At 63.8% G+C, this 112,659-nt stretch carries 102 protein-coding genes, 1 tRNA gene and 1 pseudogene (2 of these 104 cut by a window edge); 69 read left to right on the top strand and 35 right to left on the bottom strand.

The window, feature by feature from the left end; all coding sequences use genetic code 11:
* Positions 1-985, top strand: the final stretch of a protein-coding gene (gene gcvP / locus PRtIB026_RS01845) for an aminomethyl-transferring glycine dehydrogenase (RefSeq protein ID WP_203649573.1). It extends 1,889 nt beyond the left edge of the window; 985 of the gene's 2,874 nt are visible here — the last part of the coding sequence; the start codon falls outside the window, past its left edge; its stop codon occupies positions 983-985.
* A 157-nt stretch (positions 986-1,142) separates the two neighbouring features.
* Here gcvP and PRtIB026_RS01840 read toward each other — a convergent pair whose 3' ends face one another.
* The 3 genes from PRtIB026_RS01840 to PRtIB026_RS01830 form a co-directional block, all read right to left on the bottom strand.
* Positions 1,143-1,457 carry a DUF2388 domain-containing protein gene (locus PRtIB026_RS01840; RefSeq protein ID WP_028688550.1) on the bottom strand — a complete coding sequence of 105 codons (315 nt, stop codon included), beginning with the start codon at positions 1,455-1,457 and terminating at the stop codon, positions 1,143-1,145.
* A gap of 92 nt (positions 1,458-1,549) precedes the next feature.
* Positions 1,550-3,232: a GspE/PulE family protein gene (locus tag PRtIB026_RS01835; protein WP_203649575.1), complete on the bottom strand. Its 1,683-nt coding sequence runs from the start codon at positions 3,230-3,232 to the stop codon at positions 1,550-1,552.
* A gap of 99 nt (positions 3,233-3,331) precedes the next feature.
* Positions 3,332-3,646, bottom strand: a complete 315-nt coding sequence (locus PRtIB026_RS01830; RefSeq protein WP_203649577.1) for a hypothetical protein — start codon at positions 3,644-3,646, stop codon at positions 3,332-3,334.
* A gap of 126 nt (positions 3,647-3,772) precedes the next feature.
* On the opposite strand from PRtIB026_RS01830, the gene PRtIB026_RS01825 reads away from it, so the two are divergent.
* On the top strand, positions 3,773-4,243 hold the full coding sequence (locus PRtIB026_RS01825) for an Lrp/AsnC family transcriptional regulator (RefSeq protein ID WP_050707492.1): 471 nt from the start codon (positions 3,773-3,775) through the stop codon (positions 4,241-4,243).
* Between the two features lie 57 nt (positions 4,244-4,300).
* On the opposite strand, the gene PRtIB026_RS01820 is transcribed toward PRtIB026_RS01825, so the two are convergent.
* Positions 4,301-5,680 (bottom strand): inorganic triphosphatase, encoded by a 1,380-nt coding sequence (locus tag PRtIB026_RS01820; RefSeq protein ID WP_203649579.1) that lies wholly within the window; start codon positions 5,678-5,680, stop codon positions 4,301-4,303.
* 237 nt (positions 5,681-5,917) lie between these two features.
* Here PRtIB026_RS01820 and argE point away from each other — a divergent pair, with 237 nt between their 5' ends.
* Both argE and argA read left to right on the top strand, forming a co-directional pair.
* Positions 5,918-7,063: an acetylornithine deacetylase gene (gene argE, locus PRtIB026_RS01815; protein ID WP_203649582.1), complete on the top strand. Its 1,146-nt coding sequence runs from the start codon at positions 5,918-5,920 to the stop codon at positions 7,061-7,063.
* Positions 7,064-7,172: 109 nt separating this feature from the next.
* Positions 7,173-8,471: an amino-acid N-acetyltransferase gene (gene argA, locus PRtIB026_RS01810; RefSeq protein ID WP_110734217.1), complete on the top strand. Its 1,299-nt coding sequence runs from the start codon at positions 7,173-7,175 to the stop codon at positions 8,469-8,471.
* Between the two features lie 207 nt (positions 8,472-8,678).
* Here the strand turns inward: argA and PRtIB026_RS01805 are convergent, their stop codons facing one another.
* Entirely contained in the window at positions 8,679-10,055 is a 1,377-nt protein-coding gene (locus PRtIB026_RS01805) for a glutamine synthetase family protein (protein ID WP_110734219.1), read from the bottom strand.
* Between the two features lie 667 nt (positions 10,056-10,722).
* Here PRtIB026_RS01805 and PRtIB026_RS01800 point away from each other — a divergent pair.
* The 7 genes from PRtIB026_RS01800 (at position 10,723) to PRtIB026_RS01770 (ending at position 19,021) form a co-directional block, all read left to right on the top strand.
* Entirely contained in the window at positions 10,723-12,081 is a 1,359-nt protein-coding gene (locus PRtIB026_RS01800; protein ID WP_028688542.1) for a glutamine synthetase family protein, read from the top strand.
* A gap of 48 nt (positions 12,082-12,129) precedes the next feature.
* Positions 12,130-13,491 carry an aspartate aminotransferase family protein gene (locus PRtIB026_RS01795; protein ID WP_203649584.1) on the top strand — a complete coding sequence of 454 codons (1,362 nt, stop codon included), beginning with the start codon at positions 12,130-12,132 and terminating at the stop codon, positions 13,489-13,491.
* Positions 13,492-13,660: 169 nt separating this feature from the next.
* Entirely contained in the window at positions 13,661-14,758 is a 1,098-nt protein-coding gene (locus PRtIB026_RS01790; protein WP_203649587.1) for a polyamine ABC transporter substrate-binding protein, read from the top strand.
* 161 nt (positions 14,759-14,919) lie between these two features.
* Positions 14,920-16,014 carry a polyamine ABC transporter substrate-binding protein gene (locus PRtIB026_RS01785; RefSeq protein ID WP_203649589.1) on the top strand — a complete coding sequence of 365 codons (1,095 nt, stop codon included), beginning with the start codon at positions 14,920-14,922 and terminating at the stop codon, positions 16,012-16,014.
* 57 nt (positions 16,015-16,071) lie between these two features.
* Positions 16,072-17,214, top strand: a complete 1,143-nt coding sequence (gene potA, locus PRtIB026_RS01780; protein WP_110734228.1) for a polyamine ABC transporter ATP-binding protein — start codon at positions 16,072-16,074, stop codon at positions 17,212-17,214.
* Positions 17,211-18,131, top strand: a complete 921-nt coding sequence (locus PRtIB026_RS01775) for an ABC transporter permease subunit (RefSeq protein ID WP_203649591.1) — start codon at positions 17,211-17,213, stop codon at positions 18,129-18,131. The genes potA and PRtIB026_RS01775 overlap by 4 nt, the downstream gene beginning before the upstream one ends.
* Positions 18,128-19,021, top strand: coding sequence for an ABC transporter permease subunit (locus PRtIB026_RS01770; RefSeq protein ID WP_203649594.1), 894 nt, complete (start codon positions 18,128-18,130; stop codon positions 19,019-19,021). Before PRtIB026_RS01775 ends, PRtIB026_RS01770 begins: the two co-directional genes overlap by 4 nt.
* Positions 19,022-19,109: 88 nt before the next feature.
* On the opposite strand, the gene PRtIB026_RS01765 is transcribed toward PRtIB026_RS01770, so the two are convergent.
* On the bottom strand, positions 19,110-20,276 hold the full coding sequence (locus tag PRtIB026_RS01765; protein ID WP_203649596.1) for an AAA family ATPase: 1,167 nt from the start codon (positions 20,274-20,276) through the stop codon (positions 19,110-19,112).
* 140 nt (positions 20,277-20,416) lie between these two features.
* Here PRtIB026_RS01765 and PRtIB026_RS01760 point away from each other — a divergent pair, with 140 nt between their 5' ends.
* The 18 genes from PRtIB026_RS01760 (at position 20,417) to PRtIB026_RS01675 (ending at position 38,791) form a co-directional block, all read left to right on the top strand.
* Positions 20,417-21,505: an efflux RND transporter periplasmic adaptor subunit gene (locus PRtIB026_RS01760; protein WP_203649598.1), complete on the top strand. Its 1,089-nt coding sequence runs from the start codon at positions 20,417-20,419 to the stop codon at positions 21,503-21,505.
* The gene (locus PRtIB026_RS01755) at positions 21,502-22,569 is read left to right on the top strand and encodes an efflux RND transporter periplasmic adaptor subunit (protein ID WP_203649600.1); all 1,068 of its coding nucleotides are present in this window, start codon (positions 21,502-21,504) and stop codon (positions 22,567-22,569) included. Before PRtIB026_RS01760 ends, PRtIB026_RS01755 begins: the two co-directional genes overlap by 4 nt.
* Positions 22,566-25,631, top strand: a complete 3,066-nt coding sequence (locus PRtIB026_RS01750) for an efflux RND transporter permease subunit (protein ID WP_203649602.1) — start codon at positions 22,566-22,568, stop codon at positions 25,629-25,631. Before PRtIB026_RS01755 ends, PRtIB026_RS01750 begins: the two co-directional genes overlap by 4 nt.
* A gap of 259 nt (positions 25,632-25,890) precedes the next feature.
* Positions 25,891-26,073, top strand: a complete 183-nt coding sequence (gene oscA / locus PRtIB026_RS01745; RefSeq protein ID WP_016489716.1) for a sulfur starvation response protein OscA — start codon at positions 25,891-25,893, stop codon at positions 26,071-26,073.
* A 48-nt stretch (positions 26,074-26,121) separates the two neighbouring features.
* Positions 26,122-27,129, top strand: coding sequence for a sulfate ABC transporter substrate-binding protein (locus PRtIB026_RS01740; RefSeq protein ID WP_186732399.1), 1,008 nt, complete (start codon positions 26,122-26,124; stop codon positions 27,127-27,129).
* Positions 27,130-27,314: 185 nt separating this feature from the next.
* Positions 27,315-28,133, top strand: coding sequence for a sulfate ABC transporter permease subunit CysT (cysT, locus tag PRtIB026_RS01735; protein WP_110734244.1), 819 nt, complete (start codon positions 27,315-27,317; stop codon positions 28,131-28,133).
* A 12-nt stretch (positions 28,134-28,145) separates the two neighbouring features.
* On the top strand, positions 28,146-29,018 hold the full coding sequence (gene cysW, locus PRtIB026_RS01730) for a sulfate ABC transporter permease subunit CysW (protein ID WP_203649604.1): 873 nt from the start codon (positions 28,146-28,148) through the stop codon (positions 29,016-29,018).
* A gap of 3 nt (positions 29,019-29,021) precedes the next feature.
* Positions 29,022-30,011, top strand: coding sequence for a sulfate/molybdate ABC transporter ATP-binding protein (locus PRtIB026_RS01725; protein ID WP_203649606.1), 990 nt, complete (start codon positions 29,022-29,024; stop codon positions 30,009-30,011).
* 386 nt (positions 30,012-30,397) lie between these two features.
* A complete protein-coding gene (locus PRtIB026_RS01720; protein WP_203649609.1) occupies positions 30,398-31,237 on the top strand; it encodes an energy transducer TonB in 840 nt (279 codons plus the stop codon).
* A gap of 30 nt (positions 31,238-31,267) precedes the next feature.
* Positions 31,268-31,990, top strand: coding sequence for a MotA/TolQ/ExbB proton channel family protein (locus tag PRtIB026_RS01715; protein WP_028688527.1), 723 nt, complete (start codon positions 31,268-31,270; stop codon positions 31,988-31,990).
* Between the two features lies 1 nt (position 31,991).
* Positions 31,992-32,393: an ExbD/TolR family protein gene (locus PRtIB026_RS01710; RefSeq protein ID WP_110734250.1), complete on the top strand. Its 402-nt coding sequence runs from the start codon at positions 31,992-31,994 to the stop codon at positions 32,391-32,393.
* Between the two features lie 340 nt (positions 32,394-32,733).
* Positions 32,734-33,315, top strand: a complete 582-nt coding sequence (locus tag PRtIB026_RS01705; RefSeq protein ID WP_203649611.1) for an alpha/beta hydrolase — start codon at positions 32,734-32,736, stop codon at positions 33,313-33,315.
* 63 nt (positions 33,316-33,378) lie between these two features.
* Positions 33,379-34,326 carry a sigma 54-interacting transcriptional regulator gene (locus tag PRtIB026_RS01700; RefSeq protein ID WP_203649613.1) on the top strand — a complete coding sequence of 316 codons (948 nt, stop codon included), beginning with the start codon at positions 33,379-33,381 and terminating at the stop codon, positions 34,324-34,326.
* A 180-nt stretch (positions 34,327-34,506) separates the two neighbouring features.
* Positions 34,507-35,292 (top strand): MetQ/NlpA family ABC transporter substrate-binding protein, encoded by a 786-nt coding sequence (locus PRtIB026_RS01695; RefSeq protein WP_050707418.1) that lies wholly within the window; start codon positions 34,507-34,509, stop codon positions 35,290-35,292.
* A gap of 554 nt (positions 35,293-35,846) precedes the next feature.
* Complete coding sequence (locus PRtIB026_RS01690) at positions 35,847-36,512, top strand: amino acid ABC transporter permease (protein WP_203649614.1); 666 nt, start codon at positions 35,847-35,849, stop codon at positions 36,510-36,512.
* The gene (locus PRtIB026_RS01685) at positions 36,493-37,152 is read left to right on the top strand and encodes an amino acid ABC transporter permease (protein ID WP_203649617.1); all 660 of its coding nucleotides are present in this window, start codon (positions 36,493-36,495) and stop codon (positions 37,150-37,152) included. Before PRtIB026_RS01690 ends, PRtIB026_RS01685 begins: the two co-directional genes overlap by 20 nt.
* Positions 37,149-37,922 (top strand): amino acid ABC transporter ATP-binding protein, encoded by a 774-nt coding sequence (locus PRtIB026_RS01680; protein ID WP_203649619.1) that lies wholly within the window; start codon positions 37,149-37,151, stop codon positions 37,920-37,922. The genes PRtIB026_RS01685 and PRtIB026_RS01680 overlap by 4 nt, the downstream gene beginning before the upstream one ends.
* The gene (locus PRtIB026_RS01675; protein WP_203649622.1) at positions 37,919-38,791 is read left to right on the top strand and encodes a transporter substrate-binding domain-containing protein; all 873 of its coding nucleotides are present in this window, start codon (positions 37,919-37,921) and stop codon (positions 38,789-38,791) included. Before PRtIB026_RS01680 ends, PRtIB026_RS01675 begins: the two co-directional genes overlap by 4 nt.
* A 127-nt stretch (positions 38,792-38,918) precedes the next feature.
* Here the strand turns inward: PRtIB026_RS01675 and PRtIB026_RS01670 are convergent, their stop codons facing one another.
* A complete protein-coding gene (locus PRtIB026_RS01670) occupies positions 38,919-41,285 on the bottom strand; it encodes a penicillin acylase family protein (protein WP_203649624.1) in 2,367 nt (788 codons plus the stop codon).
* Positions 41,286-41,373: 88 nt separating this feature from the next.
* Here PRtIB026_RS01670 and PRtIB026_RS01665 point away from each other — a divergent pair, with 88 nt between their 5' ends.
* A complete protein-coding gene (locus tag PRtIB026_RS01665) occupies positions 41,374-41,940 on the top strand; it encodes a sugar O-acetyltransferase (protein ID WP_203649626.1) in 567 nt (188 codons plus the stop codon).
* Here the strand turns inward: PRtIB026_RS01665 and PRtIB026_RS01660 are convergent.
* On the bottom strand, positions 41,919-42,488 hold the full coding sequence (locus PRtIB026_RS01660) for a DUF6436 domain-containing protein (RefSeq protein ID WP_203649628.1): 570 nt from the start codon (positions 42,486-42,488) through the stop codon (positions 41,919-41,921). The two genes, PRtIB026_RS01665 and PRtIB026_RS01660, sit on opposite strands and share 22 nt — an antisense overlap.
* Positions 42,489-42,693: 205 nt before the next feature.
* On the opposite strand from PRtIB026_RS01660, the gene PRtIB026_RS01655 reads away from it, so the two are divergent.
* Positions 42,694-43,620, top strand: coding sequence for an alpha/beta hydrolase (locus tag PRtIB026_RS01655; protein ID WP_203649631.1), 927 nt, complete (start codon positions 42,694-42,696; stop codon positions 43,618-43,620).
* On the opposite strand, the gene PRtIB026_RS01650 is transcribed toward PRtIB026_RS01655, so the two are convergent.
* Positions 43,621-44,373, bottom strand: coding sequence for a DUF2059 domain-containing protein (locus tag PRtIB026_RS01650; RefSeq protein WP_203649633.1), 753 nt, complete (start codon positions 44,371-44,373; stop codon positions 43,621-43,623).
* Between the two features lie 121 nt (positions 44,374-44,494).
* Between PRtIB026_RS01650 and PRtIB026_RS01645 the strand changes: the two genes are divergently transcribed.
* Entirely contained in the window at positions 44,495-45,118 is a 624-nt protein-coding gene (locus PRtIB026_RS01645; RefSeq protein ID WP_203649635.1) for a 2OG-Fe(II) oxygenase, read from the top strand.
* Positions 45,105-45,608 carry a DUF523 domain-containing protein gene (locus PRtIB026_RS01640; protein WP_203649637.1) on the top strand — a complete coding sequence of 168 codons (504 nt, stop codon included), beginning with the start codon at positions 45,105-45,107 and terminating at the stop codon, positions 45,606-45,608. Before PRtIB026_RS01645 ends, PRtIB026_RS01640 begins: the two co-directional genes overlap by 14 nt.
* A gap of 156 nt (positions 45,609-45,764) precedes the next feature.
* On the opposite strand, the gene PRtIB026_RS01635 is transcribed toward PRtIB026_RS01640, so the two are convergent.
* Positions 45,765-46,247: a transporter substrate-binding domain-containing protein gene (locus tag PRtIB026_RS01635; protein ID WP_203649640.1), complete on the bottom strand. Its 483-nt coding sequence runs from the start codon at positions 46,245-46,247 to the stop codon at positions 45,765-45,767.
* Between the two features lie 228 nt (positions 46,248-46,475).
* Between PRtIB026_RS01635 and PRtIB026_RS01630 the strand changes: the two genes are divergently transcribed.
* Positions 46,476-46,952: a DUF4399 domain-containing protein gene (locus PRtIB026_RS01630; protein WP_203649642.1), complete on the top strand. Its 477-nt coding sequence runs from the start codon at positions 46,476-46,478 to the stop codon at positions 46,950-46,952.
* 58 nt (positions 46,953-47,010) lie between these two features.
* Here the strand turns inward: PRtIB026_RS01630 and PRtIB026_RS01625 are convergent, their stop codons facing one another.
* Both PRtIB026_RS01625 and PRtIB026_RS01620 read right to left on the bottom strand, forming a co-directional pair.
* A complete protein-coding gene (locus PRtIB026_RS01625) occupies positions 47,011-47,880 on the bottom strand; it encodes a LysR family transcriptional regulator (RefSeq protein ID WP_203649644.1) in 870 nt (289 codons plus the stop codon).
* 32 nt (positions 47,881-47,912) lie between these two features.
* A complete protein-coding gene (locus tag PRtIB026_RS01620) occupies positions 47,913-50,144 on the bottom strand; it encodes a heavy metal translocating P-type ATPase (RefSeq protein ID WP_203649646.1) in 2,232 nt (743 codons plus the stop codon).
* Positions 50,145-50,255: 111 nt separating this feature from the next.
* Between PRtIB026_RS01620 and cadR the strand changes: the two genes are divergently transcribed.
* Positions 50,256-50,699, top strand: a complete 444-nt coding sequence (gene cadR, locus PRtIB026_RS01615; RefSeq protein ID WP_203649648.1) for a Cd(II)/Pb(II)-responsive transcriptional regulator — start codon at positions 50,256-50,258, stop codon at positions 50,697-50,699.
* Between the two features lie 105 nt (positions 50,700-50,804).
* Here the strand turns inward: cadR and PRtIB026_RS01610 are convergent, their stop codons facing one another.
* Genes PRtIB026_RS01610 through PRtIB026_RS01600 form a run of 3 tightly spaced genes read right to left on the bottom strand, consistent with a single transcriptional unit; the run spans position 50,805 to position 53,432 of the window.
* The gene (locus PRtIB026_RS01610) at positions 50,805-51,776 is read right to left on the bottom strand and encodes a thymidylate synthase (RefSeq protein WP_203649650.1); all 972 of its coding nucleotides are present in this window, start codon (positions 51,774-51,776) and stop codon (positions 50,805-50,807) included.
* Positions 51,777-51,823: 47 nt separating this feature from the next.
* Positions 51,824-52,633, bottom strand: coding sequence for a prolipoprotein diacylglyceryl transferase (gene lgt, locus PRtIB026_RS01605; protein WP_203649660.1), 810 nt, complete (start codon positions 52,631-52,633; stop codon positions 51,824-51,826).
* Between the two features lie 16 nt (positions 52,634-52,649).
* Positions 52,650-53,432, bottom strand: coding sequence for a sulfite exporter TauE/SafE family protein (locus PRtIB026_RS01600; RefSeq protein ID WP_203649662.1), 783 nt, complete (start codon positions 53,430-53,432; stop codon positions 52,650-52,652).
* Positions 53,433-53,563: 131 nt separating this feature from the next.
* On the opposite strand from PRtIB026_RS01600, the gene PRtIB026_RS01595 reads away from it, so the two are divergent.
* Positions 53,564-54,310, top strand: a complete 747-nt coding sequence (locus PRtIB026_RS01595) for an NRDE family protein (protein WP_203649672.1) — start codon at positions 53,564-53,566, stop codon at positions 54,308-54,310.
* A gap of 114 nt (positions 54,311-54,424) precedes the next feature.
* Here the strand turns inward: PRtIB026_RS01595 and ppk2 are convergent, their stop codons facing one another.
* The 5 genes from ppk2 to PRtIB026_RS01570 all read right to left on the bottom strand — a co-directional run bounded on the left by ppk2 (position 54,425) and on the right by PRtIB026_RS01570 (position 59,371).
* Entirely contained in the window at positions 54,425-55,435 is a 1,011-nt protein-coding gene (ppk2, locus tag PRtIB026_RS01590; RefSeq protein WP_203649674.1) for a polyphosphate kinase 2, read from the bottom strand.
* 188 nt (positions 55,436-55,623) lie between these two features.
* Positions 55,624-55,699, bottom strand: a tRNA-Phe gene (locus tag PRtIB026_RS01585).
* Positions 55,700-55,788: 89 nt separating this feature from the next.
* Complete coding sequence (locus PRtIB026_RS01580; RefSeq protein WP_011536185.1) at positions 55,789-56,061, bottom strand: oxidative damage protection protein; 273 nt, start codon at positions 56,059-56,061, stop codon at positions 55,789-55,791.
* Positions 56,058-57,125, bottom strand: coding sequence for an A/G-specific adenine glycosylase (gene mutY / locus PRtIB026_RS01575; protein WP_203649677.1), 1,068 nt, complete (start codon positions 57,123-57,125; stop codon positions 56,058-56,060). Before mutY ends, PRtIB026_RS01580 begins: the two co-directional genes overlap by 4 nt.
* Positions 57,122-59,371: an AsmA family protein gene (locus tag PRtIB026_RS01570; protein WP_254464425.1), complete on the bottom strand. Its 2,250-nt coding sequence runs from the start codon at positions 59,369-59,371 to the stop codon at positions 57,122-57,124. The genes mutY and PRtIB026_RS01570 overlap by 4 nt, the downstream gene beginning before the upstream one ends.
* 436 nt (positions 59,372-59,807) lie before the next feature.
* Between PRtIB026_RS01570 and PRtIB026_RS01565 the strand changes: the two genes are divergently transcribed.
* The 6 genes from PRtIB026_RS01565 to hisF all read left to right on the top strand — a co-directional run bounded on the left by PRtIB026_RS01565 (position 59,808) and on the right by hisF (position 64,760).
* Positions 59,808-61,466 carry an OFA family MFS transporter gene (locus tag PRtIB026_RS01565; protein WP_203649679.1) on the top strand — a complete coding sequence of 553 codons (1,659 nt, stop codon included), beginning with the start codon at positions 59,808-59,810 and terminating at the stop codon, positions 61,464-61,466.
* 255 nt (positions 61,467-61,721) lie between these two features.
* Positions 61,722-62,315: an imidazoleglycerol-phosphate dehydratase HisB gene (gene hisB / locus PRtIB026_RS01560; RefSeq protein WP_028688464.1), complete on the top strand. Its 594-nt coding sequence runs from the start codon at positions 61,722-61,724 to the stop codon at positions 62,313-62,315.
* On the top strand, positions 62,316-62,954 hold the full coding sequence (gene hisH, locus PRtIB026_RS01555; protein WP_203649682.1) for an imidazole glycerol phosphate synthase subunit HisH: 639 nt from the start codon (positions 62,316-62,318) through the stop codon (positions 62,952-62,954).
* A complete protein-coding gene (locus PRtIB026_RS01550) occupies positions 62,955-63,215 on the top strand; it encodes a DUF2164 domain-containing protein (protein ID WP_050703409.1) in 261 nt (86 codons plus the stop codon).
* A 27-nt stretch (positions 63,216-63,242) separates the two neighbouring features.
* Positions 63,243-63,980 carry a 1-(5-phosphoribosyl)-5-[(5-phosphoribosylamino)methylideneamino]imidazole-4-carboxamide isomerase gene (gene hisA, locus PRtIB026_RS01545; RefSeq protein ID WP_203649684.1) on the top strand — a complete coding sequence of 246 codons (738 nt, stop codon included), beginning with the start codon at positions 63,243-63,245 and terminating at the stop codon, positions 63,978-63,980.
* A 9-nt stretch (positions 63,981-63,989) separates the two neighbouring features.
* The gene (gene hisF / locus PRtIB026_RS01540; RefSeq protein WP_203649686.1) at positions 63,990-64,760 is read left to right on the top strand and encodes an imidazole glycerol phosphate synthase subunit HisF; all 771 of its coding nucleotides are present in this window, start codon (positions 63,990-63,992) and stop codon (positions 64,758-64,760) included.
* A gap of 68 nt (positions 64,761-64,828) precedes the next feature.
* Here hisF and PRtIB026_RS01535 read toward each other — a convergent pair whose 3' ends face one another.
* The 4 genes from PRtIB026_RS01535 to choX (PRtIB026_RS01520) all read right to left on the bottom strand — a co-directional run bounded on the left by PRtIB026_RS01535 (position 64,829) and on the right by choX (PRtIB026_RS01520) (position 69,604).
* A complete protein-coding gene (locus PRtIB026_RS01535; protein ID WP_203649689.1) occupies positions 64,829-66,415 on the bottom strand; it encodes a M12 family metallo-peptidase in 1,587 nt (528 codons plus the stop codon).
* A 136-nt stretch (positions 66,416-66,551) separates the two neighbouring features.
* Entirely contained in the window at positions 66,552-67,730 is a 1,179-nt protein-coding gene (gene choV, locus PRtIB026_RS01530; RefSeq protein WP_203649691.1) for a choline ABC transporter ATP-binding protein, read from the bottom strand.
* Positions 67,727-68,575, bottom strand: a complete 849-nt coding sequence (choW, locus tag PRtIB026_RS01525) for a choline ABC transporter permease subunit (protein WP_172402369.1) — start codon at positions 68,573-68,575, stop codon at positions 67,727-67,729. The genes choV and choW overlap by 4 nt, the downstream gene beginning before the upstream one ends.
* Positions 68,576-68,656: 81 nt before the next feature.
* A complete protein-coding gene (gene choX / locus PRtIB026_RS01520) occupies positions 68,657-69,604 on the bottom strand; it encodes a choline ABC transporter substrate-binding protein (protein ID WP_203649700.1) in 948 nt (315 codons plus the stop codon).
* 444 nt (positions 69,605-70,048) lie between these two features.
* Here choX (PRtIB026_RS01520) and PRtIB026_RS01515 point away from each other — a divergent pair, with 444 nt between their 5' ends.
* Both PRtIB026_RS01515 and PRtIB026_RS01510 read left to right on the top strand, forming a co-directional pair.
* Complete coding sequence (locus PRtIB026_RS01515) at positions 70,049-71,425, top strand: L-serine ammonia-lyase (RefSeq protein WP_203649710.1); 1,377 nt, start codon at positions 70,049-70,051, stop codon at positions 71,423-71,425.
* A gap of 389 nt (positions 71,426-71,814) precedes the next feature.
* Complete coding sequence (locus PRtIB026_RS01510) at positions 71,815-72,921, top strand: GlxA family transcriptional regulator (protein ID WP_050703415.1); 1,107 nt, start codon at positions 71,815-71,817, stop codon at positions 72,919-72,921.
* 150 nt (positions 72,922-73,071) lie between these two features.
* Here PRtIB026_RS01510 and PRtIB026_RS01505 read toward each other — a convergent pair whose 3' ends face one another.
* From PRtIB026_RS01505 to choX (PRtIB026_RS01485), 5 genes are all read right to left on the bottom strand, one after another.
* Positions 73,072-73,329, bottom strand: coding sequence for a hypothetical protein (locus PRtIB026_RS01505; protein WP_028688456.1), 258 nt, complete (start codon positions 73,327-73,329; stop codon positions 73,072-73,074).
* A gap of 372 nt (positions 73,330-73,701) precedes the next feature.
* A complete protein-coding gene (locus PRtIB026_RS01500) occupies positions 73,702-74,175 on the bottom strand; it encodes a thioesterase family protein (protein ID WP_203649712.1) in 474 nt (157 codons plus the stop codon).
* Positions 74,176-74,185: 10 nt separating this feature from the next.
* Positions 74,186-75,151: an L-carnitine dehydrogenase gene (locus PRtIB026_RS01495; protein WP_203649714.1), complete on the bottom strand. Its 966-nt coding sequence runs from the start codon at positions 75,149-75,151 to the stop codon at positions 74,186-74,188.
* A 153-nt stretch (positions 75,152-75,304) separates the two neighbouring features.
* The gene (locus PRtIB026_RS01490; protein WP_203649716.1) at positions 75,305-76,189 is read right to left on the bottom strand and encodes a 3-keto-5-aminohexanoate cleavage protein; all 885 of its coding nucleotides are present in this window, start codon (positions 76,187-76,189) and stop codon (positions 75,305-75,307) included.
* A gap of 169 nt (positions 76,190-76,358) precedes the next feature.
* Positions 76,359-77,303 carry a choline ABC transporter substrate-binding protein gene (gene choX / locus PRtIB026_RS01485; protein ID WP_203649724.1) on the bottom strand — a complete coding sequence of 315 codons (945 nt, stop codon included), beginning with the start codon at positions 77,301-77,303 and terminating at the stop codon, positions 76,359-76,361.
* A 144-nt stretch (positions 77,304-77,447) separates the two neighbouring features.
* Here choX (PRtIB026_RS01485) and PRtIB026_RS01480 point away from each other — a divergent pair, with 144 nt between their 5' ends.
* Positions 77,448-78,392 (top strand): GlxA family transcriptional regulator, encoded by a 945-nt coding sequence (locus PRtIB026_RS01480; protein ID WP_203649726.1) that lies wholly within the window; start codon positions 77,448-77,450, stop codon positions 78,390-78,392.
* A gap of 136 nt (positions 78,393-78,528) precedes the next feature.
* Here the strand turns inward: PRtIB026_RS01480 and PRtIB026_RS01475 are convergent, their stop codons facing one another.
* Positions 78,529-78,951 carry a lysozyme inhibitor LprI family protein gene (locus PRtIB026_RS01475; RefSeq protein WP_203649728.1) on the bottom strand — a complete coding sequence of 141 codons (423 nt, stop codon included), beginning with the start codon at positions 78,949-78,951 and terminating at the stop codon, positions 78,529-78,531.
* 286 nt (positions 78,952-79,237) lie between these two features.
* On the opposite strand from PRtIB026_RS01475, the gene PRtIB026_RS01470 reads away from it, so the two are divergent.
* From PRtIB026_RS01470 to PRtIB026_RS01430, 9 genes are all read left to right on the top strand, one after another.
* Complete coding sequence (locus PRtIB026_RS01470) at positions 79,238-80,215, top strand: dipeptidase (RefSeq protein WP_050703428.1); 978 nt, start codon at positions 79,238-79,240, stop codon at positions 80,213-80,215.
* 78 nt (positions 80,216-80,293) lie between these two features.
* Positions 80,294-80,824 (top strand): DUF5943 domain-containing protein, encoded by a 531-nt coding sequence (locus PRtIB026_RS01465; RefSeq protein ID WP_203649730.1) that lies wholly within the window; start codon positions 80,294-80,296, stop codon positions 80,822-80,824.
* 15 nt (positions 80,825-80,839) lie between these two features.
* Positions 80,840-82,900 (top strand): NADH:flavin oxidoreductase, encoded by a 2,061-nt coding sequence (gene dgcA / locus PRtIB026_RS01460; RefSeq protein WP_203649732.1) that lies wholly within the window; start codon positions 80,840-80,842, stop codon positions 82,898-82,900.
* A 177-nt stretch (positions 82,901-83,077) separates the two neighbouring features.
* Positions 83,078-85,030: a (Fe-S)-binding protein gene (gene dgcB / locus PRtIB026_RS01455; protein ID WP_203649734.1), complete on the top strand. Its 1,953-nt coding sequence runs from the start codon at positions 83,078-83,080 to the stop codon at positions 85,028-85,030.
* The gene (locus PRtIB026_RS01450) at positions 85,030-86,262 is read left to right on the top strand and encodes an electron transfer flavoprotein subunit alpha/FixB family protein (protein WP_203649736.1); all 1,233 of its coding nucleotides are present in this window, start codon (positions 85,030-85,032) and stop codon (positions 86,260-86,262) included. Before dgcB ends, PRtIB026_RS01450 begins: the two co-directional genes overlap by 1 nt.
* 11 nt (positions 86,263-86,273) lie before the next feature.
* Positions 86,274-87,044 (top strand): electron transfer flavoprotein subunit beta, encoded by a 771-nt coding sequence (locus PRtIB026_RS01445; protein ID WP_203649739.1) that lies wholly within the window; start codon positions 86,274-86,276, stop codon positions 87,042-87,044.
* A gap of 939 nt (positions 87,045-87,983) precedes the next feature.
* Positions 87,984-88,856: an RHS repeat-associated core domain-containing protein gene (locus PRtIB026_RS01440; RefSeq protein ID WP_203649742.1), complete on the top strand. Its 873-nt coding sequence runs from the start codon at positions 87,984-87,986 to the stop codon at positions 88,854-88,856.
* 59 nt (positions 88,857-88,915) lie between these two features.
* Positions 88,916-89,740, top strand: coding sequence for an RHS repeat-associated core domain-containing protein (locus PRtIB026_RS01435; protein ID WP_267813421.1), 825 nt, complete (start codon positions 88,916-88,918; stop codon positions 89,738-89,740).
* A gap of 11 nt (positions 89,741-89,751) precedes the next feature.
* Positions 89,752-90,849: an RHS repeat-associated core domain-containing protein gene (locus PRtIB026_RS01430; RefSeq protein ID WP_203649746.1), complete on the top strand. Its 1,098-nt coding sequence runs from the start codon at positions 89,752-89,754 to the stop codon at positions 90,847-90,849.
* Between the two features lie 65 nt (positions 90,850-90,914).
* On the opposite strand, the gene gbcA is transcribed toward PRtIB026_RS01430, so the two are convergent.
* On the bottom strand, positions 90,915-92,207 hold the full coding sequence (gene gbcA, locus PRtIB026_RS01425) for a glycine-betaine demethylase subunit GbcA (RefSeq protein WP_186712615.1): 1,293 nt from the start codon (positions 92,205-92,207) through the stop codon (positions 90,915-90,917).
* A 297-nt stretch (positions 92,208-92,504) separates the two neighbouring features.
* Here gbcA and gbcB point away from each other — a divergent pair, with 297 nt between their 5' ends.
* Positions 92,505-93,605, top strand: coding sequence for a glycine-betaine demethylase subunit GbcB (gbcB, locus tag PRtIB026_RS01420; RefSeq protein WP_050703446.1), 1,101 nt, complete (start codon positions 92,505-92,507; stop codon positions 93,603-93,605).
* 93 nt (positions 93,606-93,698) lie between these two features.
* Here the strand turns inward: gbcB and PRtIB026_RS01415 are convergent, their stop codons facing one another.
* Positions 93,699-95,324, bottom strand: a complete 1,626-nt coding sequence (locus PRtIB026_RS01415; RefSeq protein WP_203649748.1) for a methyl-accepting chemotaxis protein — start codon at positions 95,322-95,324, stop codon at positions 93,699-93,701.
* A 276-nt stretch (positions 95,325-95,600) separates the two neighbouring features.
* On the opposite strand from PRtIB026_RS01415, the gene PRtIB026_RS01410 reads away from it, so the two are divergent.
* From PRtIB026_RS01410 to PRtIB026_RS26515, 4 genes and pseudogenes are all read left to right on the top strand, one after another.
* On the top strand, positions 95,601-95,831 hold the full coding sequence (locus PRtIB026_RS01410) for a hypothetical protein (RefSeq protein ID WP_028688440.1): 231 nt from the start codon (positions 95,601-95,603) through the stop codon (positions 95,829-95,831).
* A complete protein-coding gene (locus PRtIB026_RS01405) occupies positions 95,828-96,130 on the top strand; it encodes a cell division protein ZapA (protein WP_203649751.1) in 303 nt (100 codons plus the stop codon). The genes PRtIB026_RS01410 and PRtIB026_RS01405 overlap by 4 nt, the downstream gene beginning before the upstream one ends.
* Positions 96,131-96,308: 178 nt before the next feature.
* Positions 96,309-97,334, top strand: a pseudogene (locus tag PRtIB026_RS26520) (PDC sensor domain-containing protein); the annotation flags it as partial.
* Between the two features lie 174 nt (positions 97,335-97,508).
* Positions 97,509-98,246 (top strand): methyl-accepting chemotaxis protein, encoded by a 738-nt coding sequence (locus PRtIB026_RS26515; RefSeq protein WP_420713649.1) that lies wholly within the window; start codon positions 97,509-97,511, stop codon positions 98,244-98,246.
* A gap of 106 nt (positions 98,247-98,352) precedes the next feature.
* On the opposite strand, the gene PRtIB026_RS01395 is transcribed toward PRtIB026_RS26515, so the two are convergent.
* The gene (locus PRtIB026_RS01395) at positions 98,353-99,393 is read right to left on the bottom strand and encodes a low specificity L-threonine aldolase (protein WP_203649755.1); all 1,041 of its coding nucleotides are present in this window, start codon (positions 99,391-99,393) and stop codon (positions 98,353-98,355) included.
* 327 nt (positions 99,394-99,720) lie between these two features.
* On the opposite strand from PRtIB026_RS01395, the gene PRtIB026_RS01390 reads away from it, so the two are divergent.
* From PRtIB026_RS01390 to fdhA, 7 genes are all read left to right on the top strand, one after another.
* Entirely contained in the window at positions 99,721-100,974 is a 1,254-nt protein-coding gene (locus tag PRtIB026_RS01390) for a serine hydroxymethyltransferase (RefSeq protein ID WP_203649757.1), read from the top strand.
* A gap of 15 nt (positions 100,975-100,989) precedes the next feature.
* Positions 100,990-102,240, top strand: a complete 1,251-nt coding sequence (locus PRtIB026_RS01385) for a sarcosine oxidase subunit beta family protein (RefSeq protein ID WP_110735299.1) — start codon at positions 100,990-100,992, stop codon at positions 102,238-102,240.
* A gap of 16 nt (positions 102,241-102,256) precedes the next feature.
* A complete protein-coding gene (locus PRtIB026_RS01380; RefSeq protein ID WP_028688435.1) occupies positions 102,257-102,592 on the top strand; it encodes a sarcosine oxidase subunit delta in 336 nt (111 codons plus the stop codon).
* On the top strand, positions 102,589-105,606 hold the full coding sequence (locus tag PRtIB026_RS01375) for a sarcosine oxidase subunit alpha (protein WP_203649759.1): 3,018 nt from the start codon (positions 102,589-102,591) through the stop codon (positions 105,604-105,606). The genes PRtIB026_RS01380 and PRtIB026_RS01375 overlap by 4 nt, the downstream gene beginning before the upstream one ends.
* A gap of 142 nt (positions 105,607-105,748) precedes the next feature.
* Complete coding sequence (locus PRtIB026_RS01370; RefSeq protein ID WP_186731738.1) at positions 105,749-106,381, top strand: sarcosine oxidase subunit gamma; 633 nt, start codon at positions 105,749-105,751, stop codon at positions 106,379-106,381.
* A 12-nt stretch (positions 106,382-106,393) separates the two neighbouring features.
* The gene (purU, locus tag PRtIB026_RS01365) at positions 106,394-107,251 is read left to right on the top strand and encodes a formyltetrahydrofolate deformylase (protein ID WP_203649762.1); all 858 of its coding nucleotides are present in this window, start codon (positions 106,394-106,396) and stop codon (positions 107,249-107,251) included.
* 276 nt (positions 107,252-107,527) lie between these two features.
* Positions 107,528-108,727 (top strand): formaldehyde dehydrogenase, glutathione-independent, encoded by a 1,200-nt coding sequence (gene fdhA, locus PRtIB026_RS01360; RefSeq protein ID WP_011536143.1) that lies wholly within the window; start codon positions 107,528-107,530, stop codon positions 108,725-108,727.
* A 53-nt stretch (positions 108,728-108,780) separates the two neighbouring features.
* Here fdhA and PRtIB026_RS01355 read toward each other — a convergent pair whose 3' ends face one another.
* Complete coding sequence (locus PRtIB026_RS01355) at positions 108,781-109,551, bottom strand: RHS repeat-associated core domain-containing protein (RefSeq protein ID WP_203649764.1); 771 nt, start codon at positions 109,549-109,551, stop codon at positions 108,781-108,783.
* 400 nt (positions 109,552-109,951) lie between these two features.
* On the opposite strand from PRtIB026_RS01355, the gene PRtIB026_RS01350 reads away from it, so the two are divergent.
* Both PRtIB026_RS01350 and PRtIB026_RS01345 read left to right on the top strand, forming a co-directional pair.
* The gene (locus tag PRtIB026_RS01350; RefSeq protein ID WP_062572570.1) at positions 109,952-110,230 is read left to right on the top strand and encodes a hypothetical protein; all 279 of its coding nucleotides are present in this window, start codon (positions 109,952-109,954) and stop codon (positions 110,228-110,230) included.
* A 172-nt stretch (positions 110,231-110,402) separates the two neighbouring features.
* Positions 110,403-110,975 carry a DUF2780 domain-containing protein gene (locus PRtIB026_RS01345; RefSeq protein WP_203649766.1) on the top strand — a complete coding sequence of 191 codons (573 nt, stop codon included), beginning with the start codon at positions 110,403-110,405 and terminating at the stop codon, positions 110,973-110,975.
* 165 nt (positions 110,976-111,140) lie between these two features.
* Here the strand turns inward: PRtIB026_RS01345 and PRtIB026_RS01340 are convergent, their stop codons facing one another.
* Positions 111,141-112,028 (bottom strand): acyltransferase, encoded by an 888-nt coding sequence (locus tag PRtIB026_RS01340; protein ID WP_186712626.1) that lies wholly within the window; start codon positions 112,026-112,028, stop codon positions 111,141-111,143.
* Between the two features lie 183 nt (positions 112,029-112,211).
* Here PRtIB026_RS01340 and PRtIB026_RS01335 point away from each other — a divergent pair, with 183 nt between their 5' ends.
* A protein-coding gene (locus PRtIB026_RS01335) for an ATP-dependent zinc protease (protein WP_203649768.1) crosses the window boundary here: on the top strand, positions 112,212-112,659 show its 5' portion. The gene runs 53 nt beyond the window's last position; only the first 448 of its 501 coding nucleotides appear in the window; it begins with the start codon at positions 112,212-112,214; its stop codon lies beyond the right edge, outside the window.

Raw genomic sequence — 112,659 nt, 5'->3', positions numbered from 1 at the left:
TCTCGATGATCTCAAGGCCAAGGCCCGGGCCGCCGGCGAGCGGCTGTCATGCCTCATGGTGACCTACCCCTCCACCCATGGCGTGTACGAGGAGGGGATCCGCGAGATCTGCGAAGTGGTGCACCAGTACGGTGGGCAGGTGTACATGGACGGCGCCAACCTCAATGCCCAGGTGGGGCTGGCGCGACCGGCGGACATCGGTGCCGACGTCTCGCACATGAACCTGCACAAGACCTTCTGCATTCCCCATGGCGGCGGCGGTCCGGGCATGGGCCCAATCGGCATCCGCGCCCACCTCAAGCCGTTCGTCGCCAGCCACCCGGTGGTGCCGGTGCCGGGCTTGGAGCCGACCAACAGCGCGGTGAGCGCGGCGCCCTGGGGCAGTGCCAGCATCCTGCCGATCAGCTGGATGTACATCGCCATGATGGGGCCGCAACTGGCCGACGCCAGCGAGGTGGCGATCCTGTCCGCCAACTACCTGGCCAGCCAGCTGCGCGATGCCTTCCCGGTGCTCTACCGTGGGCGCAACCAACGGGTGGCCCATGAGTGCATCTTCGACCTGCGGCCGCTCAAGGCGCTGACCGGCATCACCGAGGAGGATGTGGCCAAGCGCCTGATGGACTACGGCTTCCATGCGCCGACCATGTCGTTCCCGGTGCCGGGCACGCTGATGGTCGAGCCCACCGAGAGCGAGTCGAAGGCCGAACTGGACCGTTTCGTCGAGGCGATGCTGGCGATCAGGGCGGAAATCGCCGAGGTGCAGGAGGGCAACTGGCCGGCCGAGGACAATCCGCTCAAGCATGCGCCGCACACCCTGGCCGACGTGCTGGCGCCGTGGAACCGGCCATACAGCATCGAGCAGGGCATCGCCCCCAGCGCTCACGCGCGCCAGCACAAGTACTGGCCGGCGGTGAACCGAGTCGACAACGTGTATGGGGACAGGAATCTGTTCTGTGCGTGCGTGCCGGTGGAGGCGTATCGCTGAAGGAGGAACCACCCCCTGTAGGAGCGGCCTTGTGCCGCGAAAAGGGGTGCGAAGCACCCCCGGCGATTCGTGGACCAAGCTGATATCGCCGGAGCCGCTTTCGGCCCTTTCGCGGCACAAGGCCGCTCCTACAGAAGGGAGCGTTTGTTTTGAATGATTACTCGGCCACGGCGTTCTTGGCCAGGATCGCGTTGGCCAGCTCCATGTCGCTGGCCTGGACGCCCGGGTTGTCCGCGCGCACCTGGCGGATCGCGGCTTCCAGGAACGGCCCGCGGATGGCGCCTTCGCTGGCGACGAAGCTGCCGGCGTCGTCCTGGGCGGCGACGATCAGCTTGTGATCCTTGAAGGTCAGGTAGGTCGAGGCAGTGGTGGCACCGGAGGAGATGATGTTGCGCCAGAACGTGTCGGCCATGGCGGAGCCAAGGGGCAGCGAGCAGAGGACGGTGGCTGCGATGGCTGTTTTGAAACGCATGATGAATCACCTCGGTCGATGAGGGCTGTCGGAATGCCGGTTTGATCCGGTTTTCCGCTGCCAAGTTCCCGACCACACAGGGGATTTCTTACTTATCCACAGACCCGCAGCACTTCCTCGAGGGAGGTCAGCCGTTGCTCGGCCAGCCGGCGCCCGCAGCGGCGCAGGTCGTGCAGGCCATCGGCGGCCGCCTGCTGGCGCAGCGCCTCCAGATCGGCGCCCGGGGTAATGCGCTGGCGCAGCGCGCTGCCGACCCGGAGCAGCTCGAACAGCCCGGTGCGGCCATGAAAGCCGCTGCCCCTGCAGGTCTGGCAGGCCGGGCGATCAGTGTGCTCCATGCCTTGGCAGGACGGACACAGGGTGCGCACCAGCCGCTGGGCCATGACCCCGAGCAACGTGGCCCTGATCAGGTAGTCGGCCACCTTCAGCTCCTGCAGGCGGGTGATCGCCGCGCAGGCATCGTCGGTGTGCAGGGTGGACAGCACCAGGTGGCCGGTCAGGGCCGCTTGTACTGCCACCTGGGCGGTTTCCTGATCGCGGATCTCGCCGATCATGATGATGTCCGGGTCCTGCCGCAGCAGGGCGCGCACGCCATCGGCGAAGCCCAGGCCCAGGCCTGGTTGCACCTGCAGCTGGTTGATCGCAGGCTCCAGTCGCTCGATGGGGTCTTCGATGCTGCACAGGTTGACCTGGGGCGTGGCCAGGTGGCGCAGGCTGGCGTACAGGGTACTGGTCTTGCCCGAGCCGGTGGGTCCGGTCACCAGCAGGATACCCTGGCGTCGCTGCAGCAGGGCTTTCCACTGGGTGAGCAAGGGCGCCTCCAGGCCAAGGTGTTCGAGGGTTTCGTGGCGTAGCTGCGGATCGAACAGGCGCAGCACCAGCTTTTCGCCGAATGGCGTGGGCAGCGTGGACAGGCGCAGTTCGATCTGCGCGCCATCCGCCAGGCGGCTTTTCAGGCGGCCGTCCTGTGGCCGGCGTTTCTCCGCCACGTTCATCCGGCTCAGGTGCTTGAGGCGGCTGATCATGGCCAGGGCGACGCCGGCGGGGAAGGCATAGACGGGGTACAGCAGGCCATCGATGCGCAGGCGCAGGTGACCCAGTTCACGGCGCGGCTCCAGGTGGATATCGCTGGCGCGCTGTTCGATGGCGTATTGCAGTATCCAGTCGACGATGCGCACCACATGCTGATCGTCGGCGTCCGCCTGCGCTTGGCTAGCGCCGAGCTCCAGCAGTTGCTCGAGCTCGCCGAGCCCGGGTGTAGGGGGCTGTCCGGCACCGCGCAGCGAATGCGCCAGGCCGAAGAAGGTGGGCGTCAGCTGGCGGATCTGCCGTGGACTGGCCAGCACCCGTTGCACGCGCTTGCCCAGGGCTTGGCTCAGGTCGGCTTCCCAGTCACGTCGATAGGGTTGGGCGCTGGCCACGGTGACGCTGCTGTCGTCCACTGCCACGGCGAGAATGCCGTGGCGTTCGGCGAAGGCCGCGGACATCAGGTTGGCGATCTGTGTCAGGTCGACCCGCAGCGGGTCGATGTGCAGGAACGGTTGGCCCACCAGACCCGCCAGCCAGTGACAGAGCGCGTCGAGGCTCAGGTGCTGGCCAGGGTGCAACGGGTCTGCCAGGACCAGCTCGGCGATCAGCTCCAGGGGATGCTTGTCAGGGTGTTGCCTGGCCCGTTCGAGCGCCTTGAGCGCGTCGCAGGCGGCGATCCGCTGTTCGGCGAGCAAGGCGTCGAGCAGGCGGTTCAGGTCCAGGTCTTGGCTAGCGTTGGCGAACATGGCGATATCCCTGCCAGGTGATCCATGACGCTGGCAAGGCTAGCCAGAGGGCGCGGCGGTCGGGTGAATAAAGGGTTTCGGAATCTTGCCGGAGCGCGATCAGGCCGAGGCGGCCTGCGCCAGGCGTGGTCGGCATTCCAGGCTGACATCGGCCACGCAGACCAGGTTGCGCAGTTTCTGTGCGATGACTTCGGCGCGGTGCCAGCTCAGGCCGCCGATGCCGATTTCCATGTCCAGCAGGTCATCGCACTGGCTGACCTGCACGCTGTGCGGCGTGAGGAACTGCAGGGCGAACAGGTTGAGCACCCGGCACAGGCTGTCCGGTTCCGCCTCGGCCTGCAGGCGGTAGTGGACGGTGCTGTGGGCGGTGTTGGCGGCCCAGGCATCGATCCTGGGGTGTTCGGCTGCGTGCATGGCGTTTCTCCGCGAAAGTGGAGAAATTCTTGCACGTTGGCGGTGGCATTTTTTCGCTATGATTTGAGTGTTTTGCATCTATTGCGAATAATTCAATTCGCTAAGTTGAGCTTTGGAGAATTGATAATGCATGGCGAATTGGATGCCTATGATCGGCGCATCCTCGAATTGCTGCAGGAGGACGCGTCGCTGTCCAGTGCGCAGATCGCCGAGCGCGTGGGCTTGTCGCAGTCGCCGTGCTGGCGACGCATCCAGCGCTTGAAGGAGGAGGGTGTGATCCGCGGGCAGGTGACCCTGCTGGATCGCAAGAAGGTGGGGCTGAACACGCAGATCTTCGCCGAGGTAAAGCTCAACGCCCACGGGCGGTCGAATTTCGCCGAGTTCACCGAGGCCATCCGCGGTTTTCCCGAAGTGCTGGAATGCTACGTGCTGATGGGGGCGGTGGACTTCCTGCTGCGCATCGTCACCTCGGATATCGAGGCTTACGAGCGGTTCTTCTTCGAAAAGCTGTCGAACGTGCCGGGTATCCAGGAGGTGAACTCGATCGTGGCCTTGTCGGAGATCAAGTCGACCACCAGCTTGCCGTTGAGACCCTGAAGCGTCGATCGTGGAACAAGCCCGCTCCCACGCAGTGCAGGAGCGGGCGGCGCGGACTCAGGCCTTGAGCAGATGCTTCCAGGCGCGGTTCTGCTCGATGGCGCGGGCCTGCTCGATGCGGGCTTCGAGCAGTTCTTCCTTGCCTTCTTCGACCAGCGGCAGCTCGGCCAGCTCGTGCAGTTTGTTCAGCTCGCCGTAGAGACGGTCCTGCTGCGGCAGGTCCAGCACCTGGCGGGCGTGGTGCAGCCACGCCTGCACGCATTCGATGCGCGGCAGCTGCTCGGCCAGGTCTTCCGGGCGCTGCACGTACAGCGGCAGCTTCAGGGCGCGGGACTCCTCGCCCAGCAGGTGCTGCAGCCAGCTGGCCAGCTGCGCGTTGCCCTGGCGCTCGCCACGGCCCTTGCGCTCGGCGGTCCAGGCGCGGGCAGTCAGCCAGCGCGCGGTCTCCAGGGAGAACTGGCCCCAGCGCGGGTCTTCCAGCTCTTCGGCGAACTGCTCGGGGGCGGCGCGGCGAATGTCCTCGTCATCGTTGCCGGCCAGCACCAGCGGGCGCCAGTCTTCCAGCAGCGCGTCGAGGCTGGCGCGCAGGGCGCGGGTGGTCGGGCGCGGCGCGGCCTGGCCAAGGCTGGCGGTGAGGGCGCGCAGTTCGGCCAGGCAGCGAACCCAGTCCTGCAGCAGGCGCCAGTGGCCATTGTGGCGATACTGCTCGGCCAGGCGCTGGCTGCTGCCCAGCAGTTGCCAGGCGAGGGCGGCGTAGGCGTCGTCCAGCGGCATCTCGGCCTGCAGTTCGGTCACCGGCAGGCCCAGCTCGTAGCTGTCCGGATCGAGCAGGCGGTAGCCGCGCTCGGCCTTGCTGATGTCGCAGGGCATCAGGGCCAGGCTGGCGGACAGCTCGGCGGCCAGCTCCAGCAGCGCTTCCGGGGCCCCTTCACGCAGCTCCAGCTCCAGTTCGCAGATCTCTTCCTTGCGCTTGCCGGCGATGACGAAACCCTGGTCCAGCGCAGCCTCGATCACCACCTTCGCCTTGCCGCGGCCCCAGGAGATCTCGGCGTACTCGCGGGTGAAGTCGGTGGTGAACAGCGGCTTGATGGTCTTCTTGTCCAGCTCGGCCAGTTGCTCGGGCCAGCAGGCGGCGTCGAGCTTCTTCAGGTCGAGCTTGGCCTTGTCCAGGTGCCACTCGTGCTCGTTGCGCTCGGACAGCCCGGCGACGCTCTGGCCACGGCACTTGAGGGTCTGGATGATGACCTCGCCATCGCGACGCAGGCGCAGGGCAACACGGGCGGCGGACAGGTCGCGCTCCGGGGTGTCGAAGTACTGGTTGAGCAGTTCGCGGGTCTGCCAGCCGGACTTGTTGCGCTTCTTCAGCAGGGGGTGCTCGCGCAGCGCGGCAAGGGTCTCGCGACTGGCGCGGAGTTTGAGTTCGGTTTCTTTGTGCATCGCGGGCTCGGGAAGGGGGCGTCGTAGGCGTGCAGTCTACCGCAGTTACGGCCTGATTCCTTGTTCGTGGGAGCGGGCTTGTCCGGCGATGCTGCCAGATCCGAATGCGAGGGTGTGCAGGCTTGCGCCATCGCGGGGCAAGCCCGCTTCCACGAAGGCCTCCTCTTGGGGTTTGCAGGCTTGCCCCGCGAGGCTTTCGCGTTGCTATGATGGGCCATGCTTCCAAGGAGTCCGCGCATGCCGTTGCCGTCGCTGAAAGACCAGTTCGCCGCCCTGATCGCCGCGCCCTCGGTCAGTTGCACTCAACCCGCGCTGGACCAGTCCAACCGCGCGGTCATCGACCTGCTGGCCGGCTGGCTGGATGACCTGGGCTTCACCTGCGAGATCCAGCAGGTCAGCCCCGGCAAGTTCAACCTCCTGGCCAGCCGCGGCACCGGCCCGGGCGGCCTGGTGCTGGCCGGGCACAGCGATACCGTGCCCTACGACCCGCAGCTGTGGAGCAGCGATCCGCTCAAGCTGACCGAGGTCGATGGCCGCTGGGTCGGGCTGGGCAGCTGCGACATGAAAGGCTTCTTCGCCCTGGTCATCGATGCGGTGATCCCGCTGCTCGAACACGATTTCAAGCAACCGCTGCTGATCCTCGCCACCTGCGACGAGGAAAGCTCGATGTCCGGCGCCCGCGCCCTGGCCGAGGCCGGCCAGCCGCTCGGACGGGCGGCGGTTATCGGCGAACCCACCGGGCTCAAGCCGATCAGGATGCACAAGGGCATCCTCATGGACCGCATCGACATCCTCGGCCGCAGTGGCCATTCGTCGGATCCGAGCCTGGGCCGCAGCGCCATGGAAGCCATGCACGCGGTGATGGGCGAGCTGATGGGCCTGCGTCGCACCTGGCAGGAGCAGTACCGCAACCCGCAGTTCACGGTGCCGACGCCGACCCTGAACTTCGGCTGCATCCACGGTGGCGACAACCCCAACCGCATCTGTGGCCAGTGCGCCCTGGAGTTCGACCTGCGCCCGCTGCCGGGCATGGATGTCGAGCAGCTGCGCGCGGCGATCCGCGGCAAGCTCGCGCCATTGGCCGAGCGCCATGAAGTGCGTATCGACTATGCGCCGCTGTTCCCCGAAGTGCCGCCGTTCGAGCAGAACGCCGACAGCGAACTGGTGCGGGTGGCCGAGCGTCTGACCGGCCACCGAGCCGAAGCGGTGGCCTTTGGCACCGAAGCACCTTATCTTCAGCAGCTCGGTTGCCAGACCATCGTGCTCGGCCCGGGTGACATCGCCTGTGCCCACCAGCCCGGCGAATACCTTGAAATGTCACGAATCGAGCCTACCGTGCGTCTATTGCGTGACCTGATCCGGCACTATTGCCTGAGCCATTGATCTTTCCCTGACCAGAGGAGACCGCGCGTGACCGCAAGCCTGTTCCGACGATGACTTTCGAACGTTGTGCGCCTTTTCGTTCTCCGTTCACTTATCCACAGGCCCTGTCATGCCCGATTACGTCAACTGGCTGCGTCATGCGTCTCCCTACATCAACGCCCACCGCGACTGCACCTTCGTGGTCATGCTCCCCGGTGACGGCGTCGAACACCCGAACTTCGGCAACATCGTCCACGACCTGGTGCTGCTGCACAGCCTTGGCGTGCGCCTGGTGCTGGTCCACGGCTCGCGCCCGCAGATCGAAAGCCGCCTGGCCGCGCGCGGCCTGACCCCGCACTACCATCACGGCATGCGCATCACCGACGCGGCAACGCTTGACTGCGTGATCGATGCAGTCGGCGCCCTGCGCCTGGCCATCGAGGCGCGCCTGTCGATGGACATGGCGGCCTCGCCGATGCAGGGCTCGCGCCTGCGGGTGGCCTCCGGCAACCTGGTCACGGCACGGCCGATCGGCGTGCTCGAAGGGGTCGACTACCACCACACCGGCGAGGTGCGCCGGGTCGACCGCAAGGGCATCAACCGCCTGCTCGACGAGCGCTCCATCGTGCTGCTGTCGCCGCTGGGCTATTCGCCGACCGGCGAGATCTTCAACCTCGCCTGCGAGGACGTGGCCACCCGCGCCGCCATCGAGCTGGGTGCCGACAAGCTGCTGCTGTTCGGCGCCGAACCGGGCCTGCTGGACGCCCATGGCCAGCTGGTGCGCGAGCTGCGGCCACAACACATTGCGCCGCACCTGCAGCGCCTGGGCAGCGACTACCAGGCCGAGCTGCTGGATGCCGCCGCCGAGGCCTGCAAGGGCGGCGTGGCGCGCAGTCATATCGTCAGCTATGCCGAGGACGGTGCACTGCTGACCGAGCTGTTCACCCGTGGCGGTGGCGGCACGCTGGTGTCCCAGGAGCAGTTCGAGGTGGTGCGCGAGGCGACCATCGAGGATGTCGGCGGCCTGCTGGAGCTGATCAGCCCGCTGGAAGAGCAGGGCATTCTGGTGCGCCGTTCGCGCGAGGTGCTGGAGCGGGAGATCGAGCAGTTCAGCGTGGTCGAGCGCGAGGGCATGATTATCGCCTGCGCGGCGCTGTACCCGATTGCCGACTCCGAGGCCGGGGAGCTGGCGTGCCTGGCGGTGAACCCGGAGTACCGGCATGGCGGGCGTGGCGACGAGTTGCTCGAGCGCATCGAGGAGCGGGCGCGCAAGCTGGGGCTCAATACCCTGTTCGTGTTGACGACCCGGACTGCGCACTGGTTCCGTGAGCGCGGCTTCGCACCCAGTGGCGTGGAACGGCTGCCAGCGGCGCGGGCGTCGCTGTACAACTACCAGCGTAATTCGAAGATCTTCGAGAAGCCGCTCTGACAGCAAATACGGCCCCTGTAGGAGCGGCCTTGCCGAGGCGTCGGACCGGCCGGAAAGGGCCGCGCAGCGGCCCCGGCAATTTCAGAATTGATGCACAAATCTTGGGGGCGCTTCGCACCCCTTTCGCGGCGCAAGGCCGCTCCTACACATGGATGGGTGTATCTGCGGGCCAAAGAAAAACGCCGCCCTTGTGGGCGGCGTTTTCGTTTACACGGTGTGCAGGTACCAGTTGTACTCGAGGTCGGAGATCGAATGCTCGAACTCCTCCAGCTCGCTCTCCTTGCACGCGACGAAGATGTCGATGTACTTCGGATCGATGTACTTGTTGAGGATCTCGCTGTCGTCCAGCTCGCGCAGGGCATCACGCAGGTTGTTCGGCAGGCTCTGCTCCAGCTGCTCGTACGAGTTGCCTTCGATCGGCTCGCCCGGTTCGATTTTGTTGGTCAGACCATGGTGCACGCCGGCCAGCACGGCCGCCATCATCAGGTACGGGTTGGCGTCGGCGCCGGCCACCCGGTGCTCGATGCGCACGGCATCAGGCGAGCCGGTCGGCACGCGCAGGGCCACGGTACGGTTGTCCAGGCCCCAGCTCGGTGCGTTGGGCACGTAGAACTGCGCACCGAAACGGCGGTACGAGTTGACGTTCGGGCAGAGGAACGCCATCGAAGCGGGCAGGGTCTCGAGCACACCGCCGACAGCGTGACGTAGCGCGGCGTTCTGCTCGGGATCCTCGCTGGTGAAGATGTTGTTGCCATCCTTGTCCAGCACGGAAATGTGTACATGCAGGCCGTTGCCTGCCTGGCCCGGGTAGGGCTTGGCCATGAAGGTGGTGTCCATTTCATGGTCGTAGGCGATGTTCTTGATCAGGCGCTTGAGCAGTACTGCGTAGTCACAGGCCTTGAGCGGGTCGGCGACGTGGTGCAGGTTGACTTCGAACTGCGCCGGGGCGCTTTCCTTGACGATGGCGTCGGCCGGGATGCCTTGTTCTTTCGCGCCTTCGAGGATGTCCTGCAGGCAGTCGGCGTATTCGTCGAGGTCGTCGATCAGGTACACCTGGGTCGACTGCGGGCGCTTGCCCGAGATCGGCGAGCGCGGCGGCTGCGGACGGCCGTTCACGTTCTCCTGGTCGATCAGGTAGAACTCCAGCTCGAACGCGGCGCAGATGGTCAGGCCCATGTCGGTGAACTTGCTCACCACCTGGCGCAACACTTCACGCGGGTCGGCGAAGAACGGCTCGCCTTCGATTTCGTGCATGGTCATCAGCAGCTGCGCGGTCGGGCGCTTCTGCCAGGGTTCGTTGGAGAGGGTGCCGGGGATGGGGTAGCAGATGCGGTCGGCGTCGCCGATGTCCAGGCCAAGGCCGGTGCTTTCGACGGTCGAACCGTTGATATCCAGGGCGAAGAGGGAGGCAGGCAGGTTGATGCCTTTCTCGTAAACCTTGTGGAGGCTGGTGCGCTCTATGCGCTTGCCGCGCACCACACCATTCATATCTGCAATCAGAAGGTCAACGTAGAGAACCTCAGGATGTTCCTTAAGGAACGCGTTCGCTTCGTTAAGCTGAACGGCACGCGGGGGTACCGACATGATGCAACACCTTTGTTGTTAAAAATATCAATCAAGGGGGGCTTGCAACCCCAGTCAATCGGAAAGACCAGGTGAAGTCAAGCCAAGCCCATGATGCCCTTAAATGGCACATCTACGGCAGATTTGCTGCATATCGGGGCGTGCCATTATCCGCTATTTTCGCCCTGAAGGGTTATCCCGAGCGGGGCGTGTTTTATTTTTTACGGAGAGGTTGTGTAAAAAAATGAACGAGGATAAGCTCGGTCACAACCCAGAACACAATAATACGAGGGTCACATGGTCCGCTTGCCGAGACCTGTCAGCGCCGCATGCACGGTGCGTTCAGGTACATCTCCCGGTTGCCGTCCGGTCATCGCACGCCTGCATCGAAAGGGCGCCGCGCTGGCCGCAATAATTGACGGTTCGCGTAAAAAAGCCATACCTCGTAACGCTTTACCGCTACACCTCCTTTCCTTCTGCCCTTCGCTTTCTGCTCGGACACGCGCTCGCGGTGTGTATCCGCTGTGGTCCCGCGCGTGGGGTTTTGCTTTAGCCATGCACAGCATCCAGAATCAAGGCGCGGGCCTTTCCAGGCCCCTCGGCGCCCTGCGCGCCGACTTTGCCCGACGCCTGGCGTCAGTGGCCGCCGGTTGCCTGCAACCGCGCCACATTACCTCCTGAGGTATTTATGAGTCACAACCTCGACCAGCTCACCGATTGGTTGAAAGAGCACAAGATCACCGAAGTGGAATGCCTGATCAGCGACCTGACCGGCATCACCCGCGGCAAGATCTCGCCCACCAACAAATTCATCGCCGAGAAAGGCATGCGCCTGCCCGAGAGCGTGCTGCTGCAGACCGTGACCGGCGACTACGTCGACGACGACATCTATTACGAACTGCTCGACCCGGCCGACATCGACATGATCTGCCGCCCTGACGAGAACGCGGTGTTTCTCGTGCCATGGGCCATCGAGCCGACCGCCCAGGTGATCCACGACACCTACGACAAGAAGGGCAACCCGGTCGAGCTGTCGCCGCGCAACGTATTGAAGAAGGTCCTGAAACTCTACGCCGACAAGGGCTGGCAGCCGATCGTCGCGCCCGAGATGGAGTTCTACCTCACCAAGCGTAGCGAAGACCCGGACTTTCCGCTGCAGCCACCGGTGGGTCGTTCCGGCCGTCCGGAAACCGGGCGGCAGTCGTTCTCCATCGAGGCGGCCAACGAATTCGACCCGCTGTTCGAAGATGTCTACGACTGGTGCGAACTGCAGCAGCTGGACCTCGACACGCTGATCCATGAAGACGGCACCGCGCAGATGGAAATCAACTTCCGTCACGGCGATGCCCTGCACCTGGCCGACCAGATCCTGGTGTTCAAGCGCACCATGCGCGAGGCCGCGCTCAAGCACAACGTGGCCGCCACCTTCATGGCCAAGCCCATGACCGGCGAGCCGGGCAGCGCGATGCACCTGCACCAGAGCGTGGTCGACGTGGCCACCGGCAAGAACATCTTTTCCAACGCCGACGGCAGCATGAGCGAGCTGTTCCTGCACCATATCGGCGGCCTGCAGAAGTTCATCCCCGAGGCGCTGCCGCTGTTCGCCCCCAACGTCAACTCGTTCCGCCGCTTCCTGCCGGACACCTCGGCGCCGGTGAACGTCGAGTGGGGCGAAGAGAACCGTACCGTCGGCCTGCGCGTGCCGGATGCCGGCCCGCAGAACCGCCGGGTCGAGAACCGCTTGCCGGGCGCCGACGCCAACCCCTACCTGGCCATCGCCGCCAGCCTGCTGTGCGGCTACATCGGCATGGTCGAGGGCATCGAGGCCAGCGCGCCGGTGCAGGGCCGTGGCTATGAGCGGCGCAACCTGCGCCTGCCGCTGACCATCGAGGACGCCCTGGAGCGCATGGAGAACAGCCGCGCGCTGGTGCAGTACCTGGGCAAGAAATTCATCACCGGCTACGTCGCCACCAAGCGCGCCGAGCATGAGAACTTCAAGCGCGTCATCAGCTCCTGGGAGCGTGAGTTCCTGCTGTTTGCTGTGTGATCAACCCTGAGGCCGCCTGTGGGCGGCCACCGGAAAATGGAGAGGCACATGAGCGTCAACAACCCGCAAACCCGTGAATGGCAAACCCTGAGCGGCGAGCACCACCTTGCACCCTTCAGTGACTACAAGCAGCTGAAGGAGAAGGGGCCGCGCATCATCACCAAGGCGCAGGGCGTGCATTTGTGGGACAGCGAGGGGCACAAGATCCTCGACGGCATGGCCGGCCTGTGGTGCGTGGCGGTCGGCTATGGCCGCGAAGAGCTGGTACAGGCGGCAGAAAAGCAGATGCGCGAACTGCCGTACTACAACCTGTTCTTCCAGACCGCCCACCCGCCGGCGCTGGAGCTGGCCAAGGCGATCACCGACGTGGCGCCCGAGGGCATGACCCATGTGTTCTTCACCGGTTCCGGTTCCGAGGGCAACGACACCGTGCTGCGCATGGTTCGCCACTACTGGGCGCTCAAGGGTAAACCGCACAAGCAGACCATCATCGGCCGCATCAACGGCTACCACGGCTCCACCTTCGCAGGTGCGTGCCTGGGCGGCATGAGCGGCATGCACGAGCAGGGCGGCCTGCCGATCCCGGGCATCGTGCATATCCCGCAGCCGTACTGGTTCGGCGAGGGTGGCGACATGACCCCGGACGAGTTCGGCGTGTGGGCGGCCGAACAGCTGGAGAAGAAAATTCTCGAAGTCGGCGAGGACAACGTCGCCGCGTTCATCGCCGAGCCGATCCAGGGCGCGGGTGGGGTGATCATTCCGCCGGACACCTACTGGCCGAAGGTCAAGGAGATCCTCGCCAAGTACGACATCCTGTTCGTCGCCGACGAAGTGATCTGCGGTTTTGGTCGCACCGGCGAGTGGTTCGGCTCCGACTACTACGACCTTGCGCCCGACCTGATGACCATCGCCAAGGGCCTGACTTCCGGTTACATCCCCATGGGCGGTGTGATCGTGCGTGACAAAGTGGCCAAGGTGATCAGCGAAGGCGGCGATTTCAACCACGGCTTCACCTACTCCGGCCACCCGGTGGCGGCGGCGGTGGGCCTGGAAAACCTGCGCATCCTGCGTGACGAGAAGATTGTCGAGCGTGCCCGCACCGAAACGGCACCGTATTTGCAAAAACGACTGCGTGAGCTGCAGGACCACCCGCTGGTGGGCGAGGTACGCGGCCTGGGCCTGCTCGGCGCGATCGAGCTGGTCAAGGACAAGGCCACCCGCAGCCGCTACGAGGGCAAGGGCGTCGGCATGATCTGCCGCACCCACTGCTTCGAGAACGGCCTGGTGATGCGCGCGGTGGGCGACACCATGATCATCGCGCCGCCGCTGGTGATCAGTCGCGAAGAGATCGACGAACTGGTGGAAAAGGCGCGCAAGTGCCTGGATCTGACCTACGAAGCGGTGAAATGACAGTCTGCTAGGCTGGCGAGGTGACATTAATGTCGTTGCAAGGCCCTGCTTCTGTTGAAACAGCGCCTTGTAACTTGCCAGACTAACGGCTGTTTAGTCGCCCAACGCGCGTCCCGTGGTACCTGGCTGCTGAACAGATGGCTTGATAATAAATTCTGGAGCATTACGCATGAAGAAATTGGGCAAGACGTTGCTGGCCGCCGCCCTGATGGGTGCCATGGCCACCGCTGTTCAGGCTGACGACAAGGTGCTGCACGTTTACAACTGGTCGGACTACATCGCCCCGGACACCGTGGCCAACTTCGAGAAAGAGACCGGCATCAAGGTCGTCTACGACGTCTTCGACAGCAACGAGACCCTCGAAGCCAAGCTGCTGGCGGGCAAGTCGGGCTACGACATCGTCGTGCCGTCCAACAACTTCCTGGCCAAGCAGATCAAGGCCGGCGTATACCAGGAGCTTGACCGCTCCAAGCTGCCTAGCTGGAAGAACCTCGACCCGGCCTTGCTCAAGGCTGTTGGCGATGCCAGCGACCCGGGCAACAAGTTTGCCTTCCCCTACATGTGGGGTTCCATCGGCATCGGTTACAACCCGGAGAAGGTCAAGGCCGCACTGGGCGTGGACAAGATCGACTCGTGGGATGTCGTGTTCAAGCCCGAGAACATCGAAAAACTCAAAAGCTGTGGCGTGAGCTTCCTCGATGCACCGACCGAGATGATCCCGGCCGCGCTGCACTACCTGGGCAAGCCGAGCGACAGCACCAAGAAAGAAGACCTGAAAGCGGCAGAAGATCTGTTCCTGAAGATTCGTCCGTCGATCACCTACTTCCACTCCTCCAAGTACATCTCGGACCTGGCCAACGGCAACATCTGCGTGGCGGTCGGTTACTCGGGTGACCTGGAGCAGTCCAAGGCCCGTGCCCACGAGGCTGGCGACAAGGTCAAGCTGAACTATGTCATTCCGAAGGAGGGTGCCGGCACCTTCTATGACATGGTCGCCATTCCGAAAGACGCCGAGAACGTCGACGCTGCCTACAAGTTCATGGAATACCTGCTGCAGCCGAAAGTGATGGCCGGTATTACCAACGCCGTGCGTTTCCCGAACGGCAACAAGGCGGCCACCGAGTTCGTCGACAAGGACATCACCAGCGACCCGGCCATCTATCCGTCCGAGGAAGTGAAGGCGCAGCTGTACGCCATCAAGGCGCCGGAAAAGGCTGCCCAGCGTGATATCACCCGCAGCTGGACCAAGATCAAGTCGGGCAAGTAAGCCCGATGCAAGGCCCTCTGGGCCGGGGGTTCCCGGCCCAGAGGCAGGTAACGGCAAATAAGTTTGCGGCATCCACGCCGTGAAGGTAAGTTGCGCGCCGGTTTTGCGTGTGCGGCCGAGTTTTTCCGCCACTTGAGGCACTGATTGTGAGGACTACCCACTTGTCTATTTCTGTTTTTCGCAAGGCCTTGATGGCTGGAGCGGGTCTGACGCTGGCTTGCAGCGTCCAAGCGGCGCCCACGGTGCACATCTACAACTGGTCCGACTACGTCGGCCCGAATACCCTCGCCGAGTTCCAGAAGGAAACCGGCATCACCCCGAAATACGACGTCTTCGACAGCAACGAGACGCTGGAAGGCAAGCTGCTGGCCGGACGTACCGGCTATGACGTGGTCGTGCCGTCCAACCATTTCCTCGGCAAGCAGATCAAGGCGGGCGCGTTCCAGAAGCTCGACCGCAACCTGCTGCCCAACTACGCGAACCTCGACCCGGCGCTGATGAAGCGCCTGGAAAAGAACGATCCGGGCAACCTGTACGCCGTCCCCTACCTGTGGGGCACCAATGGCATCGGCTACAACGTCGAGAAGGTCAAGGCGGTACTGGGCACCGAAAAGATCGACTCCTGGGCGGTGCTGTTCGAGCCCGAGAACATGAAGAAGCTCAGCAAATGCGGCGTGGCCTTCCTCGACTCGGCCGACGAGATGCTTCCGGCGGTGCTCAACTACATGGGCCTGGACCCAAACAGCAGCAACCCCAAGGACTACCAGAAGGCGGAAGAGAAACTGCTGGCCGTGCGCCCGTACGTGACCTACTTCCACTCCTCGAAGTACATCTCCGATCTCGCCAACGGCGATATCTGCGTGGCCGCCGGTTTCTCCGGCGACGTGTTCCAGGCCAAGGCCCGCGCCGAAGAGGCGAAAAAGGGCGTGAAACTGGCCTACGCCATTCCCAAGGAAGGCGGCAACCTCTGGTTCGATGTGCTGGCGATTCCCAAGGACGCCCGCAACGTCAAGGAGGCCCACGCCTTCATCAACTATTTGCTGAAACCTGAGGTGATCGCCCAGGTCAGTGATTACGTCGGTTACGCCAACCCGAACCCCAAGGCTGGCGACCTGATGGACCAGGCCGTGAGGACTGACGCCGCGGTTTACCCACCGCAGGAAGTGCTGGACAAGATGTTCGTCAACGCCGAGTTGCCACCCAAGGTGCAACGTTTGATGACCCGCAGCTGGACCAAGGTCAAGTCGGGCAAGTAACAATCCAGGCCCGCCAGCGCAGCGGCGGGCACATAAATCTTGTTGGGAGTTTCACTCATGGCAGTTGCCTCCGGTGCCTATAAGAAAGCCCTCGAGGGTGGCCAGCAACCCAAGCAGGTGCTGGTCAAGATCGACCGGGTCACGAAAAAATTCGACGAAACGGTAGCCGTGGACGATGTGTCCCTGGAAATCCGCAAGGGCGAGATCTTCGCCCTGCTGGGTGGCTCCGGGTCCGGCAAATCGACCTTGCTGCGCATGCTGGCCGGCTTCGAGCGTCCGACCGAAGGGCGGATCTTCCTCGATGGCGTCGACATCACCGACATGCCGCCCTACGAGCGGCCGATCAACATGATGTTCCAGTCCTACGCGCTGTTCCCGCACATGACCGTGGCGCAGAACATCGCCTTCGGCCTGCAGCAGGACAAGATGCCCAAGGCCGAGATCGACGCCCGCGTGGCCGAGATGCTCAAGCTGGTGCACATGACCCAGTACGCCAAGCGCAAGCCGCACCAGCTGTCCGGTGGCCAGCGCCAGCGCGTGGCCCTGGCCCGTTCGCTGGCCAAGCGCCCGAAACTGCTGCTGCTCGACGAGCCGATGGGCGCGCTGGACAAGAAGCTGCGCTCGCAGATGCAGCTGGAACTGGTGGAGATCATCGAGCGCGTGGGCGTGACCTGCGTGATGGTGACCCACGACCAGGAAGAGGCCATGACCATGGCCCAGCGCATCGCCATCATGCACCTGGGCTGGATCGCCCAGATTGGCAGCCCGATTGATATCTATGAAACCCCGACCAGCCGCCTGGTCTGCGAGTTCATCGGCAACGTCAACCTGTTCGAAGGCGAAGTGGTCGACGACGCCGAAGGCCATGCGGTCATCGCCAGCCCGGAGCTGGAGCGCAAGATCTACGTCGGCCATGGCGTCACCACCTCGGTCGAGGACAAGCACATCACCTACGCCCTGCGTCCGGAGAAGCTGCTGGTCACCACCGAGCAGCCGACCTGCGAACACAACTGGTCGCGCGGCAAGGTCCACGACATCGCCTACCTCGGCGGTCACTCGGTGTTCTACGTCGAGCTGCCCGGCGGCAAGATCGTCCAGTCGTTCGTTGCCAACGCCGAGCGCCAGGGCACCCGCCCGACCTGGGATGACGAAGTCTACGTGTGGTGGGAAGACGACAGCGGCGTGGTACTGCGGTCATGAAACTTCGCAAGCTCAAGCGAGCCTTCCAGCGCCTTGTTCCCGAGGGGCGGCACCTGGTGATCGGTGTGCCGTTCATCTGGCTGTTCCTGTTCTTCATGCTGCCGTTCTTCATCGTCCTGAAGATCAGCTTCGCCGAAGCTGACGTGGCGATTCCGCCGTACACCGAGATCTATACCTATCTCGAAGGCAAGGTGCAGCTGGTGCTGAACCTGGCCAACTACGGCCTGCTGACCGAGGACGAGCTGTACATCGCGGCTTACCTCGGCTCTTTGAAGGTGGCCTTCTTCAGCACTTTGCTGTGCCTGCTGATTGGCTACCCGATGGCCTACGCCATCTCCAAGGCCAGGAAGGAGTCGCAGACCGTCCTGCTGCTGCTGATCATGATGCCGACCTGGACCGCGATCCTGATCCGCGTCTATGCCTGGATGGGCATCCTCAGCAACAACGGGCTGCTCAACAGCTTCCTGCTGTGGCTGGGCCTGATCGACCAGCCGCTGCAGATCCTCAACACCAACCTGGCGGTCTATATCGGTGTGGTCTATTCGTACCTGCCGTTCATGATCCTGCCGCTGTACGCCAACCTGGTGAAACACGACGAGAGCCTGCTCGAAGCCGCATCGGACCTGGGTTCGAGCACCTTCAACAGCTTCTGGAAGATCACCGTGCCGCTGTCGAAGAACGGCATCATCGCCGGCTGCATGCTGGTGTTCATCCCGGTGGTGGGCGAGTTCGTCATCCCTGAACTGCTCGGCGGCCCGGAAACCCTGATGATCGGTAAAGTGCTGTGGCAGGAGTTCTTCAACAACCGTGACTGGCCGGTGGCATCCGCGCTGGCGGTGGTGATGCTGGCGATCCTGATCGTGCCGATCCTGCTGTTCAACCGTAGCCAGGCCAAAGAGATGGAGGGCCGCGCATGAAACGCTTCAGTTTCTCCAAGCTGATGCTGGTGCTCGGCTTGCTGTTCATCTACCTGCCGATGCTGATCCTGGTGATCTACTCGTTCAACGCCTCGAAGCTGGTCACGGTGTGGGGCGGCTGGTCGGTGAAGTGGTACGTCGGCCTGCTCGACAACACCCAGCTGATGGGGTCGGTGATGCGCTCGTTGGAGATTGCCTGCTACACGGCGGTCGCCGCCGTGGCGCTGGGCACCCTGGCGGCTTTCGTGCTGACCCGGGTCACCCGCTTCAAGGGCCGCACCCTGTTCGGTGGCCTGGTCACCGCGCCGCTGGTGATGCCCGAGGTGATCACCGGTCTGTCGCTGCTGCTGCTGTTCGTGGCCATGGCACAGATGATCGGCTGGCCGCAGGAACGGGGCATCGTCACCATCTGGATCGCCCACACCACGTTCTGCGCCGCCTATGTGGCGGTGGTGGTGTCGGCGCGCCTGCGCGAGCTGGACCTGTCCATCGAGGAGGCGGCCATGGACCTGGGCGCCAAGCCGTGGAAGGTGTTCTTCCTGATCACCATCCCGATGATCGCGCCATCGCTGGCGGCGGGTGGCATGATGTCGTTCGCCCTGTCGCTGGATGACCTGGTGCTGGCCAGCTTCGTCTCCGGCCCGGGCTCGACCACCCTGCCGATGGAAGTGTTCTCGGCCGTGCGCCTGGGCGTGAAGCCGGAGATCAACGCCGTGGCCAGCCTGATCCTGCTGTCGGTGTCGTTGGTGACCTTCCTGGTCTGGTACTTCAGCCGCCAGGCCGAAGAGCGCCGCCGCCGTGCGATCCAGCAGGCTATCGAAGAAGGCGCCGCGGCTAACGTCTCGCAGCCGCAGACCCGCCGTCCGGCCCAGGCCGCAGCGCAGGCCTGAGCCAACCCATCGCGGGGCAAGCCCGCTCCCACGCCAATGACCGGCGTGGGAGCGGCGGTGCGCCGATGCGACTTGCCCCGCGATCTTTTCAGCCTTGGTCCGGCCAGTACCAGGCCGGTTCATCGAGCATGCCCTGCCCGACGATCCCGGTTTGTCCCAGCGTTTTCTCCAAGTGGATCGAGTTGCAGCCCTCGTCCTCCTCCAGCGCCGCCACCAGCCGGGGCGCGTGCGATACCACCCACACCTGACATTGCTGCGCCGCTCGGCGGATCAGGCGCGCCAGTGCTGGCAACAGGTCCGGGTGCAGGCTGGTTTCCGGCTCGTTGAGCACCATCATGCTCGGCGGGCGCGGCGTGAGCAGGGCAGCCACCAGCAACAGGTAGCGCAAGGTCCCGTCGGACAACTCCGCAGCGCTCAGCGGCCGCAGCAGCCCGGCCTGGTGGAAACGCAGGCCGAACAGGCCGCCAGGCTGGGCGTCGACCGCGAGCCGGGCGCCGGGAAAGGCGTCGCCCACCGCGTCCTGCAGGGCCTGCAGGTCACCGATCTCGTCGATGGTCTGCAGCGCGGCGGCGAGGTCGCGGCCGTCGTGATGCAGCACCGGCGTGCGCGTTCCCAGTCGCGATTGCCGGGCTGGGGCTTCGGCATCGGTACGGAAATGGTCGTAGAAGCGCCAGCTGCGGATCTGCTCGCGCAGATGCGGCACCTCGGGGGAGCCCTGGAGACTGCCGACCTGGTCGAACAGGCTGTCGAATTCGGTCATGTGCTGGTGCAGCACTTGCCATTGGCGACCGTCACGGGCCTTGATCATCCCTGCGTTGCGTTGCACCAGCTGGCTGGAGGGGCGGCACAGGGGGCCGGCCCAGATCGTCTCCTGCTTGATCTGCGGGTCCAGGGCGAACTGCGACCGGCTGGGTTCGGGCAGGCCGAGGCTGATCGCGTAGCCGAAGTCTTCGCTGGCAAAGCCCATCTTCAGGCGCCTGGCCTGCTGGCGTGGCCCGCCCTCCACTGGCACCTCGCCGTTGAGCATGCGCCGGGTGAGCTTCTCGGGGCCGGCCCAGAAGGTCGACTCCAGCCCGCCCTCGGCAGCCAGCGCATTGACCACACCGCCGCGGGCGGTCTCGGCCAGCAGGCGCAAGGCTTTGTACAGGTTGGACTTGCCGCTGCCGTTGGCACCGGTGATCACGTTGAGCCGCCCCAGCGGCATCACCAGCTGGTTGATCGAGCGGTAGTTGGCAATGGCCAGGGTGGTCAGCATCGGCGGTGTCCTTGAGCGTCTGGCTGGCAGTATCGCCGATAGCGCTGTGCTTTGTTGAGCCGACATCGGTGTCGTTTGTCCATCCCTGATCTACGCTTCAAACGCATCCCTCTCACCCTTTGTCGAAGCAAGGAGCCTGCATGACGGTAACGCGTCCGCCGATGGTCGTTTGCCTGGGGCTGCTGTTCATGCTTTCGGGCTGTGGCAAGGAAGAAGCTGCCCCGGTATTGCCCCGGGTCGCGGTGCAACAGGTGCAGCCCACCGACTTTGCCGCCCGGGTCACCTTGACCGGTGACGTGCAGGCGCGGGTGCAGACCGACCTTTCGTTCCGCGTAGGCGGCAAGATCATCGCCCGCGGCGTCGATGTCGGCGACCACGTCAAGGCCAACCAGGTGCTGGCGCGCCTGGATCCGAAGGACCTGCAGAACACCGTTGATTCGGCCAAGGCCGAGGTGTTCGCCGAGCAGGCGCGGGTCACCCAGACCAGCGCCGCGTTCGTGCGCCAACAGAAGCTCCTGCCCAAGGGCTACACCAGCCAGAGTGAGTACGATTCCGCCGAAGCCGCGCTGCGCAGCAGCCAGAGCGCGCTGAAGGCCGCCCAGGCGCAGTTGGCCAACGCCAACGAGCAGCTGAGCTACACGGCGCTGGTGTCCGAAGCCGACGGGGTGATCACCGCGCGCCAGGCCGAGGTTGGCCAGGTGGTGCAGGCGACCATGCCGATCTTCAGCCTGGCGGTCGATGGCGACCGTGACGCGGTGTTCAATGTCTACGAATCGCTGCTGGTGAAGTCCCCCAGTGATGAGGGCGTCGTCGTCAGTTTGCTGGACAACCCGGCGATCAAGGCCGAGGGCCGGGTCCGCGAGATCACTCCGACGGTGTCCGCCGAGAGCGGCACGGTGCAGGTCAAGGTCGCGCTGCGCAACGTGCCGGCGGGCATGCAGTTGGGCTCACCGGTCACGGCCACCGGCAACACTCAGGGCCGGCCCAGCATCGAATTGCCGTGGTCGGCGCTGACCAAGGCGCTGAAGGAGCCGGCGGTGTGGGTGGTGGGCGAGGGCGACAAGGTCGAGTTGCGCAAGGTCCAGGTGGCGCGCTACCTCACCGGCAAGGTGGTGATCGCTGACGGTATCAAGGGCGGCGAGACCGTGGTGGTGGGCGGTGGGCAGTTGCTGCACCCGGGCATGCAGGTCGAGAAGGTCAGCGCCAAGGACGGAGGGGCTGCACCATGAAACGTCAGTTGCTGATAGTGTCCGCCAGCCTGATGCTCGCTGCCTGCGGGGGCGATGAGGCGCCGCCTGAGGCGATACGCCCGGTGCTGTCGACGCTGGTCGAGCCGCAGGTACAGTCGCAGCTGGGCCGCTTTGCCGGCGCCATCCAGGCCCGCTACGAAAGCACCCTGGGGTTCCGGGTGTCCGGACGCATTGCCCGACGCTGGCTGGATGTCGGCGCCCGGGTAAGCCCTGGCGACACCCTGGCCACCCTCGACCCTACCGACCAGCAAAACCAGCTGCGCGCCGCCGAAGGCGACCTGGCCAAGGTCCAGGCGCAATGGATCAACGCCCAGGCCAATGCCCGCCGCCAGCAGCAGCTGTACGACCGTGGAGTCGGCGCCCAGGCCCAGCTGGACATCGCCCAGACCGACCTGAAGACCACCGGCGCCGCGTTGGAGCAGGCACGCTCGGCGGTCAGCCAGGCCCGCGACCAGCTCGGCTACAGCACCCTGCGCAGTGATCATGCGGCGGTGGTCACCGCCTGGCAGGCCGAGGCGGGGCAGACCGTCAGCGCCGGTCAGGCCGTGGTCACCCTGGCCCGTCCGGACGTCAAGGAGGCGGTGATCGACCTGCCGATTCCGCTCGCCGAACAGTTGAACAAGGACCTCACCTTCACCGTCGCCTCGCAGCTCGACCCAGCCATCAATACCACCGCCACGCTGCGCGAGCTCGAGCCACAGGCCGACGCCACCACCCGTACCCGTCGCGCCCGCTTGACCCTGACCAGCACGCCCGATGCCTTCCACCTGGGCACCGCGGTCAGCGTCACCCTGACCTCGGCGGTGAGCCCGCGCAGCGAGTTGCCGCTGACCGCGCTGCTCGAACGTGACGGCAAGACCCAGGTGTGGGTGGTCGATCCGCAGCAGAAAACCGTGGCCACCCGTGACGTCGCGTTGATCGAGCGTACCGCCGACAGCATCGTCCTGGCCTCCGGCGTGCAGCCCGGCGAGCGCGTGGTGACCGCTGGAGTGAACAGCCTCAAGCCCGGCCAGAAGGTCACCTTCGACGAGGACGCGCAATGAAAGGAAGCTTCAACCTCTCGGAGTGGGCGCTGAAGCACCAGTCCTTCGTCTGGTACCTGATGTTCGTCGGCCTGCTGATGGGGATCTTCTCCTACTTCAACCTCGGCCGTGAGGAAGACCCGTCCTTTACCATCAAGACCATGGTCATCCAGACCCGCTGGCCCGGCGCCACCCAGGACGAGACCCTGTATCAGGTCACCGACCGCATCGAGAAGAAGCTCGAAGAGCTCGATTCGCTCGACTACGTGAAAAGCTATACCCGCCCGGGCGAATCCACGGTCTACGTCTACCTGCGCGACACCACCAAGGCCAAGGACATCCCCGAGATCTGGTACCAGGTGCGCAAGAAGATCCAGGACATCCGCGGACAGTTCCCCGCAGGCATCCAGGGGCCCGCCTTCAACGATGAGTTCGGTGACGTGTTCGGTTCGATCTACGCCTTCACCGCCGACGGCCTCACCCTGCGCCAGCTGCGCGACTATGTCGAGGTGGCGCGGGCCGAAGTGCGCGAAGTGCCCAATATCGGCAAGGTCGAGCTGATCGGTACCCAGGACGAAGTGCTGTACCTGAATTTCTCCACCCGCAAGCTGGCCGCGCTGGGCATCGACCAGGGCCAGGCCATGCAGGCCCTGCAGCAGCAGAACGCGGTGACCCCGGCCGGGGTGATCGAGGCCGGGCCCGAGCGCATCTCGGTGCGCACCACCGGGCAGTTCGCCTCGGAGAAGGACCTGCAGACGGTGAACCTGCGCATCAACGACCGCTTCTTCCGCCTGGCCGACATCGCCGATATCGAGCGCGGCTATGTCGATCCGCCGTCGCCGATGTTCCGCTTCAACGGCCAGACCGCCATCGGCCTGGCGATCGGCATGAAGGCCGGCGCCAACATCGAGGTGTTCGGCGCGGCCCTGAAGGCGCGGATGGACCGCGTCGTCCGCGACCTGCCGGTGGGCGTTGGCGTGCACAACGTGTCCGACCAGGCGGTGGTGGTCAAGCAGGCGGTCGGCGGCTTCACCAGCGCGTTGTTCGAAGCCGTGGTGATCGTCCTGGCGGTGAGCTTCGTCAGCCTTGGCATCCGCGCGGGGCTGGTGGTGGCCTGCTCGATCCCGCTGGTGCTGGCCATGGTCTTCGTGTTCATGGAATACAGCGACATCACCATGCAGCGGATCTCGCTTGGTGCGCTGATCATCGCCCTGGGCCTGCTGGTGGATGACGCGATGATCACCGTCGAGGTGATGGTCACGCGCCTGGAGATGGGCGAGACCAAGGAGCAGGCGGCCACCTTCGCCTACACCTCCACGGCGTTCCCCATGCTCACCGGCACCCTGGTGACGGTGGCCGGCTTCGTGCCGATCGGTCTTAATGCCAGCTCCGCGGGCGAGTACACCTACACCCTGTTCGCGGTGATCGCCGTGGCCTTGCTGGTGTCCTGGGTGGTGGCGGTGTTCTTCGCACCGGTGCTGGGTGTGCACATTCTCAGCAGCAGCAAGCTCAAGGCGCACGAGGCCGAGCCCGGGCGTGTCGGCCGGGCATTCGAGGGTGGGTTGCTGTGGTGCATGCGCCACCGCTGGCTGACCATCATCGGCACGGTGCTGCTGTTCGCCCTGTCGATCTTCAGCATGCGTTTCGTGCAGAACCAGTTCTTCCCGTCGTCGGACCGGCCGGAGATCCTGGTCGACCTGAACCTGCCGCAGAACGCCTCGATCGAGGAAACGCGCAAGGTCGTCGACCGCCTGGAGGCGAGGATCAAGGACGACCCGGATCTGGTGCGCTGGAGTACCTACATCGGCCAGGGCGCGATTCGCTTCTACCTGCCCCTCGACCAGCAGTTGCAGAACCCGTACTACGCCCAGCTGGTGATCGTCAGCAAGGGCTTCGAGGAGCGCGCAGGCATGATGGAGCGCCTGCAGAAGCTGCTGCACGAGGAGTTCGTCGGTATCGGTACCAACGTCCAGTCGCTGGAGATGGGTCCACCGGTGGGCCGGCCGATCCAGTACCGGGTCAGCGGCAAGGACATCGACCAGGTGCGCCGGCATGCCATCGAGCTGGCGACCCTGCTCGACAGCAACGAACACATCGGCGAGATGATCTACGACTGGAACGAGCCCGGCAAGGTGCTGCGCATCGAGATCGCCCAGGACAAGGCGCGCCAGCTGGGCCTGTCGTCCGAGGACGTGGCCAATGTGATGAACAGCATCGTCAGCGGCGTGCCGGTCACCCAGGTCAACGACAACATCTACCTGGTCAACGTGGTGGCCCGCGCCGAGGACAGCGAACGCGGCTCGCCGGATACCTTGCAGAACCTGCAGATCGTCACGCCCAGCGGCGCCTCGATCCCGCTGCTGGCCTTCGCCACCGTGCGCTACGAGCAGGAGCAGCCGCTGGTGTGGCGCCGCGACCGCAAGCCGACCATCACCATCAAGGCCTCGGTGGTCGGTGACATCCAGCCCACCGACCTGGTGGCCGAACTCAAGCCCGGCATCGATGACTTCGCCGGCAAGCTGCCGGTGGGCTACGACGTGGCCACCGGTGGCACGGTGGAAGAGAGCGCCAAGGCCCAGGGGCCGATCGCCGCCGTGATCCCGCTGATGCTGTTCCTGATGGCGACCTTCCTGATGATCCAGCTGCACAGCGTGCAGAAGCTGTTCCTGGTGGTCAGCGTCGCGCCCCTGGGGTTGATCGGCGTGGTGCTGGCATTGGTGCCCACGGGCACGCCGATGGGCTTTGTGGCGATCCTCGGGATTCTTGCCCTGGCCGGTATCATCATCCGCAACTCGGTGATCCTGGTGACCCAGATCGACGAGTTCGAGGAGCAGGGCTATTCGCCCTGGGATGCGGTGGTGGAGGCGACCAATCACCGCCGTCGGCCGATCCTGCTGACGGCGGCGGCGGCGAGCCTGGGCATGATCCCGATCGCCCGGGAAGTGTTCTGGGGGCCGATGGCCTACGCCATGATTGGCGGCATCATCAGTGCAACGCTGCTGACGCTGCTGTTCCTGCCGGCGCTGTATGTGGCCTGGTACAAGATCCGCGAGCCCGAGGACAAAACTCCGCGACCACATTGACCCTTGTAGGAGCGGCCTTGTGCCGCGATGGGCTGCGTAGCAGCCCCAGGATCTGGGCATCTTGCAGAATTGTCGGGGCTGCTGCGCAGCCCATCGCGGCGCAAGGCCGCTCCTACAGGGTATCTACCTAAAGTTGGTTATATAAACATTCTTAAACAGTATTTTTAAGAATATCCGCGCCTCACTACTATTGCCTTCAAGCCAGGCGCTAATCCCCTTCAAACCTCTGCCCGGCACCCTTACTCACAGGAGAACGAGCATGAGTGCATCTCTGCGCAGCATCGACGGTCAGGACGAAGCCACCATTCTGCGTGAAATCCAGAGCGCGCTGCGCGACCTGCGCTTCGGCGCGGTGGAGATCACCGTGCACAACGCCCAGGTGGTGCAGATCGAACGCAAGGAGAAGTTCCGCCTGCAGCAGCCCGGCAACAAGTCCGGCTGACACCGCATCACTTCAAAAACTAGAAAAATGCCAATCGGGAGCTTCACCATGTCCATCCGCCGTTATGCGCTTGCCGCCCTGGCCAGTGCCGTTTTTGCCGGTTCCGCGATCGCCAAGGACTACGAACTGCTGAACGTGTCCTATGACCCGACCCGCGAGCTGTACCAGCAGTACAACGCCGAGTTCATCAAGCACTGGCAAGCCGCTCACCCGGGCGACAAGGTGAAGATCCAGCAGTCCCACGGTGGTTCGGGCAAGCAGGGGCGCGCGGTGATCGACGGCCTGCGCGCCGATGTGGTGACCCTGGCCCTGGCCGGCGACATCGACGAGATCGCCAAGCTCGGCAAGACCCTGCCGGAGGACTGGCAGAAGCGCCTGCCGGACGCCAGCACCCCCTATACCTCGACCATCGTGTTCCTGGTGCGCAAGGGCAACCCGAAAGGCATCAAGGACTGGGGCGACCTGATCAAGAAGGACGTCTCGGTCATCACCCCCAACCCGAAAACTTCCGGCGGTGCCCGCTGGAACTTCCTCGCCGCCTGGGCCTATGGCCTCAAGGCCGGCGGCAATGAAGACAAGGCCAAGGCCTACGTGCAGGAGCTGTTCAAGCACGTGCCGGTGCTCGATACCGGTGCCCGTGGCTCGACCATCACCTTCGTCAACAACGGCCAGGGCGATGTGTTGCTGGCCTGGGAGAACGAGGCCTTCCTGGCGCTGAAGGAGGACGGCGGCGCCGACAAGTTCGAGATCGTCGTGCCTTCGCTGTCGATCCTGGCCGAGCCACCGGTGGCGGTGGTCGACAAGAACGCCGAGAAGAAGGGCAACGAAAAGATCGCCGAGGAATACCTCAAGCACCTGTACAGCCCGGCTGGCCAGAAGATCGCCGCAGAAAACTTCTACCGTCCGCGTGACGCCAAGGTCGCCGCCGAATTCGGCAAGCAGTTCCCGAAACTGGACCTGGTGACCATCGACAAGGACTTCGGGGGCTGGAAGACTGCGCAGCCGAAGTTCTTCAATGATGGTGGGGTGTTCGACCAGATCTATCAGGCACAGTAAACGCCAGGGAAAAGCGGGGCCGCTGTGCGGCCCTTTCGCGGCGCAAGGCCGCTCCTACAGGAGATCGCGTGCTGTTGTAGGAGCGGCCTTGTGCCGCGAAAGGGCTGCTCAGCAGCCCCGGGATTCAGAAGCTAGCACCAGCCCGGGAGCCTTTCCGGGCTTCGTGCGTTCAACCAGGGACCTTTATGTCACGTCGCATTTCCCCCGTCATACCCGGCTTCGGGCTGACGCTGGGCTACACCTTGGTGTACCTCAGCCTGATCGTGCTGATACCGCTGGCGGCCATGTTCATCCATGCCTCGCAGCTCACCTGGGAGCAGTTCTGGAATATCGTCAGCGCGCCACGGGTCATCGCCGCGCTGAAACTGAGTTTCGGCACCGCCCTGTTCGCCGCCATCATCAACGGTGTGATCGGCACCCTGCTGGCCTGGGTGCTGGTGCGCTATACCTTCCCCGGGCGCAAGATCATCGATGCGATGATCGACCTGCCGTTCGCCTTGCCCACTGCCGTCGCCGGCATCGCCCTGACCGCCCTGTACGCTCCGGCGGGCTGGGTCGGCCAGTTCGCCACCGACCTCGGCTTCAAAATCGCCTACACCCCCCTGGGCATCACCCTGGCGCTGACCTTCGTCACCCTGCCGTTCGTGGTGCGTACGGTGCAGCCGGTGCTGGCCGACATCCCACGTGAAGTGGAAGAGGCCGCCGCCTGCCTGGGTGCGAAGCCCTTGCAGGTGTTCCGTCATGTGCTGGCGCCGGCTTTGCTGCCAGCCTGGCTGACCGGTTTCGCCCTGGCCTTCGCCCGGGGCGTGGGCGAGTACGGTTCGGTGATCTTCATCGCCGGCAACATGCCGATGAAGACCGAGATCCTGCCGTTGCTGATCATGGTCAAGCTCGACCAGTACGACTACACCGGCGCCACCGCCATCGGCGTGCTGATGCTGGTGGTTTCCTTCATCCTGCTGCTGCTGATCAACCTGCTGCAGCGACGCATCGAAACCCCTTGAAGGAGGCCGGCAATGTCTAGTCAACCCATGAGCGCAACCGCCGCCGCCAACGCCGCCCGACGCAGCAGCGCCACCTCGCGCCGGGTGCTGATCACCCTGGCCTGGATCGTCTTCGCGCTGTTCCTGGCGCTGCCGCTGGTGATCGTGGTGTCGCAGGCGCTGAAGAACGGCTTCGGCACGTTCTTCGAAGCGATCTTCGAGGCCGACGCGTTGTCGGCATTGAAGCTGACCCTGCTGGCCGTGGCCATCTCGGTGCCGCTGAACCTGGTGTTCGGCGTGTCCGCCGCCTGGTGCGTGAGCAAGTACACGTTCCGCGGCAAGAGCATGCTGGTAACCCTGATCGACCTGCCGTTCTCGGTGTCACCGGTGATCGCCGGCCTGGTCTACGTGCTGATGTTCGGCGCGCAAGGCCTGTTCGGGCCGTGGCTGCAGGATCACGATATCCAGATCGTCTTCGCCCTGCCGGGCATCGTCCTGGCGACCATCTTCGTCACCGTGCCGTTTGTCGCCCGTGAACTGATCCCGCTGATGCAGGAGCAGGGCACGCAAGAAGAGGAGGCCGCGCGCCTGCTCGGCGCCAACGGCTGGCAGATGTTCTGGCACGTCACCCTGCCGAACATCAAATGGGGCCTGATCTACGGCGTGGTGCTGTGCACCGCCCGGGCCATGGGCGAGTTCGGCGCGGTGTCGGTGGTGTCGGGCCATATCCGCGGCGTCACCAACACCTTGCCGCTGCACGTGGAGATCCTCTACAACGAGTACAACCACGTCGCGGCCTTCAGCGTGGCCAGCCTGCTGCTGATCCTGGCGCTCTTCATCCTGCTGCTCAAGCAGTGGAGCGAGAACCGTATTAACCGCCTGCGCCACAGCGCCGCGGAGGAATGATTCATGTCGATCGAAGTTCGTAACGTCAGCAAGCGCTTCAACAGCTTCCAGGCCCTGGACAACATCAACCTGGATATCCACAGCGGCGAGCTGGTGGCCTTGCTCGGCCCGTCCGGCTGCGGCAAGACCACCCTTTTGCGCATCATCGCCGGCCTCGAGACCCCGGACAACGGCAGCATCGTGTTCCACGGCGAGGACGTGTCCGGCCATGATGTGCGCGATCGCAACGTCGGTTTCGTATTCCAGCACTACGCGCTGTTCCGCCACATGAGCGTGTTCGACAACGTCGCCTTCGGCCTGCGCATGAAGCCCAAGGGCGAGCGCCCGAGCGAGAGCAAGATCGCCGAGAAGGTCCATGAACTGTTGAACATGGTCCAGCTCGACTGGTTGTCCGACCGCTACCCCGAGCAGCTGTCCGGTGGCCAGCGCCAGCGTATCGCCCTGGCCCGTGCCCTGGCGGTGGAGCCCAAGGTACTGCTGCTCGACGAGCCGTTCGGGGCGCTGGATGCCAAGGTGCGCAAGGAGCTGCGCCGTTGGCTGGCGCGGCTGCACGAGGACATCAACCTGACCTCGGTGTTCGTCACCCACGACCAGGAAGAGGCCATGGAAGTCGCCGACCGTATCGTGGTGATGAACAAGGGCGTGATCGAGCAGATCGGTTCGCCCGGCGAGGTGTACGAGAAACCGGCCAACGACTTCGTCTATCACTTCCTTGGCGATTCCAACCGCCTGGCGCTGAGCGAAGGGCACCACGTGCTGTTCCGTCCGCACGAGGTGTCGCTGTCGCGCGATGAGACCGAGGGGCATCATGCCGCCGAAGTGCGCGATATCCGTCCGCTGGGTGCGACCACGCGGGTGACGCTGAAGGTGGAAGGGCAGAGCGAGCTGATCGAGGCCGAGGTGGTCAAGGATCACGACAGCCTCACCGGGCTGGCGCGGGGGGAGACGTTGTTCTTCCGGCCGAAGGTGTGGCAGAAGGTGGCGGATATCTGAGCCGGCGCTTGTGATGGAAAACCCGGGCATGGTCCCGGGTTTTTTATTGCCTGCGAGATTGCCGGGGCTGCTGCGCAGCCCATCGCGGCACAAGGCCGCTCCTACAGGGCACCGCGATCTCTTGTGTAGGAGCGGCCTTGTGCCGCGATCGAGGGCGAAGCCCTCGCGGTGAATTGATGCCTTGAACGAATATTTTGAATGCCTATAAGGCATCATTCTTGAGCTGTTCTGCGGCAGGCCGCGAACGACGCGGGCTATGGAAAGACCATGAAAATCATTATTCCATTAAGGTCTAATTTTAAGTTTAAACATTTCTTTATGAGCTAAGCACCTGGCACCGATGATTCAGCCACACACCTGAATCAAGAACCCCAGGAGTTTTAGCAATGGGCAATGTCCAGACGGCCGTCAGGGCCTACGACCAGCCATGGCGCCCGGCATCGGGTGACCTGGTCGAGCTCGGACGCACGCTGCGCCTGCCGCTGGGCCAGTTGCGCCTGCAACGCACGCCGGTCAGCGGCCTCAAGCGTCGCGACAAGCTGGTGCTGGGCCTGCTGGTGCTGGTGCTGCACGGCGCGGCGGCGTACTGGGTCAGCCACCAGCCGACCCCTGAGCTGCCGGTCATCCCGCCGAAGATTCCGCCCATGACCATCGAGTTTGCCGCGCCCGCACCACCGGTAGTCGAGCCGCCGCCACCGGCCCCTGTGGTCCAGCCGCCGCCACCGCCACCAGTGGTCGACGAACTGGCCGCCAAGCCCGCGCCCAAGCCGGTCCCGAAACCCAAGCCAGTGCCCAAACCCGTGGCCAAGCCGCAGCCCAAGCCAGTCGAGGCGCCACCGCCGACACCGGTTGCCGCGCCAGCACCCCCGGCGCCGGCACCTGCGCCACCCGCGCCTGCGCCAGCACCCCCGGCGCCGGCACCTGCGCCACCCGCGCCTGCGCCAGTGACCCCGGCCTCGGCTAACGCCGCGTACCTGAAGAATCCGGCGCCGGAGTATCCGCAGATGGCCCAGCGCCGTGGCTGGGAAGGCACCGTGCTGCTGCGCGTGGAAGTGCTGCCCAGTGGCAAGCCAGGGCAGATCCAGGTCCAGAAGAGCAGTGGCCGCGACGTCCTGGACGCCGCCGCATTGGCCGCAGTGAAGCGCTGGAGCTTCGTCCCGGCCAAGCAGGGCGACGTGGCCCAGGTGGGCTGGGTCAGCGTACCGATCGATTTCAAGCTTCGTTAACTTGCGACCGCATACAGGAAGGACTTCATCATGAGCTTGTTGGCATCCCCCCTCGAATCCGTTGAAAGCGCGGTCATCTGGCTGCTGGTCGGCTTCTCCGTCGCCACCTGGGCACTGGCCCTGGTCAAGGTCGTGCAGTTCGTGCGCCTGAAGAACCAGGACAAACGCTTCCACCAGCAGTTCTGGGCCGCGTCCAGCCTCGACTCCGCCGCCGAGCCCGCCCACGATCTGCCCGGCCCGGCTGCCCGTGTCGCCCAGGCGGGTTTTGCGGCGATCGCGGTTGGCGAGCCAGGCCAGGCCAGTGACCTCAGCCAGGCCATCAACCACCAGGATCGCCTGGAGCGCGCCCTGCGCCAGCAGATCGTCCGCGAGCGCCGTTCGCTGGAGACCGGCCTGGCAGTGGTGGCCAGTATCGGCAGCACCTCGCCGTTCATCGGCCTGTTCGGCACCGTGTGGGGCATCATGGAGGCGCTCAAGGGCATCAGCGCGGCGGGCTCGGCGAGCCTGGAAACCGTGGCCGGCCCGATCGGCGCGGCGCTGGTCGCCACCGGCGTGGGTATCGCCGTCGCGGTGCCGGCGGTGCTGGTCTACAACTACTTCCTCCGTCGCCTGAAGCTGACTGCGGCGGACCTCGACGACTTCGCTCACGATTTCTACAGCCTGGCGCAGAAGAGTGCCTTCCGCGTGCTGGTGCACCCGGCGGTGCAGCGCCAGCACACCGGCTTCACCCAGCCTGTGAAGGAGGCCTCCTGACATGGCCTTCTCGACCCAGGACAGCGATGAAGTGTTGAGTGAAATCAACGTCACGCCATTGGTGGACGTCATGCTGGTGCTGTTGGTGGTGTTCATCGTCACCGCGCCATTGCTGACCAATGCCATCCCCATCAACCTGCCCAAGACCGAGGCCGTCGCCCCGGTGGAGCAGAAGGACCCGCTGGTGGTGAGCATCGACGGCAGCGGCAAGCTGTTCATCAACAAGGACGAGATCCAGCCCGACTTGCTGGAGACCAACCTCAAGGCTGCCAGGGACAAGGACGCCGAGCTGCGTGTGCAGCTGCAGGCCGACGATGGTGTGAACTACGGCGAGGTCGCCCGGGCGATGGCGGCAATCGAGCGTGCCGGGATCAGCAAGCTGGCGGTGATCACCGCCCGCTGACCGGCGATACCCTCTTCAGGCAAGTGCTTAGGGGCCATTTTCCTTGGCAGGGGATGGCCCTTTTTTTATGCCCGCTGAAAGCCATGCATACCCCTGTAGGAGCGGCCTTGTGCCGCGAAAGGGCCGCAAAGCGGCCCCAATGTATTGGCGACATGCACAGATCGCGGGGCCGCTACGCAGCCCTTTCGCGGCACAAGGCCGCTCCTACAGGGAGAGGCGCAGGGCTCGAACACTGTGGCTTTGAATTTATAGTTATTAATAAATAGCTTCTTATTCCTTTACGAATATAACCCCCTCCCTATACTTGCACCCAAGCACGCAAACTTCCGGAGGCGTCCCCATGCGCAATGAGTCGATTCGTTACCTGATTGTGCCGGGCTGGCAAGGATCGCCAGACAACCATTGGCAGAGTCACTGGCAGCGCAGCCTGCCCAACAGCGCCCGGGTCGAGCAGCATGACTGGCTGACCCCGCAGCGGCGCGACTGGGTCCAGGCGCTGGAGCAGGCGATTGCCGCCGAACGCTCGCCGGTGATTCTCATTGCCCACAGTCTGGGCTGTGTCACGGTCGCCCATTGGGCCGCCCAAGCCAGCCCCGAGCTGCTGCGCCGGGTGCGCGGTGCGCTGCTGGTGGCGCCGGCAGATGTCGAACGGCCGACCTGCGCACCGGCCTTGCGCAATTTCGCGCCGATTCCACTGCAGGCCTTGCCGTTCCCCAGCCAGGTGGTCAGCTCCGACAACGACCCGGCGGTGAGCGTGCCGCGTGCGCTGTACCTGGCCCAGGCCTGGGGCGCCGAGGCCGGGCTGCTGGCCGACGCCGGACATATCAACGTCAAGTCGGGCCATGAGCGTTGGGAACAGGGTTTTGCCTACCTCTACCGCTTGCAGGCCCGTATCGATCAGCGCGCGCTGCGCCGCGCCTGATCCGCCGGTTTTCATCGAACGAATCGAATCCCCGGCCGCCTGCGGCCGGGGCGGGAGCATTCCATGACATTCCACACTGCTTTCGGCCAGCCGCTGCTGACCTTCCCCGAGCTGGACAAGAGCCCGTTGAGCATCCGCGCCAAGGCGCTGGTGTTCGTCGATCCGCGTTCCCAGTCGCTGCGCCAGGCCTTGGAGCGATTGGCGCCACAACCGCTGCCGGTGCTGATCCGTGGCGAAACCGGCACCGGCAAGGAGCTCCTGGCCCGGCAGATCCACCGCGCCAGTGACCGCGGCGGGTTGTTCGTGTCGGTCAACTGCGCGGCCATCAGCCCGACCTACGCCGATGCCGAATTGTTCGGCTACAGCGCCGGCAGCCAGGGCGGCACCGCCAGCAGTCGAGCCGGCTGGTTCGGCTCGGCCAACGGCGGCACGCTGTACCTGGACGAGATCGCCGACCTGCCCCTGGCGATCCAGGGCAAGCTGCTGGCGGCCCTGGAGAACCGCGAGGTAACCCGGGTCGGCGCCGCCCAGCCACAGGCGGTCGATGTGCGGCTGGTGGCCGCTTCCAGCATCGACCTGGCCCAGGCCGTGCGCGCCGGGCGCTTCAACGAGCGGCTCTACCATTACCTGCACGAGGGTGAGCTCGAGCTGCCGGCATTGCGTGATCGGGTCGGCGATATCCTGCCGCTGGCCGAGTACTTCGTCGGCATCTACAGCGTGCGCCTGGATCGGCCGCTGCCCCTCATCAGCGAGGCGGCCCAGCAGGCGCTGGAGGCCCATGCCTGGCCGGGCAATACCCGTGAGCTGGAGAACGTCATCCATTTTGCCCTGCTGGTCAGTGATGGTGAGGAAATTCTCCCGGCGCACCTCGACCTTCCGGATACCGCACCCTTGGCCAGCCTGGCTCGCCAGCTAGCGCAACTGGGTGCCAGTCGGGAGCCGCAAACCCTGGCCGACCTGCGCGGGCTGCTGGGCGCAGCCTTGGCGCAATTGGGCGAATCCGCGCCGTAGAGCTGTGCCTGGCCGCTCATAAGCAAAGGCCGTGATGGCTATTTGTTTTTGGAATAAGCAGCTAATCAAAAGATATTGTTACGGAATAAAAAATCTCGGTATTGTCCGCTTACGCCCACCCGAACGGATGGGCATCCGACTCGCCATCTGCGATGGCCCAGCTTTAGAACAAGGATCACCATGAAAAAGACCCTGCTGACCACCGCCCTGGCCGCCGCCCTGTCGTTTGCTGGCCTGGCCAATGCCGCCGAGAAACTGGTGGTCGCCGCCACGCCCGTGCCGCATGCCGAAATCCTCGAACTGATCAAGCCGACCCTGGCCAAGGAAGGCGTGGACCTGCAGATCAAGGTCTTCACCGACTACGTCCAGCCTAACGTGCAGGTCGACCAGAAGCGCCTGGATGCCAACTACTTCCAGACCCTGCCGTACCTGAAGAACTTCAACGAAGGCAAGGGCACCCACCTGGAAACCGTGATCGGCGTGCACGTCGAGCCGTTCGGTGGCTACTCGAAGAAGGTCAAGAGCCTGGCCGAGCTGAAGGACGGCGCCACCGTCGCCATCCCCAACGAAGGCAGCAACAGCGGCCGCGCCCTGCTTCTGCTGCAGAAGGCTGGCCTGATCACCCTGAAGGATCCGAAGAACGCCCTGGCCACGCCGAAAGACATCGCCGAGAACCCGAAGAAGCTCAAGTTCCGCGAGCTGGAATCGGCCATGCTGCCGCGTGTGCTGGACCAGGTCGACCTGGACATGATCAACACCAACTACGCCCTTGAAGCCGGCCTGAATCCGGCCAAGGACGCTCTGGTGATCGAAGGCAGCGACTCGCCTTACGTTAACTTCCTGGTCGCCCGCCCGGACAACAAGGACAGCGAGGCCATCCAGAAGTTGGCCAAGGCGCTGACCAGCCCGGAAGTGAAGGCGTTCATCGAGAAGAAATACAGCGGTGCGGTACTGCCGGCGTTCTGATACGCGGCCTGGTACGAAAAACGCCGGCGCATTTTGCGTCGGCGTTTTTGTTTGGGCTGGCTTGAAGAGAGCTCGGCAGGTCCGGCCCTATCGCGGGGCAAGCCCGCTCCCACGCAGCCCGCTCCCGCAAAAGTGGGGGGCGCTTGTGGGAGCGGGCTTGCCCCGCGATGGTGTTTTCAGCGCTGACTGGCCAGCGCCCGGCGCAGGGCCAGGAGCCACAGCAGTTGTTCATTCGAGGCAGGCAAGCAGGGGCTGTTCATCGTTGTCTTCCTTGTTGAGTGTGATGGGCCGTGCAAGTCACAGTTTGAAACCCCTTGGAGGGTGATTTATTCGGAAAGATCCGTATGTCATGAAGGAAATTTCCGAACGTCACGAAGCGGTGATATAGATATGCAATAAAGATATTTATAAAAATGTTTTTATACCTTTAGAGTCTAGGAATCGTGCTTACCGGCACAGCGCCACTATTGGTGAAACGACGCCGAGCCACCCTCGTGCCGATCCTGGACCTGCCCCATGCCGTACCTTCGTGACCTCGTGTCGAGGCCCCTTCCATGAGCTTCGACACCGCTTTCATGCTTAGCACACTGCCGGCCTTCTTCAAGGCCGTTGGTGTCACCCTGCAAGTCGGGGCGATCGCCATCGTCACCTCGTTGCTGGTGGCCCTGCTCAACGCGACGATCCTGGTGCTGCGCACGCCGTACCTGTGGCGCCTGGTCAAGGGCTACGTGGAACTGGCCCGCAACACACCGCTGCTGATCCAGCTGTTCTTCGTCTATTTCGCCTTGCCCGGCCTGGGCGTGAAAGTGTCGGGCTTTGCCGCCGCGATCATCACCATGACCTTCATGGGCGGTGCCTATCTCACCGAGGTGCTGCGCGCCGGGGTCGAGGCCGTGCCGCGGGCGCAGCTGGAGTCCGGGCGCTCCATAGGGCTCTCCGAGGGCCAGTTGCTGCGCCATGTGATCCTGCCCCAGGCCGGCATCCTCAGCCTGCCGGCGCTGTTCGCCAACTTCATCTTCCTGCTCAAGGAGACCACCGTGGTGTCGGCGGTGGCGGTGCCGGAGATCCTCTACACCACCAAGAACTACATCGCCCTGTACTACAAGACCTACGAAATGCTCGCCGTGCTGACCCTGCTCTGCGTGCTGATCTTCCTGCCGCTGTCGCTGCTGCTGCGCTACCTGGAACGGAGGCTGCAACATGGCCAGTTCGGGCATTGAGCTGCTGCTGGTTTCGCTGCCGCAACTGGCCACGGGCGCGGGGCAGACGCTGGCAATCTCGGCGCTGAGCATTCTGCTCGCGACCCTGGGCGGTGTGCTCTACGGCGTGCTGGCGACCCTCGGCAACCGTTGGCTGAACATCCTGCTGCAGGTGTACCTGGAGCTGTTCCGGGCAATCCCGGTGCTGGTCTGGCTGTACCTGGTGTTCTTCGGCTTGCCGATCTTCTTCGGCCTGAGCATTCCCAGCTTCTGGTGCGCGGTGCTGGTGCTGGGCCTGTGGGGTGCCAGCGAGGTCGGCGAGGTGGTGCGCGGCGCCTTGCAGTCGCTGCCACGCGGGCAGCGTGAGGCGGGGTTGTCGATCGGCCTTGGCGGCTGGCAGCTGTATGGCTACGTGCTGCTGCCCCAGGCGCTCAAGCGCATGACCCCGCCGACCATCAACATCTACACGCGGATCATCAAGACCAGCTCGCTGGCGGTGCTGATCGGCGTGGTCGAAGTGATCAAGGCGGGGCAGCAGATCATCGAGCGCACCTACGAATCGGTGCTGATCTACGGCGCACTGTTGTTGTTCTTCTTTCTTGTCTGCTATCCGTTGTCGGCCGCTTCCCGCGTGCTGGAGCGTCGCTGGGCCCACGCATGAATCCATTGATCGAATTCCAAGGCTTCAACAAGTTCTTCGGCCAGCACCAGGTGCTCGCGGACGTCGACCTCAAGGTCCAGGCCGGCGAGGTGGTGGTGATCCTCGGCCCCAGCGGCTGCGGCAAGAGCACCCTGCTGCGCTGCCTCAACGGCCTGGAGGAGGCCCAGGGCGGCAGCCTGCGCCTCGACGGCCAGGAGCTGCTCGGCTCCGACACCGACTGGCGCCAGGTGCGTCAGCGGGTCGGCATGGTGTTCCAGAGCTACCACCTGTTCGGCCACATGAGCGTGATCGACAACCTGCTGCTGGGCCCGCTGAAGGTGCAGAAGCGCGAACGCCGCGAGGCCCAGGCCCAGGCCGAGGCGCTGTTGGCCCGGGTAGGCCTGCTGGACAAGCGCGACGCCTTTCCCCGCCAGCTTTCCGGTGGCCAGCAGCAACGCATCGCGATCGTCCGCTCGCTGTGCATGAACCCCCAGGTGATGCTGTTCGACGAGGTCACCGCCGCCCTCGACCCGGAAATGGTCAAGGAAGTGCTGCAGGTGATCCAGGGCCTGGCCCGCGAAGGCATGACCCTGCTCATCGTCACCCACGAAATGGCCTTCGCCCGCGCGGTGGCCGATCGCATCGTGTTCATGGAGGCCGGCAGGATCCTTGAACAGAACCACCCTGAGCGCTTCTTCACCCAACCGCAGACCGCACGCGCGCAGCAGTTCCTGGAGAAATTCTCGTTCGTCGAAAGCCTGCCCAAGACACTGCACAAGGAACTGTCATGAAGACTGCCCCGTTCGCCAAACTGCTCGCTCCACTGCTTGGCCTGGCCCTGCTGGTCGGCTGCAACAAGTCCGAAGACCCGGCCAAGCCCGCCGCGGCCTCGCCGGCCACCAGCTACCTGGAAACCATCAAGGCCCGCGACAAGCTGATCGTCGGCGTGTTCACCGACAAGCCACCGTTCGGCTTCGTCGATGAAAGCGGCCGCTACGTGGGCTTTGACACCGACATCGGCCGCCGCTTCGCCAAGGACCTGCTGGGCGATGAAAGCAAGGTCGAGTTCGTCGCCGTCGAGCCCGCCAGCCGCATTCCGTTCCTGCAGAGCGACAAGGTCGACTTGATCCTCGCCAACATGACCGTCACCCCCGAGCGCAAGGACGCGGTGGACTTCACCAACCCCAACCTGCGCGTGGCGGTGCAGGCCATCGTCGCCGACGGCAGCCCGGTACAGAAGCTCGACGACCTGGCCGACAAGACCATCATCGTCACCACCGGCACCACCGCCGATATCTGGCTGACCAAGAATCACCCGGACTGGAAGCTGCTCAAGTTCGAGAAGAACACCGAGTCGCTGGCCGCCCTGGCCAATGGTCGTGGCGATGCCTATGCCCAGGACAACCTGATCCTGTTCAGCTGGGCCAAGCAGAACCCGGGCTACCGCGTGCTGCCGCAGCTGCTGGGCGACGAGGCGCCGATTGCTCCGGCAGTGAAGAAGGGCAACACCGAGTTGCGTGACTGGGTGAACAGCGAGCTGGCCAAGCTGGGCGAGGAGAAATTCCTGCTCAAGCTGTACGACCAGTACGTGCGCAAGGAATTGAGCGACGACACCAAGCCTGAGAGCGTCATCGTCGAAGGCGGCAAGTGGCAGGGTTGAGCCTCGTCTGCTGATCGCGGGACATGCCCGCTCCCACAACTGGCAAAGGTCAAGCGTGGGAGCGGGCTTTCCCCCACAGATGGCAAAGGTCATGCGTGGGAGCGGGCTTGCCCCGCGATGGGGCGAATCAATTACCCGGCACTAGCCGCAACGTACTCTGCGCCGGAATCACCCCCATCCGCGCCTTGTGATAGCGCCCCTCGATATAGTCCTCGGCCTGATCGCCGTAATGCCGGTCGAACGGCACGCCACTCTGCCCGACCGGGTTGATGGTCAACGCGGCGCCTGCGTCGGCAAAGTCGATCACCCGACGGGTGGAAGGCCCATAGGTGACCGGCCAGGGCGCCGGGCCGATCTTCGCCGACAGGTTGTTCGGCACCTCGTGGGTGCCGGGGGCGGCGAACGGGCCGACATTGAGCAGCAGGTTGAGCGGCTTCTTCACCCCCAGCGGATGGTTGTGGGTGAGGGTGTGGGCCTTGCCCCATTGCCAGCTGGCCGGATCCTTGCCGAATGTCTCGCGCAGGTGCTTGAGGCTGCGTTGCCAGGCCTGGCGCACGATGGCGCCACGGTCGGTGCGTTCGCTGGCGCCGCGCTGGTTCCACCAGGGCGATGCCGGGTCCGCGGCAAGGCGCGGCAGGGCGGCGTCGATGGCGCGGGTGCTGATCAGCACCGGGAACCAGGTGTCGCCCAGTTCGTCGTGCAGGGCGGCGAACGCCAGTTCATAGAGGAACTGGTTGAACAGCGTGGCACTGGTAGAGTCCAGCGGATAATCGCCGCGCCAGGCAGCCAGCTGCTCGACCAGCTCTTTCTCCTCGTCCCCCTGGGCGATATTGCGCAAGGTGCCGAGCAGCGGCGCCAGGGTGCGCGGGCCATAGTCGGTGCTGGTGTCCAGTTGCAGGGCCTGGCTGTTCTGGGTGTCCCACTTGATGTCCGGGTCGCTCAACTGGCGATCGAGCTGACGACCGCGATCGGCCAGGTTGTAGTAGCCGGGCACGGGGATTGTGCCGGGCGGCTGGTAGTTGGCCGAGACGATGTAGCCGCTGGCTGGGTTCTCCTGCTGCGGATTGGCGCTGAACGGGTAGAAGCCCGGCTTGGCGGCCTGGCCGCTGGCGCCATCGAGAATGAACGCCGGGTTGACGCCGTCCGGGCGGATCGGCAGGCGCGCCGCTGCCCACCAGCCAATGTCACCCCGGGCGTTGGCCCATACCAGGTTCAATCCAGGCGCCTGGACCTTGGCCGCCGCCTCGCGCATCTTGCCCAGGGTGTCGGCGCGGTTGATCTGGTAGAAGCCTTCGAGAATCGGGTTGTCGGTTTCCAGGAACGCCCACCACATGGCGATGGGCGTCGGGCCTGCGGTATCGCCGAGCACGCTGTTGACGATCGGCCCGTGGGGCGAGCGGCGCAGAGTGATGCTGGCAGGTTCCGCGCCCTTGACCGCAATCTTCTGCTCGGTCTTTTCCAGTGGCTGCCAGCGGCCATCGACCATCACCTGCTCGGGGTCCTGCGGATGGGTCCGCTCCGCGATCAGGTCGACGTCGTCGTTCTGGAACATGGTCAGGCTCCAGCCGAAGTCGCGATTGTGGCCGAGCAGGGCGAACGGGTTGAGTGCCTGGAAGTAGCCATACAGGTTGAACCCCGGCGCCGACAGCTCCGCCTCGTACCAGATTGCCGGCACGGCAAAGCTGATATGCGGGTCGCCCGCCAGCAGCGGCCGGCCACTGCGGGTGCGACTGCCGGCCACGGCCCAGGCGTTGCTGCCTTCGAACTGCGGGATGCCGGCGTCGCCCAGGGCGTCGTGACTCAGCCGCGCCAGCTGCTCGAGGCTGCGCCAGTCGGCGGCGGCCAGGGGCGTGGCCACGGCGCCGTCGGGCTGCCAGTCGAGGTCGAAGATCTTCAGGTATTCGGGGCCGAGCTGGTCGCGGATGTAGGTCAGCGCAGGGTCGGTACGGAATGCCGCGGCGAAGCTGTAGGCGAGGTAGCCGGCGATGCTCAGGGTGTCCTCGGCGGTGAAGGGGCGTGGCGGGATGCCGAGCAGGTCGAACTCCATCGGTTTGGGGTGGCCGGCCTGCCACTGGTTGATGCCGTCCAGGTACGCCTGCAGCGCCTGCCAGGCCGGCGACTGGCGGTCCTGGCGCTGCGCCATCAGGGCCGCCTGGTCGCGGATGCGCAGGCTGCGGAACAGGGTGTCGGTGGGCAGCAGCTTGTCGCCCAGCACTTCGGCCAGTTCACCGCGGGCCAGGCGGCGCATGATCTCCATCTGGAACAGGCGGTCCTGGGCATGCACGTAGCCCAGGGCGCGGTACAGGTCCTGCTCGTTCTGCGCTTGGAGGTGGGGTACGCCACGGGCATCGAAGCGCACGCTGACCGGCGCCTGCAATCCGCCGATGGCCACCTCGCCGTCACGTTGCGGTTGCTTGTCCCGCACGTACCAGTAACCGGTGCCTGCGGCGGCCACGGCGATCACCACCGCCAGCAAGGTCAGGCTGCGCTTCATCGAGACTCCTTGTGCACTCGAACGAGAAAATGTGGTCCGATCATCGGCGGATTCGCGAACTGAGCATAGTCCCCTGGAAGGAGTTTCCATGTCCCTCAGCGAAAAACAGAAAATGCTGGCAGGCCAGCTCTACCATGCCGGCTGCCCCGAGCTGCAAGCCGAACAGGCGGCCAATCGGCAGTGGATGCACCGCTACAACGCCAGCGTCGAGCAACCTAATGAGGCGCGCCATGATTTGTTGAAGGCGCATTTCGCCAGCGTGGGCGAAGGGGTGGTGATCCGACCGCCGTTCCACTGCGACTACGGCTACAACATCAGCGTGGGCGCCAACACTTTCATGAATTTCAACTGCGTGATCCTCGACGTGCTGCCAGTGCGCATCGGTGCCGATTGCCAGATTGCTCCGTCGGTGCAGATCTATACCGCCGACCATCCGTTGGATCATGAGTTGCGCCGAAGCGGTCTGGAAAGCGGGCGTCCCGTGACCATCGGCGACAATGTATGGATCGGTGGCGGGGCGATTATCCTGCCGGGGGTGACTATCGGCGACAATGCGGTGGTGGGCGCCGGCAGTGTGGTAACCCGCGATGTGCCGGCGGGGGCGGTGGTGGTGGGCAATCCGGCGCGGGTGCGTCAGCCGGCCCAGGGGCAATAGCAGCCGACGGCCAGGGTATTGGATGCCTGCACCCGGCGGCCTTCATTTAGCGCCGTGAGGATCGGCTCGATGAAACTGTTACTGGAGTTGCACACCGCGCCTTCGCTGTAGGGGCCGAAGTAGGCGAGGTTACCGTCGCGGTCCCAGATCGCCACGGCGGGGGTGGCTGGCAGCTGCTCGCTGCCGGGCAGGCTGGCCAGGGGCTTGAGCGCGGCGAGGTTGGCCGGCAACTGGCCGTGGCTGCCGGGGCGCTGCAGAACATGGAAGCTGACGCCCTGCGGCGCGAAGTGCTCGACCAGTTCGCCCAGGTGCTGCTGGTTGCCGACGTTGCAGGGGCAGGCCGGGTCCCAGAAGTGCACCACGCGGATCGGGCCTGGACCTGCCAGTTCGGGGGGCAGGCTCAGCTGGCTGCCGTCGAAGAAGGTGGTCTGGTTGTCGAAGGTGCGCAGGTAGCGGGACTGGAAGCTGTCGTAGGCCCACCAGAGGGCGGTGGCGCAGAGTAGCGCGCAGAGAGTGGCGAATAATGTCTTGGTGTTTCGGGTTGGCATGGGCGGTCCGCAGAGCCTTGGAGCGACACAGGCTTCTGTGGGAGCGGGTTTACCCGCGAATGCGGCGGTGGCTGTACCATCGTATTCGCGGGTAAACCCGCTCCCACAGGAGCCGGGCTGCCCGATGAGTGGGGGTGCAGCTTGCCATGACGCAGCCCAGAGCTGAATATCGCAGATCAATACTTGCTGCACACTGGATGTACCGATGCCCGCCAGCTTCAATCCCGACCCGCTGCGTACCAGCCTGTCGCCCCTCGTCGATCGCCAGCCGTTGTCCGCCCAGGGCCAGGCCTACCAGCGCTTCTACGGCCTGGATCTGCCCGCGCGCAGTTGGCTGGGCGGCTTCCAGGTGGCGGGCTTCGATCTGGTCGGGCAGCTCTGGCTGCCGGAGCAACCGGTGGCGACATTGTTCCTGCTGCACGGCTATTACGATCACATGGGCCTGTACCGGCATGTGATCGCGTGGGCATTGGGCCAGGGCTACGCGGTGATCGGTTGCGACCTGCCCGGCCATGGCCTGTCCAGCGGCGAGCGTGCCAGCATCGATGATTTCGGCATCTACCAGCAGGTGCTCGATGCGCTGTTCGAGCAGGCCCGTCTGCTGGAACTGCCGCGACCCTGGCATCTGTGTGGACAGAGCACCGGCGGGGCGATCGCGGTTGATCACCTGTTGCATCAGGGCGAACGCAGCCCGGTCGACGGCCAGGTGATCCTGCTGGCGCCCCTGGTGCGCCCGCGTGCCTGGCACTGGTCGAAACTGAGCTATCGGGTGCTGCGCCACTTCGTCAACGGCATCGAGCGGCGCTTCAGCGAGAACACCAACGACCCGGCCTTCCTGCCCTTCCTCGAGGCCGATCCGCTGCAGCCACGGCGCCTGCCGACCGCCTGGGTCGGGGCGCTGATGAAGTGGGTCCGGCGTATCGAAGCTGCGCCGCGCAGCACACGCCAGCCCCTGATCGTGCAGGGCGAGGCGGACGGCACGGTGGACTGGCCCTACAACCTCAAGGTGCTCAAGGCCAAGTTCGCCGAGCCGCAGATCCTCATGCTGCCCGAGGCGCGGCATCACCTGGCCAACGAGCTGCCCGGCATTCGCCAGCGCTACTTCGACTTCATCGGCCAGCGCCTGGGCTGATCACTTCAGCTCGGCGGCGTTCTGGCCCACGGCCAGGGCCGCGCGTACCGCCGCTACCGCCGCCTTGTAGTAGGCCTGGCCGTCGGTGGATTCGGCGAAGGTGGCAAATTGCTCCAGCTCGGCGTCCGACAGGTCGCGATAGACGTACAGCAGGGTGTTGTTCAGGTCTTCGCCGACCTGGTTCATCAGGCGTTGGCGCTGGCCATCGAGCAGATTCTGCGCCTGGCCGCCGCCGAACAGGCCGGGCAGCATCGAACTCAGGCTGTCGGCCGCCACCCCGGCGATTGCCAGGCTGACCTCGGCGCCGGCTTCGCGGGCCGGCAGGGCCTGGGCCAGGTGGCCGACGATCAGCAGGCGGTTGTCGCTGGCCTGGACCTTCGGCAGGCCCTTGGCGTTTTTCGCCAGCTGATCCTTGCGCGTGGCCAGCAGTTCGGCGGCCACCACCTTGCGCCCCAGTGGCGACTGGAAAAACGCCAGGGCCGGCGAGGGATTCGCCAGGTTGGCGCGCAGCTGCGCCTGGGCCCGGCGATCCATGGCCTGGGCCTGGAAGCGCTGGTTGCTGTTGTTGACCAGCGCCTGGTAGACGGCAGGCGGCAGGCTGTTGCGGTAGCGCTGCTGGGCGGCGCTCACGGCATCGTTGAAATGGGCGCGCTGGTCGGGCCAGCCGGCGGCCTTGTACAGCTGATCGAGACTGTCTGCCCAGACAGGCATGGTGCAGATCATCAGCAGAAGCAGGGAAAACAGACGGCGCATTCAGGACTCCTGTCGGCAGGCCGCTATTGTCCTAGGCGTGGCGGGGCTTTGTCGAGTCGCCAGCGGCGCTTCCTGACCAAGTGGCGCTGTGCGAGCGATTGCCGAATGGCTATGATGCGCCATGCACACTCCTTTCGAACATCCGCTGCTGTCGACGATCGTCGACGACCTGGCCACCCGTGGCTGGTCGCAGCAACCTCTCTTCCTGCCCGACGAGCTGTCGCGCGCGCTGGCGGCCGAATGCCGTCGCCGTCACGCCGAAGGCGAGCTCAACCCTGCCAGCATTGGTCGCGGTGCCGCGCAGGAGATCCGCGAGGCGATCCGTGGCGACCAGATCCAGTGGCTCGATCCCGGCGAGTCGGCGGTCTGCGACCGCTACCTGGGCGCGATGGACAGCCTGCGCCAGGCCATCAACCAGGGCTTGTTCCTGGGGCTGGAGGACTTCGAGTGCCATTTTGCCCTGTATCCGCCGGGGGCTTTCTACAAGCGTCATCTCGACCGCTTCCGTGACGACGACCGGCGCATGGTGTCGGCCGTGCTCTACCTCAATGACGGCTGGCAACCGGAGGATGGCGGGCAGCTGCGGATGTTCCTGCAGGACGGTGTCGAACACGACGTGCAGCCGGTGGCGGGCAGCCTGGTGGTGTTCCTGTCGGGTGAAGTCCCGCATGAAGTGCTCCCGGCAGGGCGTGAGCGCCTGTCGTTGACCGGCTGGTTCCGGCGCCGTGGCAATGACCCGTTCTGAGCGGCCGAAGGTGCTGGTCAGCGCCTGCCTGCTGGGCCAGCCGGTGCGTTATGACGGGCGTGCCAGCGGCCATCCCGACATCTTGCAGCGCTGGCAGGCCGAAGGCCGGGTGGTGCCGCTGTGCCCGGAGGTGGCCGGTGGCTTGCCGACGCCGCGACCGCCTGCGGAGATTCCGGGCGGGCAGGGCGGCCAGGTACTGGATGGGCAGGCACAGGTGCTGACGGTGACCGGCGATGATGTCAGCGAGGCGTTTCTGGCCGGGGCCCGACTGGCGCTGGAGCTGGTGCGCCGGCATGGCATCCGTGTGGCGGTGCTCAAGTCCGGCAGCCCGTCGTGTGGCAACCTGCAGACCTATGACGGCAGCTTCAGCGGTGTAAAGGTGGCGGGGGAAGGGGTGACCACGGCCTTGCTGCGTAGAGAAGGGGTGCAGGTGTTCAGCGAGCTGGAGCTGGAAGACGCGCAGCGAGCGTTGCTTGGTCCCCACCTGTAGGAGCGGCCTCGTGCCGCGAAAGGGCCGCAAAGCGGCCCCGGCTATCTCTGCGTCAACACTGCAATCCTGGGGCTGCTACGCAGCCCTTTCCGGCCGGTCCGACGCCTCGGCAAGGCCGCTCCTACAGGTCGGTACAGACCTGCATTGTTAGCATTACTATTGTTCGGCGCTAGTCTCGCGCGCAGCCGTAAGCCATTTGCTTTCCAGCTCAGCCAACCGGCCATCGTCTTTGATCCGCTGCAGGGCATTGGTCACCGCCGTCTCGAAGGCTGGATTGCCCTTCTGGTACGGGATCACCAGTTTCTGGTTGGCCGGGGGACGAATGGCGTCGAGCTTATCGCTCAGTTTGGCGTCTTGCTGGTTGAAGGTCATGTCGAACTTGCCGCTCTCCACCCCAGGAAGCACCTCTTCGGCGGCGATCTCGACGAACTCGGCCCGCACATCCAGCTCCTTGGCCAGGGCCTGGCCCAACTCGATCTCGAAGCCGGTCAGGTGTTCGTTCTCCTTGAACGCATAGGGTGGCGCGTCGCCAAGCACGGCGATGCGCAGTTCGCCACGGTCGTTGATTTCGTCGATCAGTTCGGCCTGGGCCAGTGGGCTGAACAGTACCGCCAGCAGAATGCCAATGGTCAAACGCATGAGTGCCCCTTTCTTGTTCGGCAGATGAAGTGCGTTCGCCGTGGCTTTCTCGTCTGCCCCGGTCGAATGCAGCCTATGACCTCCAGGTCGCGGCAAGGTTTTCTTCTGCCCTGAAATATTTCTGTCCCTGTTTTTGAACCTCTGCCGGTCGCGTTGGACTATGGTGAAGTACCGCCACACCTCGTTTAGGTGATAGCGGTCAATTGAAGTGAATCACAGGAGAAGTGAATGAAAAGCCTATTTTCGCGTGCTGCCGTCGCCGGTCTGCTGATGGGGGCGTCGGTGTTCGCCAGTGCCGCGGATGCCCTGAAGAGTGAGCAGCCACCGGAAGGCGCCAAGGTCTTCATCGTTTCCCCCGCCGACGGGGCCACGGTCGACAAGACCTTCACCGTCAAGTTCGGCATCGAAGGCATGGACCTCAAGCCTGCGGGTGACCAGACCCCGCACTCTGGCCATCACCACCTGCTGGTGGACGTGGACAAGGCCCCCCTGGCCGACCAGCCGCTGCCCACCAGCCTGATGCCGGAGAACAACGCGCCGTTGCCGGCAGGTCCGCAGGTGCTGCACTTCGGCAAGGCGCAGACCGAGGCGAGCATCACTCTCACGCCGGGCAAGCACACCCTGCAACTGGTGCTGGGTGACAAGTACCACGTGCCGTTCAAGCCGAGCGTCGAGTCGCAGAAGATCACCGTCAACGTGAAATAACCCACTGCGCCATCGCCGGCAGGGCAGCTTGTCGGCGATGAGGTCATTGCAGGCCGTTTCAGAACTGCGAGCCAACCACTTCCTGCGCCACGCCCAGAAAAGCCGCCGGCAACCGCGCCTGGCGCCGCTCCTTCAGGCAATACAGGTACTCGTGCATCACCGGCGCATCCTCCAGCACCAGCACCCGTAGCTCTGGGTTATGCGGCACCTCGTGGCGGGCAATGATGCTGATGCCGATGTTGCGTAGCACCGCCTCGCGTATTGATTCGCGGCTGCCGATCTCTAGTTGCGCTCCAGCCTTCACGTTGGCCTCCTGCATCATCTGCTCGGTCAGCTTGCGCGTGGTCGAGCCCTGCTCGCGCATCAGCAGGCAATGCCCGGCCACCACGTCGATGGACACCGCCTGACGCTGGGCCAGCGGATGATTGCGGTGCACCGCCACCACCAGCGGGTCGGTGCCCAGCACCCGGCGCACCAGGCGTGCATCGTCGAGCAGTTGCGAGGACGCGGCGATATCCACCCGGTAATCCTCGAGCATCTCCAGCACCTGCTGCGAGTTGCCGATCTCCACCGCCACCTCCACCTGGGGCAGGCGCTCGCGGAAGATCTTCACCAGGTCGAGGATGTAGTAGGGCGCCGTGGCGGCAATGCGCAGGCTGCCCTGGGCCTGGCCGCTGTTGCGCAGCTCGAATTCGATGTCGGCCTCCTGCTGCAGCAGTGCCTTGACCATCGGCAGCAGGCGCACGCCTTCCTCGCTCAGCACCAGGCGCCGGCCACCGCGGTAGAACAGCTCGACGTTGTACTGGCCCTCGAGATTGCGGATCTGCGTGGTCACCGTCGGCTGGCTGAGCCCGAGCTTCTTCGCCGCCAGGGTGATGCTGCCCAGGCGGGCCACCATGTAGAAGGCTTTGAGCTCGGCGCTCAGCATTGTGGATAACCTCTGTTCTGCGCTGCGGGCGCCTATTTGCGCAGCAGGCGCAAGCCGTTGAACACCACCAGCAGGCTTACGCCCATGTCGGCGAACACCGCCATCCACATGGTGGCCATGCCGGCAAAGGTGATCGCCAGGAAGATCGCCTTGATCCCCAGGGCCAGGACGATGTTCTGGGTGAGGATCGCCGCGCTTTGGCGCGACAGCCTGACGAACGCCGGGATTTTGCGCAAGTCGTCATCCATCAGTGCCACGTCGGCGGTCTCGATGGCGGTGTCGGTGCCGGCGGCGGCCATGGCGAAGCCGATTTCGGCACGGGCCAGGGCCGGTGCGTCGTTGATGCCGTCTCCGACCATGCCGACCCGGTGGCCCTCGCCGTACAGGCGCTCGATGCTGGCCAGCTTGTCCGCCGGCAGCAGGTTGCCCTCGGCGCGATCGATCCCCACCTGGGCGGCGATGGCCTGGGCGGTGTGGGGATTGTCGCCGGTCAGCATGACAGTCTTGATGCCCAGCGCGTGCAGTTCGGCGATGGCCTGGCGGCTGCTGTCCTTGACCGTATCGGCCACGGCGAACAGCGCCAGCGGGCCGGAGCGGTCGAGCAACAGCACCACGGTCTTGCCCTGGCGCTCCAGCACATCCAATTGCGCCTCGAGCTGCGGGGAGCACAGGCCGAGCTCTTCCACCAGACGATGGTTGCCCAGGTGGTAGGTCTGGCCCTCGATATCACCGCGCACACCGCGACCGGCCAGGGCGGCGAACTCGCTGACCTCGCTCAAGGCCAGGCCCTGGTCCTTGGCGAACAGGGCGATGGCACCGGACACCGGATGGTCGGAGCGGGCAGCCAGGCTGGCGGCCAGGGCCTGGGCCCGACCTTCGAACAGCGGGTCGAGGACCTTGCTGTCGGTCTGCACCGGCTTGCCGTGGGTGATGGTGCCGGTCTTGTCCAGGGCGATGAAGTCCAGCTTGCGCCCGCCTTCGAGGTACACGCCACCCTTGATCAGGATGCCCTTGCGCGCCGCCGCGGCCAGGCCGCTGACGATGGTCACCGGGGTCGAGATCACCAGCGCGCACGGGCAGGCCACCACCAGCAGCACCAGGGCGCGGTAGATCCAGTCGAACCAGGCGCCGGCCATGAACAGCGGTGGGATCACCGCCACGGCCAGGGCCACGGCGAACACCACCGGGGTGTAGATGCGCGAGAACTGGTCGACGAAGCGCTGGGTCGGCGCACGGGCGCCCTGGGCCTCCTCGACGGCCTTGATGATCCGCGCCAGGGTCGACTGGCCGGCGGCGGCGGTGACACGGTACTCCAACGCGCCGGCCTGGTTGATGGTGCCGGCGAACAGCTTGTCGCCCACGGCCTTCTCGACCGGCAGGCTCTCGCCGGTGATCGGCGCCTGGTCGACGCTGGACTGGCCACTGACCACCTCGCCATCCAGGCCGATACGCTCGCCCGGCCGTACCCGCACCAGGGCACCGATCGGCACCTCGCGCACGTCGAGCTCGCGCCACTGGCCGTCAGCCTGTTGCACGGTGGCCAGGTCCGGCGCCAGTTGCATCAAGCCGCCGATGGCATTGCGCGCACGATCCAGCGAACGCGCCTCGATCAGCTCGGCGATGGTGAACAGCACCATGACCATGGCCGCTTCCGGCCACTGGCCGATCAGCACGGCGCCGGTCACGGCGATGCTCATCAGGGCATTGATGTTGAGGTTGCGGTTCTTCAGGGCGATCCAGCCCTTCTTGTAGGTGCCCAGGCCACAGCCGAGGATCGCCGCCAATGCCAGGGCGGCAACCACCCACTCCGGCGCCTTGCCGGAGAAGTGCACGATTTCTGCGGCGATCGCCGCGATACCCGACAAGGCCAGCGGCCACCAGCGGGTCTTGGCTGCCTGCGGCGCAACGGCGCTGCCGTCGTCCTCGGCGGCCAGCGGCTCGGCCTTCATGCCCAGGCTGTCGATGGCCCGCTCGATCTCGGCGGTGCCGGCCAGCGTGTGGCGCACGCCGAGCACGCGGTTGATCAGGTTGAACTCCAGTTGCTCGATGCCGGCCAGCTTGCTCAGCTTGTCCTGGATCAGCGTCTGTTCGGTAGGGCAGTCCATGGCCTCGATGCGAAAGCGGCTGAGCTGCGCCTGGGCGCTGGCCTTTTCGGTCAGCTGCACCAGGGCCGGGGCAGTCTTGCTGGAGCAGCAGCTGTGGGCGTGGGGCTCGTGGCCATGCGCGTGGTCATGCTTGTGGTCGGGGCTGACAGGCTGGTTCATGGAATCATCCTTAACTGAGCACTGGCCTCTGCAGTTATCCGCAGAGTGGGTTGTTGCCAAGTGAACACCCTGTAGCCACTATAGGGTCAAGCCCTCTGCTGGAGATTTGCCATGAAGATCGGAGAACTGGCCAAGGCCACCGACTGCGCCGTGGAGACCATCCGCTACTACGAACGCGAGCAACTACTGCCCGAGCCTGCCCGCAGCGACGGCAACTATCGGCTCTACACCCAGGCCCATGTCGAACGGCTGACCTTCATCCGCAACTGCCGCACCCTGGACATGACTCTCGATGAAATCCGCAGCCTGTTGGGCCTGCGCGACAGCCCCGACGGCTCATGCGGCAGCGTCAATGCGCTGATCGACGCGCATATCGAGCATGTGCAGGCGAGGATCGACGGGCTGGTGGCGCTGCAGGCGCAGCTGGTGGAATTGAGGCAGCAGTGCAATGCGCAGGGGGCGGAGTGCGCGATTCTGCAGCAGCTGGAAACCAATGGGGCGGTGACGGTGCCGGAGACCGAGCATTCCCATGTGGGGCGCAGTCACGGGCATTGATGCCAAAAGCATCGCGGGGCAAGCCCGCTCCCACGCCGGCTGTGTATAACCTGCGTGGGAGCGGGCTTGCCCCGCGATTGCGTCAGCTCAGGCGATGAAGATCTGTCAGACCGCCATCGGCGCCGTCATCGGCGCATGGTGCTCGTAGCCTTCCAGCCAGAAGTCGCCCGGCTCGATCTTCTCCAGCCACTCCGGCTCGTACCTGCCGGTTTCGGCAAATGCCGGCACGCGGTCGCTGATCACCAGCTTCGGTGCCGCCAGCGGTTCGCGTTTCATCTGCTCGCCCAGCATGTCCAGGTGGTTCTCGTACACATGGGCGTCGCCGATGAAGTAGGTGAACCAGCGCGGGGTGTAGCCGGTCAGGCGGCCGAACAGCGACAGCAGCGCCGCGCCTTCGGTGAGGTTGAACGGCGTGCCCAGGCCCAGGTCGTTGGAGCGGATGTAGAGGGTCAGGGAAATTTCCTTGGTCTCGACATTCGGGTGGAACTGGTACAGCAGGTGGCACGGCGGCAGGGCCATTTCATCCAGTTGGGCGCAGTTCCAGCCGTGGAACAGGATGCGGCGGCTGCCCGGGTCGTTGGCGATGGTGTCCAGGCACTGGCGCACCTGGTCGATGGCCTTGTACAGGATGACGAACGCCTGGCCGTCCTCTTCGTCCTGGGCGATGCGGCGAAAACCTGCCTGCTCGGCCATCTCGATGGCTGCCGGGTTGCTCAGCGGGATGCGCTTGTAGCCCGGCCACTGGCGCCACTGCACGCCGTAGATCTCGCCGAGGTCGTCATGGCCCTGGCGGAACGGGTTGGCCAGCCACTGGGCGTTCTCGTTGGCGTTCTGGTCCCAGACCTTGCAGCCCAGCTCGCGGAACTCGCCGGCGTTCTTCACGCCGCGCAAAAAGCCCACCATCTCACCGATCGCCGACTTGAACGCCAGCTTGCGCGTGGTGATGGCCGGGAAGCCTTTCTGCAGGTCGAACTTGAGCATGGCGCCCGGCAGGCTGATGGTGCGGATGCCGGTGCGGTTTTCCTGCAGCGTGCCGTTGTCGATGACGTCACGGACCAGATCTAGATACTGTTTCATGGCTTACCTGTAGCAAAAACGGCAGGGAATCACCCCTGCCGTGGAAATCAGACGGTGGCCTTGGCCGACGGTTTACGGTTGTAGGCCCACCAGATCAGGAAGATGCCGCCGACGACCATCGGCACGCAGAGCAACTGACCCATGGTCAACCAGCCGAAGGCGATGTAGCCCAGCTGGGCGTCGGGTACCCGCACGAACTCCACGATGAAGCGGAAGATGCCGTAGAACAGCGCGAACATGCCGGCAACGGCCATGGTCGGGCGCGGCTTGCGCGAGTACAGCCAAAGGATGACAAATAATGCCACACCTTCGAGGGCGAACTGATACAGCTGCGACGGGTGACGCGGCAGCTGGGCCGGGTCGCTGAACGGCGGGAACACCATTGCCCACGGCACGTCGGTGGCCTTGCCCCACAGTTCGGCGTTGATGAAGTTGCCGATACGCCCGGCGCCCAGGCCGATCGGCACCAGCGGCGCGACGAAGTCCATCAGCTCGAAGAACGACTTGTTGTTGCGCTTGCCGAACCACAGCGCGGCCAGCATCACGCCGATGAAACCGCCGTGGAACGACATGCCGCCTTTCCACACTTCGAAGATCAAGGTCGGGTTGGCCAGGTACTGGTGCAGATCGTAGAACAGCACGTAGCCCAGGCGCCCGCCGACGATCACCCCCATCGACAGCCAGAACACCAGGTCGGAGAGTTTCTCGCGGCTCCAGGTCGGGTCGAAGCGGTTCAACCGGCGCGAGGCCAGCAGCCAGGCGCCGCCGATGCCGATCAGGTACATCAGGCCGTACCAGTGGATTTTCAGTGGACCGAGGGCCACGGCCACCGGGTCGATCTGCGGGTAAGGCAGCATTGTCTTTCCTCTAGGTTCAGATAAGGAAGCTGAGTCCGACGCAGAACAGCAGCGCGGCGAACAGGCGCTTGAGCACACGCGGCGACAGCTTGTGCGCCAGACGCGCGCCGTAGCGGGCGAAGAACATGCTGGTGGCCGCGATGCCGACCAGCGCCGGAAGGTAGACGTAGCCCAGGCTGTGGGCCGGCAGGTGTTCCTCGTGCCAGCCCAGCCAGATGAAGCCCAGGGCACTGGCCAGGGCGATCGGCAGGCCGCAGGCCGACGAGGTGGACACCGCCTGCTGCATGGGCAGGCTGCGCCAGGTGAGGAACGGCACGGTCAGCGAACCGCCACCGATGCCGAAGATCGCCGAGGCCCAGCCGATCACCCCGCCGGCGGCGGTCAACCCAGGCTTTCCGGGGATGCCGCGGCTGGCCTTGGGCTTGAGGTCCAGGGCCATCTGCGCGGCGATCACCAGGGCGAACACGCCGATGATCTTCTGCAGCATCGGACCCTGGATCAGCGAGGCGGTCTTGGCCCCGACCAGCGCGCCGAGCAGGATGCCCACGGTCATCCAGGCGAAGATCGGCCATTGCACCGCGCCCTTGCGCTGGTGCTCGCGCACGGCATTGATCGAGGTGAAGACGATGGTCGCCAGCGACGTGCCGACCGCCAGGTGAGTCAGCACCGAAGGGTCAAAGCCCTGCAGGGTGAAGCTGAACACCAGCACCGGCACGATGATGATGCCGCCACCGACGCCGAACAGCCCGGCCAGCACCCCGGCGCAGGCGCCCAACAGCAGATAGAGAGCGAATTCCATTCGTGGCCCCAGTGGAAAACAATCCGGCATGGTAACGGAAGCCAAGCCCGGCGCTCTAGTGAACTCTGTGTCAGATGATGGATAGCGGTCGGCGGCGCGGGTAGAGTGGCCGAAAACACAGGGGACAACCTATGTGCCTGATCGTATTCGCCTGGCGGCCGGGGACGGCCCGGCCGCTGATCGTCGCAGCCAACCGCGACGAGTTCTATGCCCGGCCAACCCAGGCCCTGGCCGCCTGGGAGGATGCCCCAGGCGTGCATGCCGGACGCGACCTGGAGGCTGGCGGAACCTGGCTTGGCGTGGGGCCGAACGGGCGCTTCGCCGCGCTGACCAACATCCGCGACCCGCGCCAGCCACCGGGGCCGCGCTCACGGGGCGAGCTGGTGGCGGCGTACCTGCAGGGCGAACTGGGGGTCGAGGCCTACCTGGACCAGGTGGCCAGCCGCAGCGAGCAGTACTCGGGGTTCAACCTGTTGGTGAGCGATGGCGGGCGGCTGGGCTACCTGCATGCCCGCGAGGCCGCGCCGCGCTTGCTGGAGCCTGGTGTCTACGGGCTGTCGAATGCCGGGCTGGATACGCCGTGGCCGAAGCTGGTCAAGGCGCGCAGTGGGCTTGAGGGATTGCTCGAGGCCGCCGATCCGCAACGGCTATTGGCCCTGTTGGGCGATGCGCAGCCCGCGCCGGACGGCGAGTTGCCGGAGACCGGCGTGGGGCTGGCCACCGAAAGGCTGCTGTCGAGCGTGTTCATCGCCAGCCAGAACTATGGGACGCGGGCGAGCACGGTGCTGATCGTCGATGATCAGGGGCGGCGGCAGATGGTCGAGCGCAGTTTCGGACCGTATGGTGGGCACTTGGGCGAGGTGGATATAGACGTTTGAATGCAGGGGGCGCTTTGCGCCCCTTTCGCGGCACAAGGCCGCTCCTACAGGGGCGCGTATGATTTGTAGGAGCGGCCTTGCGCCGCGAAAGGGCTGCGCAGCAGCCCCAGCGATTCAGCCTGCCAGCACCGCCGGCTCATCCTCCTCGAACCCCCGCGAAGCCCGTCCGACCAGCAGCGGATCCGGCGCATGCGCCACGCTGTGGTCCTTGCCCGGATAATCCAGCGAATGCAGGAAGTGGCGAATGCAGTTGATCCGCGCCCGCTTCTTGTCGTCCGACTTGATCACCGTCCATGGCGCGTCAGCGGTGTCGGTATGGAAGAACATCGCTTCCTTGGCCGCGGTGTAGTCCTCCCACTTGTCCAGCGACTTGATGTCGATGGGCGACAGCTTCCAGTGCTTGAGCGGATCGTCACGGCGCGAGATGAAGCGGCGCAACTGCTCCTCGCGGTTCACCGAGAACCAGAACTTGAACAGCAGGATGCCGCTGTTGCACAGCATGCGCTCCAGCTCCGGCGCCTGACGCATGAACTCCAGGTATTGCAGGGGCGAGCAGAAGTCCATGACCTTCTCGACCCCGGCGCGGTTGTACCAGGAGCGGTCGAAGAACACCATTTCACCGGCTGTGGGCAGGTGCTGGACATAGCGCTGGAAGTACCACTGCCCCTTCTCCTGCTCGGAGGGCTTCTCCAGCGCGACGATGCGCGCGCCGCGCGGGTTCAGGTGCTCCATGAAGCGCTTGATGGTGCCGCCCTTGCCGGCGGCGTCACGGCCCTCGAACAGCACGACGATGCGCTGGCCGGTTTCCTTCACCCAGTTCTGCACCTTGAGCAGCTCGATCTGCAGGTCATGCTTGGCCTTCTCGTAGTCCTGGCGGCGCATGCGCGTGCGGTAGGGGTAGTTGGCCGGCAGGCGGGCCGAGGTGCTGTCTTCGTTGCTGCCTTTGCGGGCATTGGCCACTTCCAGGGCGGCGGGCTGCTGGCTGACCTGGGTGATGGTCTCTTGCGCGGCGGTGCTGCTGGCCGGCTTGCGCTGGCGTGGGCGACGAGGGCGAGGGGCTGGCTTGGGGCTGCTGTCGGCCTCGGCGGGCGCTGGCAGGAGGAGGGTGGCGGATTCTTCGCTCATGGAGGTCCTTGCGGGGGTCGGTCGAATGTCCACCTTCCATCCTATGCAGGCGCGAAGGGAGGCATTTTGATATCGATCAACCAGGGGCGAAGGATTCCTGGGGTAAAACTGAAGACAACAAAAAACCCGCACTAGGCGGGTTTTTTGTGTCGCTTCGGGTAACTTTGCAACCACCAGAAGCTTGAAGGTGGTGCCCAGAGACGGAGTCGAACCGCCGACACGAGGATTTTCAATCCTCTGCTCTACCGACTGAGCTATCTGGGCGACGGGGTGAATTAAATAGATTTTCTCAGAGGCCGTCAACGACTTTTTCAAAAAAATTTAAATTAATTCCGTCGCTTACGATTCGTGGGTCAATTCGAGGGCGGAACGTAGCCTTCGGCCTGGGCGTAATCCTCACCGGCGAAGAACTTGTCCATCTCGGCCTGGATGAATTTGCGGTCCTCGGCATTCATCATGTTCAGGCGCTTCTCGTTGATCAGCATGGTCTGGTGGTCCTGCCACTCCTTCCAGGCCTTCTGCGAGATGTGCTCGAAGATGTCCTGGCCCTTGGCGCCGGGATAGGGCGGGCGGTCCAGGCCGGGGAGTTCTTCGTTGTACTTGCGGCACTTCACGGTGCGGGTCATGGCTTCTCTCCTGCAATCAATTCGTCGGCCGCGCGTTGCAGCAGCTTCTTGACCGGGGCGGCGAGGCCCAGGCGCGGCGGGGTGGCGAGGTTATACCAGAGCCAGTCGGGCTCGGCCACGTGCGAGCCGACGGGCTCGACACGCACCAGCCAGGGTTCGATGGCCAGCTGGAAATGGCTGAAGGTGTGGGTCAGACCGTCCAGGGCCTGGCTGCCGCTCAGGCGCAGGCCGTGCTGGTAGGCGAGGTCGTCGAGCTGTTCCAGGCTGTCCAGCTCCGGCAGGCTCCACAGGCCGCCCCACAGGCCGGTGGAGGGGCGGCGATAGAGCAGGATCGCGCCTTCGTGGTTGGTCAGCAGCGGCATCAGGGTCTTGCGCTGGGGCAGGGCCTTGCGCGGCTTGGGCTCGGGATAGCGGGTCTCCTCGCCGTGCAGGTGGGCTTCGCAGCCGCGCTGCAACGGGCAGATCAGGCAACTGGGCTTGCTGCGGGTGCACAGCGTGGCGCCCATGTCCATCATCGCCTGGGTGAAGTGGTTGACCCGGGTCATCGGTGTGAAGCGCTCGGCGGTGGCCCATAGCTGGTTGGCTACTTTCGGCTCGCCGGGGTAGCCTGCCTGCGCGGTAAAGCGGGCCAGCACGCGCTTGACGTTGCCGTCGAGGATCGGCGCGCGGATGCCCATGCTGATACTGGCGATGGCGCCTGCCGTGGAGCGCCCGATGCCGGGCAATTCGGTGAGTTGCTCGACGCTGCGCGGGAACTCGCCGCCATGCTGCTCGACGACGATCTTCGCGGCTTTTTGCAGGTTACGGGCGCGGGTGTAGTAGCCCAGGCCCGTCCACAGGTGCAGCACCTCGTCCTCCGGCGCCTCGGCCAGGGCCTGCACGGTCGGCAGGGCCTGCATGAAACGGTCGAAGTAGTTGAGCACGGTGCTGACTTGCGTCTGCTGCAGCATGATTTCGGAGACCCACACCCGATACGGGTTGATGCCCTGTTGCCAGGGCAGGTCGTGGCGGCCGTGCTGGTCGTACCAGTCCAGCACGGCGCTGGAGAACTGCTGGGGGCTCATCGTTTGAACAGCCCCTTGAGCGCATCTTTGAGTTCCGGGCTCACTTTGTCTCCGAGTTTCTCTTCGAGTTTTTCATCGATCTTGTCCTTCAGGCGGTTGCCGGCCAGCTTCGCGGCGACCTTGCCCAGGCCGTCCTGGTCCAGGCGACAGGCCTTGGCGCCCAGCTCCAGCGGGCCACGGCAGCGCAGCGGCACTTCGACGCCGGTAAAGCGCTCGTTGACCTGGCAAGCCGGGTCGGGCATGGCGCGCTGGTCGCCCTCGACGATCACGCCGACGTTGTAGTCCATGCCCAGTACGCGCAGGTCGAGGTCGCCATGGCCGTTGACGGTCAGGCCCGGGATGCGCGCCTTGAGGTCCGGGTTGCTGGCCACACCGTTACGCACCACCAGGCTGCCGCGCAGCTCCTGGAACGGTGTGTCCTTGCCCCGCTGTTCGCCGCTGAGCTGCTTGCGGTTGAGGGTGGCGATGGCCTGGCACAGTTGCTGTTCCAGGTTGGCGTTGACCAGCACGCCGTCGTTGATGGTGAAGCTGGCGTTGCCGTTGAGCGTATCGACCAGGGCCTTCTGGCTGTTGCCGGTGGCGGTGAGGTCGCTGTTCAGGGTCAGCAGGCCCTTGACCGGCGGCGCCTGGTCCGGGCTTTCGCGCTTGATGAAGTGCTCCACCGGCACGCGATTGATCTTGGTGTTCACGCCGATCTGCGGCACGGCGGGGCGCACATCGACAGTGCCCTTGGCCTCGAAGGTGCCGTTGTACAGGCCGCCGCGCAGGGTCTGCAGGGTGACCAGGCCGGCCTGGCCGCTGGCGGTCAGCTGTGCGTCGCTGATCGGCAGTTTGTCCAGGGTCAGCGCGCCGAACGACAGGTCGGCCTGCAGGTCCAGGGCGCGCAGGCGGTCGACCGGCAACAGCTTGTCGTTGCTCCAGGCCACCTGGGTCGGTGCGTCGGGCAGCGGTGTGGTGCCCGCGCCAGCGACGGCGGTGGCCTCCTGCTGCTTGACCTCGGCCTGGCGTGCCGCCGTGGCGCCCTTGGCCTGTTCGCTTTTGGCCGGCAGGTAGCGATCGGCGTTGAACGTGTCGGCTTTGAGGCGCACACGCAACGCTTGCTTGGCGAAATCGTCCACGGCGACACGGCCGGTGAAGGTGCTGTCGTCCAGCTTCACTGCCAGGTCTTCCAGGGCCAGGCTGCTCTGCGTGCCCTGCAGGCGGGTGACCAGCTCCAGTTTCTTGAACGCCGCCGGGTCGGCGGTGGCCGGCAGCGGGTGGCCGATGCCGTCGAGGAAGGTGCGCAGGTCGAACTGGGCGATGGACAGGCCGCCGCTGACCTGCGGGGCCTTGTCCAGATCACGCACGTTCAGCTCGCCCAGGGCGCGCAGCTGGTTGGCCGAGACCTTCAGGCCGCTCCAGGACGCGACATTGGCCGCCAGGTCGACCAGCACCTGCCCTTGAGCGACGAAGGTCAGGGTCTTGCCGGCCAGCGGCTCGCCCGAGGTCTCGCCGGACAGGCGCATGTCTTCCAGGTTGTAGCGCTTGAGCTTGCGGTCGAAGCGCAGCTCGCCGGTCAGCTCGGTGCGCGCCTTGATGTTCGGCTGGCTGGCACTGAGGAAGGCGCTGGCCTTTAGCGCGATGTTCGCGCCTTCGTGCACGGGGCCGGTGCTCAGCTGGATGCTTTCGGCGCCGTAGGTCTGCCCGGCCTTCTCGTCGGTGTAGAGCACGCGGGCGTTGTTGACGGTCAGGCTGTCGATATCAAGCTTGACCGAACGTTCGCTGGCCTCTGGTTTGGCGGGTACGGTGTCCGACGCCTCGGCGGGCGTGCTGGCAGGTGCGCCGGCGACGGTCGGCTGCGGCAGTGGCTTGCCGATGTCTTCCCAGTTGCCGTGACCATTGGCGTCGCGGGTCAGGGTCAGGTTGAGGCCTTCGACCCGCACATCGCTCATCTGCACTTCGCGGCGCAGCAGCGGCAGCACGCGCACCGACAGGCCGAGCATCTGCAGGTCGGCGAACGGCACCTTGGGGTTGTTCAGCGTGGCGATGCTCGCCTCGTGCAGCTCCAGGCCCAGCCAGGGGAACAGGCTCCAGCCGATGTCGCCGTTGAGGGTCAGCTCCACATGGGCCTTGTCGCGGGCCAGCTTGCGGATTTCGTCTTTGTAGTCGTTGGGATCGAAGAGGTGGCTCAGGGCGAAGCCCAGCGCCACGATGATCAGCAACAACCCGAGAAGCCCCAGCCCCAGGATTTTGCCGAACGCTTTCATGGGCGAGTCCTTGTAGTCCGATTTAGAAATTCAGCGGCGAGTATAGCGCCGTGGCACTTGGCTCTGCGTATCCGACATTTCGACAGTGGCAATGGCGACAGTTCATTTATTGCCTGCTCGGGCCTTATCGCGGGGCAAGCCCGCTCCCACGCATGACCGAGAGCGGCATGGACTTGCGTGGGAGCGGGCTTGCCCCGCGATGAGGCCCGAACAGGCGACACAACCTCACCTGAATACACGAAATACCGATTCAGCTAGCGAAAAAAACACGATATCAGATTGCTTTCATGTCACCCCCTGCTGGTAATCTTGCGCCCGCCCGTGGAGCCCCCGCGACCCATTGTCGCGGGGTGCCAGCCCAAGCGGCCGGGCTGCCTTGCGTGCAGCCAAAGCAGAGCCGTCCACGCGCACAGCCCACCTACAAAAGGAACAATCCATGAACAGCAGTATCACGGCGGGGGCGGCGGCAAGCGCGCCGGGCTTCCTGTCGAAGGAGCGCATCATCGCCCGCCCGGGCTTCAACCGCTGGCTGGTGCCGCCGGCGGCCCTGGCGATCCACCTGTGCATTGGCATGGCCTATGGCTTCTCGGTGTTCTGGTTGCCACTGTCCCAGGCCCTGGGTGTCAGCGCGCCAGTGGCATGCGCCGCTGACATGGGCTTCATCGCCCGTCTGTTCAGCGCCGAGTGCGACTGGCCGATTTCCATGCTCAGCTGGATCTACACCCTGTTCTTCGTGTTCCTCGGCTGCTCGGCCGCAGTGCTCGGCGGCTGGCTGGAACACGCCGGCCCGCGCAAGGCCGGCCTGGTATCGGCACTGTGCTGGTGCGGCGGCCTGCTGATCTCGGCGATCGGCGTGAAGACCCACCAGCTGTGGCTGATGTGGCTGGGCTCGGGGGTGATCGGCGGGATCGGCCTGGGGCTGGGCTACATCTCGCCGGTGTCGACGCTGATCAAGTGGTTCCCGGACAAGCGCGGCATGGCCACCGGCATGGCGATCATGGGCTTTGGCGGGGGTGCCATGGTGGGCGCGCCGCTGGCCACCGCGCTGATGGGCCATTTCTCCAGCCCGACCGAAGTGGGCGTATGGCAGAGCTTCGTCGCCATGGCCGCGATCTACTTCGTGTTCATGACCGCTGGCGCCCTGGCCTACCGCGTGCCGCCGACCGGCTGGAAGCCTGAGGGCTGGACGCCGCCGGCGAAGAAGGCCAACGCCATGGTCACCGACCGTCACGTGCACGTCAGCGTGGCCTGGAAGACCCCGCAATTTGCCTTGGTGTGGTTGGTGCTGTGCCTGAACGTGTCGGCCGGTATCGGCATTCTCGGCATGGCCTCGCCGCTGCTGCAGGAAGTGTTCGCCGGCAAGCTGCTGGGCAACGAGTTGACCTTCAGCGAGCTGAACGCCGCGCAGCTGGCGCAGATTGCCGCCATTGCCGCCGGCTTCACCGGCCTTTTGAGCCTGTTCAACATCGGCGGACGCTTCTTCTGGGCGTCGTTCTCCGACTACATCGGCCGCAAGAACACCTACTTCGCCTTCTTCGCCCTGGGCGTGGGCCTCTACAGCCTGGTGCCGAACATGGGGCACATCGGCAACGTGGCGCTGTTCGTGGCGGCGTTCTGCATCATCCTGTCGATGTACGGCGGCGGCTTCGCCACCGTGCCGGCGTACCTGGCCGACCTGTTCGGCACGCAGATGGTCGGCGCCATCCATGGTCGCCTGCTGACTGCCTGGGCGGCGGCCGGCGTGCTCGGTCCTGTACTGATCACCTACCTGCGCGAGGCGCAGCTGGCGGCGGGGGTGGAGCGGGCCGCGGCCTACGACATGACCCTGTACATCCTCGCCGGCCTGCTGGTGCTGGGCTTCATCTGCAACATGCTGGTGCGGCCGGTGGCGGACAAGTACTTCATGACCGATGCCGAACTGGCTGCCGAGCGGGCGCTGAGCCATGACAAAGGTGTCGATTCGGCACGCTCGCTGGAGTGGCATGCGGCGCCGGGCAGTCTGCCATTGGTGCTGCTGGCCTGGGCGGTGGTGGTGATTCCGCTGGGCTGGGGGGTTTGGATCACCTTGCAGAAGACGGCGGTACTGTTTCACTGATTGAGATCGTCGGGGGCGCCTTGCGCCCCTTTCGCGGCACAAGGCCGCTCCTACAGAGGTGCGCGGTGCCATTGTAGGAGCGGCCTTGTGCCGCGAAAGGGCTGCAACGCAGCCCCGGGGCTCGGTTGTATAGACCTGTAGACCCGTCCCACCCCCGCAATTACTAGCCTTGCCATATGTCATCCGCGTTTCAAGCCGGCGCATTCTGGGCCTATAATGGAGCCCTTTTCGCCCAATGATTTTGCGGAGCTGGTGATGGTCGAACGTAAGGCTTCCGTCGAGCGCAATACCCTGGAAACCCAGGTCAAGTGCTCGATCAACCTCGATGGCAGCGGCAAGGCCCGATTTGAAATCGGCGTGCCTTTCCTTGAACACATGCTCGACCAGATCGCCCGACATGGGCTGATCGACCTGGACATCGAGTGCAAGGGCGACCTGCATATCGACGATCACCATACCGTCGAGGACGTCGGCATCACCCTGGGCATGGCGTTCGCCCAGGCCATTGGCGACAAGAAAGGCATCTTCCGCTACGGCCATGCCTATGTGCCGCTGGACGAAGCGCTGTCGCGCGTGGTCATCGATTTCTCTGGCCGGCCGGGCCTGCAGATGCATGTGCCCTACACCCGCGCCACCGTCGGCGGCTTCGATGTCGACCTGTTCCAGGAGTTCTTCCAGGGCTTCGTCAACCACGCCCTGGTGACCCTGCACATCGACAACCTGCGTGGCCACAACACCCACCACCAGATCGAGACCGTGTTCAAGGCCTTCGGCCGCGCGCTGCGCATGGCCGTTACCCTCGACGAGCGCATGGCCGGGCAGATGCCGTCCACCAAAGGGTGCCTGTAAATGCAGACGGTAGCCGTAATCGACTATGGCATGGGCAACCTGCACTCGGTGGCCAAGGCACTGGAGCACGTGGGCGCCGGCAAGGTGCTGGTGACCAGCGACGCCGCGGTGATTCGTGAGGCCGACCGCGTGGTGTTTCCCGGCGTCGGCGCGATCCGCGACTGCATGGCCGAGATCCGCCGCCTGGGCTTCGACAGCCTGGTCCGCGAGGTCAGCCAGGATCGCCCGTTCCTCGGCATCTGTGTCGGCATGCAGGCGCTGCTCGACCATAGCGAAGAGAACGAAGGCGTCGACTGCATCGGCCTGTTCCCAGGCCAGGTACGCTTCTTCGGTAAAGACCTGAAGGAAGACGGCGAGCACCTGAAGGTGCCGCACATGGGCTGGAACGAGGTCGGCCAGACCAATGACCACCCGTTGTGGCACGACATCCCCGACCGGGCGCGTTTCTACTTCGTGCACAGCTACTACATCAACGCCGGCAAGCCAGGCCAGGTGGTCGGTCGCGGCCACTATGGCGTCGATTTCGCCGCCGCGCTGGCCGATGGCTCACGCTTTGCCGTGCAGTTCCACCCGGAGAAGAGCCATACCCATGGCCTGCAGCTGCTGCAGAACTTCGTCGCCTGGGACGGGCGCTGGTAAATGAGCCGATCGAAGACCAAGGCCCCCGTCATCACGCTGGCCCCGGAGCAGGAGCGCGACGCGCTCGACACGCTCAAGCGCTTCCTCGAAGACCGCTTCGAGCTGGAGCTGGGGTCGTTCGAGGTGGCCGAGGTCCTCGAGCTGTTCAGCAAGGAAATTGCACCCCATTACTACAACAGGGCGATTGCCGATGTTCAGCTGCACCTCAAGGAGCGGTTCGAGAGCATCGAAAGCGACCTGTGGGCGCTCGAGAAGCCCTGAACCCAACGAACAAGACAGGTTGCCAAGATGCTGATTATCCCCGCTATCGATCTCAAGGACGGTGCCTGCGTACGCCTGCGCCAAGGCCGCATGGAAGACTCCACCGTATTCTCCGACGACCCGGTGAGCATGGCCGCCAAATGGGTCGAGGGTGGCTGCCGTCGCCTGCACCTGGTCGATCTGAACGGCGCCTTCGAAGGCCAGCCGGTCAATGGTGAGGTGGTCACCGCCATCGCCCGGCGCTACCCGAACCTGCCGATCCAGATCGGCGGCGGCATCCGCTCGCTGGAAACCATCGAGCACTACGTCAAGGCCGGCGTCAGCCACGTGATCATCGGCACCAAGGCGGTCAAGCAGCCCGAGTTCGTCGCCGAAGCCTGCAAGGCCTTCCCGGGCAAGGTCATCGTCGGCCTGGATGCCAAGGACGGCTTCGTCGCCACCGACGGCTGGGCCGAAGTGAGCTCGGTGCAGGTCATCGACCTGGCCAAGCGTTTCGAGGCCGATGGTGTCTCGGCGATCGTCTACACCGACATCGCCAAGGACGGCATGATGCAGGGCTGCAACGTGCCGTTCACCAAGGCCCTGGCCGAAGCCACCCGCATTCCGGTAATCGCCTCCGGTGGCATCCACAACCTGGGTGACATCAAGGCCCTGCTGGACGCGAAAGCCCCTGGCATCATCGGCGCCATCACCGGCCGCGCGATCTACGAAGGCACCCTCGACGTCGCCGAGGCCCAGGCCTTCTGCGACAACTACCAAGGCTGAGGAACGACCATGGCATTGGCCAAGCGCATCATCCCTTGTCTGGACGTGGATAACGGCCGGGTGGTCAAGGGCGTCAAGTTCGAGAACATCCGCGATGCCGGCGACCCGGTGGAGATCGCCCGCCGCTACAACGAGCAGGGCGCGGACGAGATCACCTTCCTGGATATCACCGCCAGCGTCGATGGCCGTGACACCACCCTGCATACCGTCGAGCGCATGGCCAGCCAGGTGTTCATCCCGCTGACCGTCGGCGGCGGCGTGCGCACTGTGCAGGACATCCGCAACCTGCTCAATGCCGGTGCCGACAAGGTGTCGATCAACACCGCCGCGGTGTTCAACCCGGAGTTCGTCGGCGAGGCGGCGGACCGTTTCGGTTCGCAGTGCATCGTGGTTGCCATCGACGCCAAGAAAGTCTCCGGCCCGGGCGAAACGCCGCGCTGGGAGATCTTCACCCACGGCGGTCGCAAGCCGACCGGGCTGGATGCCGTCGAGTGGGCGAAGAAGATGGAAGGGCTGGGTGCCGGCGAGATCCTGCTGACCAGCATGGACCAGGATGGCATGAAGAACGGCTTCGACCTGGGGGTTACCCGGGCGATCAGCGATGCGCTGGGGATTCCGGTGATTGCCTCGGGTGGTGTGGGTAATCTGCAGCACCTGGCCGACGGGATTCTGCAAGGGCATGCCAGCGCGGTGCTGGCGGCCAGTATCTTCCACTTTGGCGAGTACACAGTGCCGGAAGCCAAGGCCTTTATGGCGTCCCGCGGTATCGTCGTTCGATAGTTGTAGTGTTGGGGCCGTTCAACGGCCCCGCTGAACTACCTACAAGAAATTTACCGTGTCGGCAAAAATCAATCAAACGAAATTCGGTGAATTTCACCGACGCCTCTTTTGGTGAAAGTGAGCGCATCAGGTTTTCCCGCACCTGTTTGCAAGTCGTCGATTTTAAAGCGTTCGCCATTAAGTCTGCCTGAGTAGCAGATCATTAGTGTTTTGGGTAAGTTGGCAAAACACAGTTTTCCTACTCCCTGCCAGTCGGCAATTTCAACACTTTTTCCGACGATTTTATTGTCCTTGCACTCTTCGCGTGATTGGATTATCAGCATAGTGCCGTCATCATTTCCGCGAATAAGCGGTATGTAGCATTGGTTGTTGTTCGTTCCAATGACCCAGGCCCGGATGGAAAATGACTTAGGGTCAGGGTAGAAATTCTCTACTATTTCCCTGCGCTCATTCAGGCCTCGGGCGACATTGTGGTGACTCGCTGTGCCAATTGGTATTCCACTATAAGTCAAATTTGGATTTGAATAAAAGGGGATTCTGGGGCATGTACCTCCCGAGCAATCATAAGACATTTGTGTTCTGAATCGAGGTGAACCTGTATATCGGTAGCCATTCACGTAGGGTGGGTCTCTAGGCTCGCCTTCCTCCCAGTTGTGATACATTCCGAAGTTGTGGCCGATCTCGTGAGCCAGTGAGGGTAGATTACTAATGACACTGAACCCGTATTGTTTGCTAGGGCCATGCTTTCCAGCGCCGCCTCGTTCACTGTTAGCGACCAGCATCGAGACCAGATCAGCCCCAAGCTCATCACGTTTTTGCTTGACGTCCTCCATTCTGTAAGTTAGGTCATTGAGTATTTCACCGATTTTCGTTTTACCTGATTCGTCATAGTTAGAATCCAAAAATCCAGCAAGTTCAAATGTTATTGCTACGCCGCTATTTTTAATTATCGTATTTACATTTTGTAATTGTTCAGTCAACAGCAGGTGGCTGTTTGGGTGGGCTGCGCGCGATTGCCTGGTTGTTGCGAATAGAAGTCTTATATAACTATGTGTTGAGGACGGTTGGCTCTTTGGCCACATCCTGGCAGTTGCTAGTTCTGCGGGAGATGTTAAGTCTTGGTCAGGGGGTTGCTTTGATTCATCAACGTGGAATAGTACGTGTTTGTTGGCGGAGATAGGTTCTAAACGATAAGGCTTGCCGTCGATGAAAATGCTTGCAGCTATCTGTGTCCCATCCTTCATAATAGAGATCCAGTTGAGAGGATCCCATTCTATTTCAGTTGTTGTGGTGGATTTTTTTCTTTTATCTGATTGTATGCCGCCCACCCAGCCAACCATGCCCCTTCCAAATTGGTAGGAAGGTCTTCTTGTAAAAGTAATTGTTTTACCATTTTGTAGAGGAAGGCTTATGGTGTTGGAATCTTCACTAACGAGTGCAGTGTTAATCGTTACTTCTTGAATTTCTTGATTGGCCGGGTCTTCAATTATTTTTTGCAGGTAGGGTGAATTTGTTTTTTTTGCGGTAGTGTAGATTTCTGGTTGTATCTGGAATAACGGTTTTTGAATGTCGGTGGTGTGCGTTTGCGAGGTGCAGGCTGTAGTGAGCAAGTAGCTTGTGGTCAGAAGTACAAGTCTACGGTATATGAGATTCATGTTGAGTCCTCACTGATGTGAGGAACTAGTAAACTTGCGTTTGGCTTTTGGCAACAACTGGCAAAAGTGTTAGGTGAGGTTGCTGATCAGCCATGCTAAAACGCATGATTGGGGCCGCAACGCGGCCCCGGTTGTTTCACCCGTGATTCTTGCCGAGCAACGCGTGATACAGCTCGGTATCCCCCAGAATCCCCACCACCTTGTCGTTATCCTGCAGCACCAGCTTGTTGCCGGTCTGGTAACGAATCCGCAGCGCCTCGCGCATGCCGATATCGGCGTGCACCACGGTCGGCCTGCGCTCCAGCAGCTCCACGTCCTGCCCCGGTGCCCAGTTCTGCATGTCCAGCCCGTTCTGGCCCTGGCGTGCACGCTTGATCGAATTGCCTTCGCCAAGGTCCAGCCATGAGTCGATCCCCGGGTCCAGGCATACCGAGCCGTTGACCCGCCTGCACTGGTCCAGGCTGCGCATCAGGCTGCGACCGCACAGCACGTTGAGCGGGTTGGTGTGGGCGACGAAGGTGCGCACATACTCGTCGGCCGGGTTGAGCACGATGTCTTCCGGCTTGCTGTACTGGATGATCCGCCCGTCCTTCATGATCGCGATGCGGCTGCCCAGCTTCAGCGCCTCGTCGAGGTCGTGGCTGACGAACACGATGGTCTTGCTCAGCTTGCTCTGCAGGGCCAGCAACTCGTCCTGCAGGCCCTGGCGGATCAGCGGGTCGAGGGCCGAGAACGGCTCGTCCATCAGCAGGATGTCGGCGTCCATCGCCAGCGCCCGGGCCAGGCCCACGCGCTGCTGCATGCCGCCGGAGAGTTCGTCCGGCTTCTTGTTGCGCCACTGGGTCAGGCCTACCAGCTCGAGCTTTTCGTCGACCAGCTTGCGCCGTTCCTTCTCCGGGCGGCCCTGCATCTCCAGGCCGAAACTGATGTTCTCGCGCACCGTCAGCCAGGGCATCAGGGCGAACTTCTGGAACACCATGGCGATGCGCTTGGTGCGCATCATCTTAAGCTCCGCCGGGGTGCAGTGGGCGATGTCGATGTGCTTGCCTTCGTGCTCGACGAACAGCTTGCCGCGGCTCACGGTGTTGAGGCCGTTGATGCAGCGCAGCAGGCTGGATTTGCCCGAGCCCGACAGGCCCATCAGCACGCAGATCTCGCCCTTGTTGATGTCCAGGTTGGCCTTCTCGACGCCGACCACCAGGCCCGTCTGCTTGAGGATCTGCTCGCGGGTCTTGCCCTGGTCGAGTAGGGCCAGCGCTTCGCGCGGCTTGCTGGAGAAGATGACGTCGACGTCTTCGAAACGAATGATGCTCATGCCTCACCCCTTACCGGCAGCTCCGGTTGCTTGCAGATACGGTCGAGCATGATTGCCAGCAGCACGATCGCCAGGCCCGCTTCGAAGCCCAGGGAGATATCGGCGGTGTTCAGTGCGTTGACCACGGGTTTGCCCAGGCCGTCAGCGCCGACCAGGGCGGCGATTACCACCATCGACAGCGACAGCATGATGCACTGGGTGACGCCGGCAGCGATGCTTGGCATGGCGTGCGGCAGTTCGATGCGGGTGAGCAGCTGGCGGCGCGAGCAGCCAAACGCCTTGCCCGCGTCCATCAGCTCTTGCGGCACATCGCAGATGCCCAGGTAGGTGAGGCGGATAGGCGCGGCGATGGCGAACACCACGGTAGAGATCAGCCCCGGTACCACGCCCAGGCCAAACAGGGTCAGGGTCGGGATCAGGTAGACGAAGGTGGGCACGGTCTGCATCAGGTCCAGCACCGGGCGCATGGCGGTATAGAACATCGGCTTGTGCGCGGCGGCGATGCCCAGCGGCACGCCGATGACAACGCACACCACCGTGGCGAAGGTGACCTGCGCCAGGGTTTCCATGGTCTCCTGCCAGTAGCCCAGGTTGAGGATCAGCAGGAACGACAGGGCGACGAATACGGTAAGGGCCCACTTGCGCTGGATCAGGTGCGCGAGGGCGGCGAACAGGGCGATGAGCACGAACGGGTTGAACCAGGTCAGGGCGCTGGTGACCCCATGGATCATGAATTCCAGGCCTGCGGCGATGGCGTCGAAGTAGCTGGCGCCGTTCTGGGTCAACCATTCGACGAATGAGGCGATGTACTGCCCCAGGGGTATTTTCTGATCGATAAGCATGATAGCGAGCTTCCACCTGCAAAGATTGAAATCAGTTCGGGGCGGGCACGGTCCCGCCCCGCGGTGTTGCCATTGCGTCTTGCGTTATTGCGTCAGTTTGGCCTTGGCCGCCTCGAGGCCGGGTTTGCCGTCCACGGTGCTTACGCCGGCCAGCCAGGCATCCAGTTTGCCGGGGTTGTCCTTGAGCCACTTCTTGGCCGCGGCCTCAGGTTTCATCTTGTCGTCCAGGACATAGCCCATCATGGTGCTTTCATCCTTGAGCTCGAACGACAGGTTCTTCAGCAACTGGCCGACGTTGGCGCATTCCTGCGCATAACCCTTGCGGGTGTTGGTGAGCACGGTGGCCTTGCCGAAGTCGGGACCGAAGTAGGCGTCCCCGCCGGTCAGGTACTGCATCTTGAAGCGGGTGTTCATCGGGTGCGGTTCCCAGCCGAGGAACACGATCGCCTCGTCGCGCTTCTGCGCCCGGTCGACCTGGGCGAGCATGCCGGCCTCGCTGGACTGCACGATCTGGAAACCGGCGTCCTTAAGGCCGAAGGCGTTGTCGTCGATCATCTTCTGGATGGTGCGGTTGCCGTCGTTGCCGGGTTCGATGCCGTAGATCTTGCCCTTGAGGTCCTGCTTGAACTTGGGCAGGTCGGCGAAGTCCTTCAGACCCTTGTCATACAGGGCCCGGGGCACGGCCAGGGTGTACTTGGCGTTCTCCAGGTTGGCGCGCACGGTCTCGACGGTGCCGGCGTCGCGGTACTGCTTGATGTCGTTCTCCATGGTCGGCATCCAGTTGCCGAGAAACACGTCCAGGTCCTTGCCGGTGGCCAGCGACTTGTAGGTCACCGGTACCGAGATCATGGTGGTGTGGGTCTTGTAGCCCAGGGCTTGGAGCACGACGCTGGTGGTCGCGGTGGTGACCGTGATGTCGGTCCAGCCGACATCCGAGAAACGCACCGTTTGACACTGCTCGGGTTCGGCGGCCTGGGCCAGCAGCGGAGCGGACAGCAACGCGACCAGCAACAGCGAGGGTGAACCTTTCATGGATGGACTCCTGTGATTTTATCTTCGGGTTCGCGTGGGTCGCCGGGCGTTCTCAGGGCTCCGGTCGACCAGGCCTGCAGAGGGCAGGATGCGAGGCCGTGCAATACGAGTCGCTTTCGATAATCCTCCAGCGTTCGGCAATCGCCTACTGGTGGCGTCGTATCCAGTACAGGACGGGTCGCATCCAGTACGGACGATGTCGCAACTGGATTTTTCCACCCCCCGGCCTCGGTTTTTACGGCGTCCCGGCGCTGGAAAACGGCGCACGCAGGGCCGGTGCAGTGGCGGCGCTGCTGGACAAAAGTACGTCGGTTGCAGACGGCGAGGGGGTGGGCAAAAGCCCGATGATGCGAGCATTCCAAGGCGGCTCGAGCTTTCAGCCTAGCAGTTGCGCAAGGCGGTGTTCGGCGCTGCGAGACAAGCCCATCAAGAGGTGATGCGACAATGGCCATCAGCGTGTTCGACCTGTTCAAGATCGGTGTCGGGCCTTCCAGCTCACACACCGTCGGCCCCATGCGCGCCGGCGCGCTGTTCGTCCAGGGGCTGCGCGAACGCGGCGAGCTGGAGCGGGTTCGGCGCATCGAGGTGCGGCTGTATGGCTCGCTGTCGGCCACCGGCGTCGGCCACGGCACCGACAACGCCACGATCATGGGCCTGATGGGCGAATGGCCCGACGCCATCGACCCCAGCCAGATCACCCCACGCATCGCCGACCTGCGCGAAACCCGCGTGCTCAAGCTCGACAATCGCTTGCCCATCGAGTTTGTCTGGGGCCGCGACATGCTGTTGCTCGACCAGAACCTGCCGTACCACCCCAACGCCATGACCCTGATCGCCGAAGGCGAGGACGGCGAGCTGCATCGCGACACCTATTACTCGGTGGGCGGCGGCTTCGTGGTCGATGCGGCCCAGGCCGCCAGTGGCGTGCTGGACGCCGACCAGACTGTACTGCCTTATGACTTCAACAGCGCTGCAGAACTGCTGCGCCTGTGCAGGCAAAACGACCTCAGCGTGTCGCAATTGATGCTGGCCAACGAAAAGGTCTGGCGCAGCGAGGCCGAGATCCGCGCCGGCCTGCTCAAGCTCTGGCAGGCCATGCAGGAGTGCGTGGACAACGGCCTCAAGCATGAAGGGATTCTGCCCGGCGGGCTCAATGTACGCCGCCGCGCCGCCAAGCTGCACCGCAGCCTGCAGGAACTGGGCAAACCCAATGTGATCGGCTCGACCATGAGCGCCATGGAGTGGGTCAACCTCTACGCCCTGGCGGTCAACGAGGAGAACGCCGCCGGCGGGCGCATGGTCACCGCGCCCACCAACGGCGCGGCCGGGATCATTCCGGCGGTGCTGCACTACTACATGCGTTTCTCCGATGTGGTGGACGAATCCAACGTGGTGGACTTCTTCCTCGGCGCGGCGGCGGTGGGCATCCTGTGCAAGAAGAACGCCTCGATCTCCGGCGCCGAGGTCGGTTGCCAGGGCGAGGTCGGTTCGGCCTGCGCCATGGCCGCGGCGGGCCTGGCCGAAGTGCTGGGCGCGACGCCCGCGCAGTTGGAGAATGCCGCCGAGATCGCCCTGGAGCACAACCTCGGGCTGACCTGCGACCCGGTCGGCGGCCTGGTCCAGGTGCCGTGCATCGAGCGCAACGCCATCGCCGCGGTGAAGGCGATCAACGCCGTGCAGATGGCCCTGCGCGGCGACGGCGAGCACTTCATCTCCCTCGACCAGGTGATCCGCACCATGCGCGATACCGGCGCCGACATGCACGACAAGTACAAGGAAACCTCGCGCGGCGGCCTTGCGGTCAGCGTCATCGAGTGCTGATGCGCCGTTCTGGCCCACGCCTGACCGATGCGCCACATTCTGGCGCATCGGTTGTCATCTACCGGCTGTCGCCTGTCGTTACCAGCAGGGTCATTGTCGGTGACACTCAAGTCTGTCGCATCTGGGCAACCTTCCCACAAGTGCTACCGAATTGCTCAGCGGTGACGCGCAGGGGCGCTGGCGCGCCCGTTTGCGTTTGACCTGACGCTCATCACCCGGCCCGCTGGAAGGCGCATGCCGACGTCGTTTTTGGGTTTTATTGGATGAGCGTTCAATTTCAGGCATGCCATTTGCGTTGAGATTGGCAAAGCCCCTGCATACGAAACGGGGCCATTACAAGAACAGTGCTCGCCTGAGGCACACCCTGCATTGTGTGAGGAGAAATCGCGATGACGTCGTACACCTCCGGGAACCCAACCCAGAACCGCACAGCACCCCAGTCCATCGGCTTTCTCCTGCTGGACAACTTCACCCTCATCTCCCTGGCCTCGGCCGTCGAACCCCTGCGCATGGCCAACCAGCTGTCCGGTCGCGAGCTGTACCGCTGGCACACGCTGACCGTCGACGGTGGCCAGGTATGGGCCAGTGATGGCCTGCAGATCACCCCGGACGCGGCGATGCACAACGCACCGCCCATGGACACGGTGATCGTCTGCGGCGGCGTGGGCATCCAGCGCACCGTCACCCGCGAGCACGTCACCTGGCTGCAGGCCCAGGCCCGCCAGTCGCGCCGCCTGGGCGCGGTGTGCACCGGCAGCTGGGCGCTGGCCTGCGCCGGCCTGCTCGACGGCTTCGACTGCAGCGTGCACTGGGAATGCCTGGCGGCGATGCAGGAAGCCTACCCCCGGGTGAACATGAGCACCCGCCTGTTCACCCTCGACCGCAACCGCTTCACCAGCTCCGGCGGCACCGCGCCGCTGGACATGATGCTGCACCTGATCAGCCGCGATCATGGCCGCGAGCTGTCGGCGGCGATCTCCGAGATGTTCGTCTACGAGCGCATCCGCAACGAGCAGGACCACCAGCGCGTGCCGCTCAAGCACATGCTCGGCACCAACCAGCCGAAGCTGCAGGAAATCGTCGCGCTGATGGAAGCCAACCTCGAGGAGCCGATCGACCTGGACGAATTGGCGGTGTACGTGGCGGTGTCGCGGCGTCAGCTCGAGCGCCTGTTCCAGAAGTACCTGCACTGCTCGCCGTCGCGCTACTACCTCAAGTTGCGCCTGATCCGTGCCCGGCAGTTGCTCAAGCAGACGCCGATGTCGATCATCGAGGTGGCGTCGGTGTGCGGGTTCGTGTCCACGCCGCACTTCTCCAAGTGCTACCGCGAGTACTTTGGCATCCCGCCGCGTGACGAGCGCGTGGGTTCGAACACCACCCAGCAGGTGGCGATGATGCCGATTCCGCAGGCCATGGCCCTGTCGCCGCACAGCGGGCCGATGGCGGCGCTGAGTCAGGCGCGTAATGAGTCGACCTTTGCCAGCGTGCGCCTGTAGCTGAAAACTGGCCCCCTGTAGGAGCGGCCTTGTGCCGCGAAAGGGCTGCAAAGCAGCCCCAGCAATCTAGGCATCAACGCTAAGATCCTGGGGCTGCTGCGCAGCCCTTTCGCGGCACAAGGCCGCTCCTACAAAGGGCCAGTCAATGCTTCAGGCGCGCTTGTTGAACTGCGCCAACGCCGGCAGCAGCTGCTTGTCGATGGCCTGGCGCACGGCCGGCAGGATCGTCGCGCTGCCGGTGTACATCTGCTCGACCATGCCCTTCAGGGCCCGCGCATTGGGCTCGGTCAGCCCGCGTATCACCACCTCGCAGGCCTGCTCGGCGCTGGCGCCGGCCGGAATGTCGAAACCCCGTGAGCGCAGCTGGCCCAGCAGGTCGTCCTGGTCGATCAAGTCCGCATGCATCATGACTGTTGTCCTTCGCCGCTGTTGTTTGCCATCGATTCTGTGTCCGACGCGCCAGGGCGGCAAGGGCGGATTGTCGCGATGGCCGCTTTGGCTAAGAACAGGTCGTTTACGGCTAAATCGAGCGTACTGGAAGGCTGCACACTGAAGTCATTCACGGCACCGAGGGTTTGGTCACCCTCACTGCATGCACAGTGGATGTTGCTCGCTCTTGGCCCCGGATGCTCACGGCTTTCCGGGGTTGTTTTTTTGAGAGCGGTGGGGGCTGCTGCGCAGCCCTTTCGCGGCACAAGGCCGCTCCTACAGAGGTTACGCAAACCCGCTGTAGGAGCGGCCTTGTGCCGCGAAAGGGGCGTAAAGCGCCCCCAGGATCTGTCAGCCAGCAGGTAACCCCAGCACGCGCCCGACAAACTGTGGTGCCTGCAGATCACGCTGCTCATCCATCAGGCCCTGCAGCAGCGCAACACTGTGCTCCCCAAACGGCGCCGACTTCGGCCCCGCCAGATCCACATGCAGCAGCATCTGTTCACTGGCCGCCAAGGCCTCGTCGAACCCCTCCCGGTGCAGGCTGTGGTACAGATGCAGGCGCTTCCTGTCGAAGCCGATGACCTGCGTCTGCACCCACACCTCGGTATCGAGCTTCACCTCGTGCAGGTAGTTGATGTGTGCCTCCAGGGTGAACAGCGAATGCCCGCTCTGGCCACGAGCATCGGCGTCCAGGCCGATGCGCTCCATCAGCGCATCGGTGGCGTAGCTGAAGATCAGCAGGTAATAGGCATCGCGCAGGTGGCCGTTGTAGTCGACCCATTCCGGCAACACCCGGGTACGGTAGGTGATCAGTGCAGGCATCGTGTTCTCCTCAGTCGCCGAAGGCCATGCCGTGACTGGCTTTGCTGGAACTGACCGCCTCCAGCACCGCCAGCAGGGTGTCATCACGATAGCGCTCCAGCGCGGCGATGCTGCGTTCACCCAACTGCTCCGAGGTACCTTCCACCACATCGTCGATCAGCTTGTCAGTCAGCTCCGGTGCCGGCAGGTAAGTCCAGGGCAGCTTCAGCGCCGGGCCGAACTGGGCCATGAAGTGGCGCATCCCGGCGTCGCCACCGGCCAGGGTGTAGGTGAGGAAGGTGCCCATGAACGACCAGCGCAGGCCTGCGCCGAAGCGGATCGCGTCGTCGATCTCGCCGGTGCTGGCGACGCCATCGTTGACCAGGTGCAAGGCCTCGCGCCAGAGCGCTTCGAGCAGGCGGTCGGCGATAAAGCCGGGGACTTCCTTGCGTACATGCAGCGGGCGCATGCCCAACGCGGTGTAGATGGTTTTCGCCGCCTCGATGGCGTCCGGGCTGGTATTGCGGCCACCGACGATCTCCACCAGTGGCAACAGGTACACCGGGTTGAAGGGGTGGCCCACCACGCAGCGCTCGGGATGGGTGGCCGACTCGTAGAACTCGCTGGGCAGCAGGCCCGAGGTGCTGGAACCGATGATTGCATTCGGCTTGGCGGCGGCGCTGATTTTCGCGTGCAGGTCGAGTTTGAGGTCCAGGCGTTCGGGTGCACTCTCCTGGATGAAATCGGCGTCGCGCACGCATGCCTCGATGGTGGCGACAAAGGTCAGGCGATCCTGCGAGGCGCCGGGCGCCAGGCCCTGCTTCTGCAGGGCCGGCCAGGCATTGGCGATGCGCTTGCGCAGGGCCTCCTCGGCGCCCGGCGCCGGATCCCAGGCGATCACGTCCAGGCCATGGGCCAGGGCGCGGGCAACCCAGCCGCTGCCGATCACGCCGCTACCCAGGGCGGCGAAGGTCTTGATGTCGGTAATGAAAGGCATATCTGGCTCCTGCGGAACGTTGTTCAATGATGTGTCGTGCACGCGTGGGAGCAGGCTTGGCCCGCGATCACCGGCCAAGCCGGTGCCATCCGGCACGGTGCCTGTTTCGCGGGGCAAGCCCGCTCCCACAAGATCCCCATGATCTGCGGGGGCTCAGCGACGCCTGAGGTTCATCTTTTCCCGGCCTTCGGCCGGGGTGAGCACGCGGGCACCCATGCGGGTGATGATTTCCGCAGCCCGTTCCACCAGTTGACCGTTGCTGGCCAGCACGCCGCGGTCCAGATACAGGTTGTCCTCAAGCCCCACCCGCACGTTGCCGCCGAGCAGCACCGCCTGGGCGGCCATGGGCATCTGCATGCGGCCGATGCCGAAGCCGGCCCAGGTCACGTCGGCGGGCAGGTTGTCGACCATGGCTTTCATGGTGGTGGTGTCGGCCGGCGCGCCCCAGGGAATGCCCAGGCACAGCTGGAACAGCGGGTCGTCCAGCAGGCCTTCCTTGATCATTTGCTTGGCGAACCACAGGTGGCCGGTGTCGAAGATCTCCAGCTCGGCCTTCACGCCCAGTTCGGTAATGCGTTTTGCACCTGCGCGCAGCTGGGCCGGGGTGGAGACGTAGATGGCGTTACCATCGCCGAAATTGAGGGTGCCGCAGTCGAGGGTGCAGATTTCCGGCAGCAGTGCCTCGACGTGGGCCAGGCGCTCCAGCGGGCCAATCAGGTCGGTGCCTGGGCCGAATTCCATGGGCGACTCGCCCGGGCCGATCTCCAGGTCGCCGCCCATGCCGGCGGTGAGGTTGACGATGATGTCGACGTCGGCCTCGCGGATGCGCTCCATTACTTCGCGGTAGAGGTTGACGTCGCGGCTGAAGCGGCCGGTTTGCGGATCTCGAACGTGGCAGTGGACCACGGTGGCGCCGGCCTTGGCGGCTTCCACGGCGGCTTCGGTGATCTGTTTCGGGGTGACCGGGACCAGGTGGCTCTTGGCGACCGTGTCGCCGGCGCCGGTGAGGGCGCAGGTGATGATGACGTCGTGGTTCATGGTGGATTCCTGGTAATGATTTGGGCGATAGATTTCTGTAGGAGCGGCCTTGTGCCGCGAAATGGCCGCAAAGCGGCCACAGAAGCTCAGCAGCGCCACATAAATCCTGGGGCTGCCGCGCAGCCCTTTCGCGGCACAAGGCCGCTCCTACAGCGACCGGGTTGACTGGTCAGTTGGCAGTGAGCTTGAGGTTGTCCGCGGCGGGCTTGCCATCGAAGGTCGTTACCCCGTCAAGCCAGCGGGCCTTGTCCTCGGGGTGGTCCTTGAGCCACTGGCGGGCGGACTCCAGCGCGTCCTTGTGATCGAGCAGCGGCTGCATCATCCGGCTCTCGTCCTCGGCGCTGAAACTCAGGTTGGCCAGCAGGCGGTGAGCGTTGGGGCAGCGTTCGGCATAGTCCGGCGCGGTCACCGTCCACACCGTGGCGCGGCCTTCGTCCGGGCCCAGGGCATCCTGGCTGTCGCCGAGATAGACCATGTCGATGTTGACGTTCATCGGGTGCGGCGCCCAGCCGAAGAACACCACCGCCTCCTTGCGCCGTACCGCGCGATCCACCGCGGCGAGCATGCCGGCCTCGCTCGACTCGACCAGCTGGAACTTGCCCAGGTCGAACTGGTTCTTGCTGATCATCGCCTTGATCTGGGTATTGGCGCCCGAGCCTGGCTCGATGCCGTAGATCTTGCCGCCCAGCTCCTTCTGGAACTTGTGGATGTCGGCGAACGTCTTCAGGCCCTTGTCGGCCAGGTACTTGGGCACGGCCAGGGTGGCGCGGGCGTCTTCCAGGCTGGGCTTGTCGAGGACCTTGACCTGCTTGGCCTGGATGAACGGGGTGATGGTCTGGGTCATGATCGGGTTCCAGTACCCAAGGAACATGTCCAGGCGCTTGTCGCGGATGCCGGCGAAGATGATCTGCTGCGAGGCGCTGGTCTGCTTGGTCTGGTAGCCCAGGCCATCGAGCAGCACCTGGGCCATGGCGCTGGTGGCGATCACGTCGGTCCAGTTGACCACGCCCAGGCGCACGTCCTTGCAGACGGCGGGTTCGGCGGCGAACAGGGGAGCGGCTACGGTGGTGCTGAGCACGAGGGACAACAGGCTGCGGCGGATAAAGCGTTGCATGGTGGCTCTCCATCGGCAGTGCATATTGTTATGGGTCCGGCCTCTGCGGGCCGTGAGAACACGCTACGCTGGCAGCAGGGTGGAAAATCGCACCCTGGCGACCAACACTTGCACGGAGGCGACCACCTTTGCGCGGAGCATGCGATGCCGGAAACCATAGACTTCCTGTTGCTACCCGGCTTTTCCGCCATGGGTTTCATCAGTGCCATCGAGCCGTTGCGCGTGGCCAATCGCTTCCGTGGCCCGTTGTACCGCTGGCGTGTACTGAGCCTGGACGGTGGCGCGGTAGAGGCCAGCAACGGCATGTCGGTGAATGCCGACGGCGCGCTGGGGGAGGGTGGGCATGGGCGACTGTTGCTGCTGGTGGCCGGCTTCGAGCCACTGGCGTGCTATGGGTCGGCGCTGCAACAGACGCTGCGCCGCCTCGACCATGAAGGCGTGGTGCTCGGGGGCATCGACACGGGCGCGATGGTGCTGGCTGAGGCCGGGCTGCTCGACGGTCACCGGGCGACCCTGCACTGGGAGGCGCTGGAGGCGTTCAAGGAGCGCTATCCACGTCTGCAGGCGACCCAGGAGCTGTTCGAGATCGACCGCCGACGCATCACCTGCGCCGGCGGCACGGCCTCCATCGACCTGATGCTCGACCTGATCGCCCAGGCCCACGGCAGTGAGCTGGCGGTGCAGGTTTCCGAGCAGTTCGTGCTCGGGCGAATACGCCCGCGCCAGGACCACCAGCGCATGGAGATCGCCACGCGTTATGGGCTGCGCAACAAGAAGCTGGTGAAGGTGATCGGCGAGATGGAGCGCAACACCGAACTGCCGCTCAACACCCAGGTGCTGGCCGATGGCGTGCAGGTGACCCGGCGCCAGTTGGAGCGGCTGTTTCGCTTGTACCTGGACGACACGCCCAGTGGTTTCTACCTGCGGCTGCGGCTGGACAAGGCCCGCCAGTTGCTGCGCCAGACCGACATGAGCGTGCTGGAGGTGGCGGTGGCGTGCGGATTCGAGTCGGCGTCGTATTTCACCCGCTGCTATCGGACGCGGTTCGAGCGGTGTCCGCGGGAGGATCGACTGGCCAAGGTAGTTTGAGGCCGGGCCCAGGACCTTTGTAGGAGCGGCCTCGTGCCGCGAAAGGGGTGCGAAGCGCCCCCATGAATCGTGCATCAAGCTGATATTGCCAGGGCCGCTTCGCGGCCCTTTCGCGGCACGAGGCCGCTCCTACAGGTTAAAACGGCACAACGCGGTGTTCCTGTTGACCAATGGTCTGCAGATACTCCGACCGCTCATCGCTACGCTGCGCTACACAGGTGTTCCATGCCGCCTCGAACGCCTTGCTGCCTGGCTTTTCGGCATAGGTCTCGACCTTGCAGTCGGCATCGCGCAATTGCGCCCACAGCTTCTCGGCTGCCTCCATACGCCCGGTCAGCGCACCGGCCTTGTCGCTTTCGTCGGCGTACTGGTCGCGGATGCGTTGCATCAAGTCATCGTAGGCAGCCTTCAGCTCGCGCTCGGCGGTCTGCTTGTTGTAGGCCGCGCAGGCATAGCCCTGCTGGTCGCTCTCGACGTTGTCGCAGGGCGTGCTTTCTTCTTCGGCGGCCTGAGCGCCGCACGCGACGGCCAGCAGGACCAGCCATGCCATTGATTTCATCCGTTTTCTCCTGAACAGGCTGACGAATCGCCGGGATTCTCGCTCAGCCTCGGGCGCGGCGATAGCTCCCTGACGAAATGTTCATCAAAGGCTTGCAAAGGCAGTTGTCGAGACTGGCTCTCATCTGCGAGGCGCAGGCCAGAGCGTGCCCTGTCGGGCTTTGACGCTTTCGGCAAACCCCCTGTCGTTTTTGCATCGGGGCGCCTCGGGCGGCAGGCATATGCTGGCCCCAAAGCGCCGGCACAAGGTTCGGTGCATGCAGACTTCAATAAAAGGGGACAGCCTGATGAGCCCAGCCGAACTTCACGCCGACAGCATCGTCATCGACGGCCTGATCATTGCCAAATGGAACCGCGAGCTGTTCGAGGACATGCGCAAGGGCGGGCTGACCGCGGCCAACTGCACGGTCTCGGTGTGGGAGGGCTTCAAGGCCACCGTCGACAATATCGCGTCCAGCCAGAAGCTGATCCGCGACAACAGCGACCTGGTGATGCCGGTGCGCACCACCGCCGACATCCGCAAGGCCAAGGAGCTGGGCAAGACCGGCATCCTTTTCGGCTTCCAGAACGCCCATGCGTTCGAGGACCAGATCGCCTATGTCGACGTGTTCAAGCAACTGGGCGTGGGCATCGTGCAGATGTGCTACAACACCCAGAACCTGGTGGGCACCGGTTGCTACGAGCGTGATGGTGGCCTGTCGGGCTTCGGCCGCGAGATCGTCGCCGAGATGAACCGCGTCGGCATCATGTGCGACCTGTCCCACGTCGGCTCCAAGACCTCCGAAGAAGTCATCCTCGAGTCGAAGAAGCCGGTCTGCTATTCCCACTGCCTGCCATCGGGCCTCAAAGAACACCCACGCAACAAGTCCGACGCGGAGCTGAAGTTCATTGCCGACCACGGCGGCTTCGTCGGCGTGACCATGTTCGCGCCGTTCCTCGCCAAGGGCATCGACTCGACCATCGACGACTACGCCGAGGCCATCGAGTACACCATGAATATCGTCGGCGAGGATGCCATCGGCATCGGCACCGACTTCACCCAGGGCCACGGCCAGGACTTCTTCGAGTACCTGACCCACGACAAGGGCTACGCCCGGCGCCTGACCAACTTCGGCAAGATCATCAACCCGCTGGGTATCCGTACCGTCGGCGAGTTCCCCAACCTGACCGAAACCCTGCTCAAACGCGGCCACTCCGAACGCGTGGTGCGCAAGATCATGGGCGAGAACTGGGTCAGCATCCTCAAGGATGTGTGGGGCGAATAAAGCCGCTCTCCAAGCCTGAAAGCCCCTGCCAGCAACGCCGGGGCATCCAAACAAAAAATTTTATGGAGTTGAGTTTCCATGGCCAAGATCGCCCCGCAATTGCCAATCGAAGTCGACAGCGAGACCGGTGTCTGGACCAGCGACGCCCTGCCGATGCTCTATGTGCCACGGCATTTCTTCGTCAACAACCACATGGGCATCGAGGAGGTGCTGGGCGCCGACGCCTACGCCGAGATCCTCTACAAGGCGGGCTACAAGTCGGCCTGGCACTGGTGTGAAAAAGAAGCCGAATGCCATGGCCTGGAAGGCGTGGCGGTGTTCGAGCACTACATGAAGCGTCTGTCCCAGCGTGGCTGGGGCCTGTTCGAGATCCAGGACATCGACCTGGACAAAGGCACTTGCAGCGTGAAGCTGAAACACTCGGCGTTCGTGTACGTGTACGGCAAGGTTGGGCGCAAGGTCGATTACATGTTCACCGGCTGGTTCGCCGGTGCAATGGATCAGATTCTCGCTGCCCGCGGCAGCAAGATCCGCACTGTGGCCGAGCAGGTCTATGGCGGGTCGGAAGAAGGCCACGAAGATGGCCTGTTCGTTACAAAGCCGTTGTAAGCCGGAGATAGCGTCATGGCCTTCGAAGCAATGTTCCAGCCGATCCAGATCGGCAAGCTGACCATCCGCAACCGTGTGCTCAGCACCGCGCACGCCGAGGTCTACGCCACCGACGGCGGCATGACCACCGACCGCTACGTGAAGTACTACGAAGAGAAGGCCAAGGGCGGCATCGGCCTGGCCATCTGCGGCGGCTCGTCGGTGGTGGCCATCGACAGCCCGCAGGAGTGGTGGTCGTCGGTGAACCTGTCTACCGACCGCATCATCCCGCACTTCCAGAACCTCGCCGACGCCATGCACAAGCATGGCGCCAAGATCATGATCCAGATTACCCACATGGGCCGTCGCTCGCGCTGGGACGGCTTCAACTGGCCGACCCTGATGTCGCCGTCGGGCATTCGCGAACCGGTGCACCGCGCCACCTGCAAGACCATCGAGGTGGAGGAGATCTGGCGGGTGATCGGCAACTACGCGCAAGCGGCGCGTCGTGCCAAGGAGGGCGGCCTGGATGGTGTCGAGCTGTCGGCCGTGCACCAGCACATGATCGACCAGTTCTGGAGCCCACGGGTCAACAAGCGTACCGACGAGTGGGGCGGCACCTTCGAAGGCCGCATGAAATTTGGCCTGGAAGTGCTCAAGGCCGTGCGCAAGGAAGTCGGTGACGACTTCTGCGTGGGCATGCGCATCTGCGGCGACGAGTTCCACCCCGATGGCCTGAGCCACGAGGACATGAAGCAGATCGCCGCCTACTACGACGCCACCGGCATGCTCGATTTCATCGGCGTGGTCGGCTCGGGCTGCGACACCCACAACACCCTGGCCAACGTCATCCCCAACATGAGCTACCCGCCGGAGCCCTTCCTGCACCTGGCGGCCGGCATCAAGGAAGTGGTCAAGGTCCCGGTGCTGCACGCGCAGAACATCAAGGACCCGAACCAGGCAACGCGCATCCTCGAAGGCGGCTACGTCGACATGGTCGGCATGACCCGCGCGCACATCGCCGACCCGCACCTGATCGCCAAGATCAAGATGGGCCAGGTCGACCAGATCAAGCAGTGCGTCGGTGCCAACTACTGCATCGACCGTCAGTACCAGGGCCTGGATGTGCTGTGCATCCAGAACGCCGCGACCTCCCGTGAATACATGGGCGTGCCGCACATCATCGAGAAATCCACCGGGCCGAAGCGCAAGGTGGTGGTGGTTGGCGCAGGCCCGGCCGGCATGGAGGCGGCCCGCGTCGCCGCCGAGCGTGGCCACGACGTCACCGTGTTCGAGAAGAAAGACCAGATCGGCGGGCAGATCACCATCGCCGCCAAGGCGCCGCAGCGCGACCAGATCGCCGGCATCACCCGCTGGTACCAGCTGGAGTTCGCCCGCCTCAAGGTCGACCTGCGCCTGGGGACCGCCGCGGATGTGGACACCATCCAGGACCTGCGCCCGGACATCATCGTGCTGGCGGTGGGCGGCCATTCGTTCCTCGAGCAGAACGAGCACTGGGGTGCCGCCGAAGGGCTGGTGGTGAGCAGCTGGGATGTGCTGGATGGCAAGGTGGCGCCGGGCAAGAACGTGCTGGTGTACGACACCATCTGCGAGTTCACCGGCATGTCGGTAGCCGACTTCATCGCCGACAAGGGCAGCCAGGTCGAGATCGTCACCGACGACATCAAGCCGGGCGTGGCCATGGGCGGCACGAGCTTCCCGACCTACTACCGCAGCATGTACCCCAAGGAAGTGATCATGACCGGCGACATGATGCTGGAAAAGGTCTATCGCGAGGGCGACAAGCTGGTGGCGGTGCTCGAGAACGAGTACACCGGCGCCAAGGAAGAGCGCGTGGTCGACCAGGTGGTGGTGGAGAACGGTGTGCGGCCTGACGAGCAGCTGTACTACGCGCTCAAGGACGGCTCGCGCAACAAGGGCCAGATCGACGTGGAGGCGCTGTTCGCCATCAAGCCGCAGCCGATCCTCAGCCAGCCGGGCGAGGGTTACCTGCTGTATCGCATCGGTGACTGCGTGGCCCAGCGCAACGTGCATGCGGCGATCTATGACGCCTTGCGCTTGTGCAAGGACTTCTGATCGATACACATCGTCGCCACCGGGCGCGGTCCCTGTGGGAGCGGGTTCACCCGCGAATGCGTCAGCACTGACTACACCGTTGCCTGATCGGACGCATTCGCGGGTAAACCCGCTCCCACAGGGGGCCAATCCCATCTTCAGAGTGGCGCAAGAATCCAGCTGTTGTGGGAGCCTCCCATGTTGAACACCCTCTTACCCATCCTGCTGTTCACCGCCCTCGGCCTGGCGGTGCTCGGCGCCCTGCGCCGGGTGCGCATGTGGCGGCGCGGGCGGCCTAGCAAGGTTGACCTGATTGGTGGCCTGCTGGCCATGCCGCGGCGCTACCTGGTGGACCTGCACCATGTGGTCGAGCGCGACAAGTACATGTCCAAGACCCACGTCGCCACCGCAGGCGGCTTCGTGCTGTCGGCCGTGCTGGCGATCCTGGTGCATGGCTTCGGCCTGCACAGCAAGATCCTCGGCTACGCCTTGCTGGTGGCCACGCTGATCATGTTCACGGGCGCGCTCTTCGTCTTCAAACGCCGGCTCAATCCGCCTTCGCGCCTGTCCAAGGGCCCATGGATGCGCCTGCCGAAAAGCCTGCTGATGTTCGCGGCGAGCTTCTTCATCGCCACGCTGCCGGTTGCCGGCATCCTGCCGGAAGGGACCGGTGGCTGGGTGCTGGTCGCCTTGCTGGGCGTTGGCGTGCTGTGGGGCGTGTCCGAGCTGTTCTTCGGCATGACCTGGGGCGGCCCGATGAAGCACGCCTTCGCTGGTGCCCTGCACCTGGCTTGGCACCGCCGCGCCGAGCGCTTCGGCGGTGGCCGCTCCACCGGCCTCAAGCCGCTGGACCTCGAAGACCCCAACGCACCGCTGGGCGTGGAGAAACCGGTCGATTTCACCTGGAACCAACTGCTCGGTTTCGACGCCTGCGTGCAGTGCGGCAAGTGCGAGGCCATGTGCCCGGCGTTCGCCGCCGGCCAGCCGCTGAACCCGAAGAAACTCATCCAGGACATGGTCATCGGCCTGGCCGGTGGCACCGACGCGCAGTTCGCTGGCAGCCCTTACCCCGGCAAGGCGGTCGGCGAGCATGGCGGCCATCCGCACCAGCCGATCGTCAACGGCCTGGTGGATGCCGAGACGCTGTGGTCGTGCACCACCTGCCGCGCCTGCGTCGAGGAATGCCCGATGATGATCGAGCATGTCGATGCCATCGTCGACATGCGCCGCCACCTGACCCTGGAAAAGGGCGCCACGCCGAACAAGGGCGCCGAGGTGCTGGACAATCTGATCGCCACCGACAACCCTGGCGGTTTCGCCCCGGGCGGGCGGATGAACTGGGCGGCCGACCTCAACCTCAAGCTGATGTCCGAGGTGAAGCGCACCGATGTGCTGTTCTGGGTCGGCGACGGCGCCTTCGACATGCGCAACCAGCGCACCCTGCGGGCCTTCGTCAAAGTGCTCAAGGCTTCGGGCGTGGACTTCGCCGTGCTCGGCCTTGAGGAGCGCGACAGCGGTGACGTGGCCCGGCGCCTGGGCGACGAGGCGACCTTCCAGCAACTGGCCAAGCGCAACATACAGACCCTGGCCAGGTACCAGTTCCAGCGCATCGTCACCTGCGATCCGCACAGCTTCCATGTGCTGAAGAACGAGTACGGCGCCCTCGGCGGCGACTACCAGGTGCAGCACCACAGCACCTACATCGCCGAGCTGATCGCCGCGAACAAGCTCAACCTCGGCCAGCACAAGGGCGGCAGTGTCACCTACCACGACCCGTGCTACCTGGGCCGCTACAACGGCGAATACGAAGCCCCGCGCGAAGTGCTCAAGGCGCTGGGTATCGAAGTGCGCGAGATGCAGCGCTCGGGCTTCCGCTCCCGCTGCTGCGGCGGTGGTGGCGGTGCGCCGATCACTGATATTCCCGGCAAGCAGCGTATTCCCGACATGCGCATGGACGATATCCGCGAAACCGAGGCCGAGCTGGTGGCGGTGGGTTGTCCACAGTGCACGGCGATGCTCGAAGGCGTGGTCGAACCGCGTCCGCAGATCAAGGACCTGGCCGAGTTGGTGGCTGATGTGCTGATCGAAGACCAAACCCCTGCAACCCCGAAGTCGCAGGCCGCCAAACGTGAACCTGCGGAGGTGCACTGATGAGCGACATCATCCGCCGCGACCCACGCGCCGAGTGGATCGCCCGTAACCGCCTGCACCCGCTGCACGCGGCGATGCAGACGCAACAGACGAGCTGGATGGGCCCCCACGGCATTATCCGCAAGAACCCGCACGCGATCGCCGCCGGTTTCATCGGCCCCAGCGGCCTCAAGCGCATCGACCGCAGCGGCGCCCAGCAGGGCACCGGTGTCGGCGGGCGACGCAGTGCGGCCGCCGAAGTGCAGTTGCCGCTGCACACTGTGGTGCAACCGGCCTTCTACATTGCCGTGGTGCCGGACATGGTCGGTGGCCGCCTGGGCAGCCACGACCGCGACCTGCTGGGCCTTGCCCATAGCCTTGCCGGTAGCGATGGCGCAGTGTTGGCCGTCGTGTTCGGCGAGCACAAGGAAAACAACTTTTCCACAGCCGGCGTTGATCGGTTGCTGGTCATCGAGGGCGAGGCCTTCGCAGGTTATGCACCGGAGCAACTGGTCCAGGGCCTGCTGACTGTGGATAACCAATTCGCGCCGCGCCACTGGCTGTTGCCCGACAGCCGTACCGGCGGCGGCGAACTGGGACGCCGCCTGGCCGCCGCGCTGGGCGAACGCCCGGCGACGCGGGTGTGGCAGGTCAAGGATGGCCAATGCATCGGTCGCGCCGGTGCCGGCCAGCAGGATATCCAGCGCAGTGTGCCGCGGTTGATCCTGGCCGCCGCCGAATGTGCAGAGCCGGTCAGCGAAACCCGTCACGAAGTGCTGCCGGTGGAGTTGTCCACAGGCGTGGCACGCAGCCTGTCGCGTATCGAAGACCTGGGCTCGGTGGCCGTCGACCCGGCCGCCATCGCCATGGCCGAGGCCGAGTTCATCGTCTCCGGTGGCAACGGCGTCAAGGACTGGGACCTGTATCACCGGGCCACCGCGGCCCTCGGCGCCACCGAGGGTGCGTCGCGGGTGGCGGTGGACGACGGCTTCATGCCGCGCAACCGCCAGGTCGGCGCCACCGGCACCTGGGTCACGGCGCGGGTCTACGTGGCCGTGGGTATATCCGGCGCCATCCAGCACCTGCAGGGCATCGGTGCCTGCGACAAGGTGGTGGCGATCAACATGGACCCAGGCTGCGACATGATCAAACGGGCCGACCTGTCGGTGATCGGCGACAGCTCGGCGATTCTCAAGGCGCTGATCGAGGCTGTGGACAACTTCCGCAGCGGCGGCCAGCGCGACGCGGCATAGGGGCAGCGAGCATGAGTACGAAAGTCATCAGCCTGGTCTCGATCGGCGCCCACCCCAGCTCCGGCCGCGCCCGCCGCGCCGAGCAGGATGCCCGCGCCGTGGAGCTGGGCCTGCAACTGGCTGGGGATAACTTGCAGGTGGTGCATGCCGGCGATCCTCGCGAAGAGGCGCTGCGTGCCTACCTGGGCATGGGGCTGGAGCATCTGGATGTGCTGGAACAGCCTGCCGGCGCCGATGTGCTGGGCGTGCTCGGCGACTATCTGCGTGACGCGGGAGCACAGCTGGTGCTGACCGGCAGCCAGGCTGAAACCGGCGAAGGCTCGGGGATGCTGCCATTCCTGCTGGCCGAGAAGCTGGGCTGGCCGCTGGTGGTGGGGCTGGCCGAGGTCGAATCCATCGACAACGGCACCGCCCAGGTGCTGCAAGCCTTGCCAAGGGGCCAACGGCGTCGCCTGAAGGTGCGTTTGCCGTTGCTGGCAACTGTGGATAACGCCGCGCCCAAGCCTCGGCAATCGGCCTTCGGCCCGGCGCGACGTGGGGTGTTGGCGGCGCGCAACGTGGCGCTGATCGAGGATCCGCTGCTGGCCGAGGATGCCCTGCAACCGGCAAGGCCAAGGCCCAAGCGGCTCAAGGTGATCAAGGCCAAGAGTGGTGCAGACCGCATGAAAGCCGCCACGGCCAAGGCCAGTGGCGGGGGCGGCAAGGTGCTCAAGGATGTGTCGCCACAGGAGGGCGCAGAGGCGATCCTGAAGTTGCTGGTGGAGGAGGGTGTCCTGCGCTGACAGGCGGTAAACACTATCCACAAGCTGAAGGTGTCCAAAATCATTAGGCCAGTTCAGTTGCCACAGCCTGTAAATACAGCGCGGGCTGAAAGGGCAGCGTAAATCGTGTGGGAGCGGGTTTACCCGCGAAGCCGGCGGCGCGGTGGATGGCACCGGCTTCGCCCGTGTTCGCGGGCAAGCCCGCTCCCACAGGGATCGCGCCAGATTCTAAAAATTGATCAAGACAGTTGCTCCCACAGGGGCAACTGTTTGCGCTCCACCATAGCCGCGCTGATCCCTGTGCATAACTATCCTCGGAATCCAGCACGGCTGACATCGATTCGAACCCGCGCCGTCACTTGCCCACTGAATCTGTTTGCCAGGCTGTGTATAAAATGTTCGTGCATTGCCAGAGGCATTGAAATTAAAGGCCTACAGAGGATAGATCAAAAAATGCTCAGTTCGGTGAAAGGCACAACCCAACCGTAGTGCCAGTTACCAGCGAAGTTGCTCACAATCACTGTTGGTGGCCCTGTGGACAACATGTTTGGATTTTTCTACAGGCACTGAATCCATTGGGTTGGAGGGTGATGGCTGTTTTTTGATCATTCCTTCGTCATTGTGGCTAAAGTCTCGGAATAAAAGCGCTTCATGACGCTATCCACAGGCCCGCAAGATTCTGGGTCAGCCTTATCAACATTCTCTGTTGGTCCATCTGTGGAAAACGTGTTTGGTTCTGTCTGAACCCCACGCTTTCAAAGGCTTGTAAGCTGTTGGCTGTTTTTTGACCAACTCAGAAATCCCAGTCATTCAAACTACGTCGTCCGGTCTACTTGAGTGGCTGTGGATAAAAGCCCGCGATCAGGCACTTCCGGTCATGGAGACCTGGCATTTTTGTCAGTTATCTCAGCGCAACGGCAATGCTAGCTTGGTGCCAATCAGCCCATAGAGCACAAGCACATGGCCAGGAAATGTTTGCTCGCCGCAGACAGGCTGCAAAGCCCACATACAACGATGACTTCCTCAGGTCGGACACCGGTCGCCTACACACCCTACGGCTTGCGCCCCGCGCCGAAAGGGGCATCGATAACGGGGTTCACTGGCCAACTGCGAGAGGTCGAGTTGGGCTGTTACCTGCTGGGTAATGGCCATCGTGTTTTTAGTCCGTCTTTGATGCGTTTTTTTTCTGCTGATGTGTTGAGTCCGTTTGGGCTTGGTGGAGTGAATTGCTATGCCTACTGTCACGGTGACCCTATCAATAGGGTAGATCCTACTGGCCAACATGACGGCTGGGCTACGCACCAGATCACAATGGCTGCAAATGGATTAGCCTTAGGCCAGGTGGGGCTGGCAATTGCTAATCAATATATAGAGACAGGAAAAGTTAGTTTTGGTACAGGTGCTCGGTGGGGTGTAACGGGAGCTATTGCAGGGTGGGGTTTTTCCGCTGGAGTTCATCAGCGTAATAATGGCGATGAAGGAAGTGTCGTGGCGGACGTGACGACAGTGTTAGCCCCGGCACTGGCTTTCGGTGATGAACTCTATCGATTTGGGAGAAATATTTATCGCCGGGTGAGGGATCGTGTAGCGGCTCGCATTAATACGCTACCTGGATCTCCACATTCGGTAATAACCAGTGAGATGAATAGACGGGCTCCAAATAACGCAGAGTACAGGGCGAATACGGTGAAAGAGGCTGTGGAACTTAATAGGCAGTTACTTGCGGAACAAGATGGAGAGGGAGTTAATTACTTCCAGTTTCCTGAGGTAGGAGGTGGCGGGCAATTAAATGCTAGCGCCCCTAAAGAAGTACAGGCTTCAATCAGGGGGTAGGAGTTTGTTAGTCTGCTAAATATGTAGGTGGTCTGTTGTTCTGAGTATGGAGGTATAGCATGCGGGCATCGATTATCTTGGGGGGCGATCATCAGTTGAGTAAAGTGATAGCCCTCACTCAAGGAGCGTTGCAATGTATACCTTATACGCCCTATGGCTTTAGCCGGCCACAGGGTGGGGCAATGGTAATTGGTTTTACAGGGCAATACTTTGATGGTTGCTTGGAAGGGTATTTGCTGGGCAATGGTTATCGCGTGTATAGCCCATGGCTGATGCGCTTCAAGTCCCCGGATCGAGTAAGTCCGTTCGGACGAGGGGGGATCAACGGCTATGCTTATTGTGAGGGGGACCCTGTTAATTGGCAAGACCGTTCTGGATATCAAAAGGGTAGAACGGTGTCTATGCATCATCTGAATAAGTCTGGAGATCTATCAGATTATTTTGTTTCCGCGCTGCGTACAGTCGTTTCTTATGCAATTCCCGAGCAGAATAAGTTAGCACGTCGCAAAAGTGTCGTGGAGGGTAGAGTTGGGGATTCCGAATATTTTCTTGATCAAGCTAAAAAAAACAAGCAAGTCTATACTCCTGAATATCGTGAGCTTTTAATGCAACTTTCGCAGCTAGTTGTACATGATGACAGAATCGGGAGGAAAAAAGCCAGGTTTGAAAAGGTCGTAAATAATCTTAATGATTTAATTGGCAAGAATGAGGTGGCTAGATTCGAAGAACCTCTGAATGATAGCGGTATGATTCCAATCGGGACAGGGGATCAAGACGATGAGGCAAGCAGTTTCATAATTGATGAACGCCCTCGGCTAGGCACTTGGCCTTCAGCTGATATGAGCAGGCTTAGGCAAGGATTTCCGAATGGGTATGTTGATTGATTTTAGGCTGCATGAGCGAAGATGGTTTACTGGAATTAAGGGTGGGGAATACGAATGCCTCCTCCAAGACATTAGGGCTTAAACACCTGTGTGTCCGTATTTACCTTCCTGGCAGATGTGAGCAATCAGGTAACCAAAATAGTATCAGGACCACTCTCCACGCCCCATTGATACATTGCGCACAACCACCACAGGACATGGTGCATCAAATGGCTCTATTGGCAAGCGATAGACTGCAGAGTCCTCTCTTGGTTCAGCGTTCCACCGACAGGATAGCCGCAGCCTACACACCTTATGGACAACGAGCGCCATCCTCGTTCCCCACGGCATTGGGCTTCACCGGCCAGCCTTTCGAGCAAGCCCTGGATGGCTATGTGCTGGGCAGTTATCGCGTCTACAGCACCAGGCTCATGCGGTTCCTCAGTGCGGATTCGTGGAGCCCCTTTGGGGCGGGGGGAGTCAATGCCTATGCCTACTGTGCGGGGGATCCGGTCAATAGAAGTGATCCATCAGGTCATGTTGACCCTTACACTACGTTAAAAGCGGGCTTGTTTATGGTCGCCAATGGATTTTCAATTTTCGCGAATTTCGCGAGCTCGCCTCCAACAGATGCTTTGCGTGCCTGGCTGAGACGGCTGGGGGTCATCGCTGGGGGCGAGGCAATTGCAGCGCAGGGGGGGATTATAGTTGGATTTCCAGGCTCAGACGTGGGGGTTGTGGCTGGAACTGTTACTAACACTACAGTTACTATTGCCAATTTTATGCTAGATGCAGCTCAGCCAGAAGTTGATCTGGGAAATAATATTAGGCGCAATGGAAAGATTTTCTGTTGTGGAGTAGATGATAAAGAATTGGATGTTGAAGCTGGAGTGGCAGATGTGGCTGTCGTTAGGTATCCAGATAATGATTCGCAGTCTCAATATGTTGAATACGTAGACGAGAGGCAGCTGCAACAAAGTGCGGTGGGTGACGGTCGGCAGAGGAAATTAGGAGTTTATACAAGCCCCAATATAGGCATGGACTCAGGGTCGGCGTCTGGAAGTAGCCAGGGGGGGACTTCCCGGCAGCGAAGTTTCCAGAGAAAAATTACTGAGATACGTAATGCTTGAGCAAGCGCCAAAGGGCTGTGCTACAGCCCTTTGGGACAAGCCGTTGACCGTATCCTGCTGCTACCTCATTGAGCCTGCACTTCCCTCAGATAAGCCGCCGGCTCCGCCCCCAGATTGTTCAACAACCGCTGGCTATACCAGTCGATAAAATTCACCACCCCAAACTCATAGGTTTTCGAGTAAGGCCCCGGCTGGTACGCCGTGGAGTTGATGCCGCGCTGGTTCTCCTCCGCCAACCGCCGATCCTGGTCGTTGGTGGCGTCCCACACCTTGCGCATGTCCTCGGGGTTGTAATCGACGCCCTCCACCGCGTCCTTGTGCACCAGCCACTTGGTGGTGACCATGGTCTCCTGGGCGCTGATCGGCCACACGGTGAACACGATCATGTGGTCGCCCATGCAGTGGTTCCACGAATGCGGCAGGTGCAGGATGCGCATCGAGCCCAGGTCCGGGTTCTTGATACGGCCCATCAGCTTCTGGCAGGCCTGCTTGCCGTCCATGGTCATCGACACGGTGCCCTTGAGCAGCGGCATGCGCACGATGCGGTTACGCAGGCCATGGCTCTTGTGCAGGTACGGAATCTTCTCGGCTTCCCAGGCGGCGGCCGAGGCGGCGACGTGATCCTTGAATTCCTGGCTGGCGCGAGGGTCGTTGGTGTCGTCCCACTCCAGCAGGGTCTTCAGTAATTCGGGGTGCGAGCCGCTGCAGTGGTAGCATTCGCGGTTGTTCTCCAGCACCAGTTTCCAGTTGGCCTTCTCCATCAAGGTGGTCTGCACCGCCACCTTGGTGTTCTCCATGTCGTAGGGTTCCATGTAGTGGTCGAGGGTGGCGAGGAACTCGTCGATGGCCGGCGGGTTCTCGGCCAGGCTGATGAAGATGTAGCCGCCGGCCACCTTCACGTTCACGGGCTTTAGGCCGTACTGGTTCATGTCGAAGTCGGCGCCCATCTCGGTGCCGGCGAACAGCAGGCGACCATCGAGTTCGTAGGTCCACTGGTGGTAGTGGCAGACCAGCTTGGCCACCTTGCCTTTGTCGCTGACGCACAGGCGCGAACCGCGGTGGCGGCAGACGTTGTGGAAGGCGTGCACCTTACCTTCGGCACCGCGTATCACGATGATCGGATTCTTGCCGATCTGCAGGGTGATGTAGTTGCCCTTGGTCGGGATCTCGCAAACCATGCCGGCGATCAGCCATTCCTTGTGGAAGATCTCCTGCATGTCGATCTGGAACAGGCGCTCGTCGCAGTAGAACGGTTGCGGCAGCGAGTAGGTGCGCTCGCGGGTCTGCAGCATCTCGGCGGTGGCCTTGCGTGCAGGTTCCAGTGGATCGCCCAGGCTCAGGGTTGCGGTGACGTCCATCGTGTGGTCCTCGGGGCCGCGTGCGGCCGGCTGAAGTGGCTAATCGTTGTTGTAGTGCCGCAAGGCTGTTGTTCGCGATAAACAGCCTGTTGTTTTGCCGAGGAGTGTGCGTCCGGGCCGGGAAAGGACCATATCCACGGGCGACATGGCCGCATCGAATTCCGACGCGCCAACCCTTGTAGCGCGGGGCTGGTCGCGATAAGCACGCCGATGTCGCGGATGGGAATGTACGGCGCGGTGCGCTTGCGCATTATCGGAGCCATAAGAATGGCCGACAGTCGGCTGCTGGAGATGAACATGTCCGATACCTTCCTCAATCCGGTTACCACCCAGACCTGGGCCAATGGCCGCCACATCGTGCGTTGCGTCAAGGTCATCCAGGAAACCTGGGACGTGCGCACCTTCTGCTTCATGGCCGACCAGCCGATCATGTTCTTCTTCAAGCCCGGGCAGTTCGTCACGCTGGAGCTGGAGATCGAAGGCAAGCCTGTGATGCGTTCGTACACCATCTCCAGTTCGCCGTCGGTGCCCTACAGCTTCTCCATCACCGTCAAGCGTGTGCCGGGCGGGCTGGTGTCGAACTTCCTCCACGACACCATGCACGAGGGCGCCGAATTGCCGGTGCACGGGCCGGTGGGGCTGTTCAACGCCATCGACTTCCCGGCAGGCAAGGTGCTGTACCTCTCGGGCGGCGTCGGCATCACCCCGGTGATGTCCATGGCGCGCTGGTTCTACGACACCAACGCCAACGTCGACATGGTCTTCGTGCACAGCGCCCGCTCGCCGAAGGACATCATCTACCACCGCGAGCTGGAGCAGATGGCTTCGCGCATCCCCAACTTCAGCCTGCACATCATCTGCGAGAAGCACGGCTTGGGCGAACCCTGGGCCGGTTACCGTGGCTACCTGAACCAGCGGCTGATGGAGCTGATCGCCCCGGACTACCTGGAGCGCGTGATTTTCTGCTGCGGCCCGACGCCGTACATGAGCGCGGTCAAGCGCATGCTCGAGGCAGTCGGCTTCGACATGAAGAACTACCACGAGGAATCGTTCGGCGCGACGCCGCCTGAGGCCAAGGCCGACGCGGTGGAGCATGCCGAAGCCGCGGCCGATGCGCCGGAAGTGGATGTGGCCGACCTCAACCTGGTGGAGTTCGTCGGCAGCGACAAGAGTATCCGCGTGGCCCCGGGCGAGACCGTGCATGCGGCGGCGGCCAAGGTCGGGCTGATGATTCCCAAGGCCTGCGGCATGGGTATCTGCGGCACCTGCAAGGTGCTCAAGCTTGGCGGCGAGGTGGAGATGGAGCACAACGGCGGGATTACCGAGGAGGATGAGGCCGAGGGCTACATCCTGTCGTGCTGCAGCGTGCCGAAAGGGGATGTGCGGATCGAGTATTGATCCGGCACTGCAAAGCATCGCGGGGCAAGCCCGCTCCCACGCCAAACCTGAACCTGGCGTGGGAGTGGGCTTGCCCCGCGATGCGTTTGAGGATCAGGTGCGGAACCGCGCCACCAACCCGTTCAGATCCACTGCCAGACGCGATAGCTCCGCGCTCGCCGCGCTGGTCTGATGCGCTCCGGTAGCACTTTGCACCGACAGGTCGTTGATATTCACCAGGTTGCGGTCCACCTCGCGGGCGACCTGGGCCTGCTCTTCGGCGGCACTGGCAATCACCAGGTTGCGCTCGTTGATCTGCGCCACCGCGCCAGCGATGGTGTCCAGCGCCAGGCCCGCGCCACGGGCGATGTTCAGGGTCGACTCGGCGCGCTCGGTGCTGGTGCGCATCGAATCCACGGCCTGCTCGGTGCCGCCCTGGATGCTGCCGATCATCCGCTCGATCTCGCTGGTGGACTGCTGGGTGCGGTGGGCCAGGGCGCGCACCTCGTCGGCGACCACGGCGAAGCCACGACCGGCCTCGCCAGCACGGGCGGCCTCGATGGCGGCGTTGAGCGCCAGCAGGTTGGTCTGGTCGGCCAGGCCGCGGATCACATCGAGCACCTTGCCGATATCGCGGGACTGCTCGGCCAGGTGGGTGATCAGCTTGGCGGTGGACTGCACGTCGCCGCTCATGCGCTCGATGGCGCCCACGGTCTCCATCACCAGGTCACGGCCATCGCCGGCCGAACGGCTGGCTTCGCTGGAGGCCTCGGAGGTGCTTACCGCGTTGCGCGCCACTTCCTCGACCGCGCTGGTCATCTCGGTGACGGCGGTGGCGGCCTGCTCGATCTCGTTGTTCTGCTGCTGCAGGCCCCGGGCGCTTTCGTCGGTGACGCTGTTCAGCTCTTCAGCGGCGGAGGCCAGCTGGGTGGCGGAACCGGCGATCAGCTGCAGGGTGTCGCGCAGCTTGTCCTGCATCTTGGCCATGGCCTTGAGCAGGCGCGCGGCCTCGTCGGTGCCCTCGGCATCGATGTGGTGGGTGAGGTCGCCCTCGGCGATCTGCTCGGCGGACTTCAGCGCCTCATCGATGGGCTTGACGATGCTGCGGGTGAGCAGGAAGGCGAACAGCAGGGTCAGCACCGTGGCGGCCACCAGCAGGCTGATCACCAGGCCGAAGGCACCGCTGTACTGCTCGGCGGCCTGGGCGTTGGTGGCGCTGGTCTGGTCGGTGTTGATGCGCACCAGGGTGTCCATGATCTTGTTGATCTGCTCGGAGTTGTCCAGCAGGTCGCGGTTGAGCAGGTCGCGCAGGGCGTCGAGGTCGCCGGCCTGGCTCAGCGTGCGCATGCGTGCCTCGAGCTGGCGGTACTGGTTGAGCAGCAGGCCGTACTGGTCAAAGGCGGCTTTCTCGTCGGCGGCGGTTACCAGCGGCTCGTAGGCGCGGCGCGCCTTGTCGATCTGCGCGTTGCGCTCGTCCAGCAGGCGCAGGGTGTCCTGTTGGGTGGCCGGTTCGCGGTTGAGCAGCAGGCGGTAGGACAGGGTGCGCAGGCGCAGGTTGAGCGCGGTCAGCTCGTCGAGGGTCTTGATGCTGGGCACGCTGATTTCCTCGATGGTCACCCCGGCCTGGCGGATGTTGCCCATCTGGATCAGCGAGAACACGCCGAGGCCCAGCATCAGCAGGCCGATCACGGCGAACCCGAGCAGCGCGCGCGGCGCGATATTCATATTGCGTAAGGACATGGAGGCAGTTCCCAAGGCAGAAGAGGTGCCGCGATCCATGCGACGAAAGAAGACCTGCCTGCCTATCGGTCGTGACCGGCCAGTCTTGAGTCCGCAATGCAAAAATTGTGAGGCAGCTAACTATTTTCCTGACCAGCGGTTGATCCAGGTCGGAACAAGGGGGCCGATCCTGGGTCAACCTGAACCTGGCAAACACCTTTTGAATCCGATATTTAATGGCGGGGGCGGCAGTTTTTCCTTATCGTGTGCGCCCTTTGCAACAACCGAGATAGACGCATGTTGGAAACTTCCCTGAATCAACTCGAGCAACTGGTCAGCGACCTGATGCACAAGAACGCGCAACTGGCCGAGCAGAACGCCAGCCTCGGCCAGGAACTGGCCCAGGCCAAGGAAGAGAACGACAGCCTGCAGTTGTCGCTGATGGAGCAGGAAGAGAAGCACGGCGCCACCGCCGCCCGCATCCAGGCCCTGGTCGAGCGCGCCAGCGCGGGTGTCGTGAACGCATGAGACTGCAAGCGCAGCCGGTCAACGTCGTGTCGATCCTGGGCAACGACTATTCGCTCAAGGCGCCCGAAGGCCAGGAAGAAACCCTCTCCCAGGCCGTGCGCATGCTCAACGTCGCGCTGGCCGAAACCAAGCGCAACTACCCGACCCTGATCGGCGACAAGCTGCTGGTGCTGGCCGCGCTGAACCTGTGCTCCAAGCAGATCGAGCTGCAGCGTGAGCACGACAGCACCCTCGAGCGCACCCAGGCGCAGATCGACGCCACGGTCGATGCTATCAGCCGGACCATCGGCGACCAGTAAAGCGCTCAAGCATCCCCTGTGGGAGCGGGTTTACCCGCGAAGACGTCGGTGAAGCCACCATCGTCTTCGCGGGTAAACCCGCTCCCACAGTTGTTTTGTGCTGTCTCGGATCACTGGAATAACTGGATACTTAAGTGTATACACTTCCCGAAAAACAATAATTATCGGGGAGTGGGACATGCGTATCTGGCGGCGGAGCATCCAGTGGCAACTGATCGCGAGCATGGGCGCGGCCCTGCTGGCGAGCATCCTGGTGGTGGCGGCGATCTACACAATGGCGCTCAACCGCCTTACCGAGCGCTACCTTGTCGACACGGCGTTGCCGGCCAGCGTCGAGGCCATCCGCAACGATATCGAGCGCATGCTCGGCCAGCCGCTGGTGGCGGCGGCGGACATCGCCGGCAACACCCTCTTGCGCGACTGGCTGGCCGCCGGTGAAGCCCCGGCCGAGCTGCCACGCTTCATCGAATACCTGGACGCGGCCAAGCAGCGCAACCACGCCTTCACCACCCTGTTCGCCTCGACCGTCACCGGCCACTACTACAACGAGAAGGGCCTGGACCGCACCCTCAGCCGCGCCAACCCCAAGGACAAGTGGTTCTACGGCTACATCGACAGCGGCGCCGAGCGCCTGATCAACATCGATATCGACGGCTCGACTGGTGAGCTGGCGCTATTTATCGACTATCGGGTCGAGAAGGACGGCCAGCTGGTCGGCGTCGCCGGCATGGGCCTGCGTATGACCGAACTGTCGAAGCTGATCCACGATTTCAGTTTCGGCGAGCACGGCAAAGTGTTCCTGGTGCGCAATGACGGCCTGATCCAGGTCCATCCCGACCAGCAGTTCAGTGGCAAGCGCCAACTTGCCGAGCAGTTGGACGTCGAGGCGGCGAAGGCCGTGCTGGTGGGCGGTGAAGGCCTGCGCAGCAGCCGTTTCCAGCGTGATGGCGAGGATTACCTGGCCCTGGGCCTGCCCCTGCGTGACCTGAACTGGACCCTGGTGGCCGAGGTGCCGGAAGCCGAGATCTACGCCCAGGCCCGCCAGGCCATCTGGCAGACCTGCCTGATCGGCGGCGGTGTGGCGCTGCTGTCGCTGTTGCTGGTGGTGCTGCTGGCACGCGGGTTGGTGCGGCCCATTCGTCAGGTCACGGCGGCGTTGGTGCAGATCGGCGGTGGCGCGGGTGATCTCAGTCATCGCCTGGACGACTCGCGCCAGGACGAGCTGGGAGACCTGGCCCGCGGCTTCAACCGCTTCCTCGACAGCCAGCGCGGCCTGATCGGTGAAGTGCTGCGCACCACCGAGCGCCTGCACTTGTCGGTGGAGCAGGTGACCCAGGTGGTGGACAACACCGCCGAGCGCTCGGGCCGTCAGCAGGAAATGACTGAGATGGTCGCCACCGCCGTGCACGAGATGGGCCTGACCGTGCAGGACATCGCCCAGAATGCCGGCTCCGCCGCCCATGCCTCGCAGTCGGCGCGCGACGAGGCGTTGCAGGCGCGGGAGGTGGTACGCCGTTCCATCCACAACATCGAAGGCATGTCCGGCGAGATTGGCCGCGCTGCCGAGGCGGTAACGCAGCTGGCGGACGAGGTCGCCTCGATCGACGAAGTGCTGGCGGTGATCCGCAGTATTTCCGAGCAGACCAACCTGCTGGCGCTCAATGCCGCCATCGAAGCGGCGCGGGCCGGCGAGATGGGCCGGGGTTTTGCCGTAGTGGCCGATGAGGTGCGGACCCTGGCGCGGCGCACCCAGGTATCCACCGACGAGGTGCAGCAGATGATCCACCGTCTCAAGCAGGGCGCGGGCACCGCCGTGGCGTCGATGCAGGCGGGACAGCAGGCGACCGGTAATGGGGTCGAGTCGAGCCAGCGTACAGGGGCTTCGCTGGGGGCGATCACCGATCAGGTCGAGCGCATCAGCGGCATGAACGAGCAGGTGGCCACGGCGACCGAGGAGCAGTCGGCGGTGACCGAGGAGATCAACCGGACGGTGCAGGGGATTTCCGACCTGGCGCGGCAGACGGCCAGCGAAGTGCAGGGGTGTCGCGAGGAGTGCCAGGCGTTGCGTGGGCTGGCTGATGATCTGGCGCGGCAGATGGGTGGGTTCAGGCTTTAGATCGATGTTGGATTCTTCGCGGGTAAACCCGCTCCCACAGGTTGATCACTGCCCTTGAAGACGGTGCCGTACCTGTGGGAGCGGGTTTACCCGCGAATACGATCTGTCAGGCGCCGAAAATGGCGCGGATATCCGCCGCCAGCTCCCGCACCCGGGCTTCCTGGGTATCCCACGAACACATGAACCGCGCCCCACCGCTACCAATGAAGGTATAGAATCGCCAGCCTTTGTTGCGCAGCACCTCCAGCGCATGCTCCGGCATCTGCAGGAACACCCCGTTGGCCTCCACCGGGAACATCAGCTCGACTTCCGGCAGATCGCTCACCAGCGACGCCAGCAACTGCGCGCAGTGGTTGGCGTGCTTGCCATGGCGCATCCACGCGCCATCCTCCAGCAGCCCGACCCACGGCGCCGACAAGAAACGCATCTTCGACGCCAGTTGCCCGGCCTGCTTGCAGCGGTAGTCGAAGTCCTCGGCCAGGTCGCGGTTGAAGAACAGGATCGCCTCGCCGACCGCCATGCCGTTCTTGGTGCCGCCAAAGCACAGCACATCAACCCCGGCCTTCCAGGTCAGCTCGGCCGGCGAGCAGCCGAGGAACGCGCAGGCGTTGGTAAAGCGCGCGCCGTCCATGTGCAGGTTCAGGCCCAGCTCCTTGCAGGTGGCGCTGATCGCCTTGAGCTCGTCGGGGCGATACACGGTACCCACTTCGGTGGCCTGGGTGATGGTCACCACGCGAGGTTTGGGGTAGTGGATGTCCTGACGCTTGAGCGCCACTTCGCGGATCGACTGGGGCGTCAGCTTGCCGTTTACGCTGGCGGCGGTCAGCAGCTTGGAGCCGTTGGAGAAGAACTCCGGCGCGCCGCATTCGTCGGTCTCGACGTGGGCGGTCTCGGAGCAGATCACGCTGTGGTAGCTCTGGCACAGCGAGGCCAGGGCCAGGGAGTTGGCGGCGGTGCCGTTGAAGGCGAAGAACACCTCGCAGTCGGTCTCGAATAGCTTGCGGAAGTATTCCGAGGCGCGTTCGGTCCACTGGTCGTCGCCGTAGGCGCGTTGGTGGCCGTAGTTGGCCTTTTCCATCGCGGCCCAGGCTTCGGGGCAGATGCCGGAGTAGTTGTCGCTGGCGAATTGTTGGTTGTTGTCGGTCATGACGCCTGTCCTTTTGTACGACGCAGGATCGCACTCTAAACCATCGATTTGGCGGTTGCCTATGTAGGAGCGGCCTTGTGCCGCGAAAGGGGCGCGAAGCGGCCCCAGGATGTATGGCATGGCACAAATCGTCGGGGCTGCTGCGCAGCCCTTTCGCGGCACAAGGCCGCTCCTACAGGGATTGGTGTTGTCGGTGGATGAATGTCGTAAACGCGCCATTGCAAGGCGCGCGCAGGCATCTGTACCACCGTGCCCGGTCATACCATCGCTGCAAAGGGTGGGAAAACCCTCACCAGACAAGAAACGATCGCTGCCGGGAGATACACGATGTTCAGCAAGCAAGACCAGATCCAGGGTTATGACGACGCACTGCTGGCGGCGATGAATGCCGAGGAACAGCGCCAGGAAGATCACATCGAGCTGATCGCCTCGGAGAACTACACCAGCAAGCGCGTGATGCAGGCCCAGGGCAGCGGCCTTACCAACAAGTACGCCGAGGGTTACCCGGGCAAGCGCTACTACGGCGGCTGCGAGCATGTGGACAAGGTAGAAGCCCTGGCCATCGAGCGCGCCAAGCAGCTATTCGGCGCCGACTACGCCAACGTCCAGCCGCACTCCGGTTCCTCGGCCAACAGCGCCGTGTACCTCGCCCTGCTGCAGGCCGGCGACACCATCCTGGGCATGAGTCTGGCCCACGGCGGCCACCTGACCCACGGTGCCAAGGTGTCGTCCTCGGGCAAGCTGTACAACGCCGTGCAGTACGGTATCGACACCAATACCGGTCTGATCGACTACGACGAAGTCGAGCGCCTGGCAGTCGAGCACAAACCGAAGATGATCGTCGCCGGCTTCTCGGCCTACTCCAAGACCCTGGATTTCCCACGCTTCCGTCAGATCGCCGATAAAGTCGGCGCGCTGCTGTTCGTCGACATGGCCCACGTCGCCGGCCTGGTCGCCGCCGGCCTGTACCCCAACCCGATCCCCTTCGCCGACGTGGTCACCACCACCACCCACAAGACCCTGCGCGGTCCGCGTGGCGGCCTGATCCTGGCCAAGAGCAACGAAGAGATCGAGAAGAAGCTCAACGCCGCCGTGTTCCCCGGCGCCCAGGGCGGCCCGCTGATGCACGTGATCGCCGCCAAGGCGGTGTGCTTCAAGGAAGCGCTGGAGCCTGAGTTCAAGAGCTACCAGAAACAGGTCATCGAAAACGCCCAGGCCATGGCCCAGGTGTTCATCGACCGTGGCTACGACGTGGTCTCCGGCGGCACCGACAACCACCTGTTCCTGGTCAGCCTGATCCGCCAGGGCCTGACCGGCAAGGACGCCGACGCAGCCCTGGGCCGCGCCCATATCACCGTTAACAAGAACGCCGTGCCCAACGACCCGCAGTCGCCGTTCGTCACCTCGGGCCTGCGTATCGGCACCCCGGCCGTCACCACCCGTGGCTTCAAGGTCGCCCAGTGCGTGGCGCTGGCCGGCTGGATCTGCGATGTGCTGGACAACCTGGGCGACGCCGATGTCGAGGCCGATGTGGCCAAGAACGTCGCCGCCCTGTGCGCCGACTTCCCGGTCTACCGCTGAGTGGAGCAGAACACCATGCAACGTTATTCAGGCTTCGGCCTCTTCAAGCACTCCCTCAGCCACCACGAGAACTGGCAGCGCATGTGGCGCACGCCGACCCCTAAAAAGGTCTACGACGTGGTCATCGTCGGCGGTGGCGGCCATGGCCTGGCGACCGCCTACTACCTGGCGAAAGAGCACGGCATCACCAATGTGGCGGTGGTCGAGAAGGGCTACCTGGGCGGCGGCAACACCGCCCGCAACACCACCATCGTGCGTTCCAACTACCTGTGGGACGAGTCGGCGCACCTGTACGAACACGCCATGAAACTGTGGGAAGGGCTGTCCCAGGACATCAACTACAACGTGATGTTCTCCCAGCGCGGCGTCTACAACCTGTGCCACACCCTGCAGGACATCCGTGACTCCGAGCGTCGGGTCAACGCCAACCGCCTCAATGGCGTGGATGGCGAGCTGATCCGCACCGAGCAGGTCGCGGCCGAGATCCCGTACCTCGACTGCTCGAAGAACACCCGCTACCCGATCCTCGGCGCCACCGTGCAGCGCCGTGGCGGCGTGGCCCGTCACGACGCCGTGGCCTGGGGCTTCGCCCGTGCCGCCGACGCCCTGGGCGTGGACCTGATCCAGCAGACCGAGGTGATCGGCTTCCGTAAAGAGAATGGCGCCGTGATCGGCGTTGAAACCAACAAGGGTTTCATCGGCGCCAAGCGCGTCGGCGTGGTCACCGCGGGTAACTCCGGGCACATGGCCAAGCTGGCGGGCTTCCGCCTGCCGCTCGAATCGCACCCGTTGCAGGCACTGGTATCGGAGCCGATCAAGCCGATCATCGACAGCGTGATCATGTCCAACGCCGTGCACGGCTACATCAGCCAGTCCGACAAGGGCGACCTGGTGATCGGTGCCGGCATCGACGGCTGGGTCGGCTACGGCCAGCGCGGTTCGTACCCGGTCATCGAGCACACCCTGCAGGCGATCGTCGAGATGTTCCCGATCCTCTCCCGCGTGCGCATGAACCGCCAGTGGGGCGGCATCGTCGACACCACCCCCGACGCCTGCCCGATCATCTCCAAGACCCCGGTGAAGAACATGTTCTTCAACTGCGGCTGGGGCACCGGCGGCTTCAAGGCCACCCCGGGCTCGGGCAACGTCTTCGCCGCGAGCCTGGCCAAGGGCGAGATGCACCCGCTGGCCGCGCCATTCTCCATCGACCGTTTCTACAACGGTGCGCTGATCGACGAACACGGCGCCGCTGCCGTCGCCCACTGACCCGGAGACAACCGTCATGTTGCAAATCTTCTGTCCCCACTGCGGCGAGCTGCGCTCCGAGGAAGAATTCCACGCGTCGGGCCAGGCGCACATCGCCCGCCCGCTGGACCCGAACGCCTGCTCCGACGAGGAGTGGGGCACCTACATGTTCTTCCGTGACAACCCGCGCGGCATCCACCACGAACTGTGGGACCACGTCGCCGGTTGCCGCCAGTACTTCAACGTCACCCGCGACACCGTGACCTACGAGATCCTGGAAACTTACAAGATCGGCGAGAAGCCTCAGGTCACCGCCGCCTCGAAACAGAGCACCGCGCCAGCGACCGCCAAGGGCCAAGGGGAAAAAGTATGAGCCAGACCTATCGCCTCGCCAGCGGCGGCCGTATCGACCGCAGCAAGGTGCTGAACTTCAGCTTCAACGGCAAGACCTACCAGGGCTATGCCGGCGACACCCTGGCCGCCGCGCTGCTGGCCAACGGTGTCGACATCGTCGGGCGCAGCTTCAAGTACTCGCGCCCCCGCGGGATCATCGCCGCCGGCACCGAAGAGCCGAATGCGATCCTGCAGATCGGCTCCAGCGAAGCCACCCAGATCCCCAACGTGCGCGCCACCCAGCAGGCCTTGTATGCTGGCCTGGTGGCCACCAGCACCAACGGCTGGCCGAACGTCAACAACGACATGATGGGCATCATCGGCAAGGTCGGCGGCAACATGATGCCGCCTGGGTTCTACTACAAGACCTTCATGTACCCCAAGTCGTTCTGGATGACCTACGAGAAGTACATCCGCAAGGCGGCGGGCCTGGGCCGTGCGCCGCTGCAGAACGACCCGGACAGCTACGACTACATGAACCAGCACTGCGACGTGCTGATCGTCGGCGCCGGCCCTGCCGGTCTGGCCGCCGCGCTGGCTGCTGCCCGTAGCGGTGCCCGGGTGATCCTGGCCGACGAGCAGGAAGAGTTCGGCGGCACCTTGCTCGACAGTCGCGAAACCCTCGATGGCAAACCGGCCGCCGATTGGGTCAATGCCGTGGTGGCCGAGCTGGAAAGCCTGCCGGAAGTCACCCTGCTGCCGCGCAGCACGGTCAACGGCTACCACGACCACAACTTCCTTACCATCCACGAGCGCCTCACCGACCACCTCGGCGACCGTGCGCCGATCGGCCAGGTGCGCCAGCGCGTGCACCGTGTGCGTGCCAACCGCGTGGTGCTGGCCGCTGGCGCCCACGAGCGTCCGCTGGTGTACGGCAACAACGACCTGCCGGGCAACATGCTCGCAGGCGCCGTATCGACCTACGTGCGCCGCTATGGCGTGGCCCCGGGCCGCAAGCTGGTGCTGTCGACCAACAACGACCACGCCTACCGCGCCGCGCTGGACTGGCACGACGCCGGCCTGCAAGTGGTCGCCATCGCTGACGCCCGCCACAATCCACGCGGTTCGCTGGTCGAAGAAGCCCGCGCCAAGGGCATCCGCATCCTTACCTCCAGCGCCGTGATCGAGGCCAAGGGCAGCAAGCACGTCACCGGTGCCCGCGTGGCCGCTATCGATGTGCAGGCGCACAAGGTCACCAGCCCTGGGGAAACTCTCGACTGTGATCTGATCGCCACCTCCGGCGGTTACAGCCCGGTGGTGCACCTGGCCTCGCACCTGGGCGGTCGCCCGGTGTGGCGTGAAGACATCCTCGGCTTCGTGCCGGGCGATGCCCCGCAGAAGCGCGTGTGCGTCGGTGGTGTGAACGGTGTCTACGCCTTGGGCGATGTGATCGCCGACGGCTTCGAGGGCGGCGTGCGCGCCGCCACCGAGGCCGGCTTCAAGGCCAGCGTCGGCACCCTGCCGAAAACCCTGGCGCGCAAGGAAGAGGCCACCGTGGCGCTGTTCCAGGTGCCCCACGACAAAGGCACCGCCCGTGCGCCGAAGCAGTTTGTCGACCAGCAGAACGACGTCACCGCCGCCGCTATCGAGCTGGCCACCCGCGAAGGCTTCGAGTCGGTCGAGCACGTCAAGCGCTACACCGCCCTGGGCTTCGGCACCGACCAGGGCAAGCTGGGCAACATCAACGGCCTGGCCATCGCCGCCCGTTCGCTCGGCATCGGCATCCCGGAAATGGGCACCACCATGTTCCGCCCCAACTACACGCCGGTGACCTTTGGCGCGGTGGCGGGCCGGCACTGTGGCCACCTGTTCGAGCCGGTGCGCTTCACCGCCCTGCATGCCTGGCACATCAAGAACGGCGCCGAGTTCGAGGACGTCGGCCAGTGGAAGCGCCCGTGGTACTTCCCCAAGCCCGGCGAAGATATCCACACCGCCGTGGCCCGCGAATGCAAGGCCGTGCGTGACAGCGTCGGCCTGCTGGATGCCTCGACCCTGGGCAAGATCGATATCCAGGGCCCGGACGCCCGCGAGTTCCTCAACCGCATCTACACCAACGCCTGGACCAAGCTCGACGTGGGCAAGGCCCGCTACGGCCTGATGTGCAAGGAAGACGGCATGGTCTTCGACGACGGCGTGACCGCCTGCGTTGGCGACAACCACTTCATCATGACCACCACCACCGGTGGCGCCGCCCGCGTGCTGCAGTGGCTGGAGCTGTACCACCAGACCGAATGGCCGGACATGAAGGTGTACTTCACCTCGGTCACCGACCACTGGGCGACCATGACCCTGTCCGGCCCCAACAGCCGCAAGCTGCTGGCCGAGGTCAGCGACATCGACCTGGACAAGGAAGGCTTCCCGTTCATGAGCTGGAAGGAAGGCCTGGTCGGCGGCGTGCCGGCGCGGGTGTTCCGCATCTCGTTCACCGGCGAGCTGTCGTACGAGATCAACGTCCAGGCCAACTACGCCATGGGCGTGCTGGAACAGATCGTCGAGGCGGGCAAGAAATACAACCTGACCCCGTACGGCACCGAGACCATGCACGTACTGCGCGCCGAGAAGGGCTTCATCATCGTCGGCCAGGACACTGACGGCTCGATGACCCCGGACGACCTCAACATGAGCTGGTGCGTCGGTCGCAACAAACCGTACTCGTGGATCGGCCTGCGCGGCATGAACCGCGAGGACACCGTGCGCGAGAACCGCAAGCAGCTGGTGGGCCTCAAGCCTGTGGACCCGAACGTGTGGCTGCCGGAAGGCGCCCAGCTGGTGTTCGATCCCAAGCAGCCGATCCCGATGGACATGGTCGGCCACGTCACCTCCAGCTACGCGGCCAACTCCCTGGGCTATTCGTTCGCCATGGGCGTGGTCAAGGGCGGTCTCAAGCGCCTGGGTGAGCGGGTGTATTCGCCCCAGGCCGACGGCAGCGTGATCGAGGCCGAGATCGTGTCTTCGGTGTTCTTCGATCCGAAGGGCGAGCGGCAGAACGTCTAAGGCTTGCGGCTGGTAACGCCGGGCCCTGTGGGAGCGGGTTCACCCGCGAATGCGATGTTGGCTGTACCGCCGCATTCGCGGGTAAACCCGCTCCCACAGGTTCGGTGTCGCTCTGACCCACAGAATTCAAGGCAGGTAAGAAATGAGCGCTATCAACGTCTTCCAGCAAAACCCGGGCTCCGATGCCAAGGCCCAGTCGCCGCTGCACCACGCCGACCTGGCCAGCCTGGTCGGCAAGGGCCGCAAGAACGCAGGCGTGACCCTGCGCGAAAAGAAACTCCTCGGCCACCTGACTATCCGTGGCAACGGCCATGACCAGGCCTTCGCTGGCGGCGTGCACAAGGCCCTGGGCCTGGAGCTGCCGGTGGCCCTGACCGTGGTCGCCAACAACGAGATGTCGCTGCAATGGGTGGGCCCGGACGAGTGGCTGCTGATCGTCCCCGGCGGCCAGGAGTTCGCCGTCGAGCAGAAACTGCGCGACGCCCTCGACGGCCAGCATATCCAGGTGGTTAACGTCAGCGGCGGGCAGACCCTGCTCGAGCTGCGCGGCCCCAACGTGCGCGACGTGCTGATGAAATCCACCAGCTATGATGTACACCCGAACAACTTCCCGGTCGGCAAGGCTGTCGGTACCGTGTTCGCCAAGTCGCAGCTGGTGATCCGTCGCACTGCCGAGGACACCTGGGAGCTGGTGATCCGCCGCAGCTTCTCAGACTACTGGTGGCTGTGGCTGCAGGACGCGTCGGCCGAGTACGGCCTGGCCATCGAAGCGTAAGGAGCATTACCCATGAGTCGGGCACCGGACACCTGGATTCTCACTGCCGACTGCCCGAGCATGCTCGGCACGGTCGATGTGGTGACGCGTCATCTCCACGAGCAGCGCTGCTACGTTACCGAGCACCATTCCTTCGATGACCGGCTGTCGGGGCGGTTCTTCATTCGTGTTGAGTTCCGCGCCCCGGACGGTTTCGACGAGGATGCCTTCCGTGCGGGGCTGGCCGAGCGCAGCGAGGCGTTCGGCATGGCCTTCGAGCTGACCGCGCCGAATCACCGCCCCAAGGTGGTGATCATGGTGTCCAAGGCCGACCATTGTCTTAACGACCTGCTGTACCGCCAGCGTATCGGCCAGCTGGCCATGGACGTGGTCGCGGTGGTGTCCAACCATCCTGACCTGGAGCCGCTGGCGCACTGGCACAAGATTCCCTACTACCATTTCGCCCTCGACCCGAACGACAAGCCGGCGCAGGAGCGCAAGGTATTGCAGGTGATCGAGGAGAGCGGTGCCGAGCTGGTCATTCTTGCCCGTTACATGCAGGTGCTGTCGCCGGAGCTGTGCCGGCGGCTGGATGGCTGGGCGATCAACATCCATCACTCGCTGCTGCCGGGGTTCAAAGGCGCCAAGCCGTATCACCAGGCCTACAACAAGGGCGTGAAGATGGTTGGCGCCACGGCCCACTACATCAACAACGACCTGGACGAAGGGCCGATCATCGCCCAGGGCGTCGAGGTGGTGGACCATGCCCACTATCCCGAGGACCTGATCGCCAAGGGGCGCGATATCGAGTGCCTGACCCTGGCGCGGGCGGTGGGGTATCACATCGAGCGGCGGGTGTTCCTAAACGCCAATCGCACTGTCGTTCTCTGATCGAGTGCCGGGGCTGCTGCGCAGCCCTTTCGCGGCACAAGGCCGCTCCTACAGGGATCGCATTCCCTCTGTAGGAGCGGCCTTGTGCCGCGAAAGGGGCGCGCAGCGGCCCCAGCTTTTGTCCTGCCGCAAAAAGACATCCCCCTGTCGCATCCAGTCACCGCCCCACCTCCCATCCAGCCCACAATCCCCTTCATCCAGTAACACAGGCCGCCCACGGAAAGGCGGCGCTTTCCACCACCGCTGCATAAATACAAATCAAGCGAGGTAAGAAGCATGTCTGGTAACCGTGGAGTGGTGTATCTCGGCGCGGGCAAGGTCGAGGTGCAGAAGATCGACTACCCCAAGATGCAGGACCCGCGCGGCAAGAAGATCGAGCACGGCGTCATCCTCAAGGTGGTCTCCACCAACATCTGCGGCTCCGACCAGCACATGGTCCGCGGCCGCACCACCGCCCAGGTCGGCCTGGTCCTGGGCCACGAAATCACCGGTGAAATCGTCGAAATGGGCCGAGACGTCGAGCGCCTGAAAATCGGTGATCTGGTGTCGGTACCCTTCAACGTCGCCTGCGGCCGCTGCCGCTCGTGCAAAGAGATGCACACCGGCGTCTGCCTCACCGTCAATCCGGCCCGCGCCGGTGGCGCATACGGATACGTCGACATGGGCGACTGGACCGGCGGCCAGGCCGAGTATGTGCTGGTGCCCTACGCCGACTTCAACCTGCTGAAACTGCCGGACCGCGACAAGGCCATGGAGAAGATCCGCGACCTGACCTGCCTGTCCGATATCCTCCCCACCGGTTACCACGGCGCTGTCACCGCCGGCGTTGGCCCGGGCAGCACCGTCTACGTCGCGGGCGCCGGCCCGGTCGGCCTGGCTGCCGCCGCGTCCGCCCGCCTGCTGGGCGCCGCCTGCGTGATCGTCGGCGACCTCAACCCGGCCCGGCTGGCTCACGCCAAGTCGCAAGGTTTCGAAGTGGTCGACCTGTCCAAGGACACCCCGCTGCACGAGCAGATCATAGATATCCTCGGTGAGCCGGAAGTGGACTGCGCCGTTGACGCTGTCGGCTTCGAGGCCCGTGGTCATGGCCACGAAGGCGCCAAGCACGAAGCCCCGGCTACCGTGCTCAACTCACTGATGCAGGTGACCCGCGTGGCCGGCAAGATCGGTATTCCGGGCCTGTACGTGACCGAAGATCCGGGCGCGGTGGATGCCGCCGCCAAGATCGGTGCCCTGAGCATCCGCTTCGGCCTGGGTTGGGCCAAGTCGCACAGCTTCCACACCGGGCAGACCCCGACCATGAAGTACAACCGCCAGTTGATGCAGGCGATCATGTGGGATCGCATCAATATCGCAGAGGTGGTGGGGGTGCAGGTGATCAGCCTGGATCAGGCGCCGGAGGGGTATGGCGAGTTTGATGCGGGGGTGCCGAAGAAGTTTGTGATTGATCCGCATAAAACATTTAGTGCGGCGTGAGTCATTGAGAGAGCAAAGCCCCCCCCTTCGGGGGCTTTGTTGCTTTGAATAATTTAATTGTTATTCTGGCGCGTGCTGTTGTTCTTTGTGACGGCTTGAAAAGCTATTTCGAACTGCTCATTAAATTTAGCTTTTCCAATCTGGCCTTCAATTGCGTCATTTTTTTTGTCGAGTTTTACAAGCTCTGCCTCGTGAAGATTTATCTCAAAGGGTAGCTTGTCAATTCTTACAAGGTTGGAAAGTAGCGAGGATTTTTCGGTTTCTAGTTTCTCGCGATTTTTGTGGTGCATTTTTTCCTTGCCGTAGACATTTCTGTCGGTTTCCAATTCCGTGGCAATGGTTTGTAGTCTGGCTTCCATTTTTGGCTGATTTTTCTTTAGTTTGCTTAACTCGTTTATTTTATTTGTTTTGTTCTCTTGGTGAAAAATTTGGTCTTTTACAATAGGGCGCAATTGATCCTGTATTGAATTGAGCTTCTTCATATGCCCGCTTGGATCGGTGTAATTTACTGGGTCATTTGAGCAGTAAGCATATGCGTTAATGTTGCCGTCCTCAAAAGGACTTAAGTTGTCGGGTGAGTGGAAACGCATCAACATTGGACTGTAGGCTCGATAGCCCTTTCCGAGTAGATAGGTTCCTGAGATGGTAGGAGATTCCGCACTGAACCTCAGGTGAGGTCCATGTGCGTTTCCAGGGGGATCAAATCCGTAAGCCGTGTACGATAACTCATGTACCTCCTGGATTGAATGTTTACGCAATACAGAACCTTGAATGTCTGTTGTAAGTAAAGATATTGTCGAGGAAAAGTGGTGTTTATTTGGCATGGCATTCTCCGAATGGTTTGGGTTCTCCAATCTTTAAATTGCAGTAAAGGAGCACATCTGGCTACTGGCAAAAATGCTAGGCCTGAGGAAAGGTCCTACTTAAAATAAGGCTGTGTCCCACTGACTGTTTGAGGGCGCAGGAAATATCCTGCGCAATCTGTCGATACACGTCTGATTGTCCAGGGAAATCCTGCCCACTAGGCTTTCCCGGTCGCTGTCGGTTCAGCGATCGGGTGTGGAAACCCGGCGGTTAGCATGGTTGTTGTCGTCATGACGGCTGTACGCGGGAGGCCTCTAGGCCTGCCGGGTTCACCATGCACCGGTCTTTCCACCCCGTGTACAGCTGTCACCCTGATGTGTGGAAACGGATGGGTGGCACCCAACACAGCATGGTGCCTCGATGAAAAAGATCGTCCCCGACCCACCCCACCAATTCGCCTTACCCCCCGACAAATCCCTCGCCCGCGCCATCCACGACGGTGTCGTGCCCATGGAATACGTGCTGGCCAACGTCTCCCACTACCTGATGTTCGCCTTCAGCGACAGCCACCGGGCGCTGGACCGCATCGAGGACGAGGAGACGCGGCAATTGCTCAAGCTTGGGCTAAGAGCCATGCAGATCGCCTGGGGGCAGGCGGATGCGCTGGCCAGTGCGGTGGAAAACAGAGCTGGCCAGTAAATGTCCATCGCGGGGCAAGCCCGCTCCCACGAATGACCCAGCGCCGCGTGGGAGCGGGCTTGCCCCGCGATATGGCCCTTGTAATGAACACCGATGGCCGGCCCGGAACAAACCCCCTGCACTCCAGTCCAACCCCTCGTTTCCCGGCCATTCCGGCCGACGAGGTCCCCCGATGAAAGCATTCACCCTGGCAACCCTGATGACCCTGGCCGCAAGCCCGGTGTTCGCCTTCAACCTCAGCGACGCGGCCAATGCCGTCTCGGCCATGCAGAACCAGAATCAACAGGGCCAGGTGCAGGCGCCGGCCGGCCAGGCCAACCTGCTCAATACCTTGGGCAGCGAATTGAAGATCACCCCCGAGCAGGCCATCGGCGGCGCCGGGGCGATGCTGGGGCTGGCGCGCAACAACCTCAGCGGCGATGACTATGGGCAACTGACCAAGGCCGTGCCGGGGTTGGACCTGCTGTCGGGCACCAATGCGCTGGGTGGGTTGAGCGGGCTGGGGCAGTTGCTCGGCAATGACAAGAACAGCTCGGCGTTGGGCAATGCGTTGGGCGGTGAGGTGCAGAACCGCAACGACCTGGACACCGCCTTCAAGGCGCTGGGCATGGATACCGGGATGATCGGGCAGTTCGCGCCGTTGATCCTGCAGTACCTGGGGCAGCAGGGGATTGCCGGGTCGTTGCTGCAGAACCTGGGGAGCCTGTGGAATAGCCCTGCGCCGTTGAGCCAGCCATCGGTCTGAGCGCCAGACGCGGGCAGGGTAGGAGCGGCCTTGTGCCGCGAAAGGGCTGCGTAGCGGCCCCAGGTTCCCAGCGTTTTAGGCCAAGAGTGCAGGGGCCGCTGTGCGGCCCTTTCGCGGCACAAGGCCGCTCCTACAAGGGACTGCGAAATGCTGTAGGCGCGGGCTTCAGCGCATCTCGGCGCGCAGTTGCTCGATCCGCTGGTCCTTCTCCAGCCACAGCTGGTTCACCCAGGCCTGCACGGTCTGGCGGAAGGCCGGGTCGTTCTCGTAGTCGCCTTCGCTCAGCGCCGGATCCAGCTCGCGCACGCGGATGTCGATGATCACCCGGCTGATGCTGCCGTTGAGCAGGTCCCAGAAACCCGGCGCCTTGTCGCCCGGGTAGACGATGGTCACGTCGAGCAGCGCATCCAGCTGCTCGCCCAGCGCCGCCAGGACGAAGGCCACGCCGCCGGCCTTGGGCTTGAGCAGGTGGCGGTAGGGCGACTGCTGCTGTTGGCGCTTGGCCTCGGTGAAGCGGGTGCCTTCGAGGTAGTTGACCACGGTCACCGGCTGGCGCTTGAACAGCTCGCAGGCGGCCTTGGTGATCTCCAGGTCCTTGCCCTTGAGTTCGGGATGCTTGTCGAGGAAGGCCTTGCTGTAGCGCTTCATGAACGGGTAATCCAGGCCCCACCAGGCCAGGCCCAGCAGCGGCACCCAGATCAGCTCCTTCTTGAGGAAGAACTTGAAGAACGGCACGCGGCGGTTGAGGCTTTCGATCAGCGCCGGGATATCGACCCAGGTCTGGTGGTTGCTCACGCACAGGTACGAGGTGTCCTGGCGCAGGGTGTCGACGCCGCGGATGTCCCACTGGGTGGGGATGCACAGGGCGAAGATGGCCTTGTCGACTTCCGACCAGGTCTCGGCGATCCACATCACCGCGGCCGACGCGTAGTCGCGGCCACGGCCTGGGAGTACCAGCTTGAGCAGGGCGAAGACCAGCAACGGGCCGATCATCACCAGGGTGTTGAGCAGCAGCAGGGTAAGGGTGAGGGTGCCGGTCAGCAGGCGACGCATAAGGAGACTCTTGTTGGTGTGAGGTAAACGGTGGCTAATGATAAGCAGGGCAGTGGCCTACGCCAAACGTCGTACGTCCATTCACTGGGACAAATGTTTCACATTGTGTTGTTTACCCTGTTGCAACGAACCTATCCTGCCTGCGCAGTCTAAGCACTGACCCCTCTCAAGGAAGCCTGCCCCGTGAAACCCCTGCTTGCCCTGCTGTCCCTTCTGGCGCTGCCGGTGATGGCCGCCGAGCCCACCCTGTACGGTCGCTACGAGAACATCGCCCTGCCGGAGATCGGTGAAACCCTCAAGGCCAAGATGGACACCGGCGCCTACACCGCGTCGCTGTCGGCCAAGGATATCGAGCTGTTCACCCGCGACGGTGAGGACTGGGTGCGTTTCCGCCTGGCCACCAAGAATGCCAATGGCAAGGTCTACGAACACAAGCTGGCGCGCATCAGCAAGATCAAGAACCGCGCCGACGAGGAAGAAGAAGGCGATGCCCCCGAGCTGTCGCGCCGCCCGGTGGTCGACCTGGAGCTGTGCCTGGGCGACGTGAAGCGCACCGTGGAGGTCAACCTGGTCGACCGCAGCAGTTTCAACTACCCGCTGCTGGTGGGCGCCAAGGCCCTGCGCGAGTTCA

Source organism: Pseudomonas sp. RtIB026, from assembly GCF_016861355.2.
In the GTDB taxonomy this organism is placed as follows: domain Bacteria; phylum Pseudomonadota; class Gammaproteobacteria; order Pseudomonadales; family Pseudomonadaceae; genus Aquipseudomonas; species Aquipseudomonas peradeniyensis.
Note: the sequence above shows the minus strand (reverse complement) of the source record. Positions and strands in the feature narration are given on the sequence as shown.

Bases quoted from the DNA above. Each gene is read 5' to 3' on its own strand.
- PRtIB026_RS01840 (WP_028688550.1), bottom strand. From the start codon at position 1,457: ATGCGTTTCAAAACAGCCATCGCAGCCACCGTCCTCTGCTCGCTGCCC.
- PRtIB026_RS01835 (WP_203649575.1), bottom strand. From the start codon at position 3,232: ATGTTCGCCAACGCTAGCCAAGACCTGGACCTGAACCGCCTGCTCGAC.
- PRtIB026_RS01830 (WP_203649577.1), bottom strand. From the start codon at position 3,646: ATGCACGCAGCCGAACACCCCAGGATCGATGCCTGGGCCGCCAACACC.
- PRtIB026_RS01825 (WP_050707492.1), top strand. From the start codon at position 3,773: ATGCATGGCGAATTGGATGCCTATGATCGGCGCATCCTCGAATTGCTG.
- PRtIB026_RS01820 (WP_203649579.1), bottom strand. From the start codon at position 5,680: ATGCACAAAGAAACCGAACTCAAACTCCGCGCCAGTCGCGAGACCCTT.
- argE (WP_203649582.1), top strand. From the start codon at position 5,918: ATGCCGTTGCCGTCGCTGAAAGACCAGTTCGCCGCCCTGATCGCCGCG.
- argA (WP_110734217.1), top strand. From the start codon at position 7,173: ATGCCCGATTACGTCAACTGGCTGCGTCATGCGTCTCCCTACATCAAC.
- PRtIB026_RS01805 (WP_110734219.1), bottom strand. From the start codon at position 10,055: ATGTCGGTACCCCCGCGTGCCGTTCAGCTTAACGAAGCGAACGCGTTC.
- PRtIB026_RS01800 (WP_028688542.1), top strand. From the start codon at position 10,723: ATGAGTCACAACCTCGACCAGCTCACCGATTGGTTGAAAGAGCACAAG.
- PRtIB026_RS01795 (WP_203649584.1), top strand. From the start codon at position 12,130: ATGAGCGTCAACAACCCGCAAACCCGTGAATGGCAAACCCTGAGCGGC.
- PRtIB026_RS01790 (WP_203649587.1), top strand. From the start codon at position 13,661: ATGAAGAAATTGGGCAAGACGTTGCTGGCCGCCGCCCTGATGGGTGCC.
- potA (WP_110734228.1), top strand. From the start codon at position 16,072: ATGGCAGTTGCCTCCGGTGCCTATAAGAAAGCCCTCGAGGGTGGCCAG.
- PRtIB026_RS01775 (WP_203649591.1), top strand. From the start codon at position 17,211: ATGAAACTTCGCAAGCTCAAGCGAGCCTTCCAGCGCCTTGTTCCCGAG.
- PRtIB026_RS01770 (WP_203649594.1), top strand. From the start codon at position 18,128: ATGAAACGCTTCAGTTTCTCCAAGCTGATGCTGGTGCTCGGCTTGCTG.
- PRtIB026_RS01765 (WP_203649596.1), bottom strand. From the start codon at position 20,276: ATGCTGACCACCCTGGCCATTGCCAACTACCGCTCGATCAACCAGCTG.
- PRtIB026_RS01760 (WP_203649598.1), top strand. From the start codon at position 20,417: ATGACGGTAACGCGTCCGCCGATGGTCGTTTGCCTGGGGCTGCTGTTC.
- PRtIB026_RS01755 (WP_203649600.1), top strand. From the start codon at position 21,502: ATGAAACGTCAGTTGCTGATAGTGTCCGCCAGCCTGATGCTCGCTGCC.
- PRtIB026_RS01750 (WP_203649602.1), top strand. From the start codon at position 22,566: ATGAAAGGAAGCTTCAACCTCTCGGAGTGGGCGCTGAAGCACCAGTCC.
- oscA (WP_016489716.1), top strand. From the start codon at position 25,891: ATGAGTGCATCTCTGCGCAGCATCGACGGTCAGGACGAAGCCACCATT.
- PRtIB026_RS01740 (WP_186732399.1), top strand. From the start codon at position 26,122: ATGTCCATCCGCCGTTATGCGCTTGCCGCCCTGGCCAGTGCCGTTTTT.
- cysT (WP_110734244.1), top strand. From the start codon at position 27,315: ATGTCACGTCGCATTTCCCCCGTCATACCCGGCTTCGGGCTGACGCTG.
- cysW (WP_203649604.1), top strand. From the start codon at position 28,146: ATGTCTAGTCAACCCATGAGCGCAACCGCCGCCGCCAACGCCGCCCGA.
- PRtIB026_RS01725 (WP_203649606.1), top strand. From the start codon at position 29,022: ATGTCGATCGAAGTTCGTAACGTCAGCAAGCGCTTCAACAGCTTCCAG.
- PRtIB026_RS01720 (WP_203649609.1), top strand. From the start codon at position 30,398: ATGGGCAATGTCCAGACGGCCGTCAGGGCCTACGACCAGCCATGGCGC.
- PRtIB026_RS01715 (WP_028688527.1), top strand. From the start codon at position 31,268: ATGAGCTTGTTGGCATCCCCCCTCGAATCCGTTGAAAGCGCGGTCATC.
- PRtIB026_RS01710 (WP_110734250.1), top strand. From the start codon at position 31,992: ATGGCCTTCTCGACCCAGGACAGCGATGAAGTGTTGAGTGAAATCAAC.
- PRtIB026_RS01705 (WP_203649611.1), top strand. From the start codon at position 32,734: ATGCGCAATGAGTCGATTCGTTACCTGATTGTGCCGGGCTGGCAAGGA.
- PRtIB026_RS01700 (WP_203649613.1), top strand. From the start codon at position 33,379: ATGACATTCCACACTGCTTTCGGCCAGCCGCTGCTGACCTTCCCCGAG.
- PRtIB026_RS01695 (WP_050707418.1), top strand. From the start codon at position 34,507: ATGAAAAAGACCCTGCTGACCACCGCCCTGGCCGCCGCCCTGTCGTTT.
- PRtIB026_RS01690 (WP_203649614.1), top strand. From the start codon at position 35,847: ATGAGCTTCGACACCGCTTTCATGCTTAGCACACTGCCGGCCTTCTTC.
- PRtIB026_RS01685 (WP_203649617.1), top strand. From the start codon at position 36,493: ATGGCCAGTTCGGGCATTGAGCTGCTGCTGGTTTCGCTGCCGCAACTG.
- PRtIB026_RS01680 (WP_203649619.1), top strand. From the start codon at position 37,149: ATGAATCCATTGATCGAATTCCAAGGCTTCAACAAGTTCTTCGGCCAG.
- PRtIB026_RS01675 (WP_203649622.1), top strand. From the start codon at position 37,919: ATGAAGACTGCCCCGTTCGCCAAACTGCTCGCTCCACTGCTTGGCCTG.
- PRtIB026_RS01670 (WP_203649624.1), bottom strand. From the start codon at position 41,285: ATGAAGCGCAGCCTGACCTTGCTGGCGGTGGTGATCGCCGTGGCCGCC.
- PRtIB026_RS01665 (WP_203649626.1), top strand. From the start codon at position 41,374: ATGTCCCTCAGCGAAAAACAGAAAATGCTGGCAGGCCAGCTCTACCAT.
- PRtIB026_RS01660 (WP_203649628.1), bottom strand. From the start codon at position 42,488: ATGCCAACCCGAAACACCAAGACATTATTCGCCACTCTCTGCGCGCTA.
- PRtIB026_RS01655 (WP_203649631.1), top strand. From the start codon at position 42,694: ATGCCCGCCAGCTTCAATCCCGACCCGCTGCGTACCAGCCTGTCGCCC.
- PRtIB026_RS01650 (WP_203649633.1), bottom strand. From the start codon at position 44,373: ATGCGCCGTCTGTTTTCCCTGCTTCTGCTGATGATCTGCACCATGCCT.
- PRtIB026_RS01645 (WP_203649635.1), top strand. From the start codon at position 44,495: ATGCACACTCCTTTCGAACATCCGCTGCTGTCGACGATCGTCGACGAC.
- PRtIB026_RS01640 (WP_203649637.1), top strand. From the start codon at position 45,105: ATGACCCGTTCTGAGCGGCCGAAGGTGCTGGTCAGCGCCTGCCTGCTG.
- PRtIB026_RS01635 (WP_203649640.1), bottom strand. From the start codon at position 46,247: ATGCGTTTGACCATTGGCATTCTGCTGGCGGTACTGTTCAGCCCACTG.
- PRtIB026_RS01630 (WP_203649642.1), top strand. From the start codon at position 46,476: ATGAAAAGCCTATTTTCGCGTGCTGCCGTCGCCGGTCTGCTGATGGGG.
- PRtIB026_RS01625 (WP_203649644.1), bottom strand. From the start codon at position 47,880: ATGCTGAGCGCCGAGCTCAAAGCCTTCTACATGGTGGCCCGCCTGGGC.
- PRtIB026_RS01620 (WP_203649646.1), bottom strand. From the start codon at position 50,144: ATGAACCAGCCTGTCAGCCCCGACCACAAGCATGACCACGCGCATGGC.
- cadR (WP_203649648.1), top strand. From the start codon at position 50,256: ATGAAGATCGGAGAACTGGCCAAGGCCACCGACTGCGCCGTGGAGACC.
- PRtIB026_RS01610 (WP_203649650.1), bottom strand. From the start codon at position 51,776: ATGAAACAGTATCTAGATCTGGTCCGTGACGTCATCGACAACGGCACG.
- lgt (WP_203649660.1), bottom strand. From the start codon at position 52,633: ATGCTGCCTTACCCGCAGATCGACCCGGTGGCCGTGGCCCTCGGTCCA.
- PRtIB026_RS01600 (WP_203649662.1), bottom strand. From the start codon at position 53,432: ATGGAATTCGCTCTCTATCTGCTGTTGGGCGCCTGCGCCGGGGTGCTG.
- PRtIB026_RS01595 (WP_203649672.1), top strand. From the start codon at position 53,564: ATGTGCCTGATCGTATTCGCCTGGCGGCCGGGGACGGCCCGGCCGCTG.
- ppk2 (WP_203649674.1), bottom strand. From the start codon at position 55,435: ATGAGCGAAGAATCCGCCACCCTCCTCCTGCCAGCGCCCGCCGAGGCC.
- PRtIB026_RS01580 (WP_011536185.1), bottom strand. From the start codon at position 56,061: ATGACCCGCACCGTGAAGTGCCGCAAGTACAACGAAGAACTCCCCGGC.
- mutY (WP_203649677.1), bottom strand. From the start codon at position 57,125: ATGAGCCCCCAGCAGTTCTCCAGCGCCGTGCTGGACTGGTACGACCAG.
- PRtIB026_RS01570 (WP_254464425.1), bottom strand. From the start codon at position 59,371: ATGAAAGCGTTCGGCAAAATCCTGGGGCTGGGGCTTCTCGGGTTGTTG.
- PRtIB026_RS01565 (WP_203649679.1), top strand. From the start codon at position 59,808: ATGAACAGCAGTATCACGGCGGGGGCGGCGGCAAGCGCGCCGGGCTTC.
- hisB (WP_028688464.1), top strand. From the start codon at position 61,722: ATGGTCGAACGTAAGGCTTCCGTCGAGCGCAATACCCTGGAAACCCAG.
- hisH (WP_203649682.1), top strand. From the start codon at position 62,316: ATGCAGACGGTAGCCGTAATCGACTATGGCATGGGCAACCTGCACTCG.
- PRtIB026_RS01550 (WP_050703409.1), top strand. From the start codon at position 62,955: ATGAGCCGATCGAAGACCAAGGCCCCCGTCATCACGCTGGCCCCGGAG.
- hisA (WP_203649684.1), top strand. From the start codon at position 63,243: ATGCTGATTATCCCCGCTATCGATCTCAAGGACGGTGCCTGCGTACGC.
- hisF (WP_203649686.1), top strand. From the start codon at position 63,990: ATGGCATTGGCCAAGCGCATCATCCCTTGTCTGGACGTGGATAACGGC.
- PRtIB026_RS01535 (WP_203649689.1), bottom strand. From the start codon at position 66,415: ATGAATCTCATATACCGTAGACTTGTACTTCTGACCACAAGCTACTTG.
- choV (WP_203649691.1), bottom strand. From the start codon at position 67,730: ATGAGCATCATTCGTTTCGAAGACGTCGACGTCATCTTCTCCAGCAAG.
- choX (WP_203649700.1), bottom strand. From the start codon at position 69,604: ATGAAAGGTTCACCCTCGCTGTTGCTGGTCGCGTTGCTGTCCGCTCCG.
- PRtIB026_RS01515 (WP_203649710.1), top strand. From the start codon at position 70,049: ATGGCCATCAGCGTGTTCGACCTGTTCAAGATCGGTGTCGGGCCTTCC.
- PRtIB026_RS01510 (WP_050703415.1), top strand. From the start codon at position 71,815: ATGACGTCGTACACCTCCGGGAACCCAACCCAGAACCGCACAGCACCC.
- PRtIB026_RS01505 (WP_028688456.1), bottom strand. From the start codon at position 73,329: ATGATGCATGCGGACTTGATCGACCAGGACGACCTGCTGGGCCAGCTG.
- PRtIB026_RS01500 (WP_203649712.1), bottom strand. From the start codon at position 74,175: ATGCCTGCACTGATCACCTACCGTACCCGGGTGTTGCCGGAATGGGTC.
- PRtIB026_RS01495 (WP_203649714.1), bottom strand. From the start codon at position 75,151: ATGCCTTTCATTACCGACATCAAGACCTTCGCCGCCCTGGGTAGCGGC.
- PRtIB026_RS01490 (WP_203649716.1), bottom strand. From the start codon at position 76,189: ATGAACCACGACGTCATCATCACCTGCGCCCTCACCGGCGCCGGCGAC.
- choX (WP_203649724.1), bottom strand. From the start codon at position 77,303: ATGCAACGCTTTATCCGCCGCAGCCTGTTGTCCCTCGTGCTCAGCACC.
- PRtIB026_RS01480 (WP_203649726.1), top strand. From the start codon at position 77,448: ATGCCGGAAACCATAGACTTCCTGTTGCTACCCGGCTTTTCCGCCATG.
- PRtIB026_RS01475 (WP_203649728.1), bottom strand. From the start codon at position 78,951: ATGAAATCAATGGCATGGCTGGTCCTGCTGGCCGTCGCGTGCGGCGCT.
- PRtIB026_RS01470 (WP_050703428.1), top strand. From the start codon at position 79,238: ATGAGCCCAGCCGAACTTCACGCCGACAGCATCGTCATCGACGGCCTG.
- PRtIB026_RS01465 (WP_203649730.1), top strand. From the start codon at position 80,294: ATGGCCAAGATCGCCCCGCAATTGCCAATCGAAGTCGACAGCGAGACC.
- dgcA (WP_203649732.1), top strand. From the start codon at position 80,840: ATGGCCTTCGAAGCAATGTTCCAGCCGATCCAGATCGGCAAGCTGACC.
- dgcB (WP_203649734.1), top strand. From the start codon at position 83,078: ATGTTGAACACCCTCTTACCCATCCTGCTGTTCACCGCCCTCGGCCTG.
- PRtIB026_RS01450 (WP_203649736.1), top strand. From the start codon at position 85,030: ATGAGCGACATCATCCGCCGCGACCCACGCGCCGAGTGGATCGCCCGT.
- PRtIB026_RS01445 (WP_203649739.1), top strand. From the start codon at position 86,274: ATGAGTACGAAAGTCATCAGCCTGGTCTCGATCGGCGCCCACCCCAGC.
- PRtIB026_RS01440 (WP_203649742.1), top strand. From the start codon at position 87,984: ATGGCCAGGAAATGTTTGCTCGCCGCAGACAGGCTGCAAAGCCCACAT.
- PRtIB026_RS01435 (WP_267813421.1), top strand. From the start codon at position 88,916: ATGCGGGCATCGATTATCTTGGGGGGCGATCATCAGTTGAGTAAAGTG.
- PRtIB026_RS01430 (WP_203649746.1), top strand. From the start codon at position 89,752: ATGAGCGAAGATGGTTTACTGGAATTAAGGGTGGGGAATACGAATGCC.
- gbcA (WP_186712615.1), bottom strand. From the start codon at position 92,207: ATGGACGTCACCGCAACCCTGAGCCTGGGCGATCCACTGGAACCTGCA.
- gbcB (WP_050703446.1), top strand. From the start codon at position 92,505: ATGTCCGATACCTTCCTCAATCCGGTTACCACCCAGACCTGGGCCAAT.
- PRtIB026_RS01415 (WP_203649748.1), bottom strand. From the start codon at position 95,324: ATGTCCTTACGCAATATGAATATCGCGCCGCGCGCGCTGCTCGGGTTC.
- PRtIB026_RS01410 (WP_028688440.1), top strand. From the start codon at position 95,601: ATGTTGGAAACTTCCCTGAATCAACTCGAGCAACTGGTCAGCGACCTG.
- PRtIB026_RS01405 (WP_203649751.1), top strand. From the start codon at position 95,828: ATGAGACTGCAAGCGCAGCCGGTCAACGTCGTGTCGATCCTGGGCAAC.
- PRtIB026_RS26515 (WP_420713649.1), top strand. From the start codon at position 97,509: ATGACTGAGATGGTCGCCACCGCCGTGCACGAGATGGGCCTGACCGTG.
- PRtIB026_RS01395 (WP_203649755.1), bottom strand. From the start codon at position 99,393: ATGACCGACAACAACCAACAATTCGCCAGCGACAACTACTCCGGCATC.
- PRtIB026_RS01390 (WP_203649757.1), top strand. From the start codon at position 99,721: ATGTTCAGCAAGCAAGACCAGATCCAGGGTTATGACGACGCACTGCTG.
- PRtIB026_RS01385 (WP_110735299.1), top strand. From the start codon at position 100,990: ATGCAACGTTATTCAGGCTTCGGCCTCTTCAAGCACTCCCTCAGCCAC.
- PRtIB026_RS01380 (WP_028688435.1), top strand. From the start codon at position 102,257: ATGTTGCAAATCTTCTGTCCCCACTGCGGCGAGCTGCGCTCCGAGGAA.
- PRtIB026_RS01375 (WP_203649759.1), top strand. From the start codon at position 102,589: ATGAGCCAGACCTATCGCCTCGCCAGCGGCGGCCGTATCGACCGCAGC.
- PRtIB026_RS01370 (WP_186731738.1), top strand. From the start codon at position 105,749: ATGAGCGCTATCAACGTCTTCCAGCAAAACCCGGGCTCCGATGCCAAG.
- purU (WP_203649762.1), top strand. From the start codon at position 106,394: ATGAGTCGGGCACCGGACACCTGGATTCTCACTGCCGACTGCCCGAGC.
- fdhA (WP_011536143.1), top strand. From the start codon at position 107,528: ATGTCTGGTAACCGTGGAGTGGTGTATCTCGGCGCGGGCAAGGTCGAG.
- PRtIB026_RS01355 (WP_203649764.1), bottom strand. From the start codon at position 109,551: ATGCCAAATAAACACCACTTTTCCTCGACAATATCTTTACTTACAACA.
- PRtIB026_RS01350 (WP_062572570.1), top strand. From the start codon at position 109,952: ATGAAAAAGATCGTCCCCGACCCACCCCACCAATTCGCCTTACCCCCC.
- PRtIB026_RS01345 (WP_203649766.1), top strand. From the start codon at position 110,403: ATGAAAGCATTCACCCTGGCAACCCTGATGACCCTGGCCGCAAGCCCG.
- PRtIB026_RS01340 (WP_186712626.1), bottom strand. From the start codon at position 112,028: ATGCGTCGCCTGCTGACCGGCACCCTCACCCTTACCCTGCTGCTGCTC.